This window comes from Saccharopolyspora endophytica (assembly GCF_018070075.1).
Classification (GTDB): Bacteria; Actinomycetota; Actinomycetes; order Mycobacteriales; family Pseudonocardiaceae; genus Saccharopolyspora; species Saccharopolyspora endophytica.
Genome location: NZ_JAGPXE010000002.1, coordinates 112,869 through 225,447, shown reverse-complemented (window position 1 = coordinate 225,447; position 112,579 = coordinate 112,869). Strand labels below are relative to the sequence as shown.

111 protein-coding genes (2 of these 111 only partly in view) are annotated in these 112,579 nt (G+C 70.1%); 52 read left to right on the top strand and 59 right to left on the bottom strand.

The genetic code is table 11. The features are described 5' to 3' along the window. The 3 genes from KBO27_RS05180 to KBO27_RS05170 all read right to left on the bottom strand — a co-directional run. Positions 1-157 carry the 5' portion of a sensor histidine kinase gene (locus KBO27_RS05180; RefSeq protein WP_210968804.1) on the bottom strand. The gene continues 1,082 nt to the left of window position 1, outside the view, so 157 of the gene's 1,239 nt are visible here — the first part of the coding sequence; its start codon is at positions 155-157; its stop codon lies off the left edge, out of view. A gap of 219 nt (positions 158-376) precedes the next feature. Beyond that, entirely contained in the window at positions 377-1,006 is a 630-nt protein-coding gene (locus KBO27_RS05175) for an MBL fold metallo-hydrolase (RefSeq protein ID WP_210968803.1), read from the bottom strand. Between the two features lie 97 nt (positions 1,007-1,103). Beyond that, positions 1,104-2,186, bottom strand: coding sequence for an S-(hydroxymethyl)mycothiol dehydrogenase (locus KBO27_RS05170; protein ID WP_210968802.1), 1,083 nt, complete (start codon positions 2,184-2,186; stop codon positions 1,104-1,106). A 173-nt stretch (positions 2,187-2,359) separates the two neighbouring features. On the opposite strand from KBO27_RS05170, the gene KBO27_RS05165 reads away from it, so the two are divergent. Further along, positions 2,360-3,109 (top strand): SAM-dependent methyltransferase, encoded by a 750-nt coding sequence (locus KBO27_RS05165; RefSeq protein WP_210968801.1) that lies wholly within the window; start codon positions 2,360-2,362, stop codon positions 3,107-3,109. Between the two features lie 9 nt (positions 3,110-3,118). On the opposite strand, the gene KBO27_RS05160 is transcribed toward KBO27_RS05165, so the two are convergent. The 3 genes from KBO27_RS05160 to KBO27_RS05150 form a co-directional block, all read right to left on the bottom strand. Further along, entirely contained in the window at positions 3,119-4,279 is a 1,161-nt protein-coding gene (locus KBO27_RS05160; protein ID WP_210968800.1) for an MFS transporter, read from the bottom strand. A gap of 75 nt (positions 4,280-4,354) precedes the next feature. Continuing rightward, positions 4,355-5,548, bottom strand: coding sequence for an acyl-CoA dehydrogenase family protein (locus KBO27_RS05155; protein WP_210968799.1), 1,194 nt, complete (start codon positions 5,546-5,548; stop codon positions 4,355-4,357). Then, the gene (locus KBO27_RS05150; protein ID WP_210968798.1) at positions 5,545-6,726 is read right to left on the bottom strand and encodes a CaiB/BaiF CoA transferase family protein; all 1,182 of its coding nucleotides are present in this window, start codon (positions 6,724-6,726) and stop codon (positions 5,545-5,547) included. The genes KBO27_RS05155 and KBO27_RS05150 overlap by 4 nt, the downstream gene beginning before the upstream one ends. A gap of 137 nt (positions 6,727-6,863) precedes the next feature. Here KBO27_RS05150 and KBO27_RS05145 point away from each other — a divergent pair, with 137 nt between their 5' ends. Beyond that, on the top strand, positions 6,864-7,532 hold the full coding sequence (locus KBO27_RS05145) for a GntR family transcriptional regulator (RefSeq protein WP_210968797.1): 669 nt from the start codon (positions 6,864-6,866) through the stop codon (positions 7,530-7,532). Positions 7,533-7,557: 25 nt separating this feature from the next. Here the strand turns inward: KBO27_RS05145 and KBO27_RS05140 are convergent, their stop codons facing one another. Beyond that, a complete protein-coding gene (locus KBO27_RS05140; RefSeq protein ID WP_307870245.1) occupies positions 7,558-8,418 on the bottom strand; it encodes a 3-hydroxybutyryl-CoA dehydrogenase in 861 nt (286 codons plus the stop codon). A 325-nt stretch (positions 8,419-8,743) separates the two neighbouring features. Here KBO27_RS05140 and KBO27_RS05135 point away from each other — a divergent pair, with 325 nt between their 5' ends. Beyond that, positions 8,744-9,934, top strand: coding sequence for a low temperature requirement protein A (locus KBO27_RS05135; RefSeq protein ID WP_246536310.1), 1,191 nt, complete (start codon positions 8,744-8,746; stop codon positions 9,932-9,934). Here the strand turns inward: KBO27_RS05135 and KBO27_RS05130 are convergent. The 4 genes from KBO27_RS05130 to KBO27_RS05115 all read right to left on the bottom strand — a co-directional run bounded on the left by KBO27_RS05130 (position 9,918) and on the right by KBO27_RS05115 (position 14,703). Next, positions 9,918-10,778: a serine hydrolase gene (locus tag KBO27_RS05130; RefSeq protein ID WP_210968795.1), complete on the bottom strand. Its 861-nt coding sequence runs from the start codon at positions 10,776-10,778 to the stop codon at positions 9,918-9,920. The genes KBO27_RS05135 and KBO27_RS05130 overlap by 17 nt on opposite strands. Before the next feature lie 377 nt (positions 10,779-11,155). Further along, entirely contained in the window at positions 11,156-12,160 is a 1,005-nt protein-coding gene (locus KBO27_RS05125; protein ID WP_210968794.1) for a sugar ABC transporter substrate-binding protein, read from the bottom strand. A gap of 31 nt (positions 12,161-12,191) precedes the next feature. Continuing rightward, positions 12,192-13,202 carry an ABC transporter permease gene (locus tag KBO27_RS05120; protein WP_210968793.1) on the bottom strand — a complete coding sequence of 337 codons (1,011 nt, stop codon included), beginning with the start codon at positions 13,200-13,202 and terminating at the stop codon, positions 12,192-12,194. Further along, positions 13,195-14,703, bottom strand: a complete 1,509-nt coding sequence (locus KBO27_RS05115) for a sugar ABC transporter ATP-binding protein (RefSeq protein ID WP_307870244.1) — start codon at positions 14,701-14,703, stop codon at positions 13,195-13,197. The genes KBO27_RS05120 and KBO27_RS05115 overlap by 8 nt, the downstream gene beginning before the upstream one ends. A gap of 230 nt (positions 14,704-14,933) precedes the next feature. On the opposite strand from KBO27_RS05115, the gene KBO27_RS05110 reads away from it, so the two are divergent. Continuing rightward, on the top strand, positions 14,934-16,571 hold the full coding sequence (locus KBO27_RS05110; RefSeq protein WP_210968791.1) for a serine/threonine-protein kinase: 1,638 nt from the start codon (positions 14,934-14,936) through the stop codon (positions 16,569-16,571). Between the two features lie 114 nt (positions 16,572-16,685). Then, complete coding sequence (gene rocD, locus KBO27_RS05105; protein WP_210968790.1) at positions 16,686-17,915, top strand: ornithine--oxo-acid transaminase; 1,230 nt, start codon at positions 16,686-16,688, stop codon at positions 17,913-17,915. A 61-nt stretch (positions 17,916-17,976) separates the two neighbouring features. Here the strand turns inward: rocD and zapE are convergent, their stop codons facing one another. Beyond that, positions 17,977-19,008, bottom strand: coding sequence for a cell division protein ZapE (gene zapE, locus KBO27_RS05100; RefSeq protein WP_210968789.1), 1,032 nt, complete (start codon positions 19,006-19,008; stop codon positions 17,977-17,979). Between the two features lie 80 nt (positions 19,009-19,088). Here zapE and KBO27_RS05095 point away from each other — a divergent pair, with 80 nt between their 5' ends. The 10 genes from KBO27_RS05095 (at position 19,089) to KBO27_RS05050 (ending at position 24,857) form a co-directional block, all read left to right on the top strand. Next, positions 19,089-19,841: a pyrimidine reductase family protein gene (locus KBO27_RS05095; RefSeq protein WP_210968788.1), complete on the top strand. Its 753-nt coding sequence runs from the start codon at positions 19,089-19,091 to the stop codon at positions 19,839-19,841. A 149-nt stretch (positions 19,842-19,990) separates the two neighbouring features. Then, complete coding sequence (locus tag KBO27_RS05090; RefSeq protein WP_132672667.1) at positions 19,991-20,509, top strand: Asp23/Gls24 family envelope stress response protein; 519 nt, start codon at positions 19,991-19,993, stop codon at positions 20,507-20,509. Between the two features lie 33 nt (positions 20,510-20,542). Then, positions 20,543-20,845, top strand: a complete 303-nt coding sequence (locus KBO27_RS05085) for a hypothetical protein (RefSeq protein WP_210968787.1) — start codon at positions 20,543-20,545, stop codon at positions 20,843-20,845. Between the two features lie 27 nt (positions 20,846-20,872). Continuing rightward, positions 20,873-21,121: a hypothetical protein gene (locus KBO27_RS05080; protein WP_210968786.1), complete on the top strand. Its 249-nt coding sequence runs from the start codon at positions 20,873-20,875 to the stop codon at positions 21,119-21,121. Between the two features lie 43 nt (positions 21,122-21,164). Next, positions 21,165-21,347, top strand: coding sequence for a hypothetical protein (locus KBO27_RS05075; protein WP_210968785.1), 183 nt, complete (start codon positions 21,165-21,167; stop codon positions 21,345-21,347). Further along, positions 21,344-21,709, top strand: coding sequence for an Asp23/Gls24 family envelope stress response protein (locus tag KBO27_RS05070; protein ID WP_210968784.1), 366 nt, complete (start codon positions 21,344-21,346; stop codon positions 21,707-21,709). The genes KBO27_RS05075 and KBO27_RS05070 overlap by 4 nt, the downstream gene beginning before the upstream one ends. Before the next feature lie 3 nt (positions 21,710-21,712). Further along, complete coding sequence (locus tag KBO27_RS05065; RefSeq protein ID WP_210968783.1) at positions 21,713-22,249, top strand: DUF6286 domain-containing protein; 537 nt, start codon at positions 21,713-21,715, stop codon at positions 22,247-22,249. Next, a complete protein-coding gene (gene amaP / locus KBO27_RS05060) occupies positions 22,246-22,848 on the top strand; it encodes an alkaline shock response membrane anchor protein AmaP (RefSeq protein ID WP_210968782.1) in 603 nt (200 codons plus the stop codon). Before KBO27_RS05065 ends, amaP begins: the two co-directional genes overlap by 4 nt. A gap of 9 nt (positions 22,849-22,857) precedes the next feature. Then, positions 22,858-23,961: an ATP-dependent DNA ligase gene (locus tag KBO27_RS05055; RefSeq protein ID WP_210968781.1), complete on the top strand. Its 1,104-nt coding sequence runs from the start codon at positions 22,858-22,860 to the stop codon at positions 23,959-23,961. An 11-nt stretch (positions 23,962-23,972) separates the two neighbouring features. Beyond that, complete coding sequence (locus KBO27_RS05050; protein ID WP_307870242.1) at positions 23,973-24,857, top strand: 2-dehydropantoate 2-reductase; 885 nt, start codon at positions 23,973-23,975, stop codon at positions 24,855-24,857. Positions 24,858-24,967: 110 nt separating this feature from the next. On the opposite strand, the gene KBO27_RS05045 is transcribed toward KBO27_RS05050, so the two are convergent. Next, positions 24,968-25,840, bottom strand: a complete 873-nt coding sequence (locus tag KBO27_RS05045; protein ID WP_372448824.1) for an EamA family transporter — start codon at positions 25,838-25,840, stop codon at positions 24,968-24,970. A 301-nt stretch (positions 25,841-26,141) separates the two neighbouring features. Here KBO27_RS05045 and KBO27_RS05040 point away from each other — a divergent pair, with 301 nt between their 5' ends. Beyond that, the gene (locus KBO27_RS05040; protein ID WP_210968780.1) at positions 26,142-27,701 is read left to right on the top strand and encodes an alpha/beta fold hydrolase; all 1,560 of its coding nucleotides are present in this window, start codon (positions 26,142-26,144) and stop codon (positions 27,699-27,701) included. A 276-nt stretch (positions 27,702-27,977) separates the two neighbouring features. Here KBO27_RS05040 and KBO27_RS05035 read toward each other — a convergent pair whose 3' ends face one another. Next, complete coding sequence (locus KBO27_RS05035) at positions 27,978-28,748, bottom strand: DUF4389 domain-containing protein (protein ID WP_246536309.1); 771 nt, start codon at positions 28,746-28,748, stop codon at positions 27,978-27,980. 146 nt (positions 28,749-28,894) lie between these two features. On the opposite strand from KBO27_RS05035, the gene KBO27_RS05030 reads away from it, so the two are divergent. Further along, positions 28,895-29,188, top strand: a complete 294-nt coding sequence (locus KBO27_RS05030; RefSeq protein ID WP_210968779.1) for a hypothetical protein — start codon at positions 28,895-28,897, stop codon at positions 29,186-29,188. Between the two features lie 68 nt (positions 29,189-29,256). Next, positions 29,257-29,673, top strand: a complete 417-nt coding sequence (gene msrB, locus KBO27_RS05025) for a peptide-methionine (R)-S-oxide reductase MsrB (protein ID WP_132620210.1) — start codon at positions 29,257-29,259, stop codon at positions 29,671-29,673. 57 nt (positions 29,674-29,730) lie between these two features. On the opposite strand, the gene hemQ is transcribed toward msrB, so the two are convergent. Genes hemQ through hemE form a run of 3 tightly spaced genes read right to left on the bottom strand, consistent with a single transcriptional unit; the run spans position 29,731 to position 32,961 of the window. After that, positions 29,731-30,426: a hydrogen peroxide-dependent heme synthase gene (gene hemQ, locus KBO27_RS05020; RefSeq protein WP_210968778.1), complete on the bottom strand. Its 696-nt coding sequence runs from the start codon at positions 30,424-30,426 to the stop codon at positions 29,731-29,733. A 19-nt stretch (positions 30,427-30,445) separates the two neighbouring features. Then, the gene (gene hemG / locus KBO27_RS05015) at positions 30,446-31,876 is read right to left on the bottom strand and encodes a protoporphyrinogen oxidase (RefSeq protein ID WP_210968777.1); all 1,431 of its coding nucleotides are present in this window, start codon (positions 31,874-31,876) and stop codon (positions 30,446-30,448) included. Beyond that, the gene (hemE, locus tag KBO27_RS05010) at positions 31,876-32,961 is read right to left on the bottom strand and encodes a uroporphyrinogen decarboxylase (RefSeq protein ID WP_132672652.1); all 1,086 of its coding nucleotides are present in this window, start codon (positions 32,959-32,961) and stop codon (positions 31,876-31,878) included. Before hemE ends, hemG begins: the two co-directional genes overlap by 1 nt. Before the next feature lie 192 nt (positions 32,962-33,153). On the opposite strand from hemE, the gene KBO27_RS05005 reads away from it, so the two are divergent. The 5 genes from KBO27_RS05005 (at position 33,154) to KBO27_RS04985 (ending at position 39,860) form a co-directional block, all read left to right on the top strand. Next, a complete protein-coding gene (locus tag KBO27_RS05005; protein WP_307870241.1) occupies positions 33,154-33,753 on the top strand; it encodes a DUF3000 domain-containing protein in 600 nt (199 codons plus the stop codon). Positions 33,754-34,187: 434 nt separating this feature from the next. Continuing rightward, entirely contained in the window at positions 34,188-34,904 is a 717-nt protein-coding gene (locus KBO27_RS05000) for a response regulator (protein ID WP_093264979.1), read from the top strand. A 99-nt stretch (positions 34,905-35,003) separates the two neighbouring features. Beyond that, positions 35,004-36,257 (top strand): ribonuclease D, encoded by a 1,254-nt coding sequence (locus KBO27_RS04995; RefSeq protein WP_210968776.1) that lies wholly within the window; start codon positions 35,004-35,006, stop codon positions 36,255-36,257. 268 nt (positions 36,258-36,525) lie between these two features. Beyond that, the gene (locus KBO27_RS04990; protein ID WP_210968775.1) at positions 36,526-37,767 is read left to right on the top strand and encodes a thiolase family protein; all 1,242 of its coding nucleotides are present in this window, start codon (positions 36,526-36,528) and stop codon (positions 37,765-37,767) included. Next, entirely contained in the window at positions 37,764-39,860 is a 2,097-nt protein-coding gene (locus tag KBO27_RS04985; protein WP_210968774.1) for a 3-hydroxyacyl-CoA dehydrogenase NAD-binding domain-containing protein, read from the top strand. The genes KBO27_RS04990 and KBO27_RS04985 overlap by 4 nt, the downstream gene beginning before the upstream one ends. Positions 39,861-39,922: 62 nt before the next feature. Here the strand turns inward: KBO27_RS04985 and KBO27_RS04980 are convergent, their stop codons facing one another. From KBO27_RS04980 to dxs, 3 genes are all read right to left on the bottom strand, one after another. Beyond that, positions 39,923-41,056: a sensor histidine kinase gene (locus KBO27_RS04980; protein WP_210968773.1), complete on the bottom strand. Its 1,134-nt coding sequence runs from the start codon at positions 41,054-41,056 to the stop codon at positions 39,923-39,925. Between the two features lie 2 nt (positions 41,057-41,058). Then, entirely contained in the window at positions 41,059-41,745 is a 687-nt protein-coding gene (locus tag KBO27_RS04975; RefSeq protein WP_210968772.1) for a response regulator transcription factor, read from the bottom strand. Positions 41,746-41,877: 132 nt separating this feature from the next. Beyond that, positions 41,878-43,794 carry a 1-deoxy-D-xylulose-5-phosphate synthase gene (gene dxs, locus KBO27_RS04970; protein ID WP_210968771.1) on the bottom strand — a complete coding sequence of 639 codons (1,917 nt, stop codon included), beginning with the start codon at positions 43,792-43,794 and terminating at the stop codon, positions 41,878-41,880. Between the two features lie 254 nt (positions 43,795-44,048). Between dxs and KBO27_RS04965 the strand changes: the two genes are divergently transcribed. Genes KBO27_RS04965 through KBO27_RS04955 form a run of 3 tightly spaced genes read left to right on the top strand, consistent with a single transcriptional unit; the run spans position 44,049 to position 46,049 of the window. Further along, positions 44,049-44,552: a YbaB/EbfC family nucleoid-associated protein gene (locus KBO27_RS04965; protein WP_210968770.1), complete on the top strand. Its 504-nt coding sequence runs from the start codon at positions 44,049-44,051 to the stop codon at positions 44,550-44,552. Further along, a complete protein-coding gene (locus KBO27_RS04960; protein ID WP_132672644.1) occupies positions 44,552-44,860 on the top strand; it encodes a WXG100 family type VII secretion target in 309 nt (102 codons plus the stop codon). The genes KBO27_RS04965 and KBO27_RS04960 overlap by 1 nt, the downstream gene beginning before the upstream one ends. Before the next feature lie 10 nt (positions 44,861-44,870). Next, on the top strand, positions 44,871-46,049 hold the full coding sequence (locus KBO27_RS04955) for a WXG100-like domain-containing protein (protein ID WP_443705978.1): 1,179 nt from the start codon (positions 44,871-44,873) through the stop codon (positions 46,047-46,049). A 30-nt stretch (positions 46,050-46,079) separates the two neighbouring features. Here KBO27_RS04955 and KBO27_RS04950 read toward each other — a convergent pair whose 3' ends face one another. The 3 genes from KBO27_RS04950 to KBO27_RS04940 form a co-directional block, all read right to left on the bottom strand. Next, the gene (locus tag KBO27_RS04950; protein ID WP_210968768.1) at positions 46,080-47,213 is read right to left on the bottom strand and encodes a hypothetical protein; all 1,134 of its coding nucleotides are present in this window, start codon (positions 47,211-47,213) and stop codon (positions 46,080-46,082) included. Continuing rightward, positions 47,210-48,058: a hypothetical protein gene (locus tag KBO27_RS04945; RefSeq protein ID WP_210968767.1), complete on the bottom strand. Its 849-nt coding sequence runs from the start codon at positions 48,056-48,058 to the stop codon at positions 47,210-47,212. Before KBO27_RS04945 ends, KBO27_RS04950 begins: the two co-directional genes overlap by 4 nt. A gap of 109 nt (positions 48,059-48,167) precedes the next feature. Continuing rightward, positions 48,168-48,797 carry a TetR/AcrR family transcriptional regulator gene (locus KBO27_RS04940; protein WP_210968766.1) on the bottom strand — a complete coding sequence of 210 codons (630 nt, stop codon included), beginning with the start codon at positions 48,795-48,797 and terminating at the stop codon, positions 48,168-48,170. A 119-nt stretch (positions 48,798-48,916) separates the two neighbouring features. Between KBO27_RS04940 and KBO27_RS04935 the strand changes: the two genes are divergently transcribed. After that, complete coding sequence (locus KBO27_RS04935; RefSeq protein ID WP_210969217.1) at positions 48,917-49,864, top strand: NAD(P)-dependent alcohol dehydrogenase; 948 nt, start codon at positions 48,917-48,919, stop codon at positions 49,862-49,864. A 228-nt stretch (positions 49,865-50,092) separates the two neighbouring features. On the opposite strand, the gene KBO27_RS04930 is transcribed toward KBO27_RS04935, so the two are convergent. Continuing rightward, entirely contained in the window at positions 50,093-51,340 is a 1,248-nt protein-coding gene (locus tag KBO27_RS04930) for a class I SAM-dependent RNA methyltransferase (RefSeq protein ID WP_210968765.1), read from the bottom strand. Then, entirely contained in the window at positions 51,312-53,339 is a 2,028-nt protein-coding gene (locus KBO27_RS04925) for an APC family permease (protein WP_210968764.1), read from the bottom strand. The genes KBO27_RS04930 and KBO27_RS04925 overlap by 29 nt, the downstream gene beginning before the upstream one ends. A gap of 246 nt (positions 53,340-53,585) precedes the next feature. On the opposite strand from KBO27_RS04925, the gene KBO27_RS04920 reads away from it, so the two are divergent. Both KBO27_RS04920 and KBO27_RS04915 read left to right on the top strand, forming a co-directional pair. Next, positions 53,586-54,251 (top strand): potassium channel family protein, encoded by a 666-nt coding sequence (locus KBO27_RS04920; protein WP_132672636.1) that lies wholly within the window; start codon positions 53,586-53,588, stop codon positions 54,249-54,251. Further along, on the top strand, positions 54,251-54,916 hold the full coding sequence (locus KBO27_RS04915; protein WP_132681476.1) for a potassium channel family protein: 666 nt from the start codon (positions 54,251-54,253) through the stop codon (positions 54,914-54,916). Before KBO27_RS04920 ends, KBO27_RS04915 begins: the two co-directional genes overlap by 1 nt. Positions 54,917-54,964: 48 nt before the next feature. On the opposite strand, the gene KBO27_RS04910 is transcribed toward KBO27_RS04915, so the two are convergent. From KBO27_RS04910 to dut, 4 genes are all read right to left on the bottom strand, one after another. Beyond that, on the bottom strand, positions 54,965-55,660 hold the full coding sequence (locus tag KBO27_RS04910; protein WP_210968763.1) for a DUF3159 domain-containing protein: 696 nt from the start codon (positions 55,658-55,660) through the stop codon (positions 54,965-54,967). Continuing rightward, the gene (locus KBO27_RS04905; RefSeq protein WP_132672633.1) at positions 55,657-56,034 is read right to left on the bottom strand and encodes an OB-fold nucleic acid binding domain-containing protein; all 378 of its coding nucleotides are present in this window, start codon (positions 56,032-56,034) and stop codon (positions 55,657-55,659) included. Before KBO27_RS04905 ends, KBO27_RS04910 begins: the two co-directional genes overlap by 4 nt. 178 nt (positions 56,035-56,212) lie before the next feature. After that, the gene (locus KBO27_RS04900) at positions 56,213-56,851 is read right to left on the bottom strand and encodes a DUF3710 domain-containing protein (RefSeq protein WP_210968762.1); all 639 of its coding nucleotides are present in this window, start codon (positions 56,849-56,851) and stop codon (positions 56,213-56,215) included. A gap of 4 nt (positions 56,852-56,855) precedes the next feature. Continuing rightward, on the bottom strand, positions 56,856-57,350 hold the full coding sequence (dut, locus tag KBO27_RS04895) for a dUTP diphosphatase (RefSeq protein ID WP_210968761.1): 495 nt from the start codon (positions 57,348-57,350) through the stop codon (positions 56,856-56,858). A gap of 24 nt (positions 57,351-57,374) precedes the next feature. On the opposite strand from dut, the gene KBO27_RS04890 reads away from it, so the two are divergent. Then, complete coding sequence (locus KBO27_RS04890; RefSeq protein ID WP_210968760.1) at positions 57,375-57,884, top strand: DUF3093 domain-containing protein; 510 nt, start codon at positions 57,375-57,377, stop codon at positions 57,882-57,884. 148 nt (positions 57,885-58,032) lie between these two features. Here the strand turns inward: KBO27_RS04890 and KBO27_RS04885 are convergent, their stop codons facing one another. Next, entirely contained in the window at positions 58,033-58,332 is a 300-nt protein-coding gene (locus KBO27_RS04885; protein ID WP_093416518.1) for a DUF4193 domain-containing protein, read from the bottom strand. A gap of 482 nt (positions 58,333-58,814) precedes the next feature. Here KBO27_RS04885 and cei point away from each other — a divergent pair, with 482 nt between their 5' ends. Next, on the top strand, positions 58,815-59,516 hold the full coding sequence (cei, locus tag KBO27_RS04880) for an envelope integrity protein Cei (protein ID WP_210968759.1): 702 nt from the start codon (positions 58,815-58,817) through the stop codon (positions 59,514-59,516). An 89-nt stretch (positions 59,517-59,605) separates the two neighbouring features. Here the strand turns inward: cei and KBO27_RS04875 are convergent, their stop codons facing one another. Next, on the bottom strand, positions 59,606-60,394 hold the full coding sequence (locus KBO27_RS04875) for an inositol monophosphatase family protein (protein ID WP_210968758.1): 789 nt from the start codon (positions 60,392-60,394) through the stop codon (positions 59,606-59,608). 102 nt (positions 60,395-60,496) lie between these two features. On the opposite strand from KBO27_RS04875, the gene ppgK reads away from it, so the two are divergent. From ppgK to KBO27_RS04860, 3 genes are all read left to right on the top strand, one after another. Then, positions 60,497-61,258 carry a polyphosphate--glucose phosphotransferase gene (ppgK, locus tag KBO27_RS04870; RefSeq protein WP_210968757.1) on the top strand — a complete coding sequence of 254 codons (762 nt, stop codon included), beginning with the start codon at positions 60,497-60,499 and terminating at the stop codon, positions 61,256-61,258. Positions 61,259-61,684: 426 nt separating this feature from the next. Then, complete coding sequence (locus KBO27_RS04865) at positions 61,685-63,067, top strand: RNA polymerase sigma factor (RefSeq protein ID WP_132681467.1); 1,383 nt, start codon at positions 61,685-61,687, stop codon at positions 63,065-63,067. Between the two features lie 481 nt (positions 63,068-63,548). Next, positions 63,549-63,734: a DUF7455 domain-containing protein gene (locus KBO27_RS04860; protein WP_210968756.1), complete on the top strand. Its 186-nt coding sequence runs from the start codon at positions 63,549-63,551 to the stop codon at positions 63,732-63,734. 62 nt (positions 63,735-63,796) lie between these two features. Here KBO27_RS04860 and KBO27_RS04855 read toward each other — a convergent pair whose 3' ends face one another. The 3 genes from KBO27_RS04855 to KBO27_RS04845 all read right to left on the bottom strand — a co-directional run bounded on the left by KBO27_RS04855 (position 63,797) and on the right by KBO27_RS04845 (position 67,648). After that, on the bottom strand, positions 63,797-65,008 hold the full coding sequence (locus KBO27_RS04855) for a cysteine desulfurase-like protein (protein WP_210968755.1): 1,212 nt from the start codon (positions 65,006-65,008) through the stop codon (positions 63,797-63,799). A 62-nt stretch (positions 65,009-65,070) separates the two neighbouring features. After that, positions 65,071-65,808 carry a hypothetical protein gene (locus KBO27_RS04850; RefSeq protein ID WP_210968754.1) on the bottom strand — a complete coding sequence of 246 codons (738 nt, stop codon included), beginning with the start codon at positions 65,806-65,808 and terminating at the stop codon, positions 65,071-65,073. 70 nt (positions 65,809-65,878) lie between these two features. Further along, positions 65,879-67,648, bottom strand: coding sequence for a DEAD/DEAH box helicase (locus KBO27_RS04845; protein WP_132681464.1), 1,770 nt, complete (start codon positions 67,646-67,648; stop codon positions 65,879-65,881). A 266-nt stretch (positions 67,649-67,914) separates the two neighbouring features. On the opposite strand from KBO27_RS04845, the gene KBO27_RS04840 reads away from it, so the two are divergent. Further along, complete coding sequence (locus tag KBO27_RS04840; RefSeq protein WP_210968753.1) at positions 67,915-69,048, top strand: YihY/virulence factor BrkB family protein; 1,134 nt, start codon at positions 67,915-67,917, stop codon at positions 69,046-69,048. A gap of 27 nt (positions 69,049-69,075) precedes the next feature. On the opposite strand, the gene KBO27_RS04835 is transcribed toward KBO27_RS04840, so the two are convergent. After that, on the bottom strand, positions 69,076-69,324 hold the full coding sequence (locus KBO27_RS04835; protein ID WP_132672622.1) for a DUF3039 domain-containing protein: 249 nt from the start codon (positions 69,322-69,324) through the stop codon (positions 69,076-69,078). Positions 69,325-69,395: 71 nt separating this feature from the next. After that, a complete protein-coding gene (locus KBO27_RS04830; RefSeq protein ID WP_210968752.1) occupies positions 69,396-69,743 on the bottom strand; it encodes a DUF3099 domain-containing protein in 348 nt (115 codons plus the stop codon). 142 nt (positions 69,744-69,885) lie between these two features. Here KBO27_RS04830 and KBO27_RS04825 point away from each other — a divergent pair, with 142 nt between their 5' ends. After that, positions 69,886-70,560, top strand: coding sequence for a lysophospholipid acyltransferase family protein (locus KBO27_RS04825; RefSeq protein ID WP_210968751.1), 675 nt, complete (start codon positions 69,886-69,888; stop codon positions 70,558-70,560). A gap of 95 nt (positions 70,561-70,655) precedes the next feature. On the opposite strand, the gene KBO27_RS04820 is transcribed toward KBO27_RS04825, so the two are convergent. Genes KBO27_RS04820 through KBO27_RS04810 form a run of 3 tightly spaced genes read right to left on the bottom strand, consistent with a single transcriptional unit; the run spans position 70,656 to position 72,599 of the window. Next, entirely contained in the window at positions 70,656-71,234 is a 579-nt protein-coding gene (locus KBO27_RS04820) for an HhH-GPD-type base excision DNA repair protein (protein WP_210968750.1), read from the bottom strand. A gap of 43 nt (positions 71,235-71,277) precedes the next feature. Next, on the bottom strand, positions 71,278-71,994 hold the full coding sequence (locus tag KBO27_RS04815; protein ID WP_210968749.1) for a class I SAM-dependent methyltransferase: 717 nt from the start codon (positions 71,992-71,994) through the stop codon (positions 71,278-71,280). A 47-nt stretch (positions 71,995-72,041) separates the two neighbouring features. Beyond that, positions 72,042-72,599, bottom strand: a complete 558-nt coding sequence (locus KBO27_RS04810; RefSeq protein ID WP_210968748.1) for an isochorismatase family protein — start codon at positions 72,597-72,599, stop codon at positions 72,042-72,044. Positions 72,600-72,721: 122 nt separating this feature from the next. Between KBO27_RS04810 and KBO27_RS04805 the strand changes: the two genes are divergently transcribed. The 3 genes from KBO27_RS04805 (at position 72,722) to KBO27_RS04795 (ending at position 75,966) form a co-directional block, all read left to right on the top strand. Then, positions 72,722-74,236 (top strand): N5-glutamine methyltransferase family protein, encoded by a 1,515-nt coding sequence (locus KBO27_RS04805; protein ID WP_210968747.1) that lies wholly within the window; start codon positions 72,722-72,724, stop codon positions 74,234-74,236. Then, positions 74,233-74,658, top strand: a complete 426-nt coding sequence (gene dtd / locus KBO27_RS04800) for a D-aminoacyl-tRNA deacylase (protein ID WP_210968746.1) — start codon at positions 74,233-74,235, stop codon at positions 74,656-74,658. Before KBO27_RS04805 ends, dtd begins: the two co-directional genes overlap by 4 nt. 336 nt (positions 74,659-74,994) lie before the next feature. Further along, positions 74,995-75,966: a sigma-70 family RNA polymerase sigma factor gene (locus KBO27_RS04795; protein WP_132672615.1), complete on the top strand. Its 972-nt coding sequence runs from the start codon at positions 74,995-74,997 to the stop codon at positions 75,964-75,966. Positions 75,967-76,216: 250 nt separating this feature from the next. Here KBO27_RS04795 and KBO27_RS04790 read toward each other — a convergent pair whose 3' ends face one another. Then, positions 76,217-76,930, bottom strand: a complete 714-nt coding sequence (locus KBO27_RS04790) for a tyrosine-protein phosphatase (RefSeq protein ID WP_210968745.1) — start codon at positions 76,928-76,930, stop codon at positions 76,217-76,219. A 187-nt stretch (positions 76,931-77,117) separates the two neighbouring features. Between KBO27_RS04790 and KBO27_RS04785 the strand changes: the two genes are divergently transcribed. Next, the gene (locus tag KBO27_RS04785) at positions 77,118-78,773 is read left to right on the top strand and encodes a fumarate hydratase (protein ID WP_210968744.1); all 1,656 of its coding nucleotides are present in this window, start codon (positions 77,118-77,120) and stop codon (positions 78,771-78,773) included. 248 nt (positions 78,774-79,021) lie between these two features. Here the strand turns inward: KBO27_RS04785 and KBO27_RS33405 are convergent, their stop codons facing one another. The 5 genes from KBO27_RS33405 to KBO27_RS04760 form a co-directional block, all read right to left on the bottom strand. Further along, complete coding sequence (locus KBO27_RS33405; RefSeq protein ID WP_235876219.1) at positions 79,022-79,324, bottom strand: hypothetical protein; 303 nt, start codon at positions 79,322-79,324, stop codon at positions 79,022-79,024. Positions 79,325-79,579: 255 nt separating this feature from the next. Continuing rightward, positions 79,580-80,461: an alpha/beta hydrolase family protein gene (locus KBO27_RS04775; protein ID WP_307870239.1), complete on the bottom strand. Its 882-nt coding sequence runs from the start codon at positions 80,459-80,461 to the stop codon at positions 79,580-79,582. Positions 80,462-80,502: 41 nt separating this feature from the next. Further along, positions 80,503-83,178, bottom strand: a complete 2,676-nt coding sequence (locus KBO27_RS04770) for a bifunctional acetate--CoA ligase family protein/GNAT family N-acetyltransferase (RefSeq protein WP_307870238.1) — start codon at positions 83,176-83,178, stop codon at positions 80,503-80,505. Between the two features lie 12 nt (positions 83,179-83,190). Then, positions 83,191-84,366, bottom strand: a complete 1,176-nt coding sequence (locus KBO27_RS04765; protein WP_210968742.1) for an acetoin utilization protein AcuC — start codon at positions 84,364-84,366, stop codon at positions 83,191-83,193. A gap of 84 nt (positions 84,367-84,450) precedes the next feature. Beyond that, entirely contained in the window at positions 84,451-85,302 is an 852-nt protein-coding gene (locus tag KBO27_RS04760) for a sulfurtransferase (protein WP_210969215.1), read from the bottom strand. Positions 85,303-85,424: 122 nt separating this feature from the next. On the opposite strand from KBO27_RS04760, the gene KBO27_RS04755 reads away from it, so the two are divergent. The 3 genes from KBO27_RS04755 to galE all read left to right on the top strand — a co-directional run bounded on the left by KBO27_RS04755 (position 85,425) and on the right by galE (position 88,321). Further along, complete coding sequence (locus KBO27_RS04755) at positions 85,425-86,120, top strand: iron-dependent transcriptional repressor DtxR (protein ID WP_210968741.1); 696 nt, start codon at positions 85,425-85,427, stop codon at positions 86,118-86,120. Then, on the top strand, positions 86,117-87,295 hold the full coding sequence (galK, locus tag KBO27_RS04750; RefSeq protein ID WP_210968740.1) for a galactokinase: 1,179 nt from the start codon (positions 86,117-86,119) through the stop codon (positions 87,293-87,295). Before KBO27_RS04755 ends, galK begins: the two co-directional genes overlap by 4 nt. 63 nt (positions 87,296-87,358) lie before the next feature. Continuing rightward, positions 87,359-88,321 carry a UDP-glucose 4-epimerase GalE gene (galE, locus tag KBO27_RS04745; RefSeq protein WP_210968739.1) on the top strand — a complete coding sequence of 321 codons (963 nt, stop codon included), beginning with the start codon at positions 87,359-87,361 and terminating at the stop codon, positions 88,319-88,321. Between the two features lie 26 nt (positions 88,322-88,347). On the opposite strand, the gene KBO27_RS04740 is transcribed toward galE, so the two are convergent. Continuing rightward, positions 88,348-89,448 (bottom strand): DUF4192 domain-containing protein, encoded by a 1,101-nt coding sequence (locus KBO27_RS04740; RefSeq protein WP_210968738.1) that lies wholly within the window; start codon positions 89,446-89,448, stop codon positions 88,348-88,350. A 191-nt stretch (positions 89,449-89,639) separates the two neighbouring features. Continuing rightward, complete coding sequence (locus KBO27_RS04735; protein WP_210968737.1) at positions 89,640-91,421, bottom strand: Xaa-Pro dipeptidyl-peptidase; 1,782 nt, start codon at positions 91,419-91,421, stop codon at positions 89,640-89,642. 149 nt (positions 91,422-91,570) lie between these two features. On the opposite strand from KBO27_RS04735, the gene KBO27_RS04730 reads away from it, so the two are divergent. Continuing rightward, positions 91,571-91,864 (top strand): hypothetical protein, encoded by a 294-nt coding sequence (locus KBO27_RS04730; RefSeq protein WP_132681445.1) that lies wholly within the window; start codon positions 91,571-91,573, stop codon positions 91,862-91,864. Positions 91,865-91,940: 76 nt separating this feature from the next. On the opposite strand, the gene KBO27_RS04725 is transcribed toward KBO27_RS04730, so the two are convergent. Next, entirely contained in the window at positions 91,941-92,441 is a 501-nt protein-coding gene (locus KBO27_RS04725; RefSeq protein ID WP_210968736.1) for a methyltransferase family protein, read from the bottom strand. A gap of 150 nt (positions 92,442-92,591) precedes the next feature. On the opposite strand from KBO27_RS04725, the gene KBO27_RS04720 reads away from it, so the two are divergent. Beyond that, complete coding sequence (locus KBO27_RS04720; protein ID WP_210968735.1) at positions 92,592-93,869, top strand: aspartate aminotransferase type Ic; 1,278 nt, start codon at positions 92,592-92,594, stop codon at positions 93,867-93,869. A 66-nt stretch (positions 93,870-93,935) separates the two neighbouring features. Here KBO27_RS04720 and KBO27_RS04715 read toward each other — a convergent pair whose 3' ends face one another. The 4 genes from KBO27_RS04715 to KBO27_RS04700 form a co-directional block, all read right to left on the bottom strand. Continuing rightward, positions 93,936-94,280 carry a hypothetical protein gene (locus KBO27_RS04715; protein ID WP_210968734.1) on the bottom strand — a complete coding sequence of 115 codons (345 nt, stop codon included), beginning with the start codon at positions 94,278-94,280 and terminating at the stop codon, positions 93,936-93,938. Positions 94,281-94,572: 292 nt separating this feature from the next. Continuing rightward, complete coding sequence (locus KBO27_RS04710; RefSeq protein WP_210968733.1) at positions 94,573-97,398, bottom strand: vitamin B12-dependent ribonucleotide reductase; 2,826 nt, start codon at positions 97,396-97,398, stop codon at positions 94,573-94,575. Positions 97,399-97,577: 179 nt separating this feature from the next. Then, on the bottom strand, positions 97,578-98,069 hold the full coding sequence (gene nrdR, locus KBO27_RS04705) for a transcriptional regulator NrdR (protein ID WP_132672598.1): 492 nt from the start codon (positions 98,067-98,069) through the stop codon (positions 97,578-97,580). Positions 98,070-98,328: 259 nt separating this feature from the next. Next, the gene (locus KBO27_RS04700; RefSeq protein ID WP_210968732.1) at positions 98,329-98,802 is read right to left on the bottom strand and encodes a LysM peptidoglycan-binding domain-containing protein; all 474 of its coding nucleotides are present in this window, start codon (positions 98,800-98,802) and stop codon (positions 98,329-98,331) included. A gap of 293 nt (positions 98,803-99,095) precedes the next feature. On the opposite strand from KBO27_RS04700, the gene lexA reads away from it, so the two are divergent. Then, positions 99,096-99,761, top strand: coding sequence for a transcriptional repressor LexA (lexA, locus tag KBO27_RS04695; protein WP_307870280.1), 666 nt, complete (start codon positions 99,096-99,098; stop codon positions 99,759-99,761). A gap of 9 nt (positions 99,762-99,770) precedes the next feature. On the opposite strand, the gene KBO27_RS04690 is transcribed toward lexA, so the two are convergent. The 4 genes from KBO27_RS04690 to miaA all read right to left on the bottom strand — a co-directional run bounded on the left by KBO27_RS04690 (position 99,771) and on the right by miaA (position 104,155). Then, complete coding sequence (locus tag KBO27_RS04690) at positions 99,771-100,802, bottom strand: SdiA-regulated/phytase-like domain-containing protein (RefSeq protein ID WP_307870237.1); 1,032 nt, start codon at positions 100,800-100,802, stop codon at positions 99,771-99,773. Next, the gene (gene hflX / locus KBO27_RS04685) at positions 100,792-102,225 is read right to left on the bottom strand and encodes a GTPase HflX (RefSeq protein ID WP_210969213.1); all 1,434 of its coding nucleotides are present in this window, start codon (positions 102,223-102,225) and stop codon (positions 100,792-100,794) included. Before hflX ends, KBO27_RS04690 begins: the two co-directional genes overlap by 11 nt. 166 nt (positions 102,226-102,391) lie before the next feature. Further along, positions 102,392-103,234: a diaminopimelate epimerase gene (dapF, locus tag KBO27_RS04680; protein WP_210968730.1), complete on the bottom strand. Its 843-nt coding sequence runs from the start codon at positions 103,232-103,234 to the stop codon at positions 102,392-102,394. 9 nt (positions 103,235-103,243) lie between these two features. Next, positions 103,244-104,155: a tRNA (adenosine(37)-N6)-dimethylallyltransferase MiaA gene (gene miaA, locus KBO27_RS04675; protein WP_210968729.1), complete on the bottom strand. Its 912-nt coding sequence runs from the start codon at positions 104,153-104,155 to the stop codon at positions 103,244-103,246. Positions 104,156-104,747: 592 nt separating this feature from the next. Between miaA and KBO27_RS04670 the strand changes: the two genes are divergently transcribed. Further along, on the top strand, positions 104,748-106,073 hold the full coding sequence (locus tag KBO27_RS04670) for a DUF349 domain-containing protein (RefSeq protein WP_210968728.1): 1,326 nt from the start codon (positions 104,748-104,750) through the stop codon (positions 106,071-106,073). Positions 106,074-106,168: 95 nt separating this feature from the next. Here the strand turns inward: KBO27_RS04670 and KBO27_RS04665 are convergent, their stop codons facing one another. After that, the gene (locus KBO27_RS04665; protein ID WP_210968727.1) at positions 106,169-106,621 is read right to left on the bottom strand and encodes an Rv2732c family membrane protein; all 453 of its coding nucleotides are present in this window, start codon (positions 106,619-106,621) and stop codon (positions 106,169-106,171) included. Then, positions 106,609-108,093, bottom strand: coding sequence for a tRNA (N6-isopentenyl adenosine(37)-C2)-methylthiotransferase MiaB (gene miaB, locus KBO27_RS04660; RefSeq protein WP_210968726.1), 1,485 nt, complete (start codon positions 108,091-108,093; stop codon positions 106,609-106,611). The genes KBO27_RS04665 and miaB overlap by 13 nt, the downstream gene beginning before the upstream one ends. Positions 108,094-108,382: 289 nt before the next feature. On the opposite strand from miaB, the gene KBO27_RS04655 reads away from it, so the two are divergent. From KBO27_RS04655 to KBO27_RS04640, 4 genes are read left to right on the top strand one after another with little or no spacing between them, the layout of a single operon-like run. Then, complete coding sequence (locus KBO27_RS04655) at positions 108,383-109,111, top strand: amino acid ABC transporter ATP-binding protein (protein ID WP_210969212.1); 729 nt, start codon at positions 108,383-108,385, stop codon at positions 109,109-109,111. A gap of 34 nt (positions 109,112-109,145) precedes the next feature. After that, positions 109,146-110,051: a glutamate ABC transporter substrate-binding protein gene (locus KBO27_RS04650; protein WP_132672590.1), complete on the top strand. Its 906-nt coding sequence runs from the start codon at positions 109,146-109,148 to the stop codon at positions 110,049-110,051. A gap of 59 nt (positions 110,052-110,110) precedes the next feature. Continuing rightward, a complete protein-coding gene (locus KBO27_RS04645) occupies positions 110,111-110,770 on the top strand; it encodes an amino acid ABC transporter permease (RefSeq protein ID WP_235876170.1) in 660 nt (219 codons plus the stop codon). After that, positions 110,767-111,633: an amino acid ABC transporter permease gene (locus KBO27_RS04640; protein WP_210968725.1), complete on the top strand. Its 867-nt coding sequence runs from the start codon at positions 110,767-110,769 to the stop codon at positions 111,631-111,633. The genes KBO27_RS04645 and KBO27_RS04640 overlap by 4 nt, the downstream gene beginning before the upstream one ends. Before the next feature lie 52 nt (positions 111,634-111,685). Here the strand turns inward: KBO27_RS04640 and KBO27_RS04635 are convergent, their stop codons facing one another. Then, on the bottom strand, positions 111,686-112,279 hold the full coding sequence (locus KBO27_RS04635) for a transporter substrate-binding domain-containing protein (protein ID WP_210968724.1): 594 nt from the start codon (positions 112,277-112,279) through the stop codon (positions 111,686-111,688). 178 nt (positions 112,280-112,457) lie between these two features. Between KBO27_RS04635 and edd the strand changes: the two genes are divergently transcribed. After that, positions 112,458-112,579 carry the 5' end (the start) of a phosphogluconate dehydratase gene (gene edd, locus KBO27_RS04630; RefSeq protein WP_210968723.1) on the top strand. It continues 1,714 nt past the right edge of the window, so the window shows 122 of its 1,836 coding nt (coding positions 1-122); the start codon lies at positions 112,458-112,460; its stop codon lies beyond the right edge, outside the window.

Sequence of the window (112,579 nt, the reverse complement as noted above, 5' to 3'; positions counted from 1 at the left end):
ACGGCGGGTGGTCGGCCAGCGCGGCGTCGAAGACGTACAGCACCGACGCGGCGAGCACGAACGCGACGTCGCCGAGCGTCACGCGATGGGTGAGCGCCCACTGCCAGAACCCCGACCTCGAACGGGACAGCACCAGCCTGCCGACGACCTGATCCATCGCACCTGCCTGTCTGCAACGGGGCTCACGGAGCCGCGTGCGGCCCCGTCGGCAACACGCGCCGCGAACACCGGAGTCGGGGGTTCCGGCATCCGCGGCACGCCGCTCCCGTCGCACCGGCACGCCGAACGACGGGCCCAAGATCTTGCCCGCCGTTCGGCCCCACCTCATCCGTCGAAAGTGGGAGTGTAGAACGCTCCGTGTCGAACCGACGACTGATCAGTGGCCGCGAGCCACCCATTCGTCGAATTGCGGACGGACGTCGCCGATCGTCGTCGACTCTCCGTGTCCAGGGTGGACCTTGGTCTCCGGCGGCAGCGGCAGCAAGCGATCCCGGATCGAACCGGTGATCACGCCGAAGTCCGAGTAGGAACGCCCGGTCGCACCCGGACCACCGGCGAACAGCGTGTCGCCGGTGAACACCACGCCCTCGTTCGGCGCGTAGAAGCACACCGCGCCCGGCGCATGGCCCGGCGTGTGCAGCACGTGCAGCTCACCGCCGCCGACCTCGATCACCTCGCCGTCGGCCAGCTGCCGGTCGGGCTCGCGGTCGGGGTGGGTCATGTTCCACAGCACCAGGTCGTCCGGGTGCAGGTGGATCGGGGCGCCGACCGCGTCGGCCAGTTCCGGCGCCCGGCGCACGTGGTCGTCGTGAGCGTGCGTGCACAGCACGGCGCGCACCTTCCGGTCACCGATCAGCTTCTGGATCGCGGGCACGTCGTGCGGCGCGTCCAGCACCACGCACTCGGCGTCATCGCCGATGACCCAGGCGTTGTTGTCCACTTCGAACGTCTGGCCGTCCAGCGAGAAGGTTCCCGACGTGACCGCGTGGTCCATTCGCAAAGTCATCTTCACCACCAGGATTCGGGGTTCGGGGTTTGAGGAGGTGTTCCTGGACGTGCGCGAGCGGCGGACCGCCACGCAGGACGAGTCCAGCAACGGGTTCTCAGAAGGTCACCACGGAGCGGAGGACCTCTCCGCGGTGCATCTTGCCGAACGCCTCCTCGACGTCGCCGAGGGCGATCTCCTCGGTCACGAACTTCTCCAGCGGCAACCTGCCCTGCTGGTACAGCTCGATGAGCATCGGGAAGTCGCGTTCCGGCAGGCAGTCGCCGTACCAGGACGACTTGATCGCACCGCCGCGGCCGAAGACGTCCAGCAGCGGCAGGTCCAGCGTCATCTCAGGCGTGGGAACGCCCACCAGGACCACGGTTCCGGCCAGGTCGCGGGCGTAGAACGCCTGCTTGAAGGTCTCGACCCTGCCGACCGCGTCGATCACCACGTCCGCGCCGAAACCACCGGTGAGCTCCCGGATCGCTTCGACGCTGTCCTGCTCGGCGGCGTTGACCGTGTGCGTGGCGCCGAAGCCCTCGGCCCAGCTCAGCTTCTTGGGGTCGGTGTCCACCGCGATGATGCGCCGGGCACCGGCCATCGCCGCTCCGGCCACGGCGCCGTCGCCGACACCGCCGCAACCGATGACGGCCACGCTGTCGCCCGGCCCGGCCTGGCCGGTGTTGACCGCCGCGCCGATGCCCGCCATCACGCCGCATCCCAGCAGCCCGGCCACCGCGGCCCGCGCCGAGGGATCGACCTTCGTGCACTGACCGGCGTGGACCAGCGTCTTCTCCGCGAACGCGCCGATCCCCAGCGCCGGGGACAGCGGCGTGCCGTCGGTCAGGGTCATCGGCTGGGAGGCGTTGTGGGTGTCGAAGCAGTACTGCGGACGACCGCGCTTGCAGGCCCGGCAGACCCCGCACACCGCTCGCCAGTTCAGCACCACGAAGTCACCGGGCTCGACGTCGGTGACGCCCTCGCCGACCTGCTCCACGACACCGGCGGCCTCGTGGCCGAGCAGGAACGGGTACTCGTCGCTGATGCCGCCCTCGCGGTAGTGCAGGTCGGTGTGGCAGACCCCGCACGCCTGGACGCGCACGACCGCCTCGCCGGGCCCCGGATCGGGGACCCTGATCGTCACCACCTCGACCGGCTTGCCCTTGCCGGCCGAAACCACCGCCTGCACGTCGGACACGACTGCCTCCTGGGACCGCGTTGTCGGGATTCGCTGCGCAATGGCGCAGCCACATCGTCATATGCGCGACCGGCCATCACAAGGGCTCGCCGCGCGCGTCGCCGAACGATGTTGAACACGTTGGGTTACGTGACGACTACTGTACGATTTCGGTGGAGAGGGAGAGGGAGAGCATGGTCGACACGCGCAAGGCGGCTGTCCGGGAAATGGACATCGGACGTCCCGCCGCCGCCAGGATGTACGACGCGTTCCTCGGAGGTTGTCACAACTTCGGAGTCGAACGCGCCATGGTGGAGCGCATCGGCACAGCCCTGCCCGGCATCACCGGCACCTACCAGGAGAACCGCGCGTTCCTGCGCCGAGCGGTGGAATACCTGCTCGCGCACGGTGTCCGGCAGTTCCTCGACCTGGGCTCGGGCATCCCCACCATCGGCCACGTGCACGAGGTGGCGCGCCGGCGCACCCGCCACTTCCGGGTCGTCTACGTGGACAACGAGCCGCTGACGGTCGCGCACAGCAAGCCGCTGCTCGCCGCCGAGATCAACGCCGCCATCACCCACGCCGACATGCGCGATCCCCAGTCCGTTCTGGAGTCCGCCGAGGTCAGGGCGCTGCTGAACCTGGACGAGCCGGTCGGGCTGCTGATGGCCGAGTACCGGTCCCGGCTCGCTCCCGGAAGCCACCTGCTAGTCTCGCACGTCACCGGCAGTCACGACCCGGCCTCCGCCCGCACGCTCACCGAGCACTACGCGGAAACCTCGGACCCGCTCTTCTCACGCGACACCGACCGCATCGAGTCCTTCTTCGGCGACTTCACGCCCGTTCCCCCCGGCGCCACCTACCTGAGCGACTGGCGTCCGGACCCGGGCACGCGGACCACTGCCCCGTACCGCCTGATGTTCGGTGGCCTCGCGCGGAAGTGACGGGCCCGGTCAGCGCCGGACGAACATCAGCAGGATCGCGGCGGTGATGGCGCACACCCCTGCGGCGATCCACGCGCCGGTGAGGCCCGCGTGCTCGGCGATGAGTCCGAACAGGAGCGGACCGAGGCTGCCGCCGAAGTAGATGCCGGTCTGGGTGAAGGAGGTCGCGCTGGCCACCCGGTCCGGGGCGATCTTGGCGACGGCGAAGTTCAGCAGACCCGGCCACGCCCAGCCCGCGCCGAAACCGATGGCCACGCCGATGAGGAACACCATCGGCGAATCCACCGCCATCAGCCCGAAACCCAGCGAACCGATCAGCAGCATCACCGTGATGACGCGGATCAGGTTGGGGTTCTTCCGGTCGGCGGTCACACCGGCGGCCAGCCGGATCGTCAGCCCCACGGCCGAGCCCAGCGACAGCACCAGCCCGGCGGCCCACGGGCTGAAGCCCACCTCGACGGCGGTGGTGGTGACGAAGGCCCCGAGCGCGTTGGCCGCTGCCGAACCCAAGCCGCCTGCGATCGCGATCAGCAGCAGTGCCGTGAACTTCCCGTCGGCGCCGGCCGAACCCGGGCGGGTGGCCTGGGACCGCTCGGCCTGCGGCAGCTTCGGCACCGCCACGGCCGCGACCAGTCCGATCACGCCGGCGATCAGGAACACCCAGCGCCAGCCGACGGTGAGCGCGATGGCGGGCACCGCCACGCCCGCCAGGAGCGTGGCGGCCGGGATCGACGACTGCTTCACGCCGAAGCCCATTCCCCGGTGGTGCGCCGGAACTCCTTGTGCGATCAGCAGGTTCGAGGCCGGTTGCGCCAACGAGTTGGGCAACCCGGCCAGCCACAGCAGTCCCATCAGCCAGACCGCGTTCGGCGCGGCGGACAGCCCGAACAGGCACAGCGAGCTGCCGAGGACGCCGATGCGCATGCCGAGCCGGGCGCCGATGCGCTCGACCACCCAGCCCATGCCGCGCGAGGACACCGACGCCACGCCGAAGAACCCGGCCGCGCCCACGCCCAGCAGCGCCGCGCCGAAGCGCAGGTCCTGCTGCAACTGCACGCCCAGCCCGCCGACGAGGAACACCGGGAACACCCCGACGGTCACCACCGCGGCCACCGACGAGAGCACTCGCGGTATTCCGACGCTGCGCTGTTCGACCGCCACGGCTGACATCAAGGCCCCTTCGTCCCAGGTCCTGCCAGCCTCCGGCGCCGAACGATCCTTAGCAAGGCTAAGGTGACGAACCAGTCATCCCCGGAAGGCCGGGATCCCGGTCAGCGCCTGGCCGATGGTCAGCGCGTGCATCTCGCTGGTGCCCTCGTAGGTCAGCACCGACTCCAGGTTCGTCATGTGCCGGATCACCGGGTACTCCAGCGAGATCCCGTTGGCGCCCAGGATGGTCCGCGCGGTGCGGGCGACCTCCAGGGCACCCCGGACGTTGTCCAGCTTGCCGAAGCTGACCTGCTGCGGGCTCAGCTGCCCGGCGTCCTTGCGCTTGCCCAGGTGCAGCGCGAGCAGCCTGCCGTTCTGCACCCGCACGGCCATGTCGGCCAGCTTGGACTGGGTGAGCTGGAAACCGGCGATCGGGCGTCCGAACTGCTCCCTGCTCGTGGCGTAGTCCAGCGCGGCTTCCAGGCAGCTGCGCCCGGCACCCACCGAACCCCACACGATGCCGAAGCGGGCCTCGTTGAGGCAGGACAGCGGTCCGCGCAGGCCGGTGACCTCGGGCAGCACCGCATCGGCCGGCAGCCGGACGTCGTCGAGCACCAGCTCGGCGGTCACCGACGCGCGCAGCGAGAGCTTGCGCTTGATCTCCGGAGCCGAGAAGCCCGGCGTGTCGGTGGGCACCACGAAGCCGCGCACGCCCTCGTCGGTCTGCGCCCACACGACCGCCACCGAGGCGATGCTGCCGTTGGTGATCCACATCTTGCGGCCGTTGAGCACCCAGTCGGAGCCGTCGCGGCGAGCGGCGGTGCGCATCGACGACGGGTCCGAGCCGTGGTCGGGCTCGGTCAGGCCGAAGCACCCGATCGCCTCACCGGCGGCCATGAGCGGCAGCCAGCGCTGCTTGTGCTCCTCCGAGCCCCAGCGCCAGATCGCGTACATCGCCAGCGACCCCTGCACCGACACCAGCGAGCGCAACCCGGAATCGCAGGCTTCCAGCTCCTCGCAGGCGATTCCGTAGTCCACAGCGGACAGACCGGCGCAGCCGTAGCCCTCCAGGTGCATGCCCAGCACGCCGAGCTTGCCCAGCTCCCTGGCCAGTTCGCGGGCCTGCGGGAACTCGCCGTTCTCGTACCACTCGGCGACGTGCGGCTGCACGTGGTCGCGGCACAGCGCGCGCACGCTGTCGCGGATCGCCAGCTGTTCCGGGGTGAATTCGGCGTCGATGCCCAGCGGGTCGTGCGGGTCGAACTTCGGGCGGTTTCCACCGGCGCTCATTGCGGGTCCCTCCTGGACGAGATCGGGGGAAGCTGTTGTTCGGGGTCCTCCAGCCACGCGAGGACCTCCTTGTCGTGCTCGCCGAGCAGCGGCGGCGCGGTCACCTCGGCGCTGCCGTGCCCGGAGAAGTCGATGGGCATCCGCACCTGCATCGCGGCGCCCCCGCCTGGGTCGACCATCGGCCGCAACCCCAGCGACTCCGCGTAGTGCACGGCACCGGACAGATCGTTGACCTGCCCGCACGCGATGCCCACGCCCTGCAACCGCTGCTGCCAGTCGGCGGCCGTGCGCGCGCCGAGCACGTTCTCCAGCCTGCTCAGCATCTCCTCGCGGTGGGCGACCCGCTGGGCGTTGGTGGCGAACTTCGGGTCGTCGGCCATGGACACCAGACCCAGCGCCTCGCTGAGCTTGCGGAACTGCGCGTCGTTGCCGACCGCCACGGCCAGGAAGGCGTCCTCGCAGCGCAGCGTCTCGTAGGGGGCGATGCTCGGGTGCTGGTTGCCCATCCGCTGCGGCGCGATGCCGGTGGTCAGCAGGCTCGACATCTGGTTGGCCAGCGAGCCCAGCAGGCTGGACATCAGGTTGACCTCGACGTGCTGGCCCCGGCCGGTCATCTCCCGGTGGCGCAGCGCGGCCATGATGCCCAGCGCCGCGTCCTTGCCGGTGAGCACGTCGACCACGGCGACGCCGACCTTCACCGGTGGCCGCTCGGGCTCACCGGTGATGCTCATCAGGCCGCCCAGGGCCTGCACCACGAAGTCGTAGCCGGGAAGCTCGGCGCCTTCCTGGGAGCCGAACCCGGAGATCGAGGTGTAGATCAGCCGCGGGTTGAGCTCGTGCGCGGACTCGAAGTCCAGGCCGTGCTGCGCCAGCGAACCGACCTTGAAGTTCTCGACCAGCACGTCGGCCCGCCGGACCAGCTCGCGCGCGGCGGCCCGATCCTCGTCCCGGGACAGGTCGAGGCGCACGCTGCGCTTGCCGCGGTTGACGGATTCGAAGTAGGAGGAGCTGTTCTCGGTCCAGGGCGGACCCCAGGAGCGCGTGTCGTCCCCCGTGCCGGGGCGTTCCACCTTGATCACGGTGGCCCCGAGGTCGGCCAGCAGCATCGTGGCGTACGGCCCGGCCAGCACCCGGCTGAAGTCGGCGACGACGACGCCGTCCAACGGCAGCGCTTCCATGACCCCACCCTTCCGACGGCGCGCGCGCAGCGACGTTCTTGCGCGTCCGGAAATTTGGATCCAATATACAGTTGATCGATGCGCGGTCAAGCCGTTCCGAGCGCCCGCGTGTCCGCACCCGACGCTGGAGAACTTCGATGCGCAGACCGCCGACCACTCAGGCCTTCGTCCTCGATGAGCTGCGCAGATCCATCGTCTCGGGAGAGCTCTCGCCGGGCCAGCCGATCCGCCAGGACACGATCGCGGCCGGCCTGGGCGTCAGCCGCGTGCCGCTGCGAGAGGCGTTGAAAACGCTCGAAGCCGAAGGGCAGGTCGTCTACCAGCCGCACCGGGGCTACTCGGTGGCCGAGCTGTCGCTGGCAGACCTGCTGGAGGTCTACCGGATGCGGGAGCTGCTGGAGTCCGAGGCGGCGCGGGTGGCCACCGAACGGCTCACCGACGCCGATCTGACGCGCATCACCGACGCGGGCCAGGACGTGGAGAAGGCGGCCGAGGACGGCGATCTGGTGGCGATGATCGCGGCCAACCGCCGCTTCCACTTCGCGCTGCTGGAACCGTCCGGGATGCCGCGGCTGCTGCGCGTGGTGCGCACGCTCTGGGACGCGACCGACGCCTACCGCGCCGTCTACTACAACTCCGGCACCAACCGGGCCCGCGTCCGCCGCGAGCACGAGGCCATCATCTCCGCGGCGGAGAACGGCCGCGCCGAGGACCTCATCCACCTCCTCGCCGAGCACCGCGACCACGCGGTCGACGCCCTGCGCGGCACCATCGGCGAGGAGGGCCAGTCCGGACCGGGCGAATGATCACGGCCGGTCCGGACGCCTGGGATCACTCGTAGTCGTAGAAGCCCGCGCCGGTCTTCTTGCCCTTGATGCCGGCGTCGACCATGCGCTTGAGCAGCGGCGGAGCGGCGTAGGTGGGCTCGGCGTACTCCTCGTACATCGAGTCGGCGATGGCCTTGAGGGTGTCCAGGCCGACCATGTCCGACAGCCGCAGCGGACCCATCGGGTGGGCGCAGCCCTGCACCATGCCGTTGTCGATGTCCTCGGCGCTGGCGTGCCCGGCCTCGAACATGCGGATCGCCGAGAGCAGGTAGGGCACCAGCAGCGCGTTGACGATGAACCCGGAGCGGTCCTCGGCGCGGATGGTCTCCTTGCCCAGCTGCTCGGTGGCGAAACCGCGGGCGCGCTCGACGGTCTCCTCGCTGGTGAGCAGCGACGGGACCAGCTCGACCAGGTTGAGCACCGGAACCGGGTTGAAGAAGTGCACGCCGATGACCTTGTCGGGGCGCTTGGTGGCGCCGGCGAGCTTGGCGATCGGGATGGACGAGGTGTTGGAGGCCAGGATCGCCTCCGGGTCGGTGAGCAGCTCGTCGAGCTCCTCGAACAGCGTGAGCTTGAGGCCCTCGTCCTCGGCGATCGCCTCGATCACCATGTCGCGGTCGTCGAGGTCGGCGAGGGTGGTGGTGAAGTGCAGGCGCTCCTGGGTCGCGTCGCGCTCGGCCTCGGTCAGCTTGCCCTTCTGGACCGCGCGGTTGAGCGACTTCCACAGCCGAGAGCGAGCCGCCCGTGCCGCGTCGTCGTCGATCTCGCGAACGATCACGTCCAGACCCGCGCGGGCGCCGACCTCGGCGATGCCCCCGCCCATCTGCCCGCCACCGACGACTCCCAGGCGTTCGATCTTGGTCACCACACAGTTCCTTCCGCTCCCGGCCGCACTGCCGCTACGCGACGTTATCCGGCTCGGATCATGCCAAAAACCGCCGAACGGGACCGATCAACAGTGCGCGAAGGCACACCCGGGTGCGCAGAGAGCCGGGTCCGCGTGCGAACCCGGCTCCCGGTCGTCCCCCGACTGTCCGACCCTGACCCCCTGTGCGGTGTCGAGGTTACCGCACTGTGCGTGTCCGGGCGCATGCGCTCCGGACATGCACAGTGGACGATCATTTCGGTCGAACAACGCCACGATCAGCGCTAACGGGCATCCATGCATCCGGCTGCAATAATCCGCCACCATGAGCAACCAGATGCCGCCGCTGCGTCGTCGGATGGTTTCGCGCGATCCCGAGGAGGGGCACCGCGCGGCGACACCGCTGGAGCTGCTGTTCGACCTGTGCTTCGTCGCCGCCGTCGGCCAGGCCGCCGTGCAGCTGCACCACGGGCTCAGCGAAGGGCACTTCGCACCCACCTCGATCGGCTACATGATGGTCTTCTTCGCCATCTGGTGGGCGTGGATGAACTTCACCTGGTTCGCCTCGGCCTACGACACCGACGACGTGCCCTACCGGCTGCTGACGCTGCTGCAGATGGGCGGCGTGCTGGTGCTGGCCGCAGGGGTGCCCGCGACGTTCCACGACTACGACTTCCTGGTCGTCACCATCGGCTACGTCGTGATGCGGGTGGCGATGATCGCGCAGTGGTTGCGCGCCGCCGCCGAGCATCCCGAGGGGCGCTCCTGCGCGCTGCGCTACGCCGGTGGCATCGCGGTGGTGCAGGTCGGCTGGTTGCTGCGCCTGCTGCTGCCGCACCCCTACGGCGAGGTCGGCTTCCTGCTGCTGGTCGTGGCGGAGCTGGCGGTGCCCGCCTTCGCCGAGCGCCACGCGCCGACGGCGTGGCACCCCCACCACATCGCCGAGCGCTACGGCCTGTTCACGATCATCGTGCTCGGCGAGGTCGTGCTGGCGGTGACCGCTGCGATGCAGGAGGACGTCGCCGACGGCGGGTGGTCGGCCGGACTGCTGGAGATCGGCGTCGGCGGCCTGTTGATGATCTTCGCGATGTGGTGGATCTACTTCAAGCACTCCCACGTCCAGCGCCTTCGCGAGAACCTCCGCGGTTCCTTGACCTGGGGGTACAGCCACATCTTCGTGTTCGCCTCGGTCGCGGCGGTCGGCGCCGGCCTGGAGGTGGCCATCGACGCCGACGCGCACAAGGCGCACATCAGCGAGGTCTCGGCCGCGCTGACCGTGGCCGTGCCGCTGGTGGTGTACCTGCTGCTGACCGGACTGCTGCACAGCAGGTTCGCCGACGCGGGCGGGCGTTCGGCGCTGATCTCGGCGGTCGGTTCGGTGCTGCTGCTGGGCACCGCGCTGCTGGCGCACACCCTCGGCGTCTCCTCGGCGGTGCTGCTGCTCGGCGTGCTGATGGCGCTGCTGCTGACCGTCGGGCTGGTCACGCAGCGGGAACCGGTCAGCGAAGCCGGGTGACCGCGGTTCGGGACACCTCGTTGATGTCCTCGACGGCCTTGCCGTAGCCGACCGAGCTGGACTGGGCGGTGAGCAGGGCGACGACGTAGCGGCGCTCGGAGTCGACGACGCCCGCGCTGTGCACCCAGACCTTGCCCTTCTGGCAGCACATCCAGCCGGATTTCACCGCCTGCGCGTCCACCGCCATCAGCCCGAACTTCTGGTTGACCCCGTCCGCCGCGCGGCTCGGGGCCGCGTGCAGCGCGTCGAGGACGAAGTCGCGGTCCGCGGCCGGCATCTGGGCGAGAAGGTACTGGTAGACGGCGGCCATGTCGCGAGCCGAGGTGACGGTGTCGCCCCAGCGGCCCGGCTCGTCCGGCGGCCGGGTCTGCTGGAGCTTCATCCGGTCCGCAGCGGCCGTGATCAGCGAGGACCCGCCGTAGCGGTCCCACAGGGCGTTCATGGCCTGGTCGTCGCTGGGCCCGAGGGCCCGCCGCAGGGCGAACCGGTCCTGCGGGGTGACCCGGTGGCGTTCGAGCAGTTCGACGGCCACGATGACCTTCGACAGCGATGCGGAGTACATCGGTTGCTGCGCCAACCTGCCGTAGGCGACTTCGCCGGTCGCGCGGTCCAGGATCGCGACCCCCAAGGGGTTTTGCTGAGCGTCCGCCTGCTGGTCGACCGAGGCTGTGGCGGCGGCGGGAACTCCGGTGGGCTTCGCTCGGGTCTCCGAGGCCCTCTGCTGGTCCTGGAAGGTGGCCACGGCGGACGGCGCGCAGCCGACGAGCAGGACCGACAGCGCGGCAGCGGCCACCCCGACCGCGCCGTGGCGCGGCGGCGGAGAAGCCGACTTCCTGCCTAACACACGAACCCCCCGGTCGTGACGTCCGGTGTTGTGAACCCGATTCACAACCCCGTCTGGTCACGACAGCACAGGAGGGGCGAATTCGCAGGTGGAAGCCTTTCGTCCCGCTTCCGGGTGCCGGTGCGGCGCTAAACCACCCGATGGGTACCGCACCGGCGACCGGACGTCGCTCGCGCGGCACCGGTTCGGCGAGCAGGACACCCACACGGTGATCGATGTCGTCGCGAACCTCGCGCACCGCGTCCACTCCCCGGCCGGCCGGATTCGCGTGTTCCCAGAACACCGGGCACGAGCGCATCGGCGGCCGGCTCGACGTCGTTGCTCGCGGCGGTGACCGACTCCGGGGTTCTCAGGAGCCGGTCGCCGCCGCGATCACGTCACTGGGGCGGGTTCTCGCAGGAGGGGTTGAGGATCTTCTGGATCTCGGGCGAGTCCAGGTTCTCCTTGGTGATGAGGGTGGCGCCGGTGTCGGTGCTCGGGGCCTGCTCGCCCGTGCCCCGGATCTTGGCGACCGCGGTGTTGACCGCCGCGTAGCCCATCTTGAACGGGTTCTGGGCGATCAGACCGGTGATCACGCCGTCCCGCAACGACTGGATCTGGCCCTCCGAGGTGTCCCAGCCGATGATCTTGACCTGCCCGGTCTTGCCGGACTGGCGGACCGCCTCGGCCGCGCCCAGCACGCTCGGCTCGTTGGCCGCGTAGATGCCGTTGAGGTCCGGGTTGGCCGTCAGGATGTCCTGGGTGACCTGCAACGCCTTGTTGTAGTCGCTGTCGCTGGACTGCTGCGCCACCAGCTGCAACCCGGGGTTCTTGGCCAGGCCGTTCTTGAAGCCCTGCCCGCGGGTCTCGTTGGTGCTGGTGCCGGCCTGGAACTCGATGAAGGCGACCTTGCCCTTCCCGCCCAGCTGGCGCGCCAGCTCGTCGGTGCCCTGCTCGGCCGCGGCGACGTTGTTGGTGGCGAACACCGGCACGTCCGGCGGCTGCGGGGTGGTGCCGGAGTCCATGTTGACGACCGTGGTGCCCTGGCCCTGCGCTGTCTTGGTGACGTCCGACAGCGCCTTGGCGTCGGTGGCCGCGTAGACCAGGCCCTTGACGTTGCCCTGGGCGAGCATGTCCTGCAGCAGGCTCTGCTGACCGCTGACGTCGCTCTCCGCGCTCACGCCGTCCCACTGCAGCTCGACGTCCTTCTGCTTGGACCCGGCGCACTCGGCGCCGACGCGGACCTTCTCCCAGAAGTCGAAACCGATCGCCTTGGGCACCACCGCGATCTTGATCGGGCCGCCGGACTCCTGCCCGCCGCCGGTCTGCTCGCGCACGCCGACGCTGCAACCGGTGGCCGCCAGCGTCAGCATCACGCACGTTGCGGTCAGAACCTTCTTCATCGCAGAGCTCCCTTGCTCCTAGCGAAAGTGGCTATCCGACGTCGCCGCCGAGCTTGCGGCGCTGGTAGTAGTCCCACCAGACGGCCAGCCAGATGATCACGCCGATCAGCACGTTCTGGTAGAAGGTGCCGATGTTGAGCTGCACCGCGCCGTTGCGGATGACCGCGACCAGGAAGGCCCCGATCAGCGAACCGAGCACGGTGCCGCGGCCGCCGAAGAGGCTGGCGCCGCCGATGACGACCGCCGCGATCACGTCCAGCTCCAGGCCCTCGCCGAAGTTCGGCTGGCCGGAGTTGATCCGCGACGCCGCGATCATGCCGCCGAGCCCCGCCAGCGCACCGGAGAGCACGTACACCGAGGTGATGTAGCGCTTGACCGGGACGCCGGACAGCCGCGCGGCCTCCATGTTGGAACCCATCACGTACGCGTAGCGGCCGAGCCGAGTGCGGGTGAGCACCACGTACCCGAGCAAGGCCACCACGATGATGAGCAGCACCGGGATCGGCAGGATCCCGACGACGCCCTGCCCGAGCAGCCGGAACGAGTCCGGCGCGCCGAACACCGCGACCGCACCGGTGGCGATCAGCACCAAACCACGTCCCACGCTGAGCATGCCCAGCGTGGCGATGAACGGCGGCAGCCCCACCACCGACACCAGCAGGCCGTTGACCAGGCCCGCCAGCGCACCCACGACGAGCCCGCCGACGACACCCAGCAGCGGGTTGAATCCGTACTCGGCCATCAGCAGCACGCCGATCACACCGGAGAGCGCGGCCACCGAGCCCACCGACAGGTCGATCCCGCCGGTGATGATCACCAGCGTCACGCCCACCGCCATCACCGCGTTCACCGAGGTCTGCGACCCGAGGTTGAACAGGTTGTCGGCGGTGAGGAACGACGGCGCGACGATCGACAGCAGGATGAACACGACGATCAGCGCGCCGGCCGCCGCGACCTGGGAGACCGCGCCGGAGAGCCGGTCGCTCAGCCCGCCCAGCAGGCCGCGGTCCCCATTGGACGGTGCCTTGGTCTGCTCAGTCATGGTTGCCCTTCGCTCCGGTCGCGAGTGCGACGACGCGTTCTTCGGAGAACTCGGTCCGCTGGACCTCGCCGGTGATCCGGCCACCGCGCATCACCAGGATCCGGTCGCACATGTTCAGCAGCTCCGGCAGGTAGCTGGAGATCAGCACGACCGCTTTTCCCCGCTCCGCGAGGGAATCCAGCTGCTGGAACATCTCCGACTTGGCCCCGACGTCCATGCCACGGCCCGGCTCGTCGAAGAACAGCACGTCGGCCCCGGTCTCCAACCAGCGCGCCAGCACCACCTTCTGCTGGTTGCCGCCGGAGAGGGTCTGCGCGTGCCGGCCCACGCGCGGGACGCGGATGCGCAGCGAATCGCGCTGGCGCTCCGCGATGCGCCGTTCGCCCTGCAGGTCGATGAGCCCGTAGCGCAGCATCGGCAGCTTGGCCATCGTGATGTTCTTGTCCACGCCCAGCTGCATCGCCAGGCCGTCGGTCTTGCGGCTCTCGGTGAGGTAGCCGATCCCGGCGGCGATGGCGTCGGCCGGTCCGCGGATGCGCAGCTTGCGACCGTCCATTGTGATCGTTCCGCGTTCGGGCGGTTCGGCGCCGAAGACCGCCCGGGCCAGCTCCGTGCGCCCGGCGCCGACCAGACCGGCCAACCCGACGATCTCCCCCGCGCGGACCTCGAAGGACACGTCGCGGACCTGCTCGCCCCGGGTGAGCCCGTCGACCTTCAACCGCACCTCGCCGGGCGGCTGGTGGGTGCGCGGGTAGAGGTTGGAGACGTCGCGGCCGACCATCAGCTGCACCAGCCGCGCCTCGTCCAATCCGTCGACCGGGCTGGTGTCCACAACGGTCCCGTCGCGCATCACGGTGACCCGGTCGCCGATCTCGAAGATCTCGTCCAGCCGGTGCGAGATGTAGAGGACAGCGATGCCCTGGGCGGTGAGCTCGCGGACGATGCCGAACAGCTCCTCGGCCTCGCGCTCGGTCAGGCTCGCGGTCGGCTCGTCGAGGATGAGCACTTTCGCCTGCACCGCCAGGGCTTTGGCGAGCTCGACCCGCTGCTGCTCCGCTGTGGACAGCAGCGACACGCGACGCCCGGGGTCGACGTCCAGGCCGACGCGGGCGAGCAGGTCGCGCGCGGCCCGGCGCTCGGCGTTGCGGGAGATCAAGCCACCCCGGCCGGGTTCGTGCCCGATGAAGAGGTTCTCAGCGACCGACAGGTCCGGGGCGAGGGCGAACTCCTGGTGCACCATGGACACGCCGAGCCGCCGCGCCGATCCGGGCCCCTGGTAAGTGACCCGTGCTCCGTCCAGTTCGACGTGACCGCTGCTGGGCTGTTCGATCTGAGCGATCATCTTCATCAGCGTCGACTTGCCCGCACCGTTCTCACCTGCGAAGACGTGCACTTCGCCCGGTGCGATCTCCAGAGTGACGCCGTCGACGGCCACCACCCCGGGGAACCGCTTGCCGACGCCGCGCAGCGCCACTGCCGGGCGTTGTCCGCTGGCTGTCACGGCGTGCCTCCCTCGATCCGCTGCGAGCGTGCTCCAGGTCACGGTGCGCCGGATCATACCCACAGCGCGGCTCATCGTGAAAGGGCTGGAACGAAGCCAAGTAACCGATTACCGGACCGGCTCGACGGTGCGAATTCGAGCGACCGCCGGACGAGGAAGCGGAGGTTACGTAAGCTTTCCGTCGGGACAACGCACACGCGACCACCGATGATCTAGGGGGCGAGGACGCCGTGCAGCCGTTGCTGGCCAGCGATCCGACCAGGGTCGGCGACTACCGGCTGCTGGCACGTCTGGGCCGCGGCGCGATGGGCGGGGTCTACCTCGGCCGCTCGCGCGGTGGCCGCGTGGTCGCCGTCAAGGTCATCCGCGCCGACCTCGCCGAGGACCCGGAGTTCCGCGAGCGTTTCCGGCGCGAGGCCGACGCGGCCCACGCGGTCGGCGGGTTCTGGACCGCCGCCGTCGTCAACGCCGACCCGGACGCCGAACAGCCCTGGCTGGCCACCGAGTACGTGCCCGGACCGACGCTGCACCAGGCCGTCGCCGATCACGGCCCGCTGCCCGAGGCCACCGTGCGCAGCCTGGGCGCCGGGCTGGCCGAGGCGCTGGTGGCCATCCACAAGGCCGAGCTGGTGCACCGCGACCTCAAACCGGCCAACGTCCTGCTGGGCCCGGACGGCCCGCGCGTCATCGACTTCGGGATCTCCCGGGCGATGACCGGCCACTCGCTGACCGCGACCGGCATCTTCCTGGGCACCCCCGGGTTCTTCTCGCCCGAGCAGACGCTCGGCAGCGACGTGGGTCCGCCCAGCGACGTGTTCTCCCTCGGCGCGGTGCTCGTGTTCGCCGCCGCCGGCTGCGGACCGTTCGGCGAGGAGAGCACCGCCTCCCTGCTGTACAAGGTCGCGCACGCCGAGCCCGACCTGGAGAAGGTGCCGGAAGGGCTGCGACCGCTGCTCGCCGAGTGCCTGCACAAGGACCCGGCGGCCCGCCCGACCCCGGCGCAGATGCTGGACCGGATCGGCGAGACCAGCCCGCAGGGCAGCAGCTGGCTGCCGCCGACGATCACCGCGGTCATCGCCCAGCACTCGACCGAGCTGCAGCGCACGGTCCAGGTCCCGGACACTCCCCCGCCGCAGCCGGTCCCCGCCGCACCGCAGCAAGCACCCAGGCCGGTCACCCAGGCCTACACCCAAGCGCCGCCGGTCGCCGCGCCCGCGCAACCGGCGGCCGCACCCGCGCCGCAGATGCGGGACAAGATCGTCCCGTCCCCGCCGCAGAAGCGCCAGACGCAGGCGCAGCAGCAGCACGCACCTCGCGTGCGACGGGACGGACCGGGCCCGGAGTTCCGCACCCGGGGACGGGTGTCCGCGGCGATGTGGACCGCGGTCTTCGCCCTGCTGCTGGTCGCGGCGTTCTACCTCTCCGACCACATGGACATCCCGTTCGCCCACGGGTCCGTGTCCATGAACCCGGACCGGTTGGCCGTCTTCCGGATCGGTGCGCTGCTGCTGCTGTTCGGCGCGATCTGGTCCTGCGGCCGGATGCTGGCGCCTAGCCTGCGGTTGAAGGTCAACTCCGACGGCGTCGTGGTCCACCGGATGGGCCTCACCCGCGAGATCCCGTGGCAGCAGGTCTCGCGGGTCGGCGTGGTCGGCAAGGGCAAGTCGACGTCCCTGGCGGTCTGGCTGGCCGACGGTTCGGCTCCGCGCTCGTCGGTGTGGCACCGGGTCCGGCGCTACCACGGCGGCGCGCGGATCTACCCGGTCGGCGCGACCGGCGGATTCATCTCCCGGCGGCAGGAGGCCCGGCGGCTGCGCGGGGCCCTGGAGCAGTACGCCCGCGGGCGCTACGACTCACGCATGCTCTGAAGCCGAGAGAGCACAACGAAGCGTCGTTTTCACTCGAATTTACGCAACGAAGCGACGCAACAAGCAAGGCTTGACGACTGAAATCCACTGGACCGTCGACATAGCCTTGTGCTCATGGCTACCGCCCACCACCTCGACACCGAGTCCCGCGCCGGAGAGTTCCTGGCGCTCGACGAGCGCTACAGCGCGCACAACTACCACCCGCTCCCGGTCGTGATCGCCGAGGCCGACGGCGCCTGGATGACCGATGTGGACGGACGGCGCTACCTGGACTTCCTCGCCGGCTACTCGGCCCTGAACTTCGGGCACCGGCACCCCGATCTGGTCGCCGCCGCGACCGAGCAGCTCGGCAAGCTCACGCTGACCAGCCGCGCGTTCCACCACGACCAGCTGGGACCGTTCTGCCGCGAGCTCGCCGAGCTCACCGGCACCGACCGGGTGCTGCCGATGAACTCCGGTGCCGAGGCGGTCGAGTCGGCGATCAAGATCGCCCGCAAGTGGGCCTACCAGGTCAAGGGCGTGCCGGAGAACCAGGCCGAGATCATCGTGGCCGGCTCGAACTTCCACGGCCGCACCACGACCATCGTCTCCTTCTCCACCGACCCGGACGCGCGCGCCGAGTTCGGCCCTTACACCCCCGGCTTCACCGTCACCGACTACGGCGACGCCGCCTCGGTCGAGGCCGCGATCAGCGAGCGGACCGCGGCGGTGCTGGTCGAGCCCATCCAGGGCGAGGCAGGCGTGGTCGTGCCGCCGGCCGACTACCTGCCCCGACTGCGGCGGCTGTGCGACGAGCACGGCGCGCTGCTCATCTGCGACGAGATCCAGTCCGGCCTCGCCCGCACCGGCGAGCTGCTGGCCAGCGCCCACGACGGGGTCCGCGCCGATCTCTACACGCTGGGCAAGGCGCTGGGCGGCGGCATCCTGCCGGTGTCGGCGGTGGTGGGCCGCGACGACGTCATCGGCGTGCTGCAGCCCGGTCAGCACGGCTCGACCTTCGGCGGGAACCCGCTGGCGGCGGCCGTGGGCCGCGCGGTGATCCGGCTGCTGAGCACCGGCGAGTTCCAGGAGCGCTCCCGCGACCTGGGCGCTCACCTGCACGCGCGCCTCGCCGACCTGATCGGCAACGGCGTGGCGCAGGTGCGCGGCCGGGGCCTGTGGGCGGGCGTGGAGATCGCGCCCGGCGGCCCGGCGGGTCGCGAGGCCAGCGAGGCGCTGATGGCCAAGGGCGTGCTGTGCAAGGAAACGCAGGACACGACGCTGCGCATCGCCCCGCCGCTGACGATCACGCGCGACGAGCTCGACACCGGCATCGACGCCATCGCCGAGGTCCTCGCGAAGTAGCCGCCGAGCGGTGTGCTCCGAACCGTCCGGGCGCAGTTCGGAGCACACCGCCGCGCGCGGTTCAGGACTTGGTGAGGTCCCGGGACAGAGCGGTGAGGCGGCTGATCGCCCGCAGGTACTTCTTGCGGTAGCCGCCCTGCAGCATCTCCTCGGTGAACAGGCCCGACAGCGGCGCGCCCGAGACGCGGACCGGGATGGCCCGGTCGTAGAGGCGGTCCGCCAGCGCCACCAGGCGCAGCGCCACGTCCTGGTCCGGGGCCGCGTGCACGCCCGAGAGGTGCACGGCGGTGATGTCGTCGACGAGCCTGCCGTACTTCGAGGCGTGCAGACCGGCGAGGAAACCGCAGAGCTCGTCGAAGTCGTCGAGCGTCGACCCGTCGGTGGCCTCGGCGAGCCGGGACAGCTCGTCATCGGCCATCGGCGGCGGCGCGTCCGGCAGACCGCGGTGCCGGTAGTCCGGCCCGTCGACCCGCACCACGCCGAACCGGGCCGACATCGCGTGGATCTCGCGCAGGAAGTCCGCTGCGGCGAACCGGCCCTCGCCCAGCTTGTCCGGCAGCGTGTTGGACGTGGCCGCCACGTGCACACCGGCGTCGGTGAGCTTCGCGATCAGCTGCGTGACCAGCATCGTGTCACCCGGGTCGTCCAGCTCGAACTCGTCGATGGCCAGCAGCCGGTGCTGCGAGAGCCGCTCGACGGTCGCGGCGAACCCGAGAGCGCCCACGAGGTTGGTGATCTCGACGAAGGTGCCGTAGGACTTGGTGCCCTCGGTGGCGTGCCACAACGAGGCCAGCAGGTGGGTCTTGCCGACGCCGAACCCGCCGTCGAGGTAGAGCCCGCGCTTGTCGCCATCGGTCTTCTTCTTGCCGCCGAACATCCCGCGCAACCAGCCGCCACCACCACCGGCGGAGGCGTTGATCCGCTCCGCGAACGCCGCGCAGTCCCGCACGGCCTGCGCCTGGCTGGGCTCGTCGGGATTGGGGATGTAGGTCTCGAAGCGCGCCGCCTCGAAGCGGGGCGGCGGCGTCATCGCCTGGACCAGCTCGTCCGGGGTGATCTCTGGACGGCGGTCGACCAGACGGGCGAAATTCATGCGACCGACTCTATAACCGGACACCGCTGAGCCAGGTCCTCACGTCACGTGCCACTCGTCACCCGTGGTGGGATGGATCTGTGGTCGATGAGCTCTGGCCGGTGGACGGCGCACCAGAAGCGGACGAGCGCCTGGAGGCGCACTACGCCTACCCCGAGACCCTTCACCGCCCGTGGGTGCGGGTGAACTTCGTGTCGAGCCTGGACGGCGCGGTCACCTCCGGCGGCAGCTCCCGGCCGCTGTCGGATCCGGTGGACCGCCGGGTGTTGAGCCTGATCCGCGATCTCTCCGACGTGATCCTGGTCGGCGCGGGCACCGCCGTCGCCGAGGGCTACCGGGGCGTGAAGCGCAACGCTGTCCGCACCGAGCGCCGCGCCCGCCTGGGACTGTCCGAGGTACCACCGATCGCTCTGGTCACCGCGAGCGCCGCCCTGCCGCTGGACTCGCCGCTGCTGACCGACACGCTGGTGCCGCCGATCGTGCTCACCTGCGAGTCCACACCCGCGCAGCGGCGGGCCGCGCTCGCCGAAGCCGGTGCCGACGTGGTGATCGCGGGCACCGACCGGGTGGACCTCGCCGCCGCCATCGACGCGCTGGGTCGGCGGGGGCTTCGCCGGATCGGCTGCGAGGGCGGTCCGCAGCTGTTCGGCGGCCTCGTCGACGCCGACTTGGTCGACGAGCTCTGCCTGACCCTGTCCCCCATGCTGACCAGTGGGGACGCCGGTCGGATCGCGGAAGGCGGTGGCGTGGAGCCGCCGCACCGGATGCGTCTGGAGTCGGTGCTGCACTCGGATTCGCTGCTGTTCCTGCGTTACGGAAGAATGCGGGAGTGACGGATGTGGCGAAACGCCGACGCTGTCACCCGAGGCACCCGAATGGTGCCGCGATCGCATCTGGGACACCCTTCGGACCAGGTGCGGGCACTTACTCGCGCCACACCTCGCCGACATTCCTCGGCGTACCGGGAAGGAGCTGGATTTCCATGGCCCAGAACAGCGACACGTCGTCCGGCCAAGCCACCCAGCAGACGGGGGCTCAGAGCAGCGAGCGGCGCATCCCGGACACGCGCAGCGGCGGATCGCCCGCGCGCACCGCCGACGAGGGCTCGCAGGGCAAGACGACCATCGCGGCGTCGGTCGTGCAGAAGATCGCGGGCATGGCGGCCCGCGAGGTCTCCGGCGTCCACGCGATGGGCGGTGGCGTCTCCCGCGCCTTCGGCGCGCTGCGCGACCGGATCCCCGGCGGCAGCGGCACTTCCTCCACCTCGGGCGTGCAGGTGGAGGTCGGCGAGAAGCAGACCGCGGTGGACCTCGACCTGGTCGTCGAGTACGGCGCGTCCATCGTGGACCTCTCGCGCGCGGTGCGGCGCAACGTGATCACCGCCGTGGAGCGGATGACCGGTCTCGACGTCATCGAGGTCAACATCGTCGTCAACGACATCCACCTCCCCAGCGATGACGAGGAGGAAGCGCCGCAACAGGCGCAGTCGCGCGTCGAGTGACGTCGTCCGTCCGAAACCGCCTAGGAGGCCCAGTTGCCGGAGCAGCCATCCGCCAGCGAGCTCGCCGAGAAGGTGCTGGCGCACCCGTCGGTGGCGCGGCTGGCCGGCGGCGAGTTCGGGGAGATCACGTCCTATTTCCCCGGCCACCGCGTCACCGGTGTGCGGATGCCCGAGGACGGGGGCGTGGAGATCGGCGTGGTGGTGCGCCTCGACCAGCCGGTCGGCACGACCATCGCCGAACTGCGCGACTCGCTGGCCGGGACGCTGGGCGAAACCCGGGTGGACATCTACGTGTCCGACGTGGAAACCGCCGAAGATCCGCCGGAACCGGCATGATGGGCCGGTCCCGCCTGGAGGCGCAGAATGGTGGATGTGCCGCACGATCCGGCGACGCGCGCCGAGATCCGCGCGTTCATCCGGGCGAATCACCCGGACGTGGGAGGGGACCCGGAGGCGTTCGCCGCCGGGCTCGCTCGGCTGCGCGGCAGGACCGCCGATCCCCGGTTCGACGCGCCGATCGTGGTGGAGACCAGGCCGAGCGGAGTCCGGGGCCTGCTGCACCGCGTCCGATGCCGGTGGCGACGCCGCCACGCACCTCCCCGCGTTCGATGACCCGTTCGTGCAACAGCCCGTTTCTTCACAGGAGGCATCGGAGATGAATGCGACGCAGACCGGACTGATCGCCGGGCTGATCCTCGGCACCGCCGCGGCGGTCGGCGGGTTCAGCGGGTTCTTGATCGCCCTGCTGATCGGCATTGTGGGGCTGGTCATCGGCCGGATCCTCGACGGCGAGCTGGAGGTCGGCGATCTGCTCGGCCGCTCCAAGGACCGTCGATGACCGCAGCCGCGACCAAGCCGGAGGAGTCCACCTCCGACGAAGCGCTGGAGGAGCGCGGCGACCTGCACATCAACCGCTCGGTGCTGCGCAAGATCGCCGAGCACGCCGCCGACGTCGACCCGGGCAGCGCGCGCAGCGGCCGCAAGCACGCGGCCGGTGCCGAGATCAGCGGCCCGGACGACGCGTTGCGGGTCCGGCTGACCGTGGCGCTGCGCTACCCGAACCCGGTGCGCGACACCGTCGCCTCGATGCGCGAGCGGGTCGAGGCCGAGCTGTCCCGCATCGCGGGCTGCACGGTGCGCAGCGTCGACGTGACCGTGTCCGGGCTGGTCCCACCGGCCGCGGCACCCCGGGTGGAGTGAGCGATGCGCCTGTTCGTACGACTGATCACCGCCGTGGCCGGCATCGTCCTCGCCGCCGCCGGAGCGCTGCTGACCATCGAGTCGGTGTGGCCGCTGATCCGGCCGGGCGGCCGCGGCCTCATCCTCGGTCCGGCCGCGGTGCGCGATGCGCTGGCCGGGTTCTCGTGGAACGACGTGCCGGTGCGGCTCATGGCCTGCGCGCTGATCGTGCTCGGCCTGGTGCTGCTGATCGCCGGGATGAGCGCGGGGCACCGGGAGATCCGGCTGCACGACCCGGCTCCCGAGGTCACCGTGACCACCGACCGCCGTTCGCTCGCGCGGCTGGTCGGGCACCAGGTCCGCGACCAGGACGGTGTCGCGGGCGCGACCGTCACCGCCGGCGCGAAGCGGGTCCGCGTCAAGGCCACCTCGCGCTTCCGGGAAACCGGTGACCTGCGAGGGCGGCTGACCGAGACCGCCGAGCACGCCGTCGGTGACCTTCCGCTGCCCAGCACGCCCAAGGTGCAGGTGTCGCTGGCCACGCCCAAGGAGCGCCGATGAGCGAGATCAAGCCGAGCAGCACTCCGATCGGTCGCGGCGCGGGGTTCGAACGCGGCGCCGTGACCCTGTTGGGCCTGCTGTCGCTGCTGGTGGGCGCCGCCGCGATCGTCGTGGGTTCCGGGGTGCTGGGCGTGTTCCGCGCGCAGCGGCCGGTGGCCGATCCGCTGGTGGTGCAGTGGGTGCAGGCCAACTCGCGGCTGGCCGCGGTGATCGGCATCGTCGCCGGGCTCGTGCTGTTCGTGCTGGGCCTGTGGTGGCTGGTGCGCGCGCTGCGGCCCGAGCAGCGGCCGGACTTCCGCCTGGAGCGCTCCGACTCGGGCGACCTCGACGTGACGGCCGGGGCGCTGTCCGACGCCGTGCGGGCCGATGCCGAGCAGGTCCAGGGCGTCAAGCGGGCCCGGGTGCGGATGGCCGGCACCGACCGCTCGCCGTCGCTGCGCCTGACGCTGTCGCTGCAGGAGGGCACCAACGTCCGGCACGTGTGGGAGGAGCTGGACGAGAAGGTCCTCGCCCGCGCCCGCCAGGCGCTGGGACGGGAGACTCTGCCCACGGCCATCCGGCTGCGACTGGACCGCGCTCCCAAGCAACGCGTTCAGTAGGAGGCCGTCGTGCTGCCGCTGCACCCGCCGGTGAAACCGATGCTGGCCAGTCCGGTCGACGGCGTGCCGCGCCGCGAGGGCCTGCTGTTCGAGCCGAAGTGGGACGGCTTCCGCTGCCTGGCGTTCGTCGATCCCGGCAGTCCGGTGCTGCTGCAGTCGCGCACCGGGCGCGGGCTGGAGCGCTACTTCCCCGAGGTGCAGGCGACGCTCGCCCAGCAGCTGGAGCGCCCGGCGGTGCTCGACGGGGAGCTGGTGGTGATCCACCACGACTCCGACGGGGACCGGCTCGACTGGAACCTGCTCAGCGAGCGGATCCACCCCGCTGCCAGCCGGGTCAAGGCGCTCGCCGAGCGCACCCCGGCGACCTTCATCGCCTTCGACCTGCTGGCGCTGGACGACCAGGACCTCACCGGATCGGCCCAGTCCGAACGCCGCTCGCTGCTCGCCGACCTGGGGCTGGACCGCCCGGGTCTGCGCACCACCCCAGCCACCGAGGATCCGGAGCTGGCCGAGGAGTGGTTCCGGCTGTTCGAGGGCGCCGGGCTGGACGGCATCATCGCCAAGCCCCTCGACGGCCGGTACGTGCCGGGCAAGCGGACGATGCTCAAGATCAAGCACTCGCGCACCGTCGACTGCGTGGTCGCCGGGCTCCGCTGGCACGCCAACACCGAACCCGGCACCGCGGTCGGGTCGTTGCAGCTGGGGCTGCACGACGAGCACGGGGTGCTGCACCACGTCGGCGTCGTCGGTTCGTTCTCCGCCGCGCGCAGGCGTGAGCTGGCCGGGGAGCTCAGCGAGCTGATCACCGAGGGCGAGCACCCGTGGGTGGGCGAGAACGCGACCGGGCGGCGGCTGCCCGGGTCGGTGAACCGCTGGAACAGCAACGAGCAGCCGTGGGTGCCGCTGCGCCCGGAGCGGGTCGTGGAGGTCTCCTACGACCACACCGAAGGCGGGCATCCGGCCCGGTTCCGGCACACCACGCAGTTCGTGCGCTGGCGTCCCGACCGGGACCCGGAGTCCTGCGACTACGCCCAGCTGGACGAGCCGATGCGCTACGACCTCGACTCGGTGCTGTTCGGCGCAGTGCACCGCACGGATCGTTCGAGCGGGTAACGTCCGCTCCCGTGGCAGAGCGGATTGCGGTGATCGGTTCAGGTGGTATCGGCGGGGTGATCGCCGAAGCGGCGCACGCCGCAGGCCACGAGGTGACGATGTGCGTGCGCACCCCGTTCGAGCGGCTGGTGGTGGACGCGCCCGACGGGCCGGTGGAGGTCCCGGTGTCGGTGGCGACCGATCCGGGTGCCGTCGGCGGGTTCGACTGGATCGTGCTGACGACCAAGGTCCACGACGTGCCGAGCACGGCTCCCTGGCTGCGCGAGCTCGACGACGGGCGCACACCCCTGGTGGTCGTGCAGAACGGTGTCGCGCACCGCGAGTCGGTCGCCGAGCTGCGGCTGCAGGCTCCCGTGCTGCCCGCGCTGATCTACGTCGGAGCCGAGCGGACCAGCCCCGGCCGCGTGGTGCGCCGGTCCCCGGCCACCGTGCAGGTCCCCGCGGGCGATCTCGGTTCCCGGTTCGTGTCGATGCTGGCGGGCTCGGCGCTGAAGCTGCGCGAGACCCACGACTTCCACACCGCGGCCTGGCGCAAGATGCTCACCAACGTCGCTCCGAACCCGATCACCGCGCTGACCCTGCGCCGCCTGGACGTGCTCGCCGACGCCGAGGTCCAGGAACTCTGCGCGGGCATCCTCACCGAGGCGATCGCGGTCGCCCAGGCCGAGGGGGCCTCGCTGACGCAGCAGGACGCGGACAAGGTCCTGGCCGACTACACGGCCCAGATGCCGCCGACCAACGGAACCTCGATGCTCTACGACCGCCTCGCCGGTCTCCCCCTGGAGCACGAGCACATCACCGGAACTCTCGTCCGGGCGGCCGACCGCCACGACATCCCGGTCCCCCTCAACCGCACGCTCCTGACCCTCCTCCGCGCGATCAAGCCCAACCCCTGACCCAACACCGCCGCGTCCCCCGCACCCGGGCATGTCGTCGCAGCTCAGCGCCGTGGCCGGGATGCCATTTCGAATTTCGCGCGAAATTCGAATTTTGTCGCTCGGCCGGGCTAATTCGCGGGTGGGTCGCTTGACTCGGGGGTTGTGCGGGTGGTCGCGACCGAGCCGACGGAGGCGATGACGACGCAGCAGATGGCCAGCCACTGCCAACCGGTCAGGAGCTCGCCGAGGACCACCAGGCCGGCGAGGGCCGCGACGGCGGGTTCGGTGCTCATCAAGATGCCGAAGACGCGGGCCGGCATCCGGCGGAGCGCTTCGAGTTCGAGCGTGTAGGGCACCACCGAGGACATCAGCGCGACCACCAGCCCGATGATCAGCACCGTCGGGCTCAGCAGGGCGGGTCCGGAGTCGAACGCACCGATGGGCAGCGCGACCAGGGCGCCGAAGGCCATCGCCAGCGCCAGCCCGGAGGTTCCGGTGGTGCGGCTGCCGAGCTTGGCGCCGAGCAGGATGTACCCGGCCCAGCAGACCCCCGCGGCCAGCGCGAACGCGACGCCGACCCAGTCGAGGCCTCCTTCGACGCGGGACAGCAGGAACACGCCGGTTCCGGCCAGCAGCGCCCACACGACATCGAGCTTGCGGTGCGAACCGAACAGCGCCACCGTCAGCGGCCCGAGGAACTCGATGGTCACCGCAGCGCCCAGCGGAATCCGCTCGAACGCCTGGTAGATGCACATGTTCATGCCGGCGAGCACCAGCCCGTACCCGGCGATGACGCGCAGCGTCGGCCAATCCAGCCGCAACGACGGGCGGAACACCGCCAGCAGGATCAGCGCGGCGAACACCAGCCGCAGCAGCACCACGCCCGAGGCCCCGGCGACGCTGAACAGCTGCTTGGCGAACGCGGCGCCCACCTGCACGCTGACCACGCCGACCAGCACCATCATCGGCGGCGGCACGGCTCCCAGCGCAGCGGCCGACACCCGGCTCGCGCTCCACCGACGTTCGTCTCCCGGCCCCCAGGCGACCTGCACAACGCTCCTTCACGGCTCAAACGGCAACGACCAGCACGCTATCCCAGCGAACACCCGACCAGAACGAGCGCCGGAGGTGCTCCTGGGCACCCTGCGGGAGCGCACCGGACCCTCGCATCCGGAGCCGGGTGCGACTTCCGCTGACCACGGAGAACCAGCCGACGACCGTGCGCGGAACGTCCCCTAACCGAGGTCACACGTCGATCATGGGATGCTGCGTAGCACGTTCGCCGGTCGACTAGGAGTTCTTGTGCCGCGCACCATCAACCGGGCCGGGGCCGCGCTGCTGCCGTTGCTGCTGCTGGTGGTCGCCGGTTGTTCGGTCGGGCCGTCCCAGCGCCCCGCGGTCGCCTACCACGACAGCGAGCAGCAGGTGGCGCCCGCGCCGCAGCCGCCGAAGCCGCGGCCCGTGCCGCCGCTGGGCGCCGCTCCCAACGACGCGCTGAACTGGCAGGACTGCACCGACCAGACCCGCGCTGAGCTGGGAGCCTTGCCGCCCGGCCTGACGTTCTCCTGCTCCCGCCTGCTCTCCACGCTCGACGCACCGGAGGCCCCGGAGCGGGGCACCGCGCGCAACTCGTTGATCCGCACGGGCTCGGGCCGGGTCCCGCTGGTGGTCGTGGGCGATGTCGGCGGCGAGCCCGGCACGACCTTCGCCGCGCGGATGGCCACGCAACTGCCGCCGGAGATCCGCAACACCTTCGACATCATCGGCATGGACCGGCGAGGCACCGGCGAGTCGGAACCCGCCGACTGCGTTCCGCCGCAGCAGCGCGAGGAGGTCCTGGGCTTCGATCCGCGCGCGACCCAGCGAGCGGATCTGGACCGGCTGCTGGAGTCGGTGCTGTCGGCCAGCCAGGAGTGCCTGCTCAAGCTCGACGAGCGACTGCAGGCCTACGACACCTGGCGCACCGCCTCCGACCTGGAAGAACTCCGCCTGGAACTGGGCGTGCCGAGGCTGCACGCGATCGGCCGCGGCGAGGCCGGGCGGCTGCTGACGACCTACGCCGAGCGGTACCCCGGCGGGGTCGGGCGGTTCGTGATCGACGGCGCCCCGGACCCGACGCGCGACTCGATGGGGCAGGCCGAGTACCAGGCGCAAACCGCCGAGCAGACCTTCGACGTCTTCGCCGCCGACTGCGTCAGCCGCAACTGCCCGCTCGGGCCGAATCCCCGGCAGACCGTCAGCGACCTGGTCGAGCGCACCCGGAACGCCCCGCTGCCCGCGCCGGGCACGTCCGTGTCGGCGGGCCGGGTCATGCAGGCGGTGCTGCAGGGGCTCTCCGACCGCAACGGCTGGCCCGCGCTGGCGGAGGCGCTGGCGGCGGGCGGCCGCGGTGACGGCACGCGCCTCGCCGAGCTCACCGCCCCGCTGGTCGCCCCGCAGGGCGTGAACCCGCCGTGGTTCGACGGCGACCTGATCACCAGCTGCAACGACACGACGTTGCGCGTCCCGCCGCAGCGCAGCAGCGAGATCGCGCAGGACTGGGTGAACCGCTTCCCGCTGTTCGGCGGGGTCGCGGCGCAGCGCGTGGTGTGGTGCGGGTCGTGGCCGGTTCCGCAGCAGCCGCTGCCGACTCCTCGCCGCGCGGATCTGCCGCCGATCCCGGTGATCACCACGGCCCACGATCCGCGGGCGCTGGCGCTGGGCACCGATCACCTGGCCGACGAGCTGCCGACCGGGGTGTCGATGCGCTGGCAGGGCGCCGGGCACGGAGCGATCACCCGCTCGACGTGCGTCACCGACGCGATCAGCCGATTCCTGGTGCAGGGGGTCGTGCCCACCGAGGGCATGGCCTGCCCGGAGTGATCCCGCAACACCCCGGGCAAGCCACCGCCGCTTCAGCCGCAGCTGGAGCAGCAGCCACAGGAAGGACCGCTGCAGCTGCCGCAGCAGCTGCAACCGCCCTGGTGCGGTGCGTCGGTGCCGACCATCTCCGACCTCCGATCGGTGTTGGATACCAGCACCGTCCGATGTTCCTCGCCGATCCAACCACCCGAACACCGCTGCACGAGCGAACCGACGTCGCCCGAGGAGCGGAATCCGGCGGCTGCGATCAGTGACCGGACGAGGTCGTCGGGTCGATCATCCGAGGTGGGCGTACTGGTACTCGTGCGGGGACGGCTGCGTGGACGACACCGCGCCGTTGCCCACCATCGCGAGAGCGCCGAGCACGATGAACACGATCAGCAGGATCCGCCCGCCCCGGGACATCACCAGCGGTCGCGTGCCGGCCGGGACCTCAGCGACCTCGCCCTCCTCGCGGGCGTCGCCGAACAGCCGCTTCGGGTAGGCGCCGGTGAGCAGGTAGATGTAGGCGTTGGTGCGCATCGAGTAGCGCAGGGCGGCCACCGAGGCGTCGAAGATCGGTCGCGGGTTGCGGCCCATGACCAGGATGATCAGCCACAGGAAGAACGCCAGGACGCCGAACCCCCACGAGGTCACCGCGGCCACGATCGCCGCCGGGATCAGCAGGACGAACCGGAACAGCACCGCCCAGCGATTGAGCGAACCCGGCCGGATCTCGACGTCGACCGGGAACTGCGGATCTCCCACGACGAACGGCGGGTAGCGGTCGACCAGCAGCCACGCGGAGGCTCCGACCCGCGTGCTGTAGGAGATGTAGAGGGTGAGGAACCCGGAGATCCACTCGGGAAGCCTGCCCAGGACCAGCGCGGCGAACCAGCCGATGAACACCACCACGGCCGCCGCGATGCCCAGCGCCCACAGCACGATGAAGTGCGGGACGAGCAGCAGCATCCGCAGCAGCACGGTCCAGCGGCGGTGCCGCTGCGGTGGCGTGACCAGCAGTTCCGGCAGGAACCGGCCGTCCTCGACTGCGGCTGACTCGCTCAATGCCACCCTCCCGGCGCTCCACGATGAATTCTTCCCAGCCTAGGCGGTTCGCCTGCGGCGGCGAGCGCTCTTGCCCTGGTCGGCCCCACTCCATTCGGTGAACTCGGCGATTCCGCTCGCCGCTGATGAGGCGATACGGTGTGCCGATGCAGCGCCGTGAATCCGAGGAGCCGGCCCGCTTCGGCGACCTGGACGACCTCGATCAGAACGATCCCGAGGTCCGCGCCTTCGCCGAGCACCGCGCGCGGATGGACCGGCCGAATTCCGAGGCCACGGTCGAGGGCATGCTGCGCGGGGTGGACGAGTTCGCCCAGAGCGCCAACCGCACCGGAGGCCACCGCAGGCTGGTGGCGGTGATCGTCGTCGTGCTGATCCTGTTCGGCGTGCTGTTCACAGTCTGGAACGCGGTGGCCTACATGCTCGGGGTCTTCTTCGGCTGATCGTGGCCTGGGCCTCGATCGGACCGGGCGACTTAGCAATCGATCTTCGATCGCATTAGCGTGGAAGCATGGATCCGGTTGCAGGCACTCCCAAGGTCACCAAGAGCGAGCAGGAGTGGCGGGAGCAGCTCACCCCGAACGAGTTCGCGGTGCTGCGCCAGTCCGCCACCGAACCCGCGTGGGTGGGCGAGTACGTCGACACCAAGACCACGGGCGTCTACGAGTGCCGGGGCTGCGGAGCGGAGCTGTTCCGCAGCGAGACCAAGTTCGAGTCGCACTGCGGCTGGCCGTCGTTCTACGACCCGAGCGACTCCGACGCGGTGATCGTCCGCGAGGACCGCAGCATGGGCATGGTCCGCACGGAGGTCCTCTGCGCCTCCTGCCACGGTCACCTCGGCCACGTCTTCACCGGCGAGGGCTACGCGACGCCCACCGACCAGCGCTACTGCATCAACTCGATCGCCGTCCGCCTCGTCGAGAGCTGACCCGCGACAGCAGAAGGCCCAGCACTCCGGGAGTGCTGGGCCTTCGCGCTCGATGCGTCAGGGAAGCCGGGTGACGAGGTCTCCGACCTCGACTCGGTGCCCGGTGTAGAACGGGATCTCCTCGCGGACGTGCAGGCGGGCCTCCGTGCCGCGCAGGTGGCGCATCAGGTCGACGATGCGGTGCAGCTCGTCGGCCTCGAAGGCGAGCATCCACTCGTAGTCGCCCAGCGCGAAGGACGCGACGGTGTTGGCGCGCACGTCCGGGTAGTCGCGGGCTTCCTTGCCGTGGTCGGCGAGCATCTTGCGGCGCTCGTCGTCGGGCAGCAGGTACCACTCGTAGGACCGCACGAAGGGGTACACGCAGATGTACTTCTTCGGGTCCTCACCGGCCATGAACGCCGGGATGTGGCTCTTGTTGAACTCCGCGGGGCGGTGCAGCGCCACGTTGCTCCACACCGGCTCGGAGGACTGACCGAGCGGGGTTTCGCGGCGGAACCCGGTGTAGGCGGCCTGCACGGCCTCGATCTCCTCCGCGTGCCACCAGATCATGAAGTCCGCGTCGGCGCGCAGGCCGGACACGTCGTAGACACCGCGCACCACGACACCGGATTCCGCCAGCGAGTCCAGGTACTCCTGGGTCACCTGCGCGGCCTTGGCCCGGTCCTCGGGCAGGGTCCCCTGCTCGATCCGGAAGACCGACCACATGGTGTAGCGGATGGTGTCGTTGAGCTCGTCGTAATTCAGCCGCGCCATGCCTTCATGGTCCCACTGCTCAGCGCCCGGGCTGCACCAGGTCCCGCGTGATGCTGGTCGCTGCCGCCTCACCGGTCGCCACGCACGCGGGCACACCGACCCCGTGCAGCGCGGCTCCCGCGATCGCCAGGCCCGGAACCCCGGCCACCTCGCGTTCCACGTCGGCGACCAGGTCCAGGTGCCCGACGCCGTACTGAGGCAGCCCGCCTCCCCAGCGCAGCACCGCCGAATCCACGGGTTCGGCTGTGATCCCGGTCAGCTCGGCCAGGTCCGCGCGGACGCGGCGCAGCAGTTCCTCGTCGTCCAGCCGGAGGTCCTCGGTCTCGCCGAAGCGGCCGACCGAACCGCGCAGCAGCACCTCTTCCCCGGAACCGCGCAGGTGCGGCCACTTGTTGCTGGAGAAGGTGAACGCCTTGGCGGTGAACGGGGTTCCGCCGGAGTGCCGCTCGCCCCGCGCGATCAGCGCACCGGAGGCCGGAGTGCCGTCGTGCTCGGGCGGCTGCGTGCCGGGCGGCAGCGCGAGACCGACCACGACCATCGACGCCAGTTCGACCTCGGCGAGCTTCGCGGCGGCAGCGGGAACGGGGCCCTGCAACAGCTTCCGAGCTGCGGGTGCCGGGACCGCGAGCACCACGGCGTCGACGTCGAGGTGCTCCGGCGCGGGCGCCGAACCGATCTCCAGCCGCCAGCCCTCGCCGGTGCGGACCAGCGCGCGCACCGGCAGACCGAGCCGCACCTCGACGTCGGCGGCGATCAGCAGCCGGTCGAGCAGCTCTCGGTAGCCGTCCCGGAAGGCGCCGAAAACGGGTTGCGGCGCACCGGGTTTCGGCGTCGGCAGCGCAGCGCGGGCGGCCGCGGTGATCCAGCCCGCGCCGTCGTCGAGGGCCTTGGCCAGGGCGGGAACCGTCGCGCGCAGGCCCAGCCGGTTGGCGTCCCCGGCGTAGACGCCGCCGAGCAGCGGCTCCACCAGCCGGTCGACGACCTCGTCACCGACGCGGGCGCGCAGCAGGTCGCCGACCGAGATGTCCGCGCCGCCCAGCTCGATCGGCGGCATGTCGGCTTCGGCTCGCACGGCGGCGATCCCGGCGCCGGAGAGCACGCCGGCGACCGAATCGGCCTCGGCGGGAACGCCCATCACCGTGCCGCCGGGCAACCGCTGGGTCCGCCCACCGGCCCGAACGGTCGCGACCGCACCGGCCGGGTGCACGACATCGGTGCGCACGCCCAGTTCCTCGGCCAGGTTCAGCACCTCGGGCCGACGGGCGAGGAACGCCTCGGCGCCCAGGTCGTAGGGGCGTCCGGCGAGTTCGACGGTGCGCAGCTTCCCGCCGAGGCGGGAGGTCTGCTCCACCAGCACGATCTCGGCTTCGGCGCCCAGCTCGCGGCGGAGCCGGTGGGCGGCGGCCAGTCCGGCGACACCGCCCCCGACGACCGCGACGCGCCCGGCCATCAGCGCTGCGCGGTCGCGGTGTGCACCAGCTCGACGACCCGGGTCAGGATCTCCGGATCGGTGGTCGGCAGCACGCCGTGGCCGAGGTTGAAGATGTGCCCGCCCGCTTCGCGGCCCTCCTCGAGGATGCGGTGCACCTCGCGCTCGACGGCTTCCCAGCCGGCGAACAGCACGGCCGGGTCGAGGTTGCCCTGCACGACCGGCTTGGCCGCGCCCGGCTCAGCGGCGCCCAGGCGGGCGACGGCGGTGTCCAGCGGAACGCGCCAGTCCACGCCGACCACGTCGGGTCCGGCGTTGCGCATCGCGCCCAGCAGCTCACCGGTGCCGACCCCGAAGTGGATCCGCGGCACGTCGGAGATCTCGGCGACGCCCTCGAAGATGCGGCGGCTGTGCGGCAGCACGAACTCGCGGTAGTCGCGCAGCGAGAGCGCGCCCGCCCACGAGTCGAACAGCTGGATGGCGTCGACGCCCGCGTTCAGCTGCACCCGCAGGAACTCCAGCGTGGTGTCGGCGAGCTTCTCCAGCAGCGCGTGCCAGGTCTTGGGGTCGGAGTGCATGAGCGCCTTGGTGCGCTCGTGGTTGCGGCTCGGGCCGCCCTCGACGAGGTAGGAGGCGAGCGTGAACGGCGCACCGGCGAAACCGATCAGCGGCGTGCTCCCGAGCTCCTTCACCAGCAGGCCCACGGCCTCGGCGACCGGCGCGACCTGCTCGGCGTCCAGCGACGGCAGCGCTTCGACGTCGGACGGCCCGCCGATCGGGTTGCTGACCACCGGGCCGGTCCCGGCCACGATGTCCAGCCCGACGCCCGCGGCGTAGAGCGGGAGCACGATGTCGCTGAACAGGATCGCGGCGTCCACCCCGTGCCGGCGGACCGGCTGCATGGTGATCTCGCTGACCAGCTCCGGGGTCAGGCACGCCTGCAGCATCGGGGTGCCCTCGCGCACCTGGCGGTACTCGGGCAGGGAACGCCCCGCCTGCCGCATGAACCACACCGGCGTGTGCCGGGGCTTCCCACCACGTGCGGCCACGAGCAGAGGTGCGTCGGCGAGGTCCCGGCGAGTGGAGACCGGAGCGGAGTTCGTCATCGAAGGGTGTCCGTACGTCGAATCGTCGGATCCCGGTGCGGTCTGCGGGCTACCTGGAACGGATCTGCCACGACGGACTGCCGGGCTGGCTCCGGCAATCTTCGCACGATGCCCGCGCTCCCACTCCAAGCGCCCGCTCCTCCACGGCGTGCCTCCACCCACGCGCCGGGGTGGGCCCTTAGAGTCGTCGGCGTGACGGAGATGTCGGCGGCGCCCGAAGTTTTCCGGCAGGCGGTTGCCGCGTTGACGTCGCCTCAGCCGCGTGCGGAGATCGAGCTCAGCGAAGTCGGTCCCCCCAAGCGCTTGGCCCCCTGGGCCCACGCGCTGGCCGCGGAGGCGAACGGACCGGCCGGTGAGCTGGCGACCGCGCGTTTCGTGCTCCTCTACGACCCGGAAGGCCAGGAGGCCTGGGACGGCGTGCTGCGGCTGGTGGTCTACCTGCGGGCCGAGCTCGACCCCGAAGTGGCCGACGACCCGCTGCTGCCCGCGGTCGGTTGGTCGTGGCTGACCGACGCCCTGGAGAACGCGGGCGCGTCGTTCACCGCCCTGGGCGGCACGGTGACGCTGACGTCCTCGGCGCGGTTCGGCGACATCGCCGGGCCCTCGCGCAGTCACGATCTGGAGTTGCGCGGGTCGTGGACGCCGAAACCCTCGGTGTTCGGCTCCGAGGAAGTCGATCTCGCACCGCATGCGGATGCATTCCACGAACTCATGGCAAGTGCGGCCGGGCTTCCGCCGGAAGGCGTTGCGCTACTCGGCAGGCGACCGAACGGCGCAATGCGGCAGGACTGATCGGGGTCCCCCGATCATCGGCTGCGACAGGTAGGCCCAGCGCGTAGCGTTGAGGCGGGACTTCGCTCCCGCAGACCCCTCGAATGCGACACGCCGGGGCGCGACACGCCGATGTCCGATTTTCATTCGCGAAGTTCGTTCAGCTCCGGTGAAGTGCTTGTCGAAGCAAGATTTTCACCATACGCATTCGAAATATGTCGCATGGCCACGCTCCGCCGTTACGGTCGTCGCTCTGAGTCACCCAAAAGAGCGACAAAACCATGCGCTCGTCACAACTCGATCGGGATAGATACCCGATTGATCGTCCCGCTGACCCGCTTGGGCGGTTACGCTCACCCCGACGACACCACTTTCGGTCGATCAGTGGCGCGGCTGATTGGTCGAGAGTCCCGGTGCCGGTCGGGGGGCACGACCGACTCCAGGGAGGTAGTGACGTGGCTGCCGTCGGCTTAGGTCAGGCCGCTCGAACCACGCCTGCCGGCGCTTTGCCGGCCAACATGGTCCCGCACCCGCGGGAAGAGCTGTTCACGGTGCTCGTGGTGGATGACCATCCGCTGCTCCGAGAGGCGATCGCCGCTCGGTTGCTGCAGATGGGCGCCGGCACGGTGCACGAGGCCGCATCCATGGCCGAAGCCAGAGCTCGCGCTCTGGCGACCGGTCCGTGCGACCTCGCGATTCTCGATCTCGGACTCCCAGACGGGACCGGCATCGAACTGGTTACCGAACTCCGGAGCCAGGGCTGGCCGCGGATCGTGGTGCTCGCTTCGTCCGATGACCCCTATGCGGTCCGGGCCGCCTTCCAGGCAGGTGCGCAGGCGTACCTGTTGAAGTCGGCCTCGCCCATGGTGGTCACCGACGGCGTGCGCCGCGTGCTCGACGGCGGTGTGTACGCCGATCCCAGCGTGGCTCCGGTGCTCGCCGCCGGAACCCGCGTGCCGGGAACGGACAACACACCTCGCGAGCTGTCCGGGCGTGAGGTCGAGGTTCTCCAGTTGGTGGCCGATGGCCGCTCCAACAAGGAGATCGGCGAGGCCCTGAACCTTTCCGCGCTCACGGTGAAGTCTCACCTGTCGCGGATCGGGCGCAAGTTGGGCACTGGCGACCGGGCGCAGATGGTCGCACTGGCCATGCGCGCCGGCGTGATCCGGTGACGGATCGCTGAGAAAACACCAGCGCCGGGTCGGCCGGACCGACGACGTCGGGTGGACCAGCCACACGGGACGGGCCAAAGCACGTAAGGTCTGTTAGCCGTGGAAGCTGCAAGCCCCGAGACCGTCGGATCCGGCCGCCCGGAGCCGGTGTTGTTGACCGAACCCGTCGACGGCGTGCCGCCGGTGGTGGACACCCCGGCCGCGCTGGACGCGGCCGCAGAAGCGCTGGCCGCAGGCACCGGGCCGGTCGCGGTGGACACCGAGCGCGCCTCGGGTTACCGCTACTCGCAGCGCGCCTACCTGGTGCAGCTGCGTCGCGAGGGATCAGGCACCGTGCTGGTGGACCCGATCGCCCTCAAAGGCGCGCTCGACCCCTTGGTTCCGGCTCTGGCCGACACCGAATGGGTGTTGCACGCCGCATCCCAGGACCTCCCGTGCCTGGCCGAACTCGATCTGCACCCCTCCAGGCTCTTCGACACCGAACTGGCCGGCAGGCTCGCCGGGTTCGACCGGGTGTCGCTGGGCGCGCTGGTGGAGCGCATGCTCGGCTACCGGCTGGAGAAGGGCCACAGCGCCGCGGACTGGTCGAGACGGCCGTTGCCCGAGGACTGGCTGGTATACGCCGCGCTGGACGTGGAGCTGCTGGTCGCGCTGCGCGACGAGATGCACGCCGAACTCCAGCGCCAGGGCAAGCTGGACTGGGCCTTCGAGGAGTTCGAGGCCGTCCGCAACGCCGAACCCGCTCCCCCGCGCGCCGAGCCGTGGCGTCGGACCTCGGGAATCCACAAGGTGCGCAGCCCCCGGCAGCTGGCCGCGGTGCGAGAGCTGTGGCAGGCCAGGGACGAGTTCGCCCGCGAGCGCGACATCGCGCCGGGCCGCGTGCTGCCGGACTCCTCGATCGTGCTCGCGGCGCAGTCCAACCCCAAGTCCGAGGGCGATCTGGTGGCCATGCCGGTGTTCGGCGGACGTCAGCAGCGCAGGCGCGCCTCGATGTGGCTTCAGGCGCTGCGCGCCGCGCGGCGGCTCACCAACGAGGAGCTGCCCGCCGCGTCCACGCCGAACGAGGGCCCGCCGCCGACCAACCGCTGGTCGGACCGCGATCCCGCCGCCGCGGCGCGGCTCACCGCGGCCCGCGCGGCGTTGAACGAGATCGCCGAGGAGCACTCCCTGCCCGTGGAGAACCTGCTGCTGCCCGATCTGGTCCGACGCACCTGCTGGACGCCTCCAGAGGACCGCGATGTCCCGGCGGTCGTCGAGCTGCTGCGCGCCAAGGGCGCCCGCGAGTGGCAGATCACCCTCACCGCCGAAGCCCTCTCCAAGGCGCTGCACGCGACCCCGCCCGAGGACTCCTGAGGCAACGGGCGGTCTTGGTCCGAACCGTCCGCGATCGACGTCCGTTTCGCCCGGTCGGTTCGGGCCAGATCCGCCGAGCACGGGCTCGATTCCTCGGGAAGGATTCGGCTGCCGGGTCCGGGCTGGTCAGCATGTGAGACAACCGACAGGGGCGGGCACGTGGTTACCGGTGGGTAATAAGCGCTAGAGTGCGGTTACCGGTCGGTAAGGCGCCGCCCCTCGCGGACTCCGGCCGAGCACCATCCACCAAGCCAGTGAGGAGCACGCCGTGGCCGCACCTGCGTCGGCACCCGCCGACAGCCGCAGCCGCCCAGCGGTTCGGGACGTGGTCTTCGTCGACGGCGTACGCACGCCGTTCGGCAAGGCCGGTTCGAAGGGCCAGTACGCCCAGACGCGCGCGGACGACATGGTCGTCAAGGTCATCCGGGAACTGCTGCGCCGCCACCCCGAACTCCCGGCGGAGCGCATCGACGAGGTCGCCATCGCCGCGACCACCCAGATCGGTGACCAGGGCCTGACCATCGGCCGCACGGCGGCGCTGCTGGCCGGGCTGCCCAAGTCCGTGCCGGGCTTCGCCATCGACCGCATGTGCGCCGGCGCCATGACCGCCGTGACCACCGTGTCCAGCGGCATCGCCTTCGGCGCCTACGACGTCGTGATCGCAGGCGGCGTCGAGCACATGGGCAACCACCCGATGGGTGAGGGCGCCGACCCCAACCCGCGCTTCGTGTCCGACAAGATCGTCGACCCGTCCGCGCTGGTCATGGGCTCCACCGCCGAGAACCTGCACGACCGCTACCCGTCGCTGACCAAGGAGCGCACCGACGCGTACGCCGCCCTGAGCCAGCAGCGCTACGAAGAGGCGCAGAAGGCGGGCAAGATCAGCCCCGACCTGGTCCCGGTCTCCACCCGCTCCGACGAGGGCTGGGGCCTGGCGACCACCGACGAGCCGCCGCGCCCGGGCACCACGGTCGAGACCCTCGCCGGCCTCAAGACGCCGTTCCGCCCGCACGGCCGGGTCACCCCGGGCAACGCCGCCGGCCTCAACGACGGCGCCACCGGTGCCCTGCTGGCCGACGCCGAGACCGCCGAGGAACTGGGCCTGCCGATCGGCATGCGCCTGGTGGGCTACTCCTTCGCCGGTGTCGAGCCCGAGGTCATGGGCGTCGGACCGGTGCCGGCCACCGAGAAGGCCCTCAAGCGCGCCGGGCTGACCATCGACGACATCGGTCTGTTCGAGATCAACGAGGCCTTCGCCGTGCAGGTGCTGGCCTTCCTGGAGCACTTCGGCATCGCCGACGACGACCCGCGGGTCAACCCGTGGGGCGGCGCGATCGCCTGCGGCCACCCGCTGGCCTCCTCCGGCGTGCGGCTGATGACTCAGCTGTCCCGCCACTTCGAAGAGCACCCCGAGGTCCGCTACGGCATCACCACCATGTGCATCGGCATCGGCATGGGCGGAACGGTCATCTGGGAGAACCCGAACTACAACGCAGGAGGCGAGCAGTGACTGACTTCGCGGCGCTGTTCCCCGACGAGGTCGTGACCAAGGCGTTCACCCGCCTCGTCGACGTTCCCGGTCTGACCGGCAAGCTCGCGCTCATCACCATCGACAACGGCCACGACCACACCAAGCCGTCGACCTTCGGCCCGGGTGGTCTGAGCAGCCTGAACGCCGCGCTGGACGAGGCGTTCGCCGCCGAGCCGGCCGCGATCGCGGTCACCGGCAAGCCGTTCGTGTTCGCCGTCGGCGCGGACCTCACCGGCGTCGGCCAGGTGTCGCAGCGCGAGCACGCGCAGGCCATCGCGCAGACCGGCCACGACGTGTTCCGCCGGCTCACCGAGTCGACGATCCCGACGTTCGCCTTCGTCAACGGCGCCGCCCTCGGCGGTGGCCTGGAGCTGGCGCTGTCCTGCCACTACCGGACCGTCGCCTCCAACGCGGGCGCGATCGCGTTCCCGGAGTGCTACCTGGGCCTGTTCCCGGGCTGGGGCGGCACGCAGCTGCTGCCGAACCTCATCGGCCCGGACGCGGCCGTGACGGTGATCATCGAGAACGCGCTGAGCCAGAACAAGATGCTCAACCCGAAGAAGGGCCTGCAGCTGGGCATCTTCGACGAGCTGCTGGAAGGCGCGGACTTCCTCGAGGAGTCGCTGCGCTGGCTGGTCCGCGTGGTCAACGGTGACAAGACCGTCGAGCGCCCGGAGATCGACCGCGGCAAGGGCTGGGACGACGCGGTGGCGCGCGCCAAGCAGGTCGTCGAGTCCAAGACCAAGGGTGCCTCGCCCGCGGTCACCAAGACGGTCGAGCTCATCGAGCTGGCCCGCAACAACGACATCGACGCCGGCTACGCCGCCGAGACCGAGGCGCTGACCGACGCGCTGATGTCCGACGAGCTGCGCGCCGGGCTGTACTCGTTCGACCTGGCCCAGAAGCGCGCCAAGCGCCCGGCCGGTGCGCCGGACAAGGGCCTGGCCCGTCCGGTGAACAAGGTCGGCGTGGTCGGTGCCGGTCTGATGGCCGGTCAGCTGGCGCTGCTGTTCGTGCGCCGCCTGCAGGTGCCGGTGGTCATCACCGACATCGACCAGGAGCGCATCGACAAGGGCGTGGCCTACATCCACGGCGAGATCGACAAGCTCGCCGGCAAGGGCCGCCTGTCGCCGGACGCCACCAACCGCCTCAAGGCGCTGGTGACCGGCGAGCTGGACAAGAAGGCCTTCGCCGACGCCGACTTCGTCATCGAGGCCGTCTTCGAGGAGATGACGGTCAAGCAGAAGGTCTTCGCCGAGCTGGAGGAGCACGTCTCCCCCGAGGCGATCCTCGCGACCAACACCTCCTCGCTGTCGATCACCGAGATGGCGTCGAAGCTGAAGAACCCGGAGCGGGTCGTCGGCTTCCACTTCTTCAACCCGGTCGCGGTGCTGCCGCTGCTGGAGATCGTGCGCGGCGAGAAGACCGACGACGCGTCGCTGGCCACCGCCTTCGCGGTCGGCAAGAAGCTGAAGAAGTCCTCGGTGCTGGTCAAGGACGCTCCGGCGTTCGTGGTGAACCGGCTGCTGACCCGCTTCATGGGCGAGATCATCGCCGCCGTCGACGAGGGCACGCCCTTCGAGGTGGCCGACAACGCCCTCGAAGAGCTCGGTCTGCCGATGAGCCCGATGGTGCTGCTGCAGCTGGTCGGCCCGGCCGTCGCCCAGCACGTCAACGGCACCATGAACGCGGCGTTCCCGGACCGGTTCGGCATCAGCGAGAACCTGCAGCGGTTCGTCGACGAGGGCAAGACCGCGGTGTGGACGTTCGACGAGTCCGGCAACACCGTCGTCGACCCCGAGGTCGCCGAGCTGTGGAAGTCGGGAGACAAGCCCTCCACCAGCGAGGAGGTCCGCGACCGCGCGCTCAACGCGCTGGCCGAGGAGATCCGGATCATGCTGGACGAGGGCGTCGTCGCCGAGGCGCAGGACATCGACCTGTGCATGCTCCTCGGCGCGGGCTGGCCGTTCTGGCTGGGCGGCATCACGCCGTTCCTGGACCGCTCCGGCGTGTCCGAGAAGGTCAACGGCAAGCGGTTCCTCGCCCCGGGCGTGGCGTCCCTGCCCGCCTGACCCGAGCAACCCGGAACGGGGGCCGGAGCACGCGCTCCGGCCCCCGTTCCTCGTTCACGGCCTCAGGGTGCGGCGGGGAGCTGGATCGTGATCGCGAGGCCGCCCTCGGGCAGCGCGGTGGCGTGGATGTTGCCGTGGTGGGCCGTGGTGGCGGCCTGGACGATCGACAGGCCCAGCCCGGTGCCGTTGCGGGCGGTGCGCTGAACGCCGGCGCGGCGGAACGGCTCGAAGAGGGCGTTCACCGACTCCGGTGCGATCGCCGGGCCTGAGGACGCCACGCGCAGCGTCGTCCACCGCGGGTCGGCGCCGGTGCTGACCTCCACCCAGCCGCCCTCGACGTTGTGCCGGACCGCGTTCTCCAGCAGGTTTCCCGCCACCCGCTCCAGCAGCGCCGGATCTCCGACCGCGAAAGCGGGCTCGGTGCAACGCTGCACGCGCAACCCCCGCCTGCGGGCCTCGGGGTCGACCGCGCGCAGGGCCCGGCCGACGACGTCGGTGAGGTCGACCGGCTCGCGGACCGCCAGCTCCACACCCTCCGTGCGGGCCAGCAGCAGGAGCGCTTCCACGAGGCGTTCGGCGCGGGCCGTGGCCTCGCGGACGACGTCGGCCATCCGGCGCAGCTCGGCCTCGTCGGCGTGCGGGTCGGACAGGGTCACGTCGAGCTCGGTGCGCACCACCGACAACGGGGTGCGCAGCTCGTGGCTGGCGTTGGCGACGAAGCGGCGCTGGGCGTCGAAGGCCGCCTGCAGGCGGTCCAGCATGGCGTCGAAGGTGTCGGCGAGCCTGGCCACCTCGTCGCGGGGTCCGCTGAGCGCGATCCGCTCGTCCAGCGACTCCGCCGACAGCCGCTGCGCGGTCTCGGTGACGTCCTGCAGCGGTCGCAGCATCCGGCCGGTGACCAGCCAGGCCAGCAGCGCGGCGGCGACCACCACCGCGACGAACGCCGGCCCGCCGATCAGCAGGACCTGCTCGCGGGCCGAATCGCGCAGCGCGGCACCGAGCAGCTCGGCGGGCACGTCCACTCCCCCGACCCGCACCGGTGTGCCGGCGGGCAGCCGCGGCACCGCGGCGACGACGTTGCCGACCAGCACCCAGCCCAGCCAGAGCAGCACCGCGCTGACCAGCGCGACCAGCGACGTCGCCAGCAGCGTCAGCCGGAGCCGCAATCCCGGTCCGCGCCGGGTGAGCGCTCCCACGATCAGTCCCTGGCGTGTTCGGCGCGAGCCGCGGAGGGCACCCGGTAGCCGGAGCCGACCACGGTCTCGATGACGCCCGGCTCCCCCAGCTTCTTGCGCAAGGTCATCATCGTGACCCGCACGGTGGTGGTGAACGGGTCGGCGTTTTCGTCCCAGACCCGCTCCAGCAGCTCCTCGGAGCTGACCACAGCGCCACCGGCCGACAGCAGCACCTCCAGCACGCCGAGCTCCTTGCGGGTCAGCTCGATCTCGGCTCCGGAACGGGTGACGGTGCGGCGGGCCGGATCCAGCTCCAGGTCCTCGGCCGTCAGCAGCGGCGGTTGAGCGGGCGTGGCGCGGCGGCCCAGCGCACGCACCCGGGCGATGAGCTCGGGGAACGCGAAGGGCTTGGCGAGGTAGTCGTCGGCGCCCAGCGACAGCCCCGCGACGCGGTCGGCGACCGTGCCCGAGGCGGTCAGCATGATCACCCTGGTCAGCTCGCCGGAACCGACCAGGTCGCGGCACAGGTCATCACCGGACATGCCGGGCAGGTCGCGGTCGAGCACGACGACGTCGTAGCGGGTGATCGCGGCCTTCTCCTGGCCGCTCTCGCCGTCGTAGGCGACGTCGACGGCCATGCCGTCGCGCCGCAGCCCTCGCGCCACCGCATCGGCCAGCGGCTTCTCGTCCTCCACGACCAGGATTCGCACGAATCCACCCTGCCACAGCACAGGCGGGCACCCGCCGAGGTCAGGGCCGGGTGCCCGGATTTCAGCGGAAATCGCAACCCCGATCTCAGTGGAGATCAGGAACCGGATCTCCACTGAAATCGGGGTGCGGGGTCAGCCGTGGGCGGCGCCCGCCTCGGTGGCGACGTGCAGCTGCGCGCCGCGCCGGCCGGAGAACCAGTCGTTGATGCGGGTGGCGATGTCGCCCTCGGTCAAGCCGAGGTCGGCCAGCACCTCCTCGCGGGAGGAGTGCTGGAGGAAGTCGTTGGGCACCGCCAGGTCGCGCAGCGGCACGTCCAGCTCGGCGTCGCGCAGCGCGGCGGCCAGCGACGAGCCGAACCCGCCGTGCCGTCCGCAGTCCTCCAGCGAGACCACCAGCCGGTGCTCGGCGGCCATCTCCACGACCTTCGACGGCACCGGGACGACCCAGCGCGGGTCGACCACGGTCACGCCGACGCCGGTCGCGGCCAGCCGCTCGGCTGCGGCCACGGCGAGCTTGCCGAACGCGCCGACGGCCACCAGCAGCACGTCCTTGCGCTCATCGGCGCGCAGCACGTCGATCCCGCCGACGCGCTCCACGGACGGGACCTCTTCGATCACCGAACCCTTGGAGAAGCGCAGCACGGTCGGCCCGTCGTCGACGGCGACGGCCTCGCGCAGCTCCTCGCGCAGCGTCACCGCGTCGCGCGGAGCCGCCACCTGGATGCCCGGGATCAGACCGAGGATCGACAGGTCCCACATGCCGTTGTGGCTGGCACCGTCGTCGCCGGTGATGCCGGAGCGGTCGAGCGTCACGGTGACCGGCTGCTTGTGCAGGGCGACGTCCATCAGCAGCTGGTCGAACGCCCGGTTCAGGAACGTCGAGTAGACCGCGAACACCGGGTGCAGGCCGCCCATGGCCAGACCGGCGGCGGAGGTCATGCCGTGCTGCTCGGCGATGCCCACGTCGAAGCAGCGCTCCGGGTAGGCCTCGGCGAACTTCTTCAGCCCGGTCGGCCCCAGCATCGCGGCGGTGATCGCCACGACGTCGGAGCGCTCGGCGCCGATGCCGACCAGCTCGTCGGCGTAGACGTCGGTCCAGCTCTTCGGCGCGGGCTTCTTCGGCAGGCCGGTCTCCGGGTCGATGACCTTGACCTGGTGCATCTGCTCGGCCTCGTCGTTCTCGGCCGGGGCGAAGCCGTTGCCCTTGCGGGTCACGGCGTGCACGATCACGGGTCCGCCGAAGGACTTGGCCATCTGCAGCGCGTACTCCATCGCGCGCATGTCGTGGCCGTCCACCGGGCCCAGGTACTTCAGGCCCAGGTCGGAGAACATGACCTGCGGGCTGATCGCGTCCTTGATGCCGCTCTTGGCGGCGTGCAGACCGGTGTAGAGCGAGCGGCCCACGACCGGCATCTTGCGCAGCGTGCGCTTGCCGGACTCCAGGGCCTTCTCGTAGCTCGGGTTGAGCCGCAGCGCCGCCAGGTGCTCGGCGAGACCACCGATGGTGGGCGCGTAGGAGCGACCGTTGTCGTTGACAACGATGACGACCGGGCGGTCCTGGTCGGCCGCGATGTTGTTCAGCGCCTCCCAGCACATGCCGCCGGTGAGCGCACCGTCGCCGACGACCGCCACCGCGTGCCGCTCGGCGCCGGTGACCTGGAACGAGCGGGCCAGCCCGTCGGCGTAGGACAGCGCGGTCGAGGCGTGGCTGTTCTCGACGAAGTCGTGCTCGCTCTCAGCGCGCGACGGGTAGCCGGACAGGCCGTCCCGCTTGCGCAGCTGGTCGAAGCCGTCCTGGCGGCCGGTCACGATCTTGTGCACGTACGCCTGGTGCCCGGTGTCGAACACGAGCGCGTCGTTCGGCGAGTCGAAGACCCGGTGCAGCGCGAGGGTCAGCTCCAGCGCACCCAGGTTGGGCCCCAGGTGTCCACCGGTCCGCGACACCTTCTGGATCAGGAAGTGCCTGATCTCCTCGGCCAGCTCCGCCAATTCGGCGTGCGTCAGGCGCTTGACGTCGGCCGGACTGCGCACGGACCCCAGCAGCGTCACCGTGTTCCACCTCGCTTGTCGTGCCGGTCGGTCACAATCGCAATGCCGGGGCCTGGCCGGCAACCCGGCTCCGTCTGCATAGTGCGCCCCAGTCTACGGAGGGGCCATGCGGCCACCGGGCGCGGTCGCGCACCAGCGGTGATGCTCTCCCACCTGCTCCGTCGTGCTCCCCACCTGCGGATGTGACGTCCCTGTGTGCAGCGCCACCCGAATCGCGGTCTTGCTACCTTCCGTCTGATCCAACGGGAGGCGAGATGACTGATCCGGATGGCCGCAGGGCCGAGCTCGAAGCGCGCAACGCCGCGATGCGCGAGCAGGTGAGCTCGATGCTCGAAGGGTTGCAGCGGCAGACCGCCCAGTTGCACGAGGCGCAGGCCAACGCGCTGTCCGCGACGGGTGAGGCCACCTCCGCCGACGGTCTGGTCACGGTTCGGGTCAACGCCGCGGGCATCGTCACCGACACGGCGCTGTCGGCTTCCGCGCTGCGGTCGAGCACGCCGGAAAAACTCGCCACGAGCTTCACCGAAGCGGCCCAGTCCGCGGCCCGGGACGCCCGCGCGAAGGCCGATGCCGCGGTGGCGCCGCTGCAGGAGAACGTCCCCGATCTGCCGGACCTGTTCCCCGGCGCGCCTTCGCTGTCGCAACTGATCCCGCCGGCCCCGGAACCGAGCGCCCCCTCGACTGCGTCCAAGCCCGCAGCTGAGGAGGACTGGGACGACTTCGAACCCCGGTCGCGATTCCGGAAGGACCGTTGGTGATGGGATTCGAGGTCGACCCCGAGGCGCTGCGCGGCGCCTCACCGAAGTTCGACGCGTCGTCGGACAAGCTCCAGTCCGCGCTGGACAAGCTCAACGGCGTCCTGCAGGCCGAAGGGCAGTGCTGGGGTGGTGACGAGGCGGGCCAGGAGTTCGCCAAGAACTACGTGCCCGGTTCCCAGCAGGGGACCGACGGCATGAAGGGCCTCGCCCAGGCGCTGCACCAGGTCCGCGGCGAGCTCGACGCCACCGCCCGGACCTGGGACGACGTCGACCAGGCGAACGCCGACGGCATCAAGAGCCAGGGCTGAGGGGGACGACGTGGGCATCGAGATCCCGGGCGAGGTCAGCTGGCTGTTCCCCATCGTGGTCGGCGCGAGCTGGCCCGAGGGCGACGAGACGGCGCTGCGCAGGGTCGCCGAGGCGTGGACGCAGTGCGGCGTCGACATCGAGGGCGTCATCAGCGAGACCGAGGGCGCGGTGCAGTCCGCGCTGGGCACGATGAAGGGCGACACGCACGACGCCTTCGAGAAGTTCATGAAGGACTTCTGCAACGGCGACGCCGGTCACCTGCCGGAGATGAAGAAGCTCTGCGAGGCCCTCGGCGAGGGAGCCGACAACGCGGCGCTGGAGATCGAGTACACCAAGTACAGCATCATCGCCGCGCTGGTCATCCTGGCCGCGCAGATCGCCGCGATGATCGCCTCGGCGGTGGCGACCTTCGGCGCTAGCACGGCGGGCATCCCGATCGCCCAGGCGGCGACGCAGTTGACGGTGCGGACGTTCTTCCAGCAGCTGCTGACCAAGATCGGCCAGCAGATCCTGCTGAACGTGGCGATCAACGTCGGCGTGGACGGGGCCATCCAGGGCATCCAGTTCGCCAAGGGCGACCGGCAGAGCTGGGACTGGTCCAACACCGGCAACGCGGCGGTGTCGGGTGTCGCGGCGGGTCTGGCCGGCGGTCTCGTCGACGGCATGGCAACCGGCCTCAGCCAGCATGTGGGCAGGGACCTGATGGGCAATGCAACCAAGAACTTCACCGAGGCGGCGGCCTACGGTGCGGCCAGAGGCTCGATCTCGGGCGTTCTTGGAAACAGCACCAACCAGATTCTGCACGGCGAGATGCCCGGGCCGAACGACATTACCTCGGGCGCGATTTCCGGCGGTATCGCTGGCGCGTCCGGCGGCATGCAGAGCCGACACGAAGGGCTCAACACCACTTGGGAAGGCAACGGGAGTGGCCCGACCTCAGATGGCAATGGTGAGTGGGTTTCGGGCTCGAACACGCAGGGGTGGCGGTTCGAGACCGAGGACGGTGCCGTCGCCGGAGCCAATGTCGACAACCCCTACAGCAACAATTTCAACTCCGGAAACGTCGGTCAGCAGGCCAACTTCGAGGGCGGGCCGAACAACGTCAACAACAACTCCTACGGAGATGTCGACGCCCCGAAACAGCAGGCGCCGGAGAACTTGGACCTGCCGGAGGGCCCAAACCGATGATCTCGGTGTTGGGTCACTCCCACAGGAACATCAGCTCCAGGGACGCCAGCCGGAGATCGGGGCGACCTCGGGTCGCGGGTCGCCCCACGGCGGGCTGTTCGGCGGCAGCGACTGCAGTTCGGCGTGGCCGAGCCGGGTGCGCTGCCGCAGCCAGCCGACCACGAAGAAGCCGCCGATGAGCAGCATCACCGCGGTGGCGAGCCACGTGCTCGGGGCCGTGCCGCCACCGGCGATCTGCATCGTGAGCAGCATCAGGCCGAGCACGCCGGCCCCGAAGCCGACGATCGGGCGGAACACGCGGTAGGACTGGGACTTCTTGCCGTTGCGGAAGGTCGTCGTCTGGGCCGTGGCCCACTTGCGCAGCGCGTGCCAGGAGCCGAGGTCCTGCGGCCCGGTCCGCTGCGACCAGGCGGCGGACTGCCGCCTGCGCAGGATCGCGGCGACCAGTCGCGGGTCCTCGACGTTGACGATCCACTGCTGCTCGCCCGCGACGACCCGCACGGCCGGTCCTTCGGACAGCCGGACGGCCATCGCGCCCGGCAGCGGCCACGAATCACCGGCGACGATCTCGCCGGGCTGGGCCAGCTCGACCTCGGAGAGCGGGATCGCCTGGTCGACGTTCCCGCCACCGGCCATGCGCTTGAGCGCCAGCACGGCCCGATCGCGCTCGATCCACAGGCGCGCGGATTGGTGGCGATAGATCTCGAAGCCGACCTCGACGTCGATCTCCGCCAGGTCGAAACCCGGTGCGGTGAAACGCTCGTGCGCGACGCGGGCCAGCAGCGGGCAGGCGATCACGGCGACGAGCGCGACCAGTCCGACCGGAGCCAGCGCGAGGTTGACGTAGGCCGCGGAGAGCGCGGCGAGCAGCGCCCACCCGCCCCAGCGCCTGGGCGTGCGCGCGTCGGCCAGCCACGCCGCGGTCGCCACGGCGATGCCGACCAGGCCCGCGATGCCGGCGCCGGGTTCCAGGCCGCGCATGCCCCAGACCACGAAACCGAGCGGGATCACCACGACCGCTGCGGCACCGATGCCGAAGGCCTGCGCGCGGCGACCGGGGACGGACTCTGGAGCAGCGCTCGGCTGCCCGGCGACCGGGGCGACCTCGGTTCCGGTCTCCGGCGGCGCGGGGAGGACCTCGGGGATGTGCTCGTGAGCCGTCACGTCCAGTCCTCGATCCGTGCCGGTTCTGAGCCATGCAGCGCGGCTCGTGCGCGGATGAGCTCGGCGAGCTCCGGATCCGCCGGAAGAAGCTGTGTGTCGGTGCGCGTGCGGATCTCGACGATGTCGCCATCCGGCAGGGAAGCTTCCCTGCCATCAGCAAGCCTCGCCCAGGAACCGTCCCCGGGCCGGTTGGGCCGGACGCCGATCTCGGTGATGTCCCCGAGCTTGATGTCCTTCGTGGACGCCCGGTTGGCCGGGCGCCCAGCAGCCGTGCGGACTGACAGACGTAGTGAGTCTCCCGTGATCTTGACGGAGTCCTCACCGTCGCCTTGCGGGGACCGAAGTCCCTTCACCAGCACGAACTCGCTACCACCGATCTCCCTCAACGGCTCGGCCACAATCGCCCGTCGAGCCATGAACGTCGCCAGCGTCGGAACGGAGAACCCGATGATCAGCCCACCGACCCGGCCCCACCAGGGGACGTCGGTCGCCACAACCGTCATCACCATCAGCGCGACAGCTTCGAAAACCCCGACGAAGATCCCGAGGAAGATCCAGAAGTCCGGCTTGAGCCTCCAGTCGATGCCATCGGCACCCACCTTGACCATCCGCGTCGCCAACACGAGGGGCACCACGGCGAGCACGACGACAATTCCGTGGGAGAAGAGCACGTCCGGCGTATCTCGCGTGTTCAGGGGCGCCACCCAAGGCAAGGCCGACCAGTGCGTGGCAACGGACGCCGCAGCCGCCACCACGCTCATCACGGCCGATGCAACGCACCAGAACACTGCGAACCGCAGCCACGATCGTGCCCTCGTCCAGCGCCGTCCGACGACGTCGGACATGCGCGGGTCCACCCGTCCTGGCACCTCACCGAACACCCGGCCACCTCCTCCAGCCGCGGCAACCCTAGCGGCAGCCGACCGCTGAACTCAGCCCCACTGGCCCATGCGCTCAACTGCGGTGAATCTGCTCCAACCCCAGTGGTGGCGCAGGCGGCAGCAGAGTGCCATCGCTCGCCCTGAACGACTGGAGCAGGTAGCCGACGAGCCGCCGGGACGCAGCGGCCGCGAGCTTCTGCTCCCCCACGCCTTCCGCGACACCGCCGTTGGCGAGCAGCAGCAGGGTGATGTCCTCGGGGGCGAAATCCGCCCGCAGCTTCCCGGTTTCCTGGGCGCGCCGCACGAGCTCGGCGATGTCCTCCTCGGCCCGGCGGCGCTCGCGCTCGTGGTCGACGGCGTCGGGGAACTCCGACAGGAAGGCGGCCGTGAAACCCCGGTCGGCCACCTGCATCGCGCACACCTTCTCGATCACCGCGCAGAGCCCGCGCCACGGGTCGGGGTCGGCGAGCGCGTCGTCGAGCACCGCGACGCACGCGGCGAGCTGCTCGGCGAACGCCTCGGTGACCAGCGCCGAACGCGTCGGGAAGTGCCGGTAGAGCGTGGCGGGACCGACTCCGGCGCGGCGAGCGATCGCGGTGATCGGCACGTCGATCCCCTGCGCGGTGAACGCCGCGCGAGCCGCGGCGAGGATCTGCTCCCGGTTGTGCCTGGCGTCGGAGCGCTGGGGCTTCGTCGGTGCCATCTGAGGGTCCTGAGCAGGCATGTCTCTCACTTTACGGAAAACGGAAGGGGTCGACCGTTTATCTCGTTAGCGTGGGAGAACCGCCTCCCCAGCCCCCGGAAGGAACCTTCGTGACCGACATGCGCGCTGCCCTCTACGACCGCTTCGGCGCACCCGACGTGCTCTACGTCGGCGCGGTGCCCGCACCCGAGATCGCCCCCGACCAGGTGCTGGTTCGCGTCCGCACCACCAGCGTCAACGGAGGTGAGCTCGCAGCCCGGGCGGGCAAGGTGCGCCTGGTGACCGGACGCCGGTTCCCGCAGCGCCTCGGGATCGACTTCGTCGGCGAGGTCACCGAGGTGGGTTCCTCGGTCACCGGCATCGCTCCGGGACGCCGGGTGTGGGGCGTGCTGGGGCGCAGCCTCGGCGCCGCCGCCGACTACGTCGCGGTCCACCCCCGCAAGATCGCACCGGCACCGGCGAACCTCTCCGACGCCGAAGCCGTCTCGCTGCTCGCCGGCGGCACGACCGCCATGACCGCCCTGCGCGACAAGGCACGCCTCCAGCCGGGAGAACGTCTCCTGGTGCGCGGCGGCAGCGGTGGTGTCGGCAGCGTCGCCGTGCAGATCGGCGCACTGCTCGGCGCCCGCGTCACCGCGCTCGCCGGGGCCGGGAACCTCGACTTCGTGCGCGACCTCGGCGCCGCCGAAGCGCTCGACCACCGCACCCACCGGCCGTCCGACCTCGGCCGCTACGACGTCGTCCTGGACACCGTCGGGACCGAGCAGCGGGCCTACCGGCGGTTGCTCGCGCCGGGCGGACGCATGGTGGCCATCGCCTTCGACCTCGACCGGATCGGAGCGAGCCTCGGCTACATCGCGGGCTCGGCCGTCCACGGCGCGCAGCGCGTCCGCTTCTTCAGCGGCAACCCGACGACCTCCCAGCTCGCCGAGCTCGCGCGCCACGCCGAGGCCGGTTCGATCCGCCCGGTCGTCGACACCCTCCGGCCGTTCGACGAGATCGCCGACGCCCACCGCGCCTTGGAGGCCGGCGGCGTCCGAGGCAAGCACGTCCTCCAGCTCACCTGAACCCCCAGCGGCCACCACTACCCGGATTACCGCAGTAGTCGGAGACCTGATTACGGCAGTAATCCGTGACCTGAACACGGCCGTAATCCGTGTCCCGAACACGGCCGTAATCGGGTCACCAGAGCACGGCCGTCACACCGTTACCCCGAATACCGCCGTGATCCGTGACCTGATTACGGCGGTGATCCGTGGGGTGAGTGCGGCGGTGGTCCGTGTTGATTTCGCTGGTCAGGCGTTCTTCGGGGTGGGTTCGAGGACGGCGACGCACTCCACGTGGTGGGTCATCGGGAACGCGTCGAACGCCTCCAGGTCGACCATCCGGTAGCCGTTCTCGGCGTACAGCGAGACGTCGCGGGCCAGGGCCGCCGGGTCGCAGGCGACGTGCACGACGCGAGACGGCTCGCGGGCCGCGATCGCCTCCACCACCTGCCGACCCGCGCCCTTGCGGGGCGGGTCGAGGACGACGACGTCCGGTGCTCGCAGGTCCTCGTCGGTGAGGACGCGCTCCACCGTTCCCGCGCGGAACGCCACCTGCGGCTGGTCGCGGAGGTTGGACACCGCGTCCTCCACCGCGCCGCGCGAGGACTCCACCAGCAGCACCGAACCGGTCGGGCCGACCTGCTCGGCGAGGTCCGCGGCGAACAGGCCCACACCGCCGTAGAGGTCCCAGGCCACGCCACCGGGGGGAGCGGCGGCGAAGCGGGCCACGACCTCGGTGAAGGTCTCCGGCGCGGCCTTGTGGACCTGCCAGAAGCCCTGCGCGCCGACGTCGAACCGACGCCCCCGCACCGTCTCGTGCGCCACGCCGCTACCCGCCACCTGGCGAGCGACACCCTGCTGGCGGCCGCGCCGCTGCGGCTTGCGGTCCACGGCGGTGACGTGCAGTTCACCCTCACCGTCGGCGGCCACGGTCAGCTCCGCACCCGGTCGCCAGCGGCGCTCGGCGAGCTCCTCCACGGCGCCTTCGACGGTGATCGGGCAGTCGGCCACCGGGATCACCCGGTGGCTGCGGCTCGGCCGGAAACCGGCGTTGCCCTTGCGGTCGACCGCCAGCCGCGCGCGGGTGCGCCAGCGCAGCAGCCCGCCCGGCAGCTCCTGAACGCGCACCGGCCAGTCCAGGCCCGCGATGCGCTGCAACTGCTCGGTGACCACCGCGGCCTTGAGCTCGCGCTGCGTCTCGCCGTCGGCGTGCTGGAAGTCGCAGCCGCCGCAGCGGTCCTTGCCCAGCGCCGCGTCGGCCAGCGGGCACGGCGGGATGACCCGGCCCGGAGCGGCCTCGCGCACCTCGACGGCGTCCGCGCGGCAGAAACCGCCACCGTTGTCCTCGGTGACCTCGACGGTCACGGTCTCCCCCGGCAGGGCGTGGCGGACGAACACCACGCGGCCCTCGTACCTGGCCACGCAGTGGCCTCCGTGGGCCACCGGGCCGACTTCGACCTCCAGCCGCCTACCGGTCCAATCCGGCTTTTCGGTCACCGTTCACCTTTCCATTGCTCCCCAGACCCCGACGCGTCGCGCCGGGCATCGAGGTGATCCGCTGTGCTCGCACCTTCGTCGACGACGCCAGCTGCCACGGCACGCTGGTGACCATCACTCCCGGCTGGAACAACAGCCTGCTCTTGAGGCGCAGCGCGCTCTGGTTGTGCAGCAGCTGCTCCCACCAGTGTCCGACGACGTACTCGGGGATGAACACCGTGACCACGTCGCGCGGGCTGTCCCGCCGGATCCGCTTGACGTACTCCAGCACCGGTCGGGTGATCTCCCGGTACGGCGATTCGAGGACCTTCAGGGGCAGCGGCAGGTTCAGCTTCTCCCACTCGGCGGTCAACGTCCGGGTGTCCTCCTCGTCGACGTTGACGGTGACACCTTCCAGCTCGTCCGGCCGGGTGGCGCGGGCGTAGGCGATGGCACGCATCGTCGGCAGGTGCAGCTTGGAGACCAGCACCAGCGCGTGGTTGCGCGAGGGCAGGACCGCGTCGGTCTCGGATTCCTGCAGCTCGTCGGCCACCCGGTCGTAGTGCTTGCGGATCGCCGTCATCAGCACGTAGATGGCCGCCATCGCCGCGATCGCGATCCAGGCGCCGTGGGTGAACTTCGTGATCAGCACGATGATCAGCACGCTGGCGGTCATGAACAGGCCGAAGGCGTTGGTCGCCTGCGCCCGGCGCATCCTGCGCCGCGCCATCGGGTCGGTCTCGTGCAGCAGCAGCCGGTTCCAGTGCCGGATCATGCCGCTCTGGCTGAGCACGAACGCGACGAACACGCCCACGATGTAGAGCTGGATCAGCCGCGTCACCTCGGCCTCGAAGGCGAACACCAGGATGATCGCACTGAAGGCCAGGAACAGGATGCCGTTGGAGAACGCCAGCCGGTCGCCTCGGGTGTGCAGCTGGCGTGGCAGGAAGCGGTCCTGAGCCAGGATCGAGCCCAGCACCGGGAAACCGTTGAACGCGGTGTTGGCGGCCAGCACCAGGATCAGCCCGGTGAAGAACACCAGGTACCAGACCCCGAGCGGGAACCCGGTGAACACCGCGCCGGCCAGCTGCGCGATGAGCGTCTTCTGCTCATAGCCCTCGGGAGCGCCGATGAGCTGGTGCGCGGGGTCCTCGGCGACGACGGCACCGGTGACGCGGGCCAGCATGATCAGGCCCAGGAACATCAGGATCGCCAGCCCTCCCATCATCGCCAGCGTGGTCGCGGCGTTGCGGGACTTGGGCTTGCGGAAGGCCGGAACGCCGTTGCTGATCGCCTCGACACCGGTCAGCGCGGCGCTACCGGAGGAGAAGGCCCGCAGGATCAGGAACGCGAACGCCACACCGGCGTACTGGCTCTCCTCCTGCGCCAGCTGGAACCCGGCGCTCTCGGCGCGCAGGTCGGAGCCCAGCACGACGGTTTGGAAGAAGCCCCAGCAGATCATGCCCAGCACGCCGATCACGAACGCGTAGGTGGGGATCGCGAACAAGGTGCCCGACTCGCGGATCCCGCGCAGGTTCAACGCGGTCAGCAGCACGATCGCCCCGACGGCGAACAGCACCTTGTGCTCGGCGACGAACGGGATGACCGAACCGATGTTCGCCGCGGCCGAGGAGATCGACACCGCGACGGTGAGGATGTAGTCGACGAGCAGCGCGCTGGCCACCATCAGCCCCCAGCGCCGACCGTGGTTGACCGTGGCGACCTCGTAGTCACCGCCGCCGGAGGGGTAGGCGTGCACGTTCTGCCGGTAGGACGCCACCACCGCGATCATCACCAGCGCGACCAGGACACCGATCCACGGGCTGATGGCGAAGGCCGACACGCCCGCCACCGACAGCACCAGCAGGATCTCCTCCGGCGCGTAGGCGACGCTGGACATCGGGTCGGAGGCGAAGACCGGGAGCGCGATCCGCTTGGGCAGCAGCGTGTGCGAGAGGCGATCGCTGCGGAACGGCCGACCGACGATCAGCCGCTTCGCCGCGGTTGCGAGCTTGGACACGGTGCAGAGCGTAAGCGGTGGGGCGCGGGTACCGGTGAATGCGGGGCTTTCGAATTGCTCTCAGGTCACATCCGGGGTGGCGTGGTGCCCCTCGGAGGGACTCACCCGGTACGGTGCACCAGCCCGTTTCCGGACGGCCGCGGCGGTCACCGAACCGCCCCCGCCCGGGTACGGTCAGCGGCGACGAGCGGCGTCGTCCGCAGCAGCTGTTCCAGTGCGCTCAACACGCAGCGAGGAGACAAGGTCGTGCACGTCGTGATCATGGGCTGCGGCCGGGTCGGGGCCTCCCTGGCCGCCGCGCTGCAACGGCTCGATCACACCGTGGCCGTGGTGGACAAGGACCCGCAGGCGTTCCACCGCCTGGGCCGGGACTTCCGCGGTCAGCAGGTCACGGGCAACGGCTTCGACCGGGACATCCTGGAAGAAGCGGGGATCGAGCAGGCCAGCGCCTTCGCCGCGGTGTCCAACGGGGACAACTCCAACATCGTCTCGGCCAGGGTGGCGCGGGAGACCTTCGGCGTGGCGCACGTCGTGGCCCGCATCTACGACCCCAAGCGAGCCGAGGTCTACCAACGGCTCGGCATCCCGACCGTGGCCACCGTGCCGTGGACGACGGACCGCTTCCTGCGGATGCTGCTGCCGGAGGGCGTGGCCACCGCGTGGCGGGAGCCGTCCGGTGCCGTCGCCGTGCTGCAGCTCCCGCTGCACGAGAGCTGGATCGGGCGCAAGGTCTCCGAGGTGGAGTCGGCGACCGGCGCGCGGGTCGCGTTCATCATGCGGTTCGGCAACGGGGTGCTGCCCGACCGCAAGACCGTGATCCAGGCCGACGACCTCGTCTACGTCGCAGCGCTGTCCGGAACCGTCACCGACGTCACCGCGGCTGCTCGCCGCACACCCGAGGAGAGCGAGTAATGCGAATCGCGATCGCGGGAGCCGGCGCGGTCGGCCAGTCCATCGCGCGGGAGCTGCTCGAAGGCGAGCACGAGGTGCTGCTCATCGAGCGCAGCACCGGCAACTACCACCCCAGGCGCATCCCGGGCGCGGAGTGGATGCTCGCCGACGCCTGCGAGCTGGCGTCGCTGGAGGAAGCGGGACTGCAGTCCTGCGACGTGGTCATCGCGGCCACCGGCGACGACAAGGTCAACCTCGTGGTCTCGCTGCTGTCCAAGACCGAGTTCGCGGTGCGCCGCGTCGTGGCCCGGGTCAACGACCCGCGCAACGAGTGGCTGTTCACCGACGCCTGGGGCGTGGACGTCGCGGTCTCCACGCCGCGGATGCTGGCCGCGATGGTGGAGGAAGCCGTCAACGTGGGCGACCTGGTGCGCCTGATGACGCTGCGCCAGGGCCAGGCCAACCTCGTCGAGGTGACGCTGCCGGAGTCGACCCCGCTGGCCGGGCGCCGGGTCCGCGACCTCAAGCTGCCCGTCGACGCGGCGCTGGTGAGCATCCTGCGCGGCGGCCGGGTCATCGTGCCCCAGGCCGACGACCCGCTCGAAGCCGGCGACGAGATGCTGTTCGTGGCCACCAGCAACGTCGAGAACGAGATCCGCGCGGTCATCCACGACCACGCGGAATGACGAACGGGGCGGTTCCCTGTGGAACCGCCCCGCACCACGTCGAGCGCGCTAGGCGGCGGCGACCGCCGCCTCTTCGGCGACCTTCTTGGCCCTGCGGATCGCCCAGACCGTCACGACCAGCGCGATGCCGGTCAGCGGGTAGCCCATGGCGATGCGGGCGAAGGCCAGCCAGCCGGTCTGGTCGTTGTCGTAGAGCCACTGCTGCACCACGTACTTGGCGCCGAACACCGCCGCCCAGGACAGCGTGGCGATGTCGTAGGCGCGCATCGCGCGGCGCTGCTTGCGCCACTCCATGCCCAGGCCGTTGAGGGTCGACCAGACCACTCCGACCAGCGGCCAGCGCGCGGCCACCGACACCAGGAACACCCCGCCGTAGATCAGGCTGGTCCAGATGCCGAGCAGGAAGAAGCCCTTGGTCTCGCCGGAGCGGTAGGCGATGAACGAGCACACCGCCACGCCCAGCACACCGGAGATCGCCGGTTGCAGCGGCTCCTTGCGCACCAGGCGGAAGATCGCGATGCCCACCGCGACACCGATCGAGGCCCAGATCGCGGGCATCATCGAGGTGAACGAGCTGACCACCACGAACACGACGATCGGCACAGCGGAGTACGCGAGCCCGCTGACACCGCCCATCTGCTCCAGCAGGGTCTGCTCGGAAACACCGGCCTTGCCCGCGGGCTGCCGGTCATCGTCGGTCTGCCGGGCGTTGAGCCCGGCAGCCGATGCGTCATGTTCGCTCATGCGGTGTTCTGCAACTCGTAGTAGGGGTTGTACAGCACCTTGCGACCGTCACGGACTGCGATCCGGCCACGGGCCTTGACGATACGGCCCGGCTCGATTCCCACGATGCGCCTGCGCCCGAGCCACACGAGAGTCACCCCTTCGGTGCCGTCGTAGAGCTCGGCCTCCAGGGTCGGCGCGGAAGTCTTGGGGCAGAGCTCGACGCTGCGAACCCGGCCCAGCACCACGGCTTCCTGCCCGCACTGGCAATCGCTGGCGCGCTGCGCGCCTCCCGCCTGCGACCGGTCTGACAGGTCGTCGGCGTCAAGTTCGGCGACATCGCTGGTCAGGCTCCGCACGAGGCGCTTCCAGTAGCCGCCTTCGGTCTTGCTCATCTAGCGCTCCTGTGCGCCTCGGGGCTCGACTTCGCAGCCCGTGCACCTCCCAGCCTAACCGCCTGCGCGGGCCGAATCCCACGCCCGGCGGGATGAAGACACCGCACCGGAGCCCGCCGTTCGTCTCACCCGTTCGGCGCAGGGGTGGGGCCGTCGAGCTCCCCACCCCGCGCCGGCCTCAGACCTGGCCGTTGGGCGCCTCGGTCTGCTGCGTCTGCGCCTGCTGGATGTGGCGGAGGATCGCCTCGGGGAGCTCGATGGGCAGCGGCGTGCGCACCGGCATCGGCTCGGAGCCGCGGACCACGACCGTGTCGTCCAGGACGCCGTAGAGCAGCCGAGCGCATTCCTTGGCGGACTCCGCCGGGCCCGCCGCCACACCGCGCAGCAGCCAGCGCGGACCGTCGACGCCGACGAACCGCAACGCCGCCTTCGGCGAGTCGGCCACCAGCTCGACGCCCCAGTCGCCCTGCTCGGTGTGCACCCGCGCGCCGTCCTTGCGGAGCTGGTCGGCCAGTTCGTTGCCGACCTCCTCCCACAGCCCGCCGCTGCGCGGCGCCGCGAAGGCGCTCACGGTCAGCCTGCCGACCGGGGTCACCAGGTGCACCGCGCGCACCGGCCCGGAGGGGTCGACCTCGACCTGCAGCTGGCCTCCCTCGGGCACCGGAACCCGCACCGAACCGAGGTCGAGCCGCTCCACCCCGGAATCGGGTGCCTCGCTCTCGTCGTACGGTCCCTGCGAGGGAACCTGCTCCGCCGCCTCGGCCTGTTCCTCGACGGCCGCGTCGCGCTTGGACTTCCCCCGGCCCCTTCTGAACATCCCCTCAGACCTCCGTCCTGTGACCGGCCTCGGTGGTTCCCGACGCCGTCAGCACCTCATGACCACCTGTGGAGCCATGCCCACCGGTACCGCGCAACGACTCGGGCAGCTCGTCGACCTCGGTGAACACGGCGTGCTCGACCTTCTGCACGACGAGCTGGGCGATCCGGTCACCTCGTCGCAGCGACACCGGCTGCACACGATCATGATTGATCAGGCAGACCTTGATCTCACCGCGGTACCCGGAATCGATCGTGCCGGGCGTGTTGACCACGCTGAGCCCGGTCTTGGCGGCGAGCCCCGAGCGAGGGTGGACGAAGCCCGCGTAGCCCTCCGGAAGCGCCACGGCGACTCCGGTGCCCACCAGCGCGCGTTCGCCCGGTTCGAGAACCACATCCCTGGTGGTTACCAGATCGGCACCGGCATCCCCGGGTTTGGCGTATTCGGGAAGCGGTACACCGGGGTCGGTTCGGGTAAGCAGGACCTTCACGTTCGACACGGGCGGCGAGACTACCCTGAATGCGTGTCGGAAAGCGTAGAAGCAGCCACCACGAGCGGGGACACCCCCGGTCAGGCGAATTCGGAGGGGCAGGCGGTGTTCCGCGAACGTCTGTACGCGTCGCGGTGGACCTGGCCGTTGCCGCTGGTCGCAGCGGTCTTGATGGCCGCTCAGGTGCACATGGGCTACCCGGGCGTGCGGGCGTGGCTGCCCTACGTCGTGCTGGTCCCGCTGGCGGTCGTCGTGCCGCTGTGGCTGGGCAGGCTCAAGGTCGAGGTCGTCGACGACGAGCTGTGGGTCGGCGACGCCCACCTGCCGCTCCGGTTCATCGACGAGGTCGAGGTCATCTCCCCCGCCGAGCAGCGGCGTTCCCTGGGCCCGGACCTGGACCCCGCGGCGTTCCTGGTGCATCGCTCCTGGGTGCGCACCTCCGTGCGCATCTGGCTCGACGACCCGGACGACCCCACTCCGTACTGGGTGGTCAGCACCCGCAAGCCGGAACGGCTCAAGGCCGTCCTGCTCCGCGAGCGGTGACAGAACCCGGTCTCGCGAGGCGTTCGAGGGTCCGCCACCCGGACCGCCGAGCGAAGAGACCACTCTCAATTCTTCCCAGGAAAAACACTGGGCACACGCCGCCCGCGTGTGCCCAGCCACTTCCCGTTGTAGTTCGTCGACGTGCGCCTCAGGCGGCGCAATCACGACAGATGAACTGACCGTTCTTGGTCTCGGCCAGTCGGCTGCGGTGATGGACGAGGAAGCAGCTCGAGCAGGTGAACTCGTCAGCCTGCTTCGGGAGCACCTTGACGGTCATCTCCTCACCGGACAGGTCAGCGCCCGGCAGTTCGAAATTCTCCGCGATCGCCCCTTCGTCTTCGTCGACGACGCCGGATTGCGCATCGTTGCGTCGCGCCTTCAGCTCCTCCAACGAGTCCTCCGCCAAGTCCTCGGACTCGCGGCGAGGAGCGTCGTAGTCGGTCGCCATCGTGATTCACCCCTGCGTTTGTGGAGACTGCAATGGTGTGCCGCTGGTAAACGTTCCAGGACCCGAATTTGTGCCCGATGGGACAGTGATCGCGGTCTCGCCCTGCAACGCGTCTAGTTCCCCCGTAAAGAGCGACTTGCCTCAACTCGGCACTCCGTGAGGCGCCGAGAGGGTAGCTCATAACTTCTGCGAACACGCAGCAGGTCACCCATAGGTGTGGCATTGCGCGCATTCGGAGGGCATCGTAGATCAAAATTCGACCGGTCGGCCGAGTCCTCGCGGCGGCCCGTCCCGGTTGCCCTGCCGATCCCCGCGTGATGCGATGCGCTCGCGGTTTCCCGGTCGACATCGGCTTCGAGACGATCACGGGGAGATCAAGACACGGCAGCGGCGACCAACACCGCGCACCACAGGTTCAACCCCTAGGCTGATCCAGTGCGGGCGGGAGCGCGCGGATCCGAGGCATCCAGGGAGGGGCGGACGTGGGAGCCGTAGGTGCAAGGCCGGGACGGCGAGTCGGATATCGCCGACGCCGACCACTGCCCGCGCTGGTCGTGCTGGTGACGCTGGTGGTGCTGTCCGGACTGCTGTGGACTCGCGTCTTCGGGTCCGTGGAGGACATCGACACGGCCACCAGGTGCAACCCGCCCGGAGCGCCGACCGCTCCGCCCGAGGCCAGCGGCATGCCGCCGCAGGTGCCGGTGGGCACCATGCTCGAACGCGACGCGCTGAACTCCACGACCCCCGTCCCGCCGCAGGACGTGCACGTGCGGGTGCTCAACGGCAACGGCGAGAGCAGGCAGGCGAGCATGGTCGGCGACGAGCTGGCCAGCCTGGGCTTCGTCAAGACCGGCGCCGACAACGACTCGGTCTACGTCAACTACGACCTGCAGTGCCACGGTCAGATCCGGTTCGGAGCAGCCGGGATGAGCGCGGCCCGCACGTTGAGCCTGATCGCGCCGTGCGCGCAGCTGGTGCGCGACGAGCGCGAGGACGCCGGCCTGGACCTGGCGCTGGGCTCGCGCTTCGACGACATCAAGACCACGCAAGAGGCCAAGCAGATCCTGCAGCAGCTGCAGAACTGGGTGCCGCAGCGCGATCAGCAGGACGGTGCGCAGCAAGAGGTGACGCCGCCGCAGATCAGCGAGGACCTGCTCACCAAGGCCCGCGACGTGCACTGCTGATAACGATTCCCGGCAACAACGCGCAACGGACCGCTATCGATGCCGTGGCGGAAACCCGAACCGGATTGGCGGGTTCCCGCCACGAGCGGTCAGACCTCGCCGGCGTTGGCCGCGCGCAGTGCGCCCGTGAGCCCCTCGGCGATCCCGGGCGTGGCGCAGACGAGCATCTCGTCGCCGAGCCCGTCCGACGAGCCCTTCTCCGGGAGCCGCAGAGCCGCTCCGGCTTCCTGGGCGATCAGCGCGCCGGCCGCCCAGTCCCAGCGGTTGAGCCCGACCTCGTAGGTCGCGTCGAGCCAGCCCGCGGCGACCGAGCACAGGTCCAGCGAGGCGGCTCCCGCCCGACGGATGTCGCGGACCTGGCCGAGCAGGTCGTTCACCACGCGTGCTTGGGCGGTGCGGCGCTGGACCGCGTAGGCGAACCCGGTGCCCACCAGCGCCAGGTCCAGCCGGTCGGCGCCGGAGACGTGCAGCGGCTTCCCGTCGAGGAAGGCCCCGTGGCCGGCCGCGGCGCTCCAGACCCGCCCTGAGACGGGTTCGACGACGGCTCCGGCGACCGAGCGGCCGTCGAGCTGCGCGGCCAGCGAGACCGCGTAGAAGGGGAACCCGTAGAGATAATTCACAGTGCCGTCGATCGGGTCGACGACCCAGCGCAGTCCGTCCAGCGCACCGTCGCCGCCTTCCTCCTCGCCCAGCACGGACTCGCCCGGGCGTAGCTCGGCGAGCCGCTCGCGCACCAAGCGCTCCACGGCTCGATCGCCCATGGTGACCACATCGGTCTCGGTGCTCTTCGTGTCAACACCGTCGGTCACCGCCTGATCACGCACGGTTCGGGCCAAATCGGCGGCTTCGCGCGCGATTCGCACCGCGACCTCGGACAAGGCGTTTGCATCCACATCTTTTGGCAATCCCACGCAGACATCGCAACACAGTCCCGTTAAGGTCTGCACACCTTGGTCTGAATCGAATAGGAAGGATCAGCCATGGCGACAGCCCGCGGGTTCGGCGTGGACATCGGTGGGTCCGGCGTCAAGGGATCGCCGGTGGACATCGATGCCGGAGTGCTGGCCGAGGAGCGCTTGCGCATCCCGACGCCGCAACCCTCGACGCCGGACGCGGTGGCCGATGCCGTGGCCGAGATCGTCGAGAAGTTCGCCTGGACCGGACCAGTCGGCGTCACGCTCCCCTGCGTCATCAAGGACGGCACGGCGCTGACCGCGGCCAACATCGACAAGGGCTGGATCGGTACCGACGCCCAGGCCCTGTTCGCCGAGCGCCTCGGGCGCAGCCGGGACGAGATCGTCGTGCTCAACGACGCCGACGCCGCCGGGGTCGCCGAGATGAAGGCGGGCGCGGGCGTCGGGCACGAGGGCCAGGTCGTCGTGCTGACCTTCGGCACCGGCATCGGCAGCGCGATGTTCATCGACGGCAAGCTCGTCCCCAGCACCGAGTTCGGCCACATCGAGGTCGACGGCCACGACGCCGAGTCGCAGGCCGCCGCGTCGGTGAAGGACGATCTGGAGCTCTCCTACGAGGAGTGGGCGCCGCGGGTCACCCGCTACATCCAGTCCTTGGAGAAGTTCATCTGGCCTGATCTGATCATCGCCGGCGGCGGTGTCAGCCGGAAGGGTCACAAGTGGATCCCGCTGCTGGAGACCCGCACCCCCGTGGTGGCGGCCGCGCTGCGCAACGACGCGGGCATCGTGGGTGCCGCGATGGCCTCCGCGAGCAGCGCGAAGAGCTGATCCGACCGCTGCCGGGCACAGCTGCGACCGCGTGCTGAGCCCGGCCCCGAAAGGGCGTCCCGAGGGACACCCGTCGGAGTGTTCGGCACGGCTCGCAACGGCCTTCCGGAGCCGTGCCTAGCACACCGAGGGACGCGCGGACTCCGCCTTGCAGCGGAACCGCACCCCCGCATCGCGGTTACAATGGAACACGACCCACTTGGTTCGAAGTCCTTTTGGCTGGTGAACGCTGGTGAGCCCGCCCGCTGGTGCAACACCTTCACCGACGGCGGGAGCCGGTGCGGCGGCGAGCCGATCACCCCGGCACTTCACGGGTGATTGTTCGTCAGCCAGGACTCCGAGTCCGGTGGGTTGTTCCCCGACCTTTGGCGGCCGAGGTTTCGCGCCCTCCGGCCCGCCCTGATCGACCGTCGCGAAAGGGCGTACGTGGCAGCCGCAGAAACCGCAACCCGACGCTCCAGCTCCGCCGCAGACGCTGGCGGCGCTCAAGCCGAGTCGGGCCAGTCCCAGGCCACCCCAGCTTCGGAGGCGGCTGCTTCGTCTGACGTCGAGCAGACGAAGCCTGCCGCGCGCAAGAGCACCGCCAAGAGCTCGACGGGTGCGAAGTCGACCACCCGCAAGCCCGCGGCCAAGAAGGGCGCCGCCAAGGCCCCGGCGAAGAAGACGACCAAGTCGGCTTCCGCCAAGGGCAATGGCGAGGGCATGGAGATCGACGAACCGATCGAGACCGACCTGACCTCTCCCGAGGTCGGCGATCTCGCGGAAGTCGAGGTGGAGATTCCCGAGGAGCCGGTTCCGGACGAGGACTCCAAGGAGTCCGGTGACTTCGTCTGGGACGAAGAGGAGTCCGAGGCGCTCCGGCAGGCGCGCAAGGACGCCGAGCTGACCGCTTCCGCGGACTCGGTGCGCGCCTACCTCAAGCAGATCGGCAAGGTCGCTCTGCTCAACGCCGAGGAAGAGGTCGAGCTGGCCAAGCGCATCGAGGCCGGCCTCTACGGTGCCGAGCGGTTGCGCCAGATCGAGGAGTCCGGCGAGCAGCTGACCACGCAGATGCGGCGCGACCTGCGCTGGATCGTGCGCGACGGCGAGCGCGCCAAGAACCACCTGCTGGAGGCCAACCTCCGCCTGGTGGTCAGCCTCGCCAAGCGCTACACCGGCCGCGGCATGGCGTTCCTGGACCTGATCCAGGAGGGCAACCTCGGTCTGATCCGCGCGGTCGAGAAGTTCGACTACACCAAGGGCTACAAGTTCTCCACGTACGCGACCTGGTGGATCCGCCAGGCCATCACGCGTGCGATGGCCGACCAGGCGCGCACCATCCGCATCCCGGTGCACATGGTCGAGGTCATCAACAAGCTCGGGCGCATCCAGCGCGAGCTGCTGCAGGACCTCGGTCGCGAGCCCACGCCGGAAGAGCTCGCCAAGGAAATGGACATCACCCCGGAGAAGGTGCTGGAGATCCAGCAGTACGCCCGGGAGCCCATTTCGCTCGACCAGACCATCGGCGACGAGGGCGACAGCCAGCTCGGTGACTTCATCGAGGACTCCGAGGCGGTCGTCGCGGTCGACGCGGTGTCGTTCACGCTGCTGCAGGACCAGCTGCAGTCGGTCCTGGCGACGCTGTCCGAGCGCGAGGCGGGCGTGGTCCGGCTGCGCTTCGGCCTCACCGACGGCCAGCCGCGCACGCTGGACGAGATCGGCCAGGTCTACGGGGTGACCCGGGAGCGGATCCGGCAGATCGAGTCCAAGACGATGTCGAAGCTGCGCCACCCGTCGCGGTCGCAGGTCCTCCGGGACTACCTCGACTGACCGAATTGTCCGGAATCGGCCGTCGACCCACTCGGGTCGACGGCCTTTTTCGCGTGTCCACTTCGGCCCAGAAGACCGATTCCGGAGCTTCGGGACGCCGATTTTCCGTCCGAGTGCTGAGATTTGCTGTTCGCTTCCAGAGGAACACGACCGATCACGGATCGTCATATTTGTGATCCAACCCACCTGGATCGGCCTTGACCGGTCGGAGCGTTTGCCCAGCTAGATTCGTCGATCTTCGCATCGTCGCAGGTCAGCGAGGCGCCCCCGATGTTGATCACGCTCCGCGAGGATCACTGCTGCAACCGGGTACTTCATGGTGACGACCGTCGCTAGCCCGCGCGGGAACACTGACTCCGGTTAAAACGTCTGGAAGAGTAGAGCCAACGAGCACCGACCCTGCAGCCAGTAGGACACCGGTGGTCGTAGCAGGATCGAGGGCGTCGGGTGGAATCCGACGCCGGGACGGAGGGAGATATCGATGCCGGGAACGCTCACCCGCCCCGAGCTGACCGCCGCCGACCGCTGCGACCGCTGCGGGGCCGCTGCCAAGGCTCGCGCCGTACTACCGTCCGGTGGCGAGCTTCTGTTCTGCGGGCACCACGCCCGCGCCTACGAAGCCGGTCTCCGCGACGTGCGGGCCGACCTCCAACAGGACGAGCAGTGACAACCTGATCAGCCAGGTCACCGGGCCCCCGCAGCCGAGCGCTGCGGGGGCCCGGTGCGTTCTCAGGCGCTGATCTCGCGCAGGGCCGCGAGCAGGCGGTCGACCTCGTCGGCCGTCGAGTAGTGCGACAGGCTCGCCCGCACGCCGCCCTCGGGACCGATGCCGAGGGCGTGAACGAGCTCCCAGGCGTAGGAGTGGCCGGCGGAGACGTTCAGCCCCCGCTCCGACAGCACCGCGGAGACCTCCGCCGGGGCCTTGCCCCGCACGGTGAAGAACGCGGTGGGCGTGGTGGGGCCCTGCGGGGTGCCGTGGCGCTGGACACCGTCCAGTTCGGCCAGTCCCGAGAACAACCGACCGGCGAGCCGCTCCTCGTGCGCCACGACGGCCGCCCGCGACGTCGCGAGGCGTTCGGCGCGGCTGCCCGTCGCATCGCCGTCCAGGCCCGCCAGGTGCTCCACCGCCGCGACGACACCGGCCATCGGGGCGAAGGGGTTGGTACCGAGCTCGAAGCGCTCCGGGGAGCTCTCGGGCGACGGCGCGAGCTTGTCCGGGTGGAGGTTCTCCAAGACCCACGGATCGGCGGCGACGACGGCCGCCAGGTGCGGTCCGGCCCACTTGTAGGCGCTGGTGGCGTAGAGGTCCGCACCCAGGTCGGCGATCCGCACGTGCGCGTGCGGGCAGTGCTGCACGCCGTCGACGTAGGACAGCGCGCCGACCTCCCGGGCCCGGTCGGTGATCGGCTTGAGGTCGGGCATGACCCCCAGCAGATTGGACGCGGCGGTGACCGCGACCAGCTTGGTGCGATCCCCGATCAGCCCGACGACGTTGTCGACCGGGAGCTCACCCGTGGCCGGGTCGATCTCGGCGGTGCGCACGGTCGCACCGGCCCGCTGCGCCAGCTGCACCCACGGCCGGACGTTGGCGTCGTGATCGAGGCCGGTCACGACGATCTCGTCGCCCGGGTTCCAGCCGAGCGCCAGCACTCCGGCGAACCGGTAGGTCAGTGACGTCATGCTCGGGCCGAACGCCACGCACGCCGGATCGGGCGCGCCCACCAGATCGGCCACGGCCGCGCGAGCCTCGGCGACGATCCCGGACGAGCGGCGGCTCGACTCGTACGGTCCGCCCACGTTCGACAACCCGGCTCGGTAGGCGTCGCTGATCGCCTCGATCACCGATTCCGGCACCTGCGTGCCCGCTGCCCCGTCCAACCACGCCCGGCCGTCCGCCAGCGCCGGGTACTGCGCCCGGACCTTCTCCACGTCGAATCCCATGTGGCCGACCCTAGAAGACCGAACGCACCGCCAAGATCATCACCCTCGGGCCGGTCCTGCCGCTACGCGGTGGCGGCCTCGTCGACCACGGCGGGACGCGGTGTGAAGGCGTCGGCGGTGACGTCTCGGACCAGTTCCACGACGCTGGGGCCGTAGCTCTGGGACTCCACCACGCGCAGGAGCAGGCAGAAGCGCCGCCTGCGGCCGTACGTGCGCATCAGGCGCGGGTGCTGGACGTCGACGTACCGCGCGGCGGCACGGTTGGCGATCGAGGTCTGACCGCAGATCAGGAAGGCCGGCTTGTCCTGCTTGCTGCGGATGATCTTGGCCAGGACCACGTACTCGACCTGACGGCTTTGCATCGGGTACCTCTCCCCGCCCACCTCGATCGCCGTCTTCGAGTCCAGTCCGCCCACGCTCACTCCTGGCAACGCCGACCGCAGGTGAGCCGCGGTGCGCCGGTTGGCGGTCGGGCCACCGATGCAGAACTCGGGCTTGTCCGCCAGCCCATGCTCGGACTGGTCGTGGAAGATCACCTCGGGCTTCGCCCCGCAGTCCCCCAGGATCGACGAGAGCTCGAGCATCGCCGCAGCGTCGTTTCGGTGGACGCTGCGCTCGTTGTCCGCCGACACCATCCGGGGAACCACCAGCAAGCAGTCGCCACCGGTGCTCATCCCGAAGAACGCCTGCTTGCGGCGCAGCCTCCGAAGTCGCAGCAACCGAGTGGAGATCCAGACCACCGAACCGGTGATCACGCTGGCGATGATGTTGAGCCCGATGTTCCACGCGTCGCCGGTCACCGCACCCGCCCCAAGATCGTCGCTCTGGCGGGTGACAGGTTAACCGGACACCCGCCCGCGCATCAGGGGTTCACCAAGACCGCAGGGTCGCGATCCGCTCTTCGAGCTGCTCGACCGTGGCCATCGCCGTGGGCGGACCGCCGCAGACCTTCTGCAGCTCGTTGTAGATCTTGCCGTGCGGCTTGCGAGTGCGGTGGTGGTGCAGCGACACGAGCGTGTTGAGCTCCTTGCGCAGCTTCTGCAGCCGCTCCTGCACGCTCTGCGGACGCGACTGCTGCTCGGCCTGCTCGGCGGCCTTGGCCGCCTTCGCATCGGCCTCTCGCTTGCCGACGTCGTCCAGCTGCTGCGACTGGCGCTGCCGCAGCAGCGCCCTGACCTGATCCGGTTCCAGCAGACCCGGCAGCCCGAGGTAGTCCTGCTCCTCCTCGGTGGTGCTGAACGCGGCGGTGCCGAACGACGAACCGTCGTAGATCACCTGGTCCAGCTCGGCCTCGGCGCCCAGAGAGGTGAACGCCTTCTCCTCCTCGCCGGGCTCGTCGCGCTGGGCGTTGGCGGCGGCGACCAGCTCGTCGTCCCAACCGTCCTTCTCCCGGTGCGGCTTGCCCAGCACGTGGTCGCGCTGCGCCTCCAGCTGGCTGGCGAGCTCCAGCAGCACCGGAACGCTGGGCAGGAAGATGCTGGCCGTCTCCCCCGGTCGCCGCGATCGCACGAAGCGGCCGATGGCCTGGGCGAAGAACAGCGGCGTCGAGGCGCTGGTGGCGTAGACGCCGACGGCCAGGCGAGGCACGTCGACGCCTTCGGAGACCATCCTGACCGCGACCATCCACTTGTCGTCGGACTCGGCGAAAGCGCCGATCCGCGAGGAGGCCTGCGGGTCGTCGGAGAGCACGACCACCGGATCCGAGCCGGTGATCTGGTGCAGCGCCTTGGCGTAGGCCTTGGCCGTGGGGTGGTCGGAGGCGATCACCAGGCCACCCGCGTCCGGGATGCCGCCCTGGCGGAGCTGCTCCAAGCGCGTGTCGGCGGCCTTGAGCACCGTGGGGATCCACTCGCCGGACGGGTCCAGCGCGGTCCGCCACGCGCGGGCGGTCTGCTCGGCGGTCAGCGGCTCACCGAGGCGCGCGCTGAACTCGTCGCCGGCGTTGGTGCGCCAGCGCGCCTCGCCCGAGTAGGCGAGGAAGAGCACCGGCCGCACGACGCCGTCGGCGAGCGCGTCGGAGTAGCCGTAGGAGTGGTCGGCGCGGCTGCGCAACGACCCGTCGGCGTCGGGCTCGTACCCGATGAACGGGATGGGCGAGTCGTCGCTGCGGAACGGCGTACCGGTCAGCGACAGCCGGCGAACCGCGGGGGTGAACGCCTCCCGGATCGCGTCGCCCCAGGACTTGGCGTCGCCCGCGTGGTGCACCTCGTCGAGGATCACCAGCGTCTTGCGCCGCTCGGTGCGCACCCGGTGCAGGTTGGGATGTGCCGCGACCTGCGCGTAGGTGACGACCACGCCGCGGTAGTCGCTGGAGGTGATGCCGTCGGCGTTGCGGAAGTTGGAGTCCAGCGGGATCCCGGCGCCGCCGGCCGCCAACGCCCACTGGTGCTTGAGGTGCTCGGTCGGCGCGACCACCGTGACCTGCTCGACCGTGCGGTCGGCGAGCAGTTCGGCGGCCACCCGCAGACCGAAGGTCGTCTTGCCCGCGCCGGGCGTCGCGACGGCCAGGAAGTCCGTGGGCCGGTTGGCCAGGTACTTGGTGAGGGCTCGCCGCTGCCAGGCTCGAAGTGGCCGGGACGGTGCCTGCGAGGGGTCGCTAAGAACAGATCGGACGGAATAGTCGAGTTGCGCTTCGGACACGCCGGCTCGCCGCTCCCTTCCTCGTTTCCCCAAACCGGATGGTGCGGGCACATCCGTTGAGCCCCGCGACCGCCACACTCCCCCGGACATCTGGTCTGACCGGAGAACTGGATCAACCAGCACCGATCAACTCGTGGCGGGCCGCCGTGCAGCTTACCTTCGCGCTCCGGTCGACACCGGTTCGGCCGATCGAGATGGTTCCGACACTCCGGTTTCAACACCTCGACGCCTAAGCGCCGGAGCTATGAAGCATCCTTATAGGCGACATGGGTTCGCCGAGTTCGCCAGACAGTCGGGGGCGCAGCGCGACCGCAGCGCGGGACGAGGTCCCGGTCCGCCGCGGTCCCCTGCGCTTGGTCGCACGCACCCTGGACAAGGCGTGGTGGGACAACATCTTCTCGGAATCCGCGGCTGCGGCGTTCTGGCAGACGATGTCGCTGCCACCGCTGCTGCTGGGTCTGCTGGGCAGCTTGGGCTACCTCGGCGACTGGTTCGGGCCCGCGATCGTCGACGCGGTGCACGACAAGATCCTGGCCTTCTGCCGGACCGTGTTCACCAGCAGCGTCGTGGACCAGATCATCGGACCGACGGTAGGCGACATCCTGACCAAGGGACGCAGCGAGATCGCCTCGATGGGTTTCCTGCTGTCGCTCTGGGCGGGTTCCTCGGCGCTGGCGTCGCTGGTGGACTCGATCACCCAGGCCTACGACCAGTACCTGGTTCGCAACAGCGTCTGGCAGCGGATCGTGGCGCTGCTGCTCTACCTGGTGGGCCTGGTGCTGGCGATCATCGGGATGCCGGTGGTGGCGCTGGGACCGGAGTGGCTGCCGACGGTGTTCCCGCACGCGCTGCAGGACGACGTCACCTGGCTCATCCACGCGATCTACTACCCGGCCACGGCCGCCGGTCTGGTGATCGCGCTGGCCACGCTCTACAGCGTGGCGCTCCCGCGCAAGCTGCCCTGGCACCGCGGCGTGCCGGGCGCGCTGCTGGCGATGGTGCTGTTCCTGGTGGCCAGCTACGGGCTGCGGGTCTACATCACCTGGATCACCAGCACCGGATACACCTACGGCGCGCTGGCCACGCCGATCGCGTTCCTGCTCTTCGCGTTCTTCATCGGCTTCGCGATCATCATGGGCGCGGAGTTCAACAACGCGATCCAGGAGATGTGGCCGGCCAAGATGACCCGCCGCGAGCGGCGGCGCTGGCGCCGGCTGGAGATGCGGCGACTGGCTCAGCGGATGCACACCGAGGACGGCTACCGCGCCTGGCGCGAGGACAACACGCCGGAACCGGAGCACGAGGCGGAGTCACCGAAGTCCGACCCAGAGCCGCCGCACACCAACGGCAAGCCGGTGAACTTCAAGCGCGCAGGCCAACCCGAACCGCACGGCGGCTGACCCGCGGCGGTTCGGGAGGCACCCGACTTACTTGTCGGCCCCGGGAGGCAACGACTCGAAGATCTCCTTGCAGTCCGGGCAGACGGGCGAACCGGGCTTCGCGGACTTGGTGACCGGGAAGACCTCGCCGCACAGCGCCACGACGTGGGTGCCCATGACCGCGCTCTCGGCGATCTTGTCCTTCTGCACGTAGTGGAATACCTCGGGACGATCATCGCTGGTCTGATCAGCTGTCTCGTTCCGGGTGTCGGTCTCCGGCAGCGTCATCGTGCTCATGGCACCAATGATGCCGCACGCCGCATGCGTCTGTCCGCAGCGGCTCCGGTCCGACCACCGCAGAGGCGGTGTCAGGTGCTCTCGATGACGCGATGGCTCGAGGACTCGATGCTGCGGTGCGAACGGCGGAACCGGTTCACGTGCTCGGACTTGCGGGCGGGCCGATCGTTGGCGATCAGGACCGCCATCCACGGCAAGGGGATCGAAATGGCCAGGATGATCAGGGCCAACCACCACAGCTGCCACACCTGGAACACGACCACCGCGCCGATCAGGCACGGAATCCGGCTTGCCATCATGATCGCGTACCTGCGGCGGCGAGTCGCCTGCTCATCGTCCATCGACGGCTGAGCCTCGGTGATCAGCACCGGGGTGTCGTCACGATGTGAAGTGTTCACGACGCTACCTCCGACTTCCATGCTCCCACCCGCAGGTGCCCGCCGATACCCCCGGGGCCCGGCGATTACCCCCACTGGTTGACCGGCGCGACGCACGCGCGAAACCTCACCGCGTTAGATTCGACGTGGGAGCGAGAGAACTTCGGCGCGGGAGTGACCACACATGATGTACGCGGTGAGCAAACGGGTCGTGGGTGCGGTAGCCCGGTCCGTCTACCGACCCAAGATCATCGGCGCGGAGAAGGTGCCCACGACGGGCCCGGTGATCCTGGCGCCGAACCACCTCGCCGTGCTGGACAGCTTCATCGTCCCGCTGGTGCTGCCACGTCCGGTGGCGTTCCTGGCCAAAGCCGAGTACTTCCAGGGCACGGGTTTCAAGGGCGGCCTGAGCAAGTGGCTGTTCAGCTCGCTGGGCGCGATCCCGGTCGAGCGGGGACGCGGCCGGGCCGCGATGGAGGCCATCGGTGCGGCCGAGGACGTCCTGCGCAACGGCGGCGCCTTCGGCATCCACCCGGAGGGCACCCGCTCCCCCGACGGCCGTCTCTACCGGGGCCGCACCGGCGTCGCCCGGCTCACCCTCAACACCGGCGCCCCGGTCGTCCCGGTGGCGCTGACCGGCACCGACAAGCTGCAGCCCCGCGGCACCAAGATCCCGCGCCTGGCCAAGGTCACGGTCCGCTTCGGCGACCCGCTGGACTTCACCCGCTACTCGGGGATGGAGGCGTCGCTCCCGGTCCTGCGCTCGATCACCGACGAGATCATGTACGCCATCTCCGAGCTCTCGGACCAGGAGTACGTCGACAAGTACCAGAAGCCCGGAGCAGCAGCCGCCGCCTGACCGCCCGTTCCGCCCGGCCGTCCTCGTCACGAGGGCGGCCGGTTCTCGTTCACCCCGGCTTCCGTCGCCACCCGCTCAGCAGGAAGTGCGCGCGGCTACTTCGCAGCCTTCGCGGCGGCCTTCTGGGCCTTCTTGAACGAGCGGACCTCCTGGAGGGTCTGCTCGTCGACGACGTCGGCGATGGAACGCCGCGAGCCCTCGTCGCCGTAGGCGCCCGCCGCTTCGCGCCAACCCTGCGGCTCGACCCCGCGCTGCTTGCCGAGCAGGGCGAGGAAGATCCGGGCCTTCTGCTCGCCGTAACCGGGGAGGGCCTTGAGCCGCTTGAGGACTTCCTTGCCGTCGGGGTCGCCGTCGGTCCACAGCGCCTCGGTCCGGCCGTCGTAGTGCTCGACGACGTGCTGGGCGAGGGCCTGGACTCGCTTGGCCATCGAACCGCCGTAGCGGTGGATCGCGGGCTTGCGCACGCAGAGCTCGACGAACTCCTCCGGATCGGCCTCGGCGATCTTGGCGACGTCGAACCCGCCCATCCTGTCCGCGATCTTCTTGGGACCGGCGAACGCCAGCTCCATCGCCACCTGCTGATCGAGAAGCATCCCGGTGAGCAGGGCGAACGAGTCCTCGGAGAGCAACCGGTCCGCCTCGGCGTCGCCGGTCAGGTGCAGTGCGTCGGACATGGCCGCATCATCTCACGACACCAGGCCGGGAACGCGTTCGCGCTCAGTCCGCCCGGCGGGCGATGTAGACGTCCTCCAGGCCCGGGCGGTCCGGCGCTTCGCGCACCTCGCGCAGCTCGAAGCCCGCTTCGGCGAGGCTCGCGTCGATCTCGTCCCGGGTGCGGAAGCGCAGGGTGGACTCGGAGGTGATCTCCTCGCCGTCGGGGAACCGGTAGGTGTTGCGGAACGAGATCAGCGGAGGGCTCACGTCGGTGAGCTCGTCGTGCCGTTCGACGCGGCCGAGGTCCGGCAGGTCGACGCTGGTCGTTCCCGGCCACCGCTCCCAATCGCGGCGCTCCGGCTTCCTCGTCTCGAACACGAAGTGCGTGCCCGGCCGGAGGGCGGCGCGGACGCTGAGCAGGACGCGCGTCCACTCCTCGTCGGTGCGGAAGACCTGCGCGACGTTGCCGGTCATCACCACGAGATCGGCCGCGATCGTCGGCAGGACGGTGGCGTCGCAGCGCACCCAGACGATCCGCGCGGAGCCGTCCTTGGACCTGGCCACCGCGAGCGAGGCCTCCGCGGGATCGGTTCCCACGACCGTCCGGCCGGTTTCCTCGAGCAGGATCGCCAGCGAGCCGGTGCCGCACCCGACGTCGAGAACCCGGGCCGCGCCCAGCTCGTCGGCGATCTCGACGTAGGCGGGCAGGTCGCTGCGGTCGGATTCGAACGCGTCGTAGAGCGGCGCGAGCCGGGGATCGGCGAACATCGCGTCAGGCACCGATCGAATCTAGCGAGGCGTCGGCGCGGTGCCTACCGCCGATTCGCTCATGCGCGGGCGAAGTCGACCTCCGCCGCGCTGACCGTTCCTGCCGTGCGCCCAGGTGCGACCTGGTACTGCCAGTACAGGTTGGTGTGCGCGATGACCTCGTCCGGCGATGGCGCCCCGTAGCTGCTGAGGTCGCTGGTGGTGTGCGCGTCGGCGACCAGCGTCGCGTCGTAGCCGCGGACGAACGCGCCGTGCAGCGTGCACCGGACGCACTGATCGGTCTGCGCCCCGGTGACGATCAGCCGGCCGATGCCGCGGTGGGCGAGCACCTTCTCGAGGTCGGTGTCCTCGAAGGCGTCTCCGTAGGACTTGTGCACCAGCGGCTCGGACTCGCCGCGGTCCAGCTCGGGAACCAGCTCCCAGCCCTCGCTGTCGCGGACCAGCCCGTCGTCGTGGTGCTGGATCCACACCACGTCGACACCGGCCGAACGCGCCCGGCCGACGAGATGGCCGATGGTGGCCACGACCCGGTCCCGATCGTGCGCGTCGGCGACCACGCCCTTCTGCACGTCGATGACCAGCAACGCGGTGTTCGGCCTGTTGTCCAGAACGGTCATGTCGACTCCCCCATCAGCGATGCCTCGATGCTAGGTCGCACCACCGACGGTTTCCGGCCGCAGCGAACCGCCCGACCGAGTGAGCGGCGGCATCGGTCGGCGGGCGTGTGAGGATTCAGGACGTGATTCCAGATCTGTCCGCTGACCGCATCGACCGACTTCGCGAGGCGTTCCGCGCCGCCTCCTACGACGCCGACGGCGTCCTCGACCTGCTCGGCCACTCCGCGCACGCCGCGCTCGGCCGCGGCGAGCCGATGCCCGCGCTGCGCGCCACCGAGGGCGCCGGCCCGCTGGGCACCCTGGTCCGCCTGTTCCTGCTGGGCCGACCCGAGACCCGCGCCGACGTGCAGGCCGCGCTGGGCTCGCTGACCATCGACGACGCGCTGGCGGCCGGCATCCTCGCCGCCGACGGCGAGCTGCTGCGCGCCGGGCTCGACATCCGCCCCCACGGCGAGGGCGAGCACTCCTGGTGGGTCGTGTCGGACCTGGACTCCGATCTGCGCGGTGGCCGTCCCGTCGACCCCGACCACGTGCTGGGCGTCGGGCACGCCTCGCTGAGCCTGGTGCGCGCCACCGCCCGGCGGCCGGTCGGCTCGGTGCTCGACCTGGGCACCGGCTGCGGCGTGCAGGCGCTGCACGCGAGCACGCACGCGAGCAGCATCACCGTCACCGACGTCTCGCAGCGGGCGTTGGCGCTGGCCGCGGCGACCTTCCGGCTCAACGACGTCGACGCCGAGCTCGGCGAGGGCGAGTGGTTCGACCCGGTCCGGGGCCGCCGGTTCGACCTGGTCGTGTGCAACCCGCCGTTCGTGGTCGGACCGCCGCGCACCGACTTCACCTACCGCGACTCCGGTCTGGCCGGTGACGATGCGAGCGCGCTGGTGGTGCGCCAGCTGCCGTCGTTCCTCAACGAGGGCGGTACCGGGCAGCTGCTGGCGTCCTGGGTGCACCGCGAGGGCGAGGACTGGGAGGACCGCGTCGCGTCCTGGCTCCCGCCGAGCGCGGGGGTGGACGCCTGGTTCGTGCAGCGCGACGTCGCCGACCCCGACCTCTACGTCGGCACCTGGTTGCGCGACGCCGGATACGACCTGCGTTCCGAGCAGGGCATGCGCAAGGCCGCGGAGTGGCTGGACTGGTTCGAGAGCAACGACGTGATCGGCATCGGCTTCGGCTTCGTCACCCTGCGCCGCACCGACGGTCCCGGTGAGGTCATCTGCGAGGACCTGCGGCACGCCTTCGACGACCCGCTGGGCCCGGAGTCCGACGCCTGGCTGCGCCGGGTCGACTGGCTGCGGGAGCACGACTCGGACGACGACCTGCTGGCCGCTCGCCTGGTCACCGCCGACAGCACGGTGCTGGAGCAGGTCTCGCAGCCCGGAGACGAGGGCTGGGAGCCGATCGTGCACCGCCTGCACCGCACCGACGGACCCGGTTGGCAGCACGAGATCGACGAACTCGGCGTCCGGTTGCTGGCGGGATTCCGCGGTGCGCTGCCGTTGGACGAACTGCTGGAGTTGCTCGCGATGGGTTACGGCGAAGATGTGGAGGAGTTGACCTCCGCTGCGATTCCGATGGTGCGCGAACTCGTGCGGCACGGAATGGTCGTTCCGGCCGAATGGCGAGGTGTTGATCAATGAGGGCAATCGCCACGCGCGTCACTCGCGCCTCGGTAACGGTCGAGGGTGAAGTGGTCGGCAAGATCGATGAACCCGGACTGTTGGTCCTATTGGGTGTGACGCATTCCGACGGCCGTGAGGAAGTCGTAAAAATGGCCCGGAAACTGCACGAGATTCGAGCCCTGCGGGACGAGGAGTCGTGCGCCACGACCGGGGCTCCGCTGCTCGTCGTCAGCCAGTTCACCCTGTACGGATCGACCAAGAAGGGACGTCGACCGTCGTGGACCGAAGCGGCCCGCCCCGAGCAGGCGGAGCCGCTGGTGGACGAGGTCGTCGCGGAGCTCCGCGAGCGGGGCGCTCGGGTGTCCACGGGGGTGTTCGGGGCGATGATGGCGGTCGAAAGCGTGAACGACGGACCATTCACACTTTTGGTTGAGGTCTAAATGTAACGAGAGCTCTCAGGAAACCCTCAGGCTTGGGGGCGCAACGGATGTGACGGCCGCGACGTCTTCGAATCGAGAACATCGGGAACGAATTCGTCGCGCCCGTCGTTTTCCAGGTAACGAAGCTTCGACGGCCATGCCGACAGCGGTGACCGAACCCTGGAAGTTCCCGACCGGACATCCGGCGGAACCGACAGCCTGGCACCGACCCGACATCCGGAGAAGAACGTCGACGCGGAAGCCCCGGTAATACCGAGCGTACGCGTCTTCCGCACCGCGCACCGATGCGTCGGTGTGAATTGCGCCCCGCTAGCCAGCCCGTCAGGGAGGGAGCTCATGACCGTCCCGCAGACCACCAAGCCAGACGTCGCCGTCGCCGAAGAACTGGACACCCAGGGACCATCGGCCGACCTGGTGCGCGTCTACCTCAACGGCATCGGGCGCACCGCGCTGCTCACCGCACAGGAAGAGGTCGACCTCGCCAAGCGGATCGAGGCCGGAGTTTTCGCCAAGCACTTGCTGGAGACCGGCAAGAACCTCTCCCCCGAGCGGCGTTCGGACCTCAATGCCGTCGTGCGGGATGGTCGGCGCGCGAAGAACCACCTGATGGAGGCCAACCTCCGTCTGGTCGTCAGCCTCGCCAAGCGCTACACCGGACGCGGCATGCCCCTGCTGGACCTCATCCAGGAGGGCAACCTGGGCCTGATCCGCGCGGTGGAGAAGTTCGACTACACCAAGGGCTTCAAGTTCTCGACCTACGCGACCTGGTGGATCCGCCAGGCCATCACCCGGGGCATGGCCGACCAGAGCCGCACCATCCGGCTGCCCGTCCACCTGGTCGAGCAGGTCAACAAGCTGGCCCGGATCAAGCGCGACCTGCACCAGAAGCTGGGCCGCGAGGCCACCGACGACGAGCTCTCGGAAGAGGCCGGCATCCCGGTCGAGAAGATCCTCGACCTGATGGACCACTCGCGTGACCCGGTGAGCCTGGACATGCCGGTGGGCGCCGAGGAGGACGCGCCGCTCGGTGACTTCATCGAGGACGCCGAGTCCGCCGACGCCGAGAACGCGGTGATCTCGGGCTTCCTGCAGGACGACCTGCGCAGGGTGCTGTCCACGCTGGAGGAGCGCGAGCAGGCGGTCATCCGGATGCGTTACGGCCTCGAAGACGGCCAGCCGCGCACCCTGGACCAGATCGGCAAGGCGTTCGGGCTGTCCCGCGAGCGGGTCCGCCAGATCGAGCGCGAGGTCATGTCCAAGCTCCGCCAGGGCGACCGCGCCGACCGGCTCCGCGCCTACGCCAGCTGAACCAGGCGGAGCGCCCCTCCCCACCCGGGGGGCGCTCCGCCTTCTCCTGTGACCTCTGCGACGGTTGAGGCGATCGGCGCGAGGTCGTGCCCGGTTCGGGCCGACCCGGCATCACTTTGCACCCGATCGGCTCGTTGACCGGACGCGGAGAAAACGCGAAGATCTTCTTCCCGTTGCTTGAGCGGTGGGGTCCTCCACCGCTTGCTGGAGGAGGGCGGGCTCGTCGAACAGGCGGGTCCGGCCTCCTCACCTACTTCTGCAGGAACTTCTCCTGCCAGCGATCCAGCTCGTCGTCGGTGACCCCGTGGGTGCTCAACCAGCCCGCGGCGCCCCGGTGGTCGTCGAAGATCTCCAGCACTCGCTCGATGGCCTGAGTCGGGGTCGCCAAGAACTCGGCGACCATCTCCTCGTCCACGCCGGGCGGCAGTTCCGGCGCCTCGTTGAGGCGCTGCAGCACGCGGAACATGTTCTTGTCGGTGCGCACGTAGTCGGCGATGATCGCGTCCTGCCGCACTCCCGCCGCGCCCAGCAGCATCGCCGAGACCACACCGGTCCGGTCCTTGCCCGCCGCGCAGTGCACCAGCGCCGGGCCGTCGGCCTCCAGGACCTGCCGGAACACCTCGACGAGCTTCTTCGGAGCGCCCTGCAGCATCCCCTCGTAGAGCAGGGTCAGCTCGTGCACGGAACCGTCGGTCTCCGGCTTGTCCAGCCCTTCCAACACCCGAACCCGGTGGACCTGGGCGACGGTGGCCAGCGGGTGCTCGTCCTGCGTCTCGACCGCTTCGCGCAGGTCCACCACCACCCGCGGCGGCCACGCGGCGGTCTCGGCCGGATCCCGATCACCGGGGTGCGGCGCGTCGCTGCGGTAGACCACGCCGGGCCTGGTCAGCACACCGTCGCCGGTGGGCTGACCGCCGAGGTCGCGGAGGTTGACCAGTTCATCGAGAGCGTCCGACGTCGGCATGAAGCCTCCGATGTGAGGGGAGCCGTCCACCCCCGAGAATGTCAATCCGAGCAGATTTCGACCAGGCCGCACCCGGCGCGCACCATCAGGTCTCCGTCACACATAGCCCACCCGTGTGGACGGCGTGATCCGCTGCGCGGTTACATGAGTGCACGCGTAACCCGAACGCGCGCAAAGGAGCCGCGACATGACCACCACGAATTTCGACTTCACCGAGGTGCTCCCCCTCGGCCCCGACGACACCGAGTACCGCTTGGTGACCGATGAAGGCATCAAGGTCGTCGAAGCCGCAGGGCGCCGCTTCCTGGAGATCGAACCCGCCACGCTGACCTCGCTGGCCGCCGAGGCGATCAAGGACATCCAGCACCTGCTGCGTCCGTCGCACCTCGCCCAGCTGAAGTCGATCGTGGAAGACCCCGAGGCCAGCGCGAACGACCGCTTCGTGGCCACGGACCTGCTGCGCAACGCCTGCGTGTCGGCCGGCGGGGTGCTGCCGATGTGCCAGGACACCGGCACCGCGATCGTCATCGGCAAGCGGACCGAGTCGGTGCTCACCGGCGGCCAGGACGAGGAGTCGCTGGCTCGCGGTATCTTCAACGCCTACCAGGACCTCAACCTGCGCTACTCGCAGATGGCGCCGCTGAACTTCTGGGAAGAGCGCAACACCGGCAGCAACCTGCCCGCCCAGATCGAGCTGTTCAACAAGCCGGGCACCGACCCGTTCTACGAGCTGCTGTTCATGGCCAAGGGCGGCGGCAGCGCGAACAAGACCTTCCTCTACCAGGAGACGAAGGCGCTGCTGAACCCGACGCGCCTGGGCCGCTTCCTGGAGGAGAAACTGCGCTCGCTGGGCACCGCCGCGTGCCCGCCGTACCACCTGGCGATCGTCGTCGGCGGCATGTCGGCCGAGTACAACCTCAAGGTCGCCAAGCTCGCCTCGGCGCGCTACCTCGACGAGCTCCCGCGCGAGGGCTCGGGCTCCGGGCACGCGCTGCGCGACGTCGAGATGGAGCAGCAGGTCCTGGAGATGACCCGCCAGTTCGGCATCGGCGCGCAGTTCGGCGGCAAGTACTTCTGCCACGACGTGCGCGTGATCCGGCTGCCCCGGCACGGCGCTTCGCTGCCGGTCGGCGTCGCGGTGTCCTGCTCGGCGGACCGGCAGGCCAAGGCCAAGATCACCCCTGAGGGCGTGTTCCTGGAGCAGTTGGAGCGCGACCCGGCCAAGTACCTGCCGGAGGTCGCCGACGAGCAGCTCTCCGACGAGGTCATCAAGATCGACCTGAACCGGCCGATGGCCGAGATCCGCTCCGAGCTGTCCAAGCTGCCGGTCAAGACCCGCGTCTCGCTGACCGGGCCGCTGGTCGTGGCGCGCGACATCGCGCACTCCAAGATCGCCGAGCGGCTCGACGCGGGCGAGCCGATGCCCGACTACATGCGCGACCACCCGGTCTACTACGCCGGTCCGGCCAAGACCCCCGACGGCTACGCCTCGGGTTCCTTCGGCCCGACCACCGCCGGCCGGATGGACTCCTACGTCGAGCAGTTCCAGGCCGCGGGTGGCTCGATGGTCATGCTGGCCAAGGGCAACCGGTCGAAGAAGGTCGCCGAGTCCTGCCAGAACCACGGCGGGTTCTACCTCGGTTCGATCGGTGGACCGGCCGCGCGGCTGGCGCAGGACTGCATCCGCAAGGTCGAGGTGCTGGAGTACCCCGAGCTGGGCATGGAAGCGGTCTGGCGCATCGAGGTCGAGGACTTCCCCGCCTTCATCGTCGTCGACGACAAGGGCAACGACTTCTTCGCCAACTCGACGCAGCCCACCCTGCAGATCTCCTTCGGCCGCTGAGGTTCTCCTCCCGAACTCGTTGTGCGTGAGTCAGGAACGCGCTCTGAGGTTTTGGCGATCGGCGACCGGTCTTGGGCTCACCCGCGCGTGGTGCGCGGGTGAGCCCAAGCGGCTGCGGTCATCCCGCTGCAAAAGCCCGCATCGAGAACAGGACTGCCGAACCAGGTCCACCGTGGAGCCCCACCTCCGGCGGCGAACCGGGTTCTGCGCGCGCGACGGCGGCAGGTTTCCGCCGCGCTACAGCCCGATCAGCGCGGAACCTTCACATCTTTCTGCTCCAGGACCACTTTTCGCCCTTCCAGCGGTGCGTCGAGACTCACCGCCACCGGCGGGTACCTCAGGTCCATCGTGCAGATGCCCGGCGGCTCCGGAGTCTCCTCCACCAGGATGATCTTCACGTGGTCCGGGGTCTGCTCCGCCAGTTCGGCGCGCACCTTGCTGCAGCCGCCCTCCTGACCGGAGGCGACTACTGCGGTACCGTTGTCCTGGGTCCAGACCTTCTTCGGATATCCTTTTGGCAGCAGCGAGAGATCGATGGCCTCTGCGGCCACCGGCGTCCGTTCCGGTTCAGGTTTCGGCTGAACCGGTCCGGGAGGCACCGGCGGTTGACCACCGAACCCCACGTCGTTGGTCGGCTGTTGGGCGCAGGCTGCCAGAACGATAAGCAGACTCCCCGCGCCCACTGCAGTGTGTAGGCGTCTCATACCTCTAAGACGGACGCTCGGGAGTCAGCGGTTGCGTCCCGGCCGAGGTGGATCAGTCCACACCTTTCACACAATTCACCCGGCCGGCGCGCGATTCCGCGATCAGCGCCCGAGGACGTCGTTCATCCACTCCTCGATCCACGCCGCCATCTCCGCGGAGCTCCGCGTCCACTGGAAGTGGTCCACCGGCCCGCCCGCGTCGTCGGCCGTGTAGTGCCGGGACGTGCGGTCTGCGCGGGTGGAGTGCTTGACCAGGTCGTCCATGGCCGAGGTCGGCGCCAGCTCGTCGTTGTCCACGGTCACGGTGAGCAGCGGGGTCGTCACCTCGGCCAGGGCGGCGTCGTAGTCGAGGTCGGACCCGGTCAGCCGCCAGCGCCCGGTGCGCGCCTGGCGCGCCCAGTCGCGCATCAGGCCGGTCGCCTGCCTGCCACCGAAAACGTAACCGGGCCAGTACCCGAGCAGCGTCGAAGCCAGTGCGATCGTCTGAGTGCCCAGCAGCGAGTAGTAGTACTTGGCCAGGCCGGGGTAGCCCCGGTACCAGACCGAACCGGTGGCGATCAGCGCCGCGCCCTGGATCCGGCCGGGGTTGGCGGCGGTGTGCAGCAACGCGATCTGACCGCCCAGGCTGTGGCCGAGGACGAACCGGGGCGCCCTGGGGAAGACCGATTCGACCAGGTCGAGCACGGCGTCGAGGTCGTTGACGAAGTCCTGGTAGCCGAAGTGGACTCCGCGCTGGGCTCGGGGCTTGTTCTCGCCCTGCCCGCGCACGTCGTACGACACCACGGTCATGCCGAGCCGGTGCAGCTCGGCGACGAACCGCCGGTAGTAGCCGGCGGGCACGCCCATGGCCGGTGCCAGCACGGCGACCGGCGCGCTCGGGTCGTCCTGCTGCAACGCGCGCACCTTGATCCGGTACTGGCCCGCGGGGACCACGCCGAGCACGGGGGCGGGCGCGTCGATCTTCCGGGTCGTGACCTCATCCACGCGCACAGATTAACGGAACTAGTACGTTCCGTCTGTGTCCCCTATCGCAGTCTTCGCGGCCCGGTGTCCGGAACCGCCACGGACTCGCCCAGCGACACCCTCGCCCCGGTCACCGCAGCACCGTTCGGCGAGGCCAGGACCGGCTGCAACACCAGCTGCCGCACCTCGGGCAGGTCCTCGGCCAAGGTCGCCACCCGCAGCACCAGGTCCTCCAGCGCGGACAGGTCGGCCGGCTCCACGCCCCGGTACCCGACCAGCAGCGGCGCGGCCCGAGGAGCGCGCACCAGAGTGGCGACGTCGACGTCGGTCAACGGCAGCGCGCGGTACGCCTTGTCCCCCAGCAGCTCGCTGGCCACGCCGGAGAGCCCGAACGAGACCAGCGTGCCGAACGAGGGGTCGTCGATGAGGTCGATCACGCACGAGGTCCCGCGCCCGGCCATCCGCTGCACGTAGACCTCGTCGATCCCCGACACCCGGCGCACGTCGGCGTACGCCGTGCGCACCGCCTCCGGACTGCCCAGGTCCAGCCGGACCCCGACCAGGTCGTTGCGGTGGCGCAGCTTGGCGCTGGTGGACTTCAGCACCACCGGGTAGCCCAGCTCCTCGGCCGCGGCGACCGCGCCGTCGACGTCGGTGACCTTGCGGAAGGCCACCACCTCGATGCCGTAGCAACCCAGCAGCCGCACGGTGCGCTCGTCGCCGAGCTCCCCCACGCCCTCGGCCAGCCACTGCTCGACCAGCGAACGCGCCTGCTCGGCCTCCACCTCCGGCCGCACGAAGTGCCCCTTAGGCGCCGCACGCCACTTCGCGTAGCGGGTGACGCGAGCCAGCGCGAGCACCGAGCGCTCCGGGCTCGGGTACGACGGCACCGATCCCTTGCCCGTGGTCCCGTCCGGTCCCGGCACCACCAGTTCGTCCGGCACGCCTTCGGCCGCCAGGAACGTGGTCACCACCGGCTTCGAACGCGCGGCGTCGGCCTCCTGCAGCGCGTTCCGCAGCGCCCGCGCGTACGCGGTTCCGGGCACCGCCACCGGCGGGGCGAACACCGTGATCAGCGCATCGACGTCGTCGCGCAGAGCCGCATCGCGCACCGCGGCGGCGAATTCCTCCGGCCCGGCCACGGCGCCGACGTCGACCGGCTCGTGCGCCAGCTGCAGTCCCTGCGCCTGCGCCACGTCGGCGGCGATCATGCCCAGCGCCGAGGAGTTGCCCACGATCGAGACCCGGTCGCCCTGCGGCAGCGGCTGGTGCGCGAGCAGCAGCGCGGTGTCGAACATCTGCGCCACCGACTCGACCCGGATCACGCCGGACTGCTCGAACAGCGCCTGCACGCTCGTCTCGTCGATCTCCACCGTGGTCGCCGCCAAGCCCGCGCGCACCGAGTTGCGGCCCGACTTGACCACCACGACCGGCTTGCTGCGGGCCAGCCGCCGCGCGAGCCGACCGAACTTGCGCGGGTTGCCGAACGACTCCAGGTACAGCAGAACGACATCGGTGGCCGGGTCCGTCTGCCAGTACTGCAGCAGGTCGTTGCCGGACAGGTCGGCGCGGTTGCCCGCGGAGACGAAGGTCGACAACCCGAGCCCGCGCTCGGTCGCGGTCTCCAGGATCGCCACGCCCAGCGCGCCGGACTGGCAGAAGAACCCGGTGCGGCCACGTCCGGGCAGCTGCGGCGCGAGGCTGGCGTTGAGCCGGAACTCCGGATCGGGGTTGACCACGCCGAGCGCGTTGGGGCCCACCACCCGCATGCCGTGCACGCGAGCGGCGCGCACCATCTCGCGCTCGACCTCGCGCCCCGCCGGACCGGACTCGCTGAACCCGGAGGAGACGATGACCAGCGTCTTCACGCCCTTGGCCAGGCAGTCGTCGAGGACCTCGTTGACGCTGGCAGCCGGAATCGCCACCACCGCCAGGTCGACCTCGTCGGGGATGTCGAGCACCGAGGCGTAGGCCCGCACGCCGCGCACCGACCGGTGCTCGGGGTTGACCGGGTAGACCGGGCCCGTGAAGTCCGCCGTGAGCAGGTTGGTCAGCACCGCGTGACCGATCTTGCGGTGATCCGTGGATGCCCCGATCACCGCCACCGACCGCGGGCGCAGCAGGTTGTGCACGCTGCGCGCCTCAGCGGCCTGTTCCCGGGCTCGGGCCACCGCGACCGATTCCTCGGTCGGGTCGATGTCGAACTCCAGGTGCACGACGCCCTCCTCCATGGCCCGGCTGACCTGGTAGCCGGCGTCGCGGAAGACCCGAACCATCTTCGAGTTCTCCGCCAGGACCTCGGCCACGAAGCGCCGCAGACCGCGCTCCTGCGCCGCGGCCGCGAGGTGCTCCAGCAGGATCGAGCCCAGCCCGCGCCCCTGGTGACCGTCCTCGACCACGAACGCGACCTCGGCGGACTTCTGCTCACCGAGCCGGTCGAAGCGTCCGACCGCGACGATGTCGTCACCGAGCAACGCGACCAGCGCGATCCGGTTGAGGTAGTCGACCTGCGTGAACCGCCGCACGTCGCGCTCCGGCATCCGCGGGTACGGGCCGAAGTACCGGTAGTACCGCGTCCTGTCGCTGAGCCGCCCGTGGAAGGCCAGCAGCTTGTCCTTGTCGGCCGGGACGATCGGCCGCAGGTGCACGGTGCCGCCGTCGGACAGCACCACGTCGGCTTCCCACTGCCGGGGGTAGTCCTGCTGCGGCCCGGCCTCCTCTCCCAGCACTTCGTCCACTTCGGATGCTCCTCAGTCGCGGCTGTCTGCCGGGTCCAGCCCGAGCAGCGGGAAAACCGCGTGCCGGGCGTCGCGGATCGCGGTGTCCACCGCCGAAGCGGTCACCCCGGTCCAGGGTTCGAAGGACGGGCCGGCCCCGTCCGACATCGACGTCGGCATCGGTACGTTCTGCGCACGCCGGACGGCGTACGCGATCCAATCCTCAGGGATGGTCGTCTCGGGCGCTACGTCCCGGTTCAGCATCGTCGCCAGCAGGTGGGTCCACGCCCGGGGCACCACGCGGAACAGCGAATATCCCCCACCGCCGAGCGCCAGCCACTTGCCGCCGGCGTAGCTCTCGGCGAGTTCGCGCAGGTTCTGGTAGGTCGCGCGCTGACCGTCGACCGTCATCGACAGGTCGGCGAGCGGGTCGTCGCGGTGCGCGTCGGCCCCGCACTGGGTGACCAGCACCTGCGGGCGGAACTGGTCCAGCACCGACGGCACCACCGCGTGGAAGGCGCGCCGCCAGTCCGCATCGCCGGTGCCCGGCGGCAGCGGGATGTTGACCGCGGTGCCGTCGGCGTTGCCCTTGCCGACCTCGGTGGCGAAGCCGGTGCCCGGCCACAGCGTCACCGGGTGCTGGTGCAGCGAGATCGTCATGACGCGCGGGTCGTCGTAGAACGCCGCCTGCACACCGTCACCGTGGTGAACGTCGACGTCGAGGTAGGCGATGCGCTCGACGCCCTGCTCCAGCATCCAGGCGATGGCCACCGAGCAGTCGTTGTAGACGCAGAACCCGGCCGCGTGATCGGCCATCGCGTGGTGCAGTCCGCCGGCGATGTTGACGGCGCGATCGGCCTGACCGGACACGATCTGCTCGGCCGCCTTGATGGACGCGCCCGCGATCAGGGCCGACGCCTCGTGCATCCGGTCGAAGATCGGGTTGTCGTCGGTGCCCAGCCCGTGCCCGACTTCCCAGCCGCTCAGCGGCGCCGAGCGAACGGCGGCCATGTACTCGGCGGTGTGCACCCGCAGCAGGTCCCGTTCGGTGGCCGGCTCGGGTTTGAGCGTCTCCACGCCGTCGAGCAGCCCGAGCGAGTCGGCCAGCCGCATGGTCAGGTCCAGGCGGATCGGATGCAGCGGATGGTGCCCGCCGAGGTCGTACTCGAGCAGCGACTCGTCCCAGACCACGGCCAACTGAGAACCCATGGGCGGGACGCTACCCGCAGGAAGCCACCCGCCACAGGGTCTCGGCCGCGTGACCCGCCGAACCGGATCGATCTTGCGAGGGCCTCAGCCCGCGTCCGCACCGGTGGCCGCCGGCCGAGCGGGGTCCGCCGCCCAGTTCGACCACGAGCCCGCGTACAGCACCGCCGGGTTGCGGGCGTCGGTGATGCCGGCGTGCTCCAGCGCGAGCAGCACCGAGCAGGCGGTCACGCCCGAGCCGCAGTAGGCGCCGACCGCGCTGTCGCGGGTGACGCCCAGCGCGGCGAAGCGCTCGGCCAACTCCTCCGGCGAACGCCAGCGCCCCGACTCACCGGTGTGCTCGCTGAACGGCGCGTTGCGCGCTCCGGGGACGTGCCCGGCGCGCGGGTCCATCGGCTCGACCTCACCCCGGTATCGCTCCGGGGCCCGCGCGTCGAGCAGCACGCCGTCGCGAGCCAGACCGGCCGCTTGGTCCGCGTCGATCACCGGCATCGCACCGGGCCGAACCCGGAATCCGCCGTCACCGGGTTCGGGAACCTCGGTGGTGGTCGGCTTGCCCTCGGCGGTCCACGCCGCGTAGCCGCCGTCGAGGACGGCGACGGAGCGGTGCCCGGCCCAGCGCAGCAGCCACCACGCCCGGGCCGCTGCCGAACCGTTGTCCGCGTCGTAGACCACCACGGTCCGGTCGGCGTCCACTCCAGCGCGGCGGAGGACCTCCTGCAAGGCCGCCGGATCGGGCAGCGGGTGCCTGCCGGCGGGGCCTGGCTCGGACGCCAGCTCGGCGTCCAGATCCACGAAAACCGCTCCGGGCAGGTGCCCCTCGGCGTAGTCCTCGCGTCCCGGTGGCCCGAGCAGGGACCACCGCACGTCGAGCAGCGTCGGGTGCGGGTCCGCGCTCAGCGCGGACATGAGATCATCGGTACTGATCAAGGGATGCATGACGGCCTTTCGAAACCCGCCGACGAGGTCGGTCATCAATCTTGGCTGTCAACTCCCCGGCCACTGACCGTTGTCGCTGGCAGCGACTAGCATCGTGGTTGGGACTTGAATGGGGAGCCGACGTGAACGATCTCATCGATACCACTGAGATGTACCTTCGCACCATTTACGACCTCGAGGAAGAGGGCGTGGTGCCACTCCGGGCGCGGATCGCCGAGCGCCTGGAGCAGAGCGGACCGACCGTGAGCCAGACGGTGGCCCGCATGGAGCGCGATGGCCTGCTGATGGTCGCCGAGGACCGCCACCTCGAGCTGACCAAGGCCGGGCGCGCCCGGGCGATCAGCGTCATGCGCAAGCACCGCCTCGCCGAACGGCTCCTCGTCGACGTGATCGGCCTCGAGTGGGAGCACGTGCACAACGAGGCGTGCCGCTGGGAGCACGTGATGAGCGAGGCCGTCGAGCGCAAGCTCGTCAAGCTCCTCGGTGGTCCCACCACGTCCCCCTACGGCAACCCCATCCCCGGACTCGACGACCTCGGTGTCGATCACGTCGAGAATGCGGTCGACGGCGAGCTCCAGCGAGTCGACGAGATCGCCCGCAACGGCGGTGGTCGCGCGGTCATCCGCCGCATCGCCGAGCACGTGCAGCTGGACCCCGACCTGATGACCGACCTCAAGGAGGTCGGCATCGTGCCGGGCAACGAGGTCGAGATCCTGTCGGTGGTCGGCGCCAACAAGCCGATCGAGGTGCGCGGCCAGAGCGGTACCGCCGAGCTCACGTCGAGCATCGCGCACGCGGTCATGGTGACCGCCAAGTGACCGTCTCCGAACGCGCGGCGGAGCTGTTCGCCGCTGAGCACGGCCGTGCCGCCAGCGCGGTGTGGTCTGCCCCCGGCCGGGTCAACCTGATCGGTGAGCACACCGACTACAACGACGGTTTCGTGCTCCCGATGGCGATTCCGCACCGGGTGGCGGTGGCCATCGAGCCGCGCGAGGACCGCAAGCTCGTGAGCACGACGCTGGGCGACGACGGCGAGCTCCACCAGGGTGAGGAGGTCGTCGTCGACGACCTCCAGCCCGGCTCCCACACCGGCTGGTCCGCCTTCCCGGCGGGCGTCGCGTGGGCGCTGCGCGAAGCCGGTCACCCCGTACCGGGCATGAACCTGATGATCGTCGGTGACGTCCCCACCGGCGCGGGTCTGTCGTCCTCCCACGCGCTGCAGTGCGCTGTTGCGCTGGCGTTGCTTGACCACCTGGGCTTGGCGCCGGGCGAGCCGGACGCGCCGAGCCTGGCGGAGATCGCGCGGATCGTGCAGCGCTCGGAGAACGACTACGTCGGCGCCCCCACCGGACTGCTCGACCAGACCGCGTCGCTGCGCTGCGTCGAGTCCCACGTGCTGTTCTTCGACGTCCGCTCCGGCGAGGCCGAGCAGGTCCCGTTCGACCCGCGCAGCGCCGACCTCGAGCTGCTGGTCATCGACACCCGCGCGAAGCACTCGCACAGCGAATCCGGTTACGGAGAACGCCGGAAGGGCTGCGAGCGAGCGGCGGAGCTGCTCGAGGTGAAGGCACTTCGGGACGTTTCGGCGGCGCAGCTGCCTGCGGCGTTGGAGCAGCTTCCGGACGAGCTCCAGCCGCTGGTCAAGCACGTGGTCACCGAGAACGAGCGAGTGCTGTCCACCGTGGAGCTGCTGCGCTCCGGCGGTTACGCCGAGATCGGCCCGCTGCTCAACGCCTCCCACGCCAGCCTCCGCGACGACTACCGCGTCTCCTGCCTGGAACTCGACGTCGCAGCGGACGCAGCGGTGCAGGCCGGCGCACTGGGTGCGCGGATGATCGGCGGCGGCTTCGGCGGTTCGGCGATCGCGCTGATCTCCAGCGCCGACCGGGAGCGGATCGAGTCCGCCGTCCGGTCCGCGTTCGCCGAGCGGAGCCTCACCGAGCCGCGCGTGTTCATCGCGATACCCTCCGCCGGTGCGGGACGGGACCTGTGACGAGCTCGTCGACCTCCGCTTCCCGCTGAAACGACTAGTTTTCCCACGGAAGGCAGTGCGCAGTTGAAGCTCCTGGTCACAGGCGGTGCCGGTTACGTCGGAAGCGTGTGCGCAGCACGCCTGGTGGAGGCGGGCCACGAGGTCGTCGTGGTCGACGACCTCTCCACCGGGCACGCCGACGCGATCCCGGACGGCTGCAAGTTCGTCGAGGCCGACATCGCCTCCGCGGCGAGCGAGCTGCTGGCGGAGAAGTTCGACGGTGTGCTGCACTTCGCGGCCAAGTCGCTGGTCGGCGAGTCCATGGAGGACCCGCAGAAGTACTGGCAGGGCAACGTCGTCACGTCGCTGCGCCTGCTGGATGCGATGCGCGAGCACGGCACGCCGCGACTGGTGTTCTCCTCGACGGCGGCGACCTACGGCGAGCCCGAGGTCTCCCCGATCACCGAGGACCTGGCGACGCGGCCGACCAACACCTACGGCGCCACCAAGCTCGCGATCGACCACGCGATCACCTCCTACGCGACGGCGCACGGCATCGGTGCGGTCAGCCTGCGGTACTTCAACGTCGCCGGGGCGCACGGCGCCTTCGGCGAGCGGCACACCGTGGAGACCCACCTGATCCCGATCGTGCTGCAGGTCGCGCTGGGTCAGCGCGAGCAGGTGCAGATCTTCGGTGAGGACTGGCCCACCGCCGACGGCACCTGCGTCCGCGACTACATCCACGTCACCGACCTCGCCGACGCCCACCTGCTGGCGCTGCAGAACGCCGAGGCCGGCCAGCACAGCATCTACAACCTGGGCAACGGCACGGGCTTCTCGGTCAAGCAGGTCATCGACACCTGCCGCGAGGTCACCGGGCACCCGATCCCGGCGAAGGTCGCACCCCGCCGGGCGGGCGACCCGGCGACCCTGGTGGCTTCCAGCCAGCGGGCGCGGGAGGACCTGGGGTGGCAGCCCCAGCGCGCCGACATCGGCGTGATCGTGCGTGACGCGTGGGAGTTCACCCGCGCGCGCCACGCGTCCTGATCGCTTCTTCCGCTTCTTCGCGCACATCAGCAGGCTCCGTCCTCGTCAAGCAGGAGCTGGGCGTCGTCGACCGAGTGCCGGGCGATGCCGGCCAGCTCCGCGGGCGGGATTCCGGAGTCCATGGCCTGCCGGAGCAGGGTGCCGAGGGTGTGTGCGGGTGTGACCTTCTCGATGCGTTCCAGGGCCACACCCGCCAGCGCGCCCTCACCGCGCACGTAGGCCGAGAACGCCAGCAGCGCGGCGACCTCGGCGAGTTCGGGATCCGGCGCTTTGCGCACGAGCGTCAGCCAGAGCTCTTCGGCCGGGCGCGCCAGTTCGCTCAGCGCGGTGCCCATCACGATGTCCCGAACGCGGGTGTCCGCGACGGCCTGCAGCACGCCCAGCAGGTCGTCCTCGGTGAGCGCGGAGCCCGCGGCGATGCGCTGGATGGCGCCGAAGACCTTGCGCAGGTCTTCGGTGACGCGCGACGGGTCGTAGGAGTCGATGGCCTCCTCGGTCAGCGCGTCGAGCTTCGCCGACCAGCGGCTGATCACCTCGTGCGATTCGGGCGCGACGAGCTCGCGCAGTTCGTCCCTGCTCCCGAAGGTCACCGACCCCTCGGCTGCCATCACCGCTCCCATCGCGGATTCCTTCGGATCCGCGACGACTCCGCAGCAGCCCTCGTCGAAGTAGCACCGCCACTTCTCGCCGGCCACGATCTCCGGCACGTGCAGCGCGTGAGCGGTCACGATCCCGGCCTGCAGCAGCGTTTTCCGGACCACTTCGATCAGGCCGAGCATCGGCGGCTCGGAGTCAGGGCCGGGCTCGTCGGACTCGTGGCACCTGCCTCCGCAGCTCTGCGGGCAGCCCGAGTAGTTGGGTTTGTCCCCGACCACCACCATGATCACGCCTTCGACGTTCTTCCTGCTCAGCGGACCTGTCAGCAGGAACTCGCCGAACGCGCAGGCGTTCGCGGGGCACGGCAGGTCCACGCGCATGGTCATGCCGAACTTCGGGGTGCCGGTCAATTCGTGCAGCGTCAGCAGCACGAAGGAGTTGACCGGGTTGAACCCGATCATGTGCGGTAGCGCGGCGAGCACGTCACCGGGATCGCTGAGCGATATCTGGGTGTTCAGTCGAGTTGTCATGCCACAACGATGGATCCGAAAACCTGCTCGGCGAAACCGGTTTCGCGAATCTCCGGACAACTTCGTCCGCTGTGGACAGAACAGGGCCGAAACGCCCGCGACCACACCGATCAGCGACGATCGATCAGGCTAACTTCACCACCCCGTCGAAGGTTGCTCTCCGCTACCGCACCGGATTTCATGAAAGCGGGTCACGAAATCCTTCCGACGGTGGGAATCGAGATGCTGGTGCGCGCCAGGTCCAGCCGCAGCCCCGCGCCCGGCTTGGGGCGCAGCGTGAAGTCGTGGTCGCTGGAGAGCACCACCACGCCCAGCCGGTGCCCGGGAGCGAACACGTAGTCGTCGGGCTGCATGCTCACGGTGATCGCGTAGTTCTGCCCGGGCTCGATCGGCGTGGTGCGGTCCAGCGCCTCCCGGTTCTGCGGGTCGGCCCACCCGCGGGTGACCACCGAGACCGAACCGTCCGGTGCCTGGTCGACCAGCAGAGCGGTTACGTTGGCCGCCGGCCGGTCGAAGGTCAGCGCCAGGTCGGCGCGGACCTCACCGCTGACCCGCGCCTGCTCGGCCAGCGGCTCGGTGAAGTAGGCCAGCCGGTTCGGCGAGCTCGGTGCCGCCGCGAGGTCCTCGGCCAGCAGACCGGCGTCGTCGGTGAGGCCTTCCACCGCCCCAGCAGCAGGGCTGCCAGCGCTGAGACCACCTCGCTGGGGTCCACCCGCGCTCGGGCGCAACACCGTCTCGGCGGCATCCGGGGCGGGCCATTCCGGCTCCTCGGTCCAGCTGCCGTCCTCGCGCTGCACCGTTGCGCGCGGCTCGCCCTCGACGCCGTTGGGCACGTCGTGGAGGTAGCGGGTGAACCAGCGGTTCAGCGTCCGCAGCCACTCCTGCTCGCGCAGCTTGATCGGGTCGGTGTGGCCGGACTGGTGCCACCAGATCTTGTGCGGCACGTCGTGCTCCCGCAGCGCCCCGTACCACTGCGCGGCTTGGCGCGTCTTGACGTTCCAGTCGTTGAGCCCGTGCACCGACAGCACGGCCGCGTGCACCTTGTCGACGTCGTCGAGGTAGTTGCGCTCGTCCCAGAACCGGCTGTAGTCGCCGGTGATCCGATCCTGCTCAGCGGTGAGGCCGTCGATCACCGGACGGCACGGCTCCCTGTCGGCGCGGGTGTGGACGTATTCGGCCAGCACGTCGGCGTCCTCGCCCTGGTAACCGCCGGGAGCGACCACGGCCCCGTCGGTCCGGTAGTAGTCGTACCAGTTCGAGATCGCCCCGATCGGCACGATCGCTTCGAGGCCTTCGACTCCCGTCGAGGCCACGGCGTTGGGCAGGGTGCCGTTGTAGGAGACGCCCATCATGCCGACCTTGCCGGTCGACCAGTGGGCCTGAACGGGCGCACCGCCGGCGTCGTGGCCGGGTGCGCGGCGGTTGAGCCAGTCCACCACGGACTTGGCGCCGATCGTCTCGTTCTCGGCACCGGTGGTCGGGCACCCCGTGGACTCCCCGGTCCCCAGCGACTCGGCGTAGACCACGGCATAGCCCCTGGCCAGCAGGTACTGCTCGTACGCCCAGTCGATCTCGGCGGCGACGGCGACCCGCTCGTCACCCGTCGTGCGGCGCATCGTGCGCGGCCCGGCCTGCTCCGGCACGTGCAGCTCGGTGTCGACGTTGTGGTTGAGCACGTCGTTGCCGCCGGAGAAGTACGGGCTGGCCTGGTAGACCACCGGAACCCGCAGGCCCTGCTCGGACTCCTTCGGCCGCACCACCTGGACGTGCACCCGGTCCTGCTGCCCGTCGTGGTCGCTGTCGACCGGCGCGGTGACGAACAGGTCCTGGCGCACCGCTTGAGCCGGGTCGAACACCGGCTGCGCTTCACCGTCGGAGAACACCGGGCCCTGCGGTGGTTGGGCCGCCGCCGTGGACCCGGCGAGGGGCAGGGCGAAGATCGCCGCGAGACAACCGGTCACAACGCGCCGCATGCAGGCTCCCGAATCTGGAAGGAGGACGAGACCAGCACTTTTCTTAGCGCGAAATGGGAAGTCAATCGCCGATGCGGCGGGTTCCCGCCAGAACCACCCGGGCGGCAGTAAGGTCGAAGCGTCGGGACCGGAACCAACGAGGAGTACGCATGTCGATTCCGTCCAGCCTGCTGACCTCGGCCGGTTTGATCGGTGGCTTCGCGGTGGCTCGCGCCTCCCAGCACCGGCACTGGGGCGGAGTCGTCGCGGCAGGCGCCGGCCTGGGCGCGATGGAGGTCTGCCGCCGCCGCGCCGGCGTGGTCCCGGCGCTGGCCCTGGGGGCCACCTACGGAACGGCGCTGGCGGGCTCACACCCGCTGGCGAAGAAGATCGGCGCCTGGCCCTCGGTGTTCGCCGTGACCGCTGCGACCGCGACCGCGGCCCACCTGCTCACCCGCCGCTGAGGAAGTCCAACCTCACCACGGCGCTGCCGAGCGCGCCCGTACACGATCCGCCCATGCTCCGGCCTCTCGTCGGCGTCTACACGTGCCAGGGACGCAGCCGCGGGATCCAGGCGGGAACGTCGCTCCGGTAGCGCTCGTAGTCCGCGCCGAAGCGGCGGACCAGCGCCGGTTCCTCGCGCCAGCGCACGTACGGAGCCACGAAGCACCACAGCAGCAGCGGGTACAGCAGCACCCACAGGCCTCCGAGCAGCAGCGGCTCACCGATGAGCACCGCGAACAACGCCACGTACATCGGATTGCGCACGTTCCGGTACAGCCCGCCCACCACCAACTGGTCAGGAACGGCAACCGGGACGGGCGTCCCCCGGCCCTCGCGGACGAACCGGCTGAACGCGTGCACGAGTACCGCCGCGCCCGCGAGGATCAGCGCACCGCCCAGCACCCGCGCCGGCCACCAGTGCGGGACGGGCTCGTGCCACCGGAAGCCCGTGAGCAGCCACGGCACGAGAACGGTGACCGTCCCCGGCCCGGCGAAGAAGAACACGGCACTGCCGACGGTCGCCGATGACCTGCGCACGAGACCCACCATGCCGCTCGTCGAAGCTCGGCACCAGCACCCACGTGGTCACATCCGGTTCTCAGGCCCGCGTGCCGTCTCAAACCGGGTTGCAGGTGAGAGCTAGGCTGTTTGCCGACCCGTTACTCGACACGGCGAAGGAAACAACCGGTGCCTGATCCAGCTTCATCCATTGAAGAGCTGACCGCCCAGCGCGACCGCGCCCACCAGGAGTTCGCAGATCTCGTGGCGCGCGGCCTGAAACTGGATATCACCCGAGGAAAGCCATCGCCGAAGCAGCTGGACCTGTCCAACGAGCTGCTCGACCTCTCCAGCGGAACCGACGCCGACGGCGCTGACCTGCGCAATTACGGCGGGCTCAACGGCCTGCCCGAGCTGCGGGCGATCTTCAGCGACGACCTGCAGGTGCCCGTCGACCAGCTGCTGGCGGCGGGCAACTCGAGCCTGGAGCTCATGCACGACGCCCTGGTCTTCGCGCTGCTCAACGGCGTGCCCGGCGGCACCCAGCGCTGGGTCGCCGAGCAGGAGATCGCGTTCCTGTGCCCGGTGCCCGGCTACGACCGCCACTTCGCGCTGTCGGAGCGGCTCGGCATCAAGATGATCACCGTCCCGATGACGCCCGACGGCCCGGACATGGACGTCGTCGAGCGGCTGGTGGCCGAGGACTCCCGGATCAAGGGCATCTGGTGCGTGCCGAAGTACAGCAACCCGGACGGTGCCGTCTACTCCGACGAGACCGTGCGACGGCTCGCCGCGATGAGCACTGCGGCTCCGGACTTCCGGATCTTCTGGGACAACGCCTACGCGGTGCACCACCTCACCGATGACGAGGCCGAGATCGCCGACGTGCTGGCGCTGTGCGCCGAGCACGGCAACCCCGACCGCGCGCTCGTGTTCGGCTCCACCTCGAAGATCACCTTCGCGGGTGCGGGCGTGGCGTTCTTCGGCTCCTCGCCCGCGAACGTGGAGTGGTGGCTGGCCTCGACGTCCAAGCGCAGCATCGGCCCGAACAAGGTCAACCAGCGGGCGCACGCCCGGCTGCTGCGCGACGCCGCCGGCCTGCGCGAGCACATGCGCAAGCACGCCGCGCTGATCCGCCCGAAGTTCGAAGCCGTGGACAAGATCCTCAGCGCTGAGCTGGGCGGCACCGGGCTGGCCAAGTGGAGCAATCCGGCCGGTGGCTACTTCATCAGCCTGGAGGTCCCCGAGGGCTGCGCCAAGGCAGTCGTCGCCAAGGCCAAGGAAGCGGGCATCGCCCTCACCCCTGCCGGTGCGACCCACCCCTACGGGGACGACCCGGCGGACTCGGTGATCCGCATCGCGCCGACCTTCCCGGAGCTCGCCGACGTCGAGGCCGCCACCGCGGGCCTGGCCGTCTGCGTTCGCCTCGTCGCCACGGAGAAGATCCTGGCCGAGAAGCAGTCCTGATCTGAACACGACGACGGCCGGTGCGGTTCCTCGGGGACCCACCGGCCTTCGTCGTGGGAGCAGGGTTCAGCTGGAGGCCTCGTCCTGGAGGATCAGCGGCCAGGCATCTTCGTAGTAGATCCCGGGTTCAGGCGGGACGGGTTCACCGGTGTCGGGGTCGACGCACCCGATGTCGAACGCCTCAGCGGCGCTCACCGGCATGACCGTTCCGTCTTCGATGAACCAGCCGTACACGTGCTTGATCAGGAAATCGCTGCCCTGGGAGTCGGTGAACGCGACCTCGTCGGTGAGCGAGTAGAGGACCAGCGACACCATCGTCCCCTCGTGCAGCAGCTCGTCGAGGAAGCGCTCGACTTCGGGGGTGTCCAGGACCAGTTCACCGCGGTGGTCCAACGCCGCCACGGTGTTCACGGACCGATCTGGAAACCCCGTCACGGTCAGGACGTGCACCCCCGGTGCGGCGAAAAGAACCGCGTTCTTCAGCAAGCTTCGTGCCCGCATCTCCACCTCCGCGTGTCTCGGTGCGGACGAGAGTGCCGAACCCGGGGCTCGCCGTTCGTCGTCTCACGACGCCCACCCCGCGGCTATCCCCCGAACGTGAGCACGCCTGCTGGGCGAATGCGAAAGGCACTGACACGAAAGAAGTCCGGGGTGGGCGTGTTGGTCACGCCCACCCCGGACTTCGGTCATTCAGCGCTCAGGCTCAGCTGCAGCCCGAGGTGGAGCCGCAGCCCTCGCAGAGGTAGCAGGAGCCGGACGGGCGCATCTTCGTACCGCAGGTCATGCACAGCGGCGCGTCGGCGGCCTTGCCCAGCTGGAGCTCGAGCAGCTCGGTGGAGCTGCCCGCGCGGACCTCCTGCTTGGACTCGGACTTCTCCTCGGCCTTCGCGTAGTCCACCGTGGACCGCATGGTGTCCAGGTCGACGTTGTCCGAAGGCTGAGCCGGTTCCGTGTTGTTGACCTGGGCTTCCCGCTCGTCCACGGTGAAGATGCCCAGCTGGGCGCGCTTCTCGTAGGGCAGGTAGTCCAGTGCCAGGCGGCGGAACAGGTAGTCCAGGACGCTGCTGGCCATCCGGATGTCCGGGTCGTCGGTCATGCCGGCCGGCTCGAAGCGCAGGTTCTGGAACTTCGAGACGTAGAACTCCAGCGGGATGCCGTACTGCAGACCCACCGAGATCGACATGGAGAAGGCGTCCATCACACCGGCCAGGGTCGACCCCTGCTTGCCGAGCTTGACGAAGATCTCGCCCAGCCCGTCGTCGGGGTACGAACCGGCGTGCAGGTAGCCCTCGGCACCGCCGACGGTGAACGACACCGTCTGGCTCGGGCGCTTCTTCGGCAGGCGCTTGCGGACCGGGCGGTACTCGATCTGCTTCTCGACGACCTTCTCCGACTCGCCCTTGTCGCCCTTGCCGGCGGACAGCGGCTGGCCGACCTTGCAGTTGTCGCGGTAGATCGCCAGCGCCTTCAGGCCCAGCTTCCAGCCCTCGAAGTAGAGCTCCTCGACCTCTTCGACGGTCGCCGACTCCGGCATGTTCACCGTCTTGGAGATCGCACCCGAGATGAACGGCTGCACCGCGGCCATCATCCGCACGTGGCCCATCGGCGCGATCGAGCGCTCGCCCATCGCGCAGTCGAAGACCTCGTAGTGCTCCTGGCGCAGACCAGGCGCGTCGACGACGTGACCGTGCTCGGCGATGTACTCGACGATCGCCTCGATCTGCTCTTCCTGGTAGCCCAGGGCCTGCAGGGCGCGCGGGACCGTCTGGTTGACGATCTGCATCGAGCCGCCGCCGACCAGCTTCTTGAACTTCACCAGCGCCAGGTCGGGCTCGACACCGGTGGTGTCGCAGTCCATCATCAGACCGATCGTGCCGGTCGGGGCCAGCACCGACGCCTGAGCGTTGCGCCAGCCGTTGCGGTTGCCGATCTCCAGACCCTGCTGCCACACCTTGGTGGCCAGCTTGTGCACGGTCTTGTCGTTGTGGTGGTAGGTGCGCACCAGGTCGTTGGCAGCGGCGTGCTTGCGCATGACCCGCTGGTGGCCCTCGGCGTTGCGGGCGTAGCCCTCGTAGGGACCGACGACACCGGCGAGCTCGGCCGAACGCTTGTAGGCGGTGCCGGTCATCAGCGAGGTGATCGCCGCCGCCAGCGCACGACCGCCGTCGGAGTCGTAGGCGTGACCGGTGGCCATCAGCAGCGCGCCGAGGTTGGCGTAACCGATGCCGAGCTGGCGGAACTTGCGGGTCGTGACGCCGATCGACTCCGTCGGGAAGTCCGCGAAGCAGATCGAGATGTCCATCGCGGTGATGACGAACTCGACGGTCTTCTCGAACAGCTCGGCATCGAAGGTCAGGTCATCGCGCAGGAACTTCATCAGGTTCAACGAGGCCAGGTTGCAGCTGGAGTTATCCAGGTGCATGTACTCCGAGCACGGGTTGGACGCGGTGATCCGGCCCGTCTCCGGCGAGGTGTGCCAGTCGTTGATCGTGTCGTCGTACTGGATGCCCGGGTCGGCGCATTCCCACGCGGCCTTGGCCAGCTTGCGGAACAGGTCGCGGCCCTTGACCGTGTCGATCACGTCGCCGTCGGTGCGGGAGCGCAGACCGAAGTCGTTGTCGCTCTCGACCGAGCGCATGAACTCGTCGGAGACGCGCACCGAGTTGTTGGCGTTCTGGTACTGCACCGAGTTGGAGTCCGCGCCACCGAGGTCCATGTCGAAACCGGCGTCGCGCAGCGCGCGGATCTTGTGCTCCTCGCGCGCCTTGGTCTCGATGAACTCCTCGACGTCCGGGTGGTCGACATCGAGGACGACCATCTTGGCCGCGCGACGGGTCGCGCCACCGGACTTGATGGTGCCCGCCGAGGCGTCCGCACCGCGCATGAACGAGACCGGGCCGGAAGCGGTGCCACCGGAGGACAGCAGCTCCTTGGAGGAGCGGATGCGGGACAGGTTCAGCCCGGCACCGGAACCGCCCTTGAAGATCAGGCCCTCTTCCTTGTACCAGTCGAGGATCGACTCCATCGTGTCGTCGACCGACAGGATGAAGCAGGCCGAGACCTGCTGGCGCGAGCTGGTTCCCACGTTGAACCAAACCGGCGAGTTGAAGCTGAAGACCTGGTGCAACAGCATGTAGGTCAGCTCGTGCTCGAAGATCTCCGCGTCCTCGTCGGTCGCGAAGTAGTCGTTCTCGACTCCGGAGGCGACGTAGGTCTTCACGACGCGGTCGATCAGCTGCCGCAGGCTGCCCTCCCGCTCGTCGGTGCCGACGGCACCGCGGAAGTACTTGCTGGTGACGATGTTGACCGCGTTCAACGACCAGAAGTCGGGGAACTCGACCCCGCGCTGCTCGAAGTTGACCGAACCGTCCCGCCAGTTGGTCATCACCACGTCGCGACGCTCCCACTTGACGTCGTCGTAGGGGTGGACCCCCTCGGTGGTGTAGACGCGCTCAACCCGGATGCCCTTGCGAGCATCTGCTTCCGGCTCCCCCGCTGCGCCGGCCGGGCTACCGACGGTCTCTGTCATGACCTGCCCCTTTTCCTTCTTCATCGCTCGCTCAGTCGCTCGTCGCGTTTCGTCGGCCCCGTCCGGGCTCCCCGTCCGGTTCGGTCGTGACTCTGTTCTCTTCGCCGTCCCCGCCCGGGGCTGCGAATGGCCTTTCGCGCTTCCGCCCCCTCTGCGGGACGCGCGCCGTCGCGGCTTGCTCAACCGCCGCACTCCACGTCTAGTTGCTCGCCGTCCCGCAGTGACTCCCTCGCAGCCCGCAGGTCGGTAATTTCCTTCTCGAAGTCCTCCACCGAGGAGTACGCGCGGTAAACGCTCGCGAAGCGCAGGTAGGCGACTTCGTCCAGTTCCCGCAGCGGACCGAGGATGGCCAGCCCGACTTCGTGGCTGGGCAGCTCGGCGACGCCGGAGGACCGGATCGCCTCCTCCACCTGGTGCGCCAACTGCTGCAGTGCGTCCTCTTCTACAGGACGCCCCTGACAGGCGCGGCGGACACCGGTGACCACCTTCTCCCGGCTGAAGGGCTCGGTGACGCCCGATCGCTTCACGACCGACAACACCAGCTCTTCGATCGTCGTGAACCGGCGACCACACGCCGAGCACGAGCGTCGGCGGCGGATCGCCTGGCCGTCCTCCACTTCGCGCGAGTCCACGACCCTGGAGTCATCGCCGCGGCAGAACGGGCACCGCACCGGCCATTCACCCCCTTCCCCCTTGGAGGTCGTCAGCCGGTCCCACCGGCCCGCGACCACGTACGTCCACGGGGTACCCAGAACCCTGGAAGCCCAATCTATGGACTAACCACATGGACGTAACTACTAGATGTTGTGGTCGACTTTAAACCCGCGCCGGACCGGGTTGCAAACCGACACACCTGTGTCGCCCGGCCGGATGACGCACCCCTCGCCCCAGCTGGGAAAACCCCGCGAACCACAACATCTTGGGGTTCGGTCAGCTACCGACCGGCACCACCAGGAATCGGCCCGCCTCCGCGGAAGGCGACCCGAGACCGTTGAGCTCGACGATGCGATCGACCGCCGCGCGAGGGTCGGCATCGGGCGCCATGCGCGTCGCGATACCCCACAGAGTGTCCCCCGTTCGCACCTGCACAACGGTGGTACCTCCCGCCACCGGCGCGTCGCCCGCCCCGAACAGCCCCACCAGCACCACGCCGAGGAAGGCCGCGGCGGCGACACCGGAGAGGACGAGCCACTCGCCGAGTCTGCCCTTCTCCAGCGCCGGCCTGGCGCACGATCTGGCCTCGGCGACCCGCCCGCGACGCGGAGCCTCGATCACCCGCCCATGTGGACGACGAACCTCGGCCCGACGCAGGGGCGACACGATCGGCTCGACTTCCGGCCGACCGGCGAGCGACTCCCGCTCAACAGGCCGAACTCGCCGTACTGTGTCGATGAACGTGGTCATGTCGCCTCCCGCGCGGAACGATGATCGAAAGGTTGTTCGATCGAACCTCCGTGCGATTGTGTACCAAGAGTGGCCTTCAGCGCGAGACCCTGGGCCAAAATTAACTCGAACAGGTGTTTGATCTCCGTGTTTACCGCGTCTACTGTGGAAAGCGAGCAGCGGACGGCGAACACCGGTGACCAGATCCGGGGCGGCACACCGCTCGATGAAGACCAGCACCGCAGTTCACACGGATTCAGGAGGCAGCGGTGGCGAGAAATGCGACCGGCTCTATCGGGGGCCGCGTAGACGACATCAAGGACTCCCCTGCCGAGGTGGACACCGTGCCAGAGCAGGCCACCGCGGCCGAGGAGCTCAGCGACCGCCAGCTCAAGGTGCTGGAGGCCATCCGGGAGTGGATGAGCGAGCACGGCTACCCACCCAGCGTCCGGGAGATCGGTGACGCGGTGGGCCTGACGTCGACCTCCTCGGTCGCCTACCAACTGCGCGTGCTGGAGCGGAAGGGCTTCCTGCGCCGCGACCCGCACCGGCCGCGCACCGTGGGCGTGCTGGTCGGCGGCGAACCGGAGAACGAGGCTCAGGCGAAACCGGCCTACGTCCCGGTCGTCGGTCGCATCGCGGCGGGCGGTCCGATCCTGGCGGAGGAGTCCATCGAGGACGTCTTCCCGCTGCCCAAGGAGATCGTCGGCGACGGAACCCTGTTCCTGCTGAAGGTCGTCGGCGACTCGATGGTCGACCTGGCCATCACCGATGGCGACTGGGTGGCCGTCCGCCAGCAGCCCGACGCGGACAACGGCGAGGTCGTCGCGGCGATGATCGACGGCGAGGCGACGGTGAAGACCTTCAAGCGCACCGACGAGCACGTCTGGCTGATGCCGCACAACTCGGCCTACGAGCCGATCCTGGGTGACGACGCCCAGATCCTCGGCAAGGTCGTGGCGGTCCTGCGCCGCCTCTGAGCGAGGCGGTCAGGAGCGCTTGCGGCGCCAGCTGACGAGGTAGACCAGCAGGGCGGCGATGACTCCGGCGAACAGCAGCGCGCGACCGGTGGACATGCCGCCCTCCTCGGTCGCCGGCTGGGCCTGGTCGCCGTCACCGCCGGACGGCGCGGGCTGATCGGTGGCCGTCTCAGCGGACGGGTCGCCGTCCGCCCCGGCGACGCGGCGAACCGCTTCCCCACCTTCTGAACCGGACAGCAGGCTGCCGTCGGGTTGCCAGGCGATGGCTTCGCCCTGCTCCTCGTCCGGGAGCGGAATCCGCACCGGTTCGCCTTTGAGCGCTTCGAGCACGTCCCCGTTCGGCGAGCGGTAGACGTAGGCCTCGGTGTAGGTGCGCAGCGCCACCAGCGTGCCGTCCGCGCTCACCGACCCTCCCGTGACCAGAACCGAACCCATCGATCCGTCGAGCGGTCCGCCCGGGGTCTTCGTCGCGCGCAGGGACACCGAACCGACCCGTTCCATCGGGACGACCCGTCCCGCGTCCAACGGCTCCGCGGGCCGGTACACCCCGGCCCAGCCGAGCGGCTCCTTGGTGACGATGTGCGGCACTCCGGCCCGATCCAGCAGCAGCGCCTCGGCGTCGTGCGGGCTGTCCGGATAGGACATCCGGTACAGCGCGGAACCGCCGTTGCGGTCCAGCACGTGCAGCGCCACGTTCTCCCGCTTGTGCCGGTTGTCGCCGGTGTCGGCCAGCCAGAGAGCTCCGTCCGGAGCCAGCGCCAGGTCTTCGACGTCGTAGGGATCGCTGTCGCCCGTGCGTTGCGAGCGGACCTCGCAGGTCCGCGGGTCGAGCACGAAGGCCCGCGCCCGCGATCCGCTGTCGTTGACGGCGTACCAGTTGTCCCCGTCCGAGGCCAGACCGGACAGCTCGGAGAGCCCGGATTCCTCGATGGTGCACAACTCAACCGGAGCCGACTGGGCGTGCGCGGGCGCGCCGGAGAGGATCGCGCAGGCGGAGAGCAGCGCGGCCCCGGTCAGGCCGCCGGCTCGGTCAGGCCGCACCGTTGGCCGAGAACGGCTCGATCAGCGAGGCCAGGTCCGGGCGGACCTTGGCCTGGATCCGGGTGCCCTCGGGCGTGTGCTCCTCGTCGACGACCTCGCCGTCGCTGTGCAGCCGTGCCACCAGGTCACCCCGCGTGTAGGGGATCAGGGCGTCGACGAAGACCTCCGGGCGCGGGAGCCGGTCGGCGATGATCTCGCGCAGGTGCTCGATGCCCTTTCCGCTGTGGGCCGAGACGAGCACGGCCTCCGGCAGCAGGCGGCGCAGTTCGGCCATGCGCGTCGCGTCCACCGAGTCGATCTTGTTGACGACCAGCAGCTCCGGAGGCATCTCCGACTTGTGCTCCGCGGAGATCTCGCTGAGCACCTCGCGCACGGCGGCGACCTGCTCGTGCGGCGACGCCTCGGAGCCGTCGACGACGTGGACCAGCAGGTCCGCGCTGGCGACCTCTTCGAGGGTGGAGCGGAACGCCTCGACCAGCTGGTGCGGCAGGTGGCGCACGAACCCGACGGTGTCGGTGAGCGTGTGCGGCTGGCCGTCGGGTGTGACGGCCTTGCGGGTGGTCGGGTCCAGGGTCGCGAACAGGGCGTCCTCGACCAGAACACCGGCGCCGGTCAACGCGTTGAGCAGGCTGGACTTGCCGGCGTTGGTGTAGCCGGCGATGGCCACGCCGGGGACCTCGTTGGACTCGCGGCGGCTGCGCTTGGTGCCGCGGACCGTCTTCATCGCGGCCAGTTCCTTGCGCAGCTTGCTGATGCGCTTGTGGATGCTCCGGCGGTCGGTCTCCAGCTTGGTCTCACCGGGACCGCGGGTGCCCACACCGCCGTTGGCGCCCGCCCGGCCACCGGCCTGACGGGACATCGTTTCACCCCAGCCGCGCAGTCGCGGCAGGAAGTACTGCAGCTGAGCGAGCTCGACCTGCGCCTTGCCCTCCTTGGAACGGGCGTGCTGGGCGAAGATGTCGAGGATCAGCGCGGTGCGGTCGACGACCTTGACCTTGAGCTTCTCCTCCAGCTGCCGCAGCTGGCCGGGCGAGAGCTCACCGTCGCAGATGACCGTGTCGGCGCCGTTCGAGGCGACCAGGTCGCGCAGCTCGCGGACCTTGCCGGAGCCGATGTAGGTACCGGGGTCGGGACGGTCGCGACGCTGGATGATGCCTTCGAGCACCTCCGAACCGGCGGTCTCGGCGAGTCGGGCGAGCTCGGCGAGCGACGCGTCGGCGTGCGCGGCGTCGCCCTCGGTCCACACGCCCACGAGCACGACGCGCTCCAGCCGCAGCCGCCGGTACTCGACCTCGGTGATGTCCTCGAGCTCGGTGGACAGCCCGGAGATCCGCCGCAGCGAGGCGCGGTCTTCCAGCTCCATCTCGCCGGTGGAAGGCTCACCACCGGCCAGGATCGGTTCGAATTCGTCGCCGTCGGCCATGTCCTGGTCCAAGGCGGCGTCGTGGTCGAGCTCTGGGGATGCGGTCAAGGAATCTCTCATCTCACGTTCATTGTCCCACGCTGCGCGACCCATTTTCACTCGCTGCGCTTGCCCGAGCCCGTCCGCGCAGCGCTGAACTGCGGGTTCGGGATCGTCGAAGAGGTCGTCACGGGTTCTGCCACCAGTCGGGGTCCAGCCGTCCTCCACCGACCAGCACGGCAGGGCCGGTCAGGGTGGAACCGCTCGCGGTGATCTCCACCTCGACGGTGCCACCGGGGATGTGCACGAGCCGGCGACCTGTGGTCTGACCTGCGGCGTGCAGGGCGGCGGCGGTCGCGGCGACCGTGCCGGTGCCGCAGGAGCGGGTCTCGCCGACACCGCGCTCGTGCACCCGAATCCGCACCTCGTCGCCGCCGCGCGGCCGCACGAACTCGACGTTCACGCCGTCCGGGAACAGGTTCACGTCGTGCGGCGGGGCTGCGGTGAGGTCGAGGGCGTCGAGATCGTGGGCTCCGACGCAGGCCAGGTGCGGGTTGCCGACGTCGACGGCGACGCCGGCGACAGCGGTGCCGTTCACCGTGGTGGTGGATTCGCCGAAGATCTTGGCCTGCCCCATCTCGACGGTCACCCGGCCGTCCTGGTGGGTGTGCACCGGGCGGATGCCCGCGCGGGTGCCGACCAGCAGGTCCCCGGACGGGGCGAGTCCGGAGGCGACGAGGTAGCGGGCGAACACGCGCACGCCGTTGCCGCACATCTCGGCGATGGATCCGTCGGCGTTGCGGTAGTCCATGAACCACACGTCCGAGGGGACGTCGGCCGGGGCGTCGGGCAGGTTGCCCGCGCGGATCACGCGCAGCACGCCGTCGGCGCCCAGACCGCGCTGCCGGTCGCACAGAGCGCGCACCCGATCGCCGGTGAGCTCCAGCTCACCGTCCGGGTCGGGCAGGATGACGAAGTCGTTCTGGGTCCCGTGGCCCTTGATGTACTCGGGTCCTCCGAAGGGGTGCACGTCGCCAGTCTACGGATTCACCAGGGCACGGACATGGTCGGCAAGCTCGGGGTCCGCGGCGTCGAACCACTTGATGCGCTCGTCGCGGCGGAACCACGAGCGCTGCCGCCGGACGAAGCGGCGCGTCAGCCGTGCGGTCTCGGCCGCGGCGGCGGTCATGTCGTCCGCGCCGTCGAACTCGGCCAGCACCTGCTGGTAGCCCAGCGCACGGCTGGCGGTGCGACCGTGGCGCAGTCCCTTCTCCTCCAGGCGGCGCACCTCGTCGACCAGTCCGGAGTCGAACATGCGGGTCACGCGCTCGTCGACGCGATCGTCGAGGTCCTCGGCAGGCCGGTCCAGGCCGACCAGGACGGTGCCGTAGCGGGGCGGGCCCGGGGTGGGCAGGTTCGCCGAGAACGGCTCACCGGTGATCTCGATGACCTCCAGCGCCCGCACGATGCGACGTCCGTTGCTGGTCAGGATGGCCGCCGCGGCGGCGGGGTCGAGTTCGGCGAGCCTCCGGTGCAGCGCGACCGGTCCGAGCTCGGCCAGCTCGTCCTCGTACTTCTGCCGCACCTGCGGATCGGTCCCGGGGAACGTCAGGTCGTCCACGACCGCCTGCACGTAGAGCCCGGACCCACCCACGAGGATCGGGGTGCGACCGCGGGCGAGCACGCCCTCCAGGACGGTGCGGGCCTCTCGCTGGTACGCGGCGACCGAGGCGGTCTCGGTGACGTCGAGGACGTCGAGCTGGTGGTGCGGGACGCCCCGCCGCTCGTCGAGGGTGAGCTTGGCGGTGCCGATGTCCATCCCGCGGTAGAGCTGCATCGCGTCGGCGTTGATCACCTCACCGTCGAACCGCTCGGCGAGCAGCACGGCGAGGTCGGACTTTCCGGTGGCGGTGGGCCCGACGACGGCGACGGGGTGCGGGAGCGAAGACACACCAGAACTCTAAGTGCCCGCCGCCCGGTTCCGTCCGCGTGGCGGAGCGGGTCGCGGCGTCGCTCACGAGCGGTGCGCGATCTGAATCGCGTCGGGCCGGATCGATCTGCACCAACGGCCACCCATTCGGCGTTCGAATCCGTCAGACTGGACACGGCGCGCGAACAGGCGCCCCGCAACCGCTCGGCTTCGGCGCCGGCGAGCACGGCCAGCGCGAGGACCAGCAGCGGCGGGTGCGGCACGACGACACGGGTGATCGCACTCGTGCACGGCATGGGGTCACGGGCGAGTTGGCTGGAGCAGGTGGCCGCGCACTGCGGCGGATCGAACCGATGCGAGGCGTCGGCACCCTGCTCGCTGCCGCCACACGGGTGACCGATGACAATGAAGCCGTGCAGGTCATGAGGTCCCGAGGTTTCAGCCGGGCACCGATTCGGGTATGGAGTACCGAATCGGCTGTTGACCTGTTTGAATGCGCCAGCGGAGGCCGGACCATCCGACGGTTCGGGCTGACGCTTGCTGGGCCCCGCCGATGCGGGGCGCCCGTGGCCGACACGGGCATCGAAGCGGGCACGCAAGGAGGAAGCCGGCCATGACGCACCAGGACACGACCCCCGAGTCGGTCGCCAGCAAGGCGGTCGCGGACTCGACCAGCAGCAACACCGGGTCACCCGCGGTCGCGCCCGCAGTACCGAAGGCTTCCGCGGACCCCTCCCAGTGGGGACGGGTGGACGCCGACGGCACGGTGTACGTGAGCACCGCCGACGGTGAGCGGGCGATCGGTTCCTGGCAGGCCGGTGATGCGGCCGAAGGCCTCGCCCTCTACGCGCGCAAGTTCGACGACATGGTCACCGAGGTCGAGCTGCTGGAGACTCGGCTGGGCACCCACGCCGGCGAGCCCAAGCACACGCTGACCAGCGCCAAGCACCTGCAGGAGTCGTTGGCCGAGGCCGCGGTGATCGGCGACCTGGCCGCCCTGGGCGCCCGCATCGAGCACCTGCTGGCCCGCGCCGAGGAAGCGGTCGAGGGCGCCAAGCACGAGAAGGAGCGCGCCCGCGCCGAGGCGATCGCCCGCAAGGAGGCGCTGGTCGCCGAGGCCGAGGAGATCGCCCACGAGGCGACGCACTGGAAGTCGGCCGGTGACCGGTTGCGCCAGATCCTCGACGAGTGGAAGAAGGTCCGCGGCGTCGACCGCAAGACCGACGAACAGCTGTGGCGGCGGTTCTCCAAGGCCCGCGACGCCTTCAGCCGCCGTCGCGGCTCGCACTTCGCCGAGCTGGACCGCCAGCGCGCGGCGGCCAAGGCCCACAAGCAGGAGTTGGTCGAGGAGGCCGAGTCGCTCACCGAGTCCAGCGACTGGGGCGACACGGCGAACCGCTACAAGCAGCTGATGGCCGACTGGAAGGCCGCCGGTCGCGCGCCCAAGGACAGCGATGAGGTGCTCTGGCAGCGCTTCCGGGCCGCGCAGGACCGGTTCTTCAGCCGCAGGTCGGAGGCGTTCTCCGAGCGCGACGCCGAGTTCGCCGCCAACGCCAAGCTCAAGGAGGAGCTGCTGGTCGAGGCCGAGCAGATCGACCCGTCGGCCGATCTGAAGGCCGCGCAGGCGCAGCTGCAGCGGGTGCAGGAGCGCTGGGACGAGATCGGCAAGGTGCCGCGCGAGCGGATGCGCGAGCTGGAGGGAAGGCTTCGCGGCGTGGCCGACAAGGTCCGCGACGCCGTCGATGCCCAGTGGCGCCGCACGGACCCGGAGGCCCAGGCCCGCGTCGACCAGTTCCGCGGCCGCGTGGAGCAGTTCGAGGCCCAGGCGGAGAAGGCCCGCGCCTCGGGCGACGAGCGCCGGGCGAAGAAGGCCGACGAGCAGGCCGCCCAGTGGCGCGAGTGGTTGCACGCAGCAGAACAGGCCATCGCCGACCGCTGATCTGCGCGAAACGACGACGCCCGCACCGGACTCGGTGCGGGCGTCATTGCGCTGCGGGTCCGAACCGTTCGGTCAGAACGTGAACCAGCAACCGCTCAGTCGCGGGACCAGACGATGCGCATCCACTGGATCGCCAGGACGGCCATGCAGATGACCGCGAGCACCAGGCCGACGCCCGGTCCGGCCTGGCCGCTGGTCTGGCGGGACCAGATCGCGATCATGCCTTCGAAGGTGACCACGAGTCCGGCGACACCGGCCAGGAAGGCCGCGCCCCAGCGGCGGGTGATCAGCGCCAGCGCACCGAAGCCCAGGCCGACGATCGCGGAGTTGATCGCGAACAGCCGTGGCAGCAGCCCCACCTTCAGCGACGGATCCGCATGCCCGGTCAGCACCTCGTACCCGGGGCTGCCGCCCGCCCAGGGCAGCAACGAGCTCACCACGAGCGCCAGCATCACCGTGGCGATGACCAGCGCCTTGGCGCCCGGGTCGAACCGCCGCAGCACCTCACCGCGGCTCTTCACGTCCTGTTCCTCGCTCAACACGCACATCCCTGCTGCGCCGCCGGCTGCGGAGCCGGGGCACCGATGGAGGGCAGCCCGAGGCTGACCCCGGAGGTCTTGGGGCGCACGCCCTCTTCCCAATGGTCGCCCGCCCGGGTGCGGCGGTGGCCTGAGATGTCGGCGTCGGCGACCAGGTGGTGCGGGGCGGCGCGGGTGACCGTGGTGCGCACGAGGTCGCCGGGCCGGATCTCGCCGTCGAGCGCGCCGGTGGGCGTGAAGTGCACCAGGCGGCCGTCGCGGGCGCGGCCGGAGAGCCGGTGGGTCTCGGCGTCCTTGCGACCCTCCCCTTCGGCGACCAGCAACTCGACCTCGCGACCGACGATCTTCTTGTTCTCATCCCAGGAGATCTCGTTCTGCAGCGCGACCAGGCGGTCGTAGCGCTGCTGCACGACCTCCTTGGGCAGCTGGTCGGGCATGTCGGCAGCGGGCGTGCCCGGTCGCTTGGAGTACTGGAAGGTGAAGGCGCTGGAGAACCGGGCGCGGCGCACGACCTCCATCGTGGCCTCGAAGTCCTCCTCGGTCTCCCCGGGGAAGCCGACGATGATGTCGGTGGTGATGGCCGCTTCCGGCATGGCCGCGCGGACCTTGGCCACGATGTCGAGGAAGCGCTCGCTGCGGTAGGAGCGGCGCATCGCCTTGAGGACGCGGTCCGAGCCGGACTGCAGCGGCATGTGCAGCTGCGGGCAGACGTTGGGCGTCTCGGCCATCGCCTCGATGACGTCGTCGGTGAAGTCCCGCGGGTGCGGCGAGGTGAAGCGGACCCGCTCCAGGCCCTCGATCTCGCCGCAGGAGCGCAGCAGCTTGCCGAAGGCGAAGCGGTCGCCGAACTCCACGCCGTAGGCGTTGACGTTCTGGCCGAGCAAGGTCACTTCGAGCACGCCTTCGGACACCAGCGCCTCGACCTCGGAGAGGATCTCGCCGGGCCGGCGGTCCTTCTCCTTGCCGCGCAGCGCGGGCACGATGCAGAAGGTGCAGGTGTTGTTGCAGCCGACCGACACCGACACCCAGCCGGAGTAGGCGGAGTCGCGGCGGGCCGGGAGCGTGGACGGGAAGACGTCCAGCGACTCCAGGATCTCGACCTCGGCCTCCTGGTTGTGCCGCGCGCGTTCCAGCAGCGTCGGCAGCGAACCGAGGTTGTGGGTGCCGAAGACGACGTCGACCCAGGGCGCCTTCTTGACGATCGTGTCGCGGTCCTTCTGCGCGAGGCAGCCACCGACGGCGATCTGCATGTTCGGGTTGACGTCCTTCTGCGGACGCATGTGGCCGAGCGTGCCGTAGAGCCGGTTGTCGGCGTTCTCGCGCACGGCGCAGGTGTTGAACACGACCACGTCGGCGGGCATCTCCCGACCGTTGTCGGCCCGCACGTACCCGGCGTCTTCCAGCATGCCCGCGAGCCGCTCGGAATCGTGCACGTTCATCTGGCAGCCGAAAGTGCGGATCTCGTACGTCTTCGTGCTCACGGTTCCACGGTAGCGCCTGGTCAGATCGCCGATTCACCCGCCCGGACCGATGATGGAGCGGGAGGAACACGCCCCGGGTGATTACTGACCGCAACGAACGGCCTGAAATCCCGGACACGATAGGCGGTCAGGCGGACGACGCTAACTCCGTTGCGTAACGGAGTTGAAACAACGTATCGATCCCAACCTCTGGACTCCGCAGCCACGACAGGCTTAAGTTTCGGCCAACGAAATCCACATACGACGCATTCGGGAGCACTGGATGACCGCAGCCCCCACGGACGTTCCGATGATCCGGATGTCCGCGGTCGACAAGTTCTTCGGCTCACTGCACGTGCTGCGGTCGATCGACCTCGAAGTGCCCAAGGGACAGGTCGTCGTGGTCCTGGGCCCCTCCGGCTCCGGGAAGTCGACGCTGTGCCGGGCCATCAACCGGCTGGAACCGATCAACGACGGGTCCATCGAGATCGACGGCGTGCCGCTGCCGGCCGAAGGACGAGCCCTGGCCGAACTGCGCGCCGACGTCGGCATGGTCTTCCAGCAGTTCAACCTCTTCGCGCACAAGACGATCCTGGAGAACGTCACGCTCGGGCCGATCAAGGTCCGCGGGCAGAGCAAGGACGAAGCCCAGCGCGACGCGATGACGCTGCTGGAGCGGGTCGGCATCACCGACCAGGCTCAGAAGTACCCGGCAGCGCTCTCCGGCGGCCAGCAGCAGCGGGCGGCGATCGCCCGGGCGCTGGCGATGAAGCCGAAGGTCATGCTCTTCGACGAGCCGACCTCCGCGCTGGACCCGGAGATGGTCAACGAGGTGCTCGACGTGATGACCGGTCTCGCCGAAGAGGGCATGACCATGGTCGTCGTCACGCACGAGATGGGTTTCGCGCGCCGCGCCGCGCACCGCGTGCTGTTCATGGCCGATGGCGAGGTCGTCGAGGACGCCGAGCCCCAGAAGTTCTTCGGCGAGCCGAAGAGCGACCGGGCCAAGGACTTCCTCGGCAAGATCCTCACCCACTGAGTGTCACCACCACTGCACAGAGAGGCGTAAGCAGATGCGAGGCAAGAGATTTCGTCTGGTCACGGTGCTGACGGCATCGCTGGCCCTGGCGTTGTCCGCCTGCGGCGGGGGCGGCGAGAACCAACTGGGCGGCGGCGGAGGCGCCCCGGAGATCCCGGTGGACCAGAACGCGCAGTTCGAGCCCGGAAGCACGATGGCCAACCTCAAGCAGGCGGGCACCATCCGGATCGGCACGAAGATCGACCAGCCGCTGTTCGGCCTGAACGACCTCGAGGGCAAGCCGCAGGGCTTCGACGTCGAGATGGCCAAGCTGGTCGCGGCGAAGATGGGCATCCCCGCGGACAAGATCCAGTGGGTCGAGGCGCCGAGCAAGACCCGCGAGGAGATCATCGAGCAGGGCCGCGTCGACATGGTGGTGGCCACCTACACCATCAACGACTCGCGCAAGCAGCGGATCAGCTTCGCCGGGCCGTACTACCAGGCCGGTCAGGACATCATGGTCAAGTCCGACAACGCCCAGATCACCGGACCGGAGACGCTGCGGGCCACCGGCGCGAAGGTCTGCTCGGTGACCGGCTCGACCCCGGCCGAGAAGATCAAGGAGTACGTCGACGAGCCGAACCTGGTGCTCTTCGACGTCTACTCCAAGTGCGCCGACGCGCTGCGCACCGGCCAGGTCCAGGCGGTGACCACGGACAACGTGATCCTGATGGGTCTGGTCGAGAAGAGCGGCGGGCAGTTCAAGCTCGTGGAGAAGCCCTTCACCGAAGAGCCCTACGGCATCGGCATCAAGAAGGGCGATGTGAAGTTCTGCGAGTTCATCAACCAGACCCTCGCGCAGGCCGGCCAGGACGGCACCTACGCGAAGGCGTGGCAGGCGACCGCCGGCAAGGTGTCCAAGCAGACGCCGAGCCTCCCGCAGGCCGACCCCTGCAGCTGACCTGATAGCGGAATGAGGGTGCCGTCCGATCCGGTCGGCACCCTCATCTCTTGGCCGGAGTGGAATCTGTGCAAGTCATCATCGACAACCTGCCGCTGTACCTGAGCGGTCTCGTGCGCACGCTGGAGATCTGCCTGCTGGCGGGTCTGCTCGCGCTGGTCATCGGCACCATCGCGGCGGGCTTCCGGGTCTCCCCGCTACCTCCGCTGCGCGCCGCCGGGACGAGCTGGGTCAACGTGCTGCGCAACTGCCCGCTGACCGTGGTGCTGTTCTTCATGGCCTTCGGCCTGCCGGAGCTGGGCATCAACGGTTCCTACTTCTGGTTCGGCACCATCGGCCTGGCGCTGTACACCTCGGCGTTCGTGTGCGAGGCGATCCGAAGCGGCATCAACGCCGTTCCGGCAGGTCAGGCCGAGGCCGCACGCGCCGTGGGCCTGACCTTCGGCCAGTCGCTGTCGCTGGTCGTGCTGCCGCAGGCCGTGCGCACGGTGGTCCCGCCGCTGGGCAACGTGATCATCGCGATGATCAAGAACTCGGCCCTGGTGGGCGCCTTCGGCGTCGGCGGGGACCTGTTCTCGGTCGGCGACACGCTGACCTCGGCGCGCGGCCTGGCCGCACTGCCGGTGCTGCTCGGCGTGGTGCTGTTCTACCTGGTGCTCACCATCCCGGCCGGTCTGCTGCTGGGTTACCTGGAGCGGAAGGTGGCGATCGCGCGATGACCAACACGGTTCTCTACGAAGCCCCCGGCCCGCAGGCGAAACGACGCTCGCTGGTCGCCAGCGCGGCGGTCGGGCTGCTGCTGCTCGCGGTGGCCGGCTGGGTGCTCTACACGCTGGGCACGCGAGGCCAGCTGACCGCCGAGAAGTGGGGTCCGCTGCTGGACCCGACCAACGGCACGTTCACCGCGCTGTGGGGCCTGATGGGCACCGGCCTGCTGGGCACCCTCACGGCAGCCGTGCTGGCGATGGTGTTCTCGCTGGTCATCGGCACCCTGCTGGCGATCACCCGCGTCGTGAGCGCGCCCTGGTACCGCTGGCTGGTGGTCGGCGTGGTCGAGCTGCTGCGCGGCATCCCGGTGGTCATCATGGTCTTCTTCGCCTTCCGGGTGCTCCCCTCGGTGGGCTTGGACCTGTCGCCGATGTGGTTCCTGGTGATCGGCCTGACCGCGTACAACTCGGTGATCATCGCCGAGATCGTGCGCGCCGGGATCCTGTCGCTGCCCAAGGGCCAGAGCGAGGCCGCCTACGCCATCGGCCTGCGCCGCGGTCAGGTGCTGAGCACGGTGCTGCTGCCGCAGGCGTTCCGGGCGATGCTGCCCGCGCTGATCAGCCAGCTCGTGGTCATCGTCAAGGACACCTCGCTGGGCTTCATCGTCGCCTACGTCGACGTGGTGCGTGAGGCGCAGGTGATCATCCAGAACCTCGGCAACCCGATCCAGACCTACATCGTGGTCGGCGCGATCTTCATCCTCATCAACTACGCGCTGAGCAGGCTGGCGGTCTACACCGAGCGCCGGATGAGCCAAGGGCGCAAGGGCAAGCTGGGGTCGGTCGCCGTCGACGACACCGGCCGCGACGCCTGATCCGGACGAAGCAGGCGCCTTCGGGACTCGTTCCCGGAGGCGCCTCTTCACGTCACGGATGCGCCGAGATCCCCTGGGGTGCCAGGTTCTGGTCGTGGGCTCGTTGCCAGGTGCCGTCGGCGACGGCGGCCCGCAGCATCCCTCGCAGCTCGTCGGCGAGCTTGGGGTCGTCGGCCTTGATGACCAGGTTCCGCTCGGTGTCGGTGACGGCGTACGGGATCTGCGCGAGCTGCGGGACGTCCGCGGTGCCGCCGAGCAGGACGTCGACGTTGCCCGCGGCGACCGCGTCGCGCAGCAGCGTCGGGGGCAGGCGGCGGAACTGCACCTGGGTGCTGGGATCCAGGCCGATGCGGCGGGCGATGTCGCGGGCGACGTCGACGTCGAAGCCCCGGTAGCCGCCCGCGGGGTCGCGCGTGACGAACTCCGGCTGGTCGGCCCGCACACCCACCAGCAGCCGCTTCCGCTGCTTGATCGCGGTCAGCGTCGGCGAGCTGCCCAGCTCCACGTCGCCTCCCGCAGAGGAGCTCGGCGGTGCGGCCGGGACCTCCGGGGCGGGTGGAGGCGGTGGCGGCGCTGCGGGTTCGGCTTGCCCGCACCCGGTCAGGACGACGGCCAGTGCCGCCACTGCGAGCAGGCGAATCCTCACAACCACTCCTCCACCGTCGGGTCCACCCGACCATGATCGCGCACGGTCGGTGTCCGGCGGGAACGAGTTCTCAGGGACTGGATCGATTGTGAAATCCAGGCCACACCCACTAGTGTGACCCGCGCCATGTGGCGCCAACGAAGTCGCCCGTTTGTCCAGCTCACCTTCGGAGGCGATCATGGCGCCACTGCACGCCGTCGTCGAGCAGGTCACCCGCCGCATCGCAGAACGCAGCGAGCAGACCCGCTCCGCCTACCTCGAACGCATCAACGCCGCAGCAGCGCAGGGCCCCGTCCGGGC

What these genes read in the sequence shown, in the direction of transcription:
- KBO27_RS05175 (WP_210968803.1), bottom strand. Translation starts at nt 1,006, where the DNA reads ATGACTTTGCGAATGGACCACGCGGTCACGTCGGGAACCTTCTCGCTG.
- KBO27_RS05165 (WP_210968801.1), top strand. Translation starts at nt 2,360, where the DNA reads ATGGTCGACACGCGCAAGGCGGCTGTCCGGGAAATGGACATCGGACGT.
- KBO27_RS05160 (WP_210968800.1), bottom strand. Translation starts at nt 4,279, where the DNA reads ATGTCAGCCGTGGCGGTCGAACAGCGCAGCGTCGGAATACCGCGAGTG.
- KBO27_RS05155 (WP_210968799.1), bottom strand. Translation starts at nt 5,548, where the DNA reads ATGAGCGCCGGTGGAAACCGCCCGAAGTTCGACCCGCACGACCCGCTG.
- KBO27_RS05150 (WP_210968798.1), bottom strand. Translation starts at nt 6,726, where the DNA reads ATGGAAGCGCTGCCGTTGGACGGCGTCGTCGTCGCCGACTTCAGCCGG.
- KBO27_RS05145 (WP_210968797.1), top strand. Translation starts at nt 6,864, where the DNA reads ATGCGCAGACCGCCGACCACTCAGGCCTTCGTCCTCGATGAGCTGCGC.
- KBO27_RS05135 (WP_246536310.1), top strand. Translation starts at nt 8,744, where the DNA reads ATGAGCAACCAGATGCCGCCGCTGCGTCGTCGGATGGTTTCGCGCGAT.
- KBO27_RS05125 (WP_210968794.1), bottom strand. Translation starts at nt 12,160, where the DNA reads ATGAAGAAGGTTCTGACCGCAACGTGCGTGATGCTGACGCTGGCGGCC.
- KBO27_RS05120 (WP_210968793.1), bottom strand. Translation starts at nt 13,202, where the DNA reads ATGACTGAGCAGACCAAGGCACCGTCCAATGGGGACCGCGGCCTGCTG.
- rocD (WP_210968790.1), top strand. Translation starts at nt 16,686, where the DNA reads ATGGCTACCGCCCACCACCTCGACACCGAGTCCCGCGCCGGAGAGTTC.
- zapE (WP_210968789.1), bottom strand. Translation starts at nt 19,008, where the DNA reads ATGAATTTCGCCCGTCTGGTCGACCGCCGTCCAGAGATCACCCCGGAC.
- KBO27_RS05090 (WP_132672667.1), top strand. Translation starts at nt 19,991, where the DNA reads ATGGCCCAGAACAGCGACACGTCGTCCGGCCAAGCCACCCAGCAGACG.
- KBO27_RS05080 (WP_210968786.1), top strand. Translation starts at nt 20,873, where the DNA reads ATGGTGGATGTGCCGCACGATCCGGCGACGCGCGCCGAGATCCGCGCG.
- KBO27_RS05075 (WP_210968785.1), top strand. Translation starts at nt 21,165, where the DNA reads ATGAATGCGACGCAGACCGGACTGATCGCCGGGCTGATCCTCGGCACC.
- KBO27_RS05070 (WP_210968784.1), top strand. Translation starts at nt 21,344, where the DNA reads ATGACCGCAGCCGCGACCAAGCCGGAGGAGTCCACCTCCGACGAAGCG.
- KBO27_RS05065 (WP_210968783.1), top strand. Translation starts at nt 21,713, where the DNA reads ATGCGCCTGTTCGTACGACTGATCACCGCCGTGGCCGGCATCGTCCTC.
- amaP (WP_210968782.1), top strand. Translation starts at nt 22,246, where the DNA reads ATGAGCGAGATCAAGCCGAGCAGCACTCCGATCGGTCGCGGCGCGGGG.
- KBO27_RS05030 (WP_210968779.1), top strand. Translation starts at nt 28,895, where the DNA reads ATGCAGCGCCGTGAATCCGAGGAGCCGGCCCGCTTCGGCGACCTGGAC.
- msrB (WP_132620210.1), top strand. Translation starts at nt 29,257, where the DNA reads ATGGATCCGGTTGCAGGCACTCCCAAGGTCACCAAGAGCGAGCAGGAG.
- hemQ (WP_210968778.1), bottom strand. Translation starts at nt 30,426, where the DNA reads ATGGCGCGGCTGAATTACGACGAGCTCAACGACACCATCCGCTACACC.
- hemG (WP_210968777.1), bottom strand. Translation starts at nt 31,876, where the DNA reads ATGGCCGGGCGCGTCGCGGTCGTCGGGGGCGGTGTCGCCGGACTGGCC.
- hemE (WP_132672652.1), bottom strand. Translation starts at nt 32,961, where the DNA reads ATGACGAACTCCGCTCCGGTCTCCACTCGCCGGGACCTCGCCGACGCA.
- KBO27_RS04965 (WP_210968770.1), top strand. Translation starts at nt 44,049, where the DNA reads ATGACTGATCCGGATGGCCGCAGGGCCGAGCTCGAAGCGCGCAACGCC.
- KBO27_RS04960 (WP_132672644.1), top strand. Translation starts at nt 44,552, where the DNA reads ATGGGATTCGAGGTCGACCCCGAGGCGCTGCGCGGCGCCTCACCGAAG.
- KBO27_RS04945 (WP_210968767.1), bottom strand. Translation starts at nt 48,058, where the DNA reads ATGTCCGACGTCGTCGGACGGCGCTGGACGAGGGCACGATCGTGGCTG.
- KBO27_RS04940 (WP_210968766.1), bottom strand. Translation starts at nt 48,797, where the DNA reads ATGGCACCGACGAAGCCCCAGCGCTCCGACGCCAGGCACAACCGGGAG.
- KBO27_RS04935 (WP_210969217.1), top strand. Translation starts at nt 48,917, where the DNA reads ATGCGCGCTGCCCTCTACGACCGCTTCGGCGCACCCGACGTGCTCTAC.
- KBO27_RS04915 (WP_132681476.1), top strand. Translation starts at nt 54,251, where the DNA reads ATGCGAATCGCGATCGCGGGAGCCGGCGCGGTCGGCCAGTCCATCGCG.
- KBO27_RS04910 (WP_210968763.1), bottom strand. Translation starts at nt 55,660, where the DNA reads ATGAGCGAACATGACGCATCGGCTGCCGGGCTCAACGCCCGGCAGACC.
- KBO27_RS04905 (WP_132672633.1), bottom strand. Translation starts at nt 56,034, where the DNA reads ATGAGCAAGACCGAAGGCGGCTACTGGAAGCGCCTCGTGCGGAGCCTG.
- KBO27_RS04900 (WP_210968762.1), bottom strand. Translation starts at nt 56,851, where the DNA reads ATGTTCAGAAGGGGCCGGGGGAAGTCCAAGCGCGACGCGGCCGTCGAG.
- KBO27_RS04885 (WP_093416518.1), bottom strand. Translation starts at nt 58,332, where the DNA reads ATGGCGACCGACTACGACGCTCCTCGCCGCGAGTCCGAGGACTTGGCG.
- ppgK (WP_210968757.1), top strand. Translation starts at nt 60,497, where the DNA reads ATGGCGACAGCCCGCGGGTTCGGCGTGGACATCGGTGGGTCCGGCGTC.
- KBO27_RS04860 (WP_210968756.1), top strand. Translation starts at nt 63,549, where the DNA reads ATGCCGGGAACGCTCACCCGCCCCGAGCTGACCGCCGCCGACCGCTGC.
- KBO27_RS04855 (WP_210968755.1), bottom strand. Translation starts at nt 65,008, where the DNA reads ATGGGATTCGACGTGGAGAAGGTCCGGGCGCAGTACCCGGCGCTGGCG.
- KBO27_RS04840 (WP_210968753.1), top strand. Translation starts at nt 67,915, where the DNA reads ATGGGTTCGCCGAGTTCGCCAGACAGTCGGGGGCGCAGCGCGACCGCA.
- KBO27_RS04835 (WP_132672622.1), bottom strand. Translation starts at nt 69,324, where the DNA reads ATGAGCACGATGACGCTGCCGGAGACCGACACCCGGAACGAGACAGCT.
- KBO27_RS04830 (WP_210968752.1), bottom strand. Translation starts at nt 69,743, where the DNA reads ATGGAAGTCGGAGGTAGCGTCGTGAACACTTCACATCGTGACGACACC.
- KBO27_RS04825 (WP_210968751.1), top strand. Translation starts at nt 69,886, where the DNA reads ATGATGTACGCGGTGAGCAAACGGGTCGTGGGTGCGGTAGCCCGGTCC.
- KBO27_RS04820 (WP_210968750.1), bottom strand. Translation starts at nt 71,234, where the DNA reads ATGTCCGACGCACTGCACCTGACCGGCGACGCCGAGGCGGACCGGTTG.
- KBO27_RS04810 (WP_210968748.1), bottom strand. Translation starts at nt 72,599, where the DNA reads ATGACCGTTCTGGACAACAGGCCGAACACCGCGTTGCTGGTCATCGAC.
- dtd (WP_210968746.1), top strand. Translation starts at nt 74,233, where the DNA reads ATGAGGGCAATCGCCACGCGCGTCACTCGCGCCTCGGTAACGGTCGAG.
- KBO27_RS04795 (WP_132672615.1), top strand. Translation starts at nt 74,995, where the DNA reads ATGACCGTCCCGCAGACCACCAAGCCAGACGTCGCCGTCGCCGAAGAA.
- KBO27_RS04790 (WP_210968745.1), bottom strand. Translation starts at nt 76,930, where the DNA reads ATGCCGACGTCGGACGCTCTCGATGAACTGGTCAACCTCCGCGACCTC.
- KBO27_RS04785 (WP_210968744.1), top strand. Translation starts at nt 77,118, where the DNA reads ATGACCACCACGAATTTCGACTTCACCGAGGTGCTCCCCCTCGGCCCC.
- KBO27_RS04765 (WP_210968742.1), bottom strand. Translation starts at nt 84,366, where the DNA reads ATGGGTTCTCAGTTGGCCGTGGTCTGGGACGAGTCGCTGCTCGAGTAC.
- KBO27_RS04760 (WP_210969215.1), bottom strand. Translation starts at nt 85,302, where the DNA reads ATGCATCCCTTGATCAGTACCGATGATCTCATGTCCGCGCTGAGCGCG.
- KBO27_RS04740 (WP_210968738.1), bottom strand. Translation starts at nt 89,448, where the DNA reads ATGACAACTCGACTGAACACCCAGATATCGCTCAGCGATCCCGGTGAC.
- KBO27_RS04735 (WP_210968737.1), bottom strand. Translation starts at nt 91,421, where the DNA reads ATGCGGCGCGTTGTGACCGGTTGTCTCGCGGCGATCTTCGCCCTGCCC.
- KBO27_RS04730 (WP_132681445.1), top strand. Translation starts at nt 91,571, where the DNA reads ATGTCGATTCCGTCCAGCCTGCTGACCTCGGCCGGTTTGATCGGTGGC.
- KBO27_RS04710 (WP_210968733.1), bottom strand. Translation starts at nt 97,398, where the DNA reads ATGACAGAGACCGTCGGTAGCCCGGCCGGCGCAGCGGGGGAGCCGGAA.
- KBO27_RS04700 (WP_210968732.1), bottom strand. Translation starts at nt 98,802, where the DNA reads ATGACCACGTTCATCGACACAGTACGGCGAGTTCGGCCTGTTGAGCGG.
- hflX (WP_210969213.1), bottom strand. Translation starts at nt 102,225, where the DNA reads ATGGCCGACGGCGACGAATTCGAACCGATCCTGGCCGGTGGTGAGCCT.
- KBO27_RS04670 (WP_210968728.1), top strand. Translation starts at nt 104,748, where the DNA reads ATGACGCACCAGGACACGACCCCCGAGTCGGTCGCCAGCAAGGCGGTC.
- KBO27_RS04665 (WP_210968727.1), bottom strand. Translation starts at nt 106,621, where the DNA reads ATGTGCGTGTTGAGCGAGGAACAGGACGTGAAGAGCCGCGGTGAGGTG.
- KBO27_RS04655 (WP_210969212.1), top strand. Translation starts at nt 108,383, where the DNA reads ATGATCCGGATGTCCGCGGTCGACAAGTTCTTCGGCTCACTGCACGTG.
- KBO27_RS04650 (WP_132672590.1), top strand. Translation starts at nt 109,146, where the DNA reads ATGCGAGGCAAGAGATTTCGTCTGGTCACGGTGCTGACGGCATCGCTG.
- KBO27_RS04640 (WP_210968725.1), top strand. Translation starts at nt 110,767, where the DNA reads ATGACCAACACGGTTCTCTACGAAGCCCCCGGCCCGCAGGCGAAACGA.